Annotated in this window: 70 protein-coding genes, 3 tRNA genes and 1 pseudogene (2 of these 74 running past the window's edge); 44 read left to right on the plus strand and 30 right to left on the minus strand. The window is 62.2% G+C overall.

The window, feature by feature from the left end; genetic code table 11:
- Positions 1-5193: the 5' portion of a non-ribosomal peptide synthetase gene (locus tag AC1PLU_RS10885; RefSeq protein WP_481108419.1), read on the minus strand. 3342 nt of this gene lie to the left of the window's left edge; only the first 5193 of its 8535 coding nucleotides appear in the window; the start codon lies at positions 5191-5193; its stop codon lies off the left edge, out of view.
- Positions 5194-6727: 1534 nt separating this feature from the next.
- On the opposite strand from AC1PLU_RS10885, the gene AC1PLU_RS10890 reads away from it, so the two are divergent.
- Together AC1PLU_RS10890 and AC1PLU_RS10895 are read left to right on the plus strand one after the other, a co-directional pair.
- Positions 6728-6801: transfer RNA gene (locus tag AC1PLU_RS10890), tRNA-Cys, on the plus strand.
- A 126-nt stretch (positions 6802-6927) separates the two neighbouring features.
- Positions 6928-7003: transfer RNA gene (locus tag AC1PLU_RS10895), tRNA-Gly, on the plus strand.
- A gap of 127 nt (positions 7004-7130) precedes the next feature.
- Here AC1PLU_RS10895 and AC1PLU_RS10900 read toward each other — a convergent pair.
- Together AC1PLU_RS10900 and AC1PLU_RS10905 are read right to left on the minus strand one after the other, a co-directional pair.
- On the minus strand, positions 7131-7952 hold the full coding sequence (locus AC1PLU_RS10900) for a 4'-phosphopantetheinyl transferase family protein (RefSeq protein ID WP_481093298.1): 822 nt from the start codon (positions 7950-7952) through the stop codon (positions 7131-7133).
- Between the two features lie 109 nt (positions 7953-8061).
- Positions 8062-8145 (minus strand) — tRNA-Leu (locus AC1PLU_RS10905).
- A 143-nt stretch (positions 8146-8288) separates the two neighbouring features.
- On the opposite strand from AC1PLU_RS10905, the gene AC1PLU_RS10910 reads away from it, so the two are divergent.
- Complete coding sequence (locus AC1PLU_RS10910) at positions 8289-9581, plus strand: nucleotide sugar dehydrogenase (RefSeq protein ID WP_481093297.1); 1293 nt, start codon at positions 8289-8291, stop codon at positions 9579-9581.
- Here the strand turns inward: AC1PLU_RS10910 and AC1PLU_RS10915 are convergent.
- Positions 9565-10827: a TIGR03862 family flavoprotein gene (locus tag AC1PLU_RS10915; protein ID WP_481108420.1), complete on the minus strand. Its 1263-nt coding sequence runs from the start codon at positions 10825-10827 to the stop codon at positions 9565-9567. The genes AC1PLU_RS10910 and AC1PLU_RS10915 overlap by 17 nt on opposite strands.
- Positions 10828-10838: 11 nt before the next feature.
- Entirely contained in the window at positions 10839-11270 is a 432-nt protein-coding gene (locus AC1PLU_RS10920) for an FKBP-type peptidyl-prolyl cis-trans isomerase (protein WP_043909011.1), read from the minus strand.
- Positions 11271-11330: 60 nt separating this feature from the next.
- Between AC1PLU_RS10920 and AC1PLU_RS10925 the strand changes: the two genes are divergently transcribed.
- The 3 genes from AC1PLU_RS10925 (at position 11331) to AC1PLU_RS10935 (ending at position 13350) form a co-directional block, all read left to right on the plus strand.
- Positions 11331-11696 (plus strand): DUF6164 family protein, encoded by a 366-nt coding sequence (locus AC1PLU_RS10925; protein ID WP_104552014.1) that lies wholly within the window; start codon positions 11331-11333, stop codon positions 11694-11696.
- Positions 11697-11731: 35 nt separating this feature from the next.
- Positions 11732-12493, plus strand: a complete 762-nt coding sequence (locus AC1PLU_RS10930; RefSeq protein WP_481093295.1) for a sulfurtransferase — start codon at positions 11732-11734, stop codon at positions 12491-12493.
- Between the two features lie 209 nt (positions 12494-12702).
- Positions 12703-13350, plus strand: coding sequence for a response regulator (locus tag AC1PLU_RS10935; protein ID WP_006450759.1), 648 nt, complete (start codon positions 12703-12705; stop codon positions 13348-13350).
- Positions 13351-13554: 204 nt separating this feature from the next.
- On the opposite strand, the gene AC1PLU_RS10940 is transcribed toward AC1PLU_RS10935, so the two are convergent.
- A complete protein-coding gene (locus AC1PLU_RS10940) occupies positions 13555-17283 on the minus strand; it encodes an Rne/Rng family ribonuclease (RefSeq protein ID WP_481108504.1) in 3729 nt (1242 codons plus the stop codon).
- A gap of 412 nt (positions 17284-17695) precedes the next feature.
- Here AC1PLU_RS10940 and AC1PLU_RS10945 point away from each other — a divergent pair, with 412 nt between their 5' ends.
- Entirely contained in the window at positions 17696-18682 is a 987-nt protein-coding gene (locus tag AC1PLU_RS10945) for an RluA family pseudouridine synthase (protein WP_481093294.1), read from the plus strand.
- A 27-nt stretch (positions 18683-18709) separates the two neighbouring features.
- On the opposite strand, the gene zupT is transcribed toward AC1PLU_RS10945, so the two are convergent.
- The 3 genes from zupT to AC1PLU_RS10960 all read right to left on the minus strand — a co-directional run bounded on the left by zupT (position 18710) and on the right by AC1PLU_RS10960 (position 20564).
- Positions 18710-19528 carry a zinc transporter ZupT gene (gene zupT / locus AC1PLU_RS10950; RefSeq protein ID WP_176340719.1) on the minus strand — a complete coding sequence of 273 codons (819 nt, stop codon included), beginning with the start codon at positions 19526-19528 and terminating at the stop codon, positions 18710-18712.
- A gap of 260 nt (positions 19529-19788) precedes the next feature.
- A complete protein-coding gene (locus AC1PLU_RS10955; RefSeq protein ID WP_023904058.1) occupies positions 19789-20211 on the minus strand; it encodes an energy transducer TonB in 423 nt (140 codons plus the stop codon).
- Entirely contained in the window at positions 20208-20564 is a 357-nt protein-coding gene (locus AC1PLU_RS10960; protein ID WP_481093293.1) for a 4a-hydroxytetrahydrobiopterin dehydratase, read from the minus strand. The genes AC1PLU_RS10955 and AC1PLU_RS10960 overlap by 4 nt, the downstream gene beginning before the upstream one ends.
- 88 nt (positions 20565-20652) lie before the next feature.
- Here AC1PLU_RS10960 and AC1PLU_RS10965 point away from each other — a divergent pair, with 88 nt between their 5' ends.
- From AC1PLU_RS10965 to AC1PLU_RS10975, 3 genes are all read left to right on the plus strand, one after another.
- Positions 20653-21252, plus strand: a complete 600-nt coding sequence (locus AC1PLU_RS10965) for an NfuA family Fe-S biogenesis protein (RefSeq protein WP_006450396.1) — start codon at positions 20653-20655, stop codon at positions 21250-21252.
- A 13-nt stretch (positions 21253-21265) separates the two neighbouring features.
- Complete coding sequence (locus AC1PLU_RS10970; RefSeq protein ID WP_481108505.1) at positions 21266-23071, plus strand: transmembrane repetitive protein; 1806 nt, start codon at positions 21266-21268, stop codon at positions 23069-23071.
- A gap of 62 nt (positions 23072-23133) precedes the next feature.
- Positions 23134-23784: a TraX family protein gene (locus tag AC1PLU_RS10975; RefSeq protein WP_481108421.1), complete on the plus strand. Its 651-nt coding sequence runs from the start codon at positions 23134-23136 to the stop codon at positions 23782-23784.
- A 3-nt stretch (positions 23785-23787) separates the two neighbouring features.
- On the opposite strand, the gene AC1PLU_RS10980 is transcribed toward AC1PLU_RS10975, so the two are convergent.
- Positions 23788-24186, minus strand: coding sequence for a DUF3693 domain-containing protein (locus tag AC1PLU_RS10980; RefSeq protein ID WP_481108506.1), 399 nt, complete (start codon positions 24184-24186; stop codon positions 23788-23790).
- 123 nt (positions 24187-24309) lie between these two features.
- On the opposite strand from AC1PLU_RS10980, the gene AC1PLU_RS10985 reads away from it, so the two are divergent.
- The 9 genes from AC1PLU_RS10985 to AC1PLU_RS11025 all read left to right on the plus strand — a co-directional run bounded on the left by AC1PLU_RS10985 (position 24310) and on the right by AC1PLU_RS11025 (position 29573).
- Positions 24310-24534, plus strand: coding sequence for a hypothetical protein (locus AC1PLU_RS10985; RefSeq protein WP_481108422.1), 225 nt, complete (start codon positions 24310-24312; stop codon positions 24532-24534).
- Positions 24527-24685, plus strand: coding sequence for a hypothetical protein (locus AC1PLU_RS10990; RefSeq protein ID WP_481108423.1), 159 nt, complete (start codon positions 24527-24529; stop codon positions 24683-24685). Before AC1PLU_RS10985 ends, AC1PLU_RS10990 begins: the two co-directional genes overlap by 8 nt.
- A gap of 95 nt (positions 24686-24780) precedes the next feature.
- Positions 24781-25722: a rolling circle replication-associated protein gene (locus AC1PLU_RS10995; RefSeq protein WP_481108507.1), complete on the plus strand. Its 942-nt coding sequence runs from the start codon at positions 24781-24783 to the stop codon at positions 25720-25722.
- The gene (locus tag AC1PLU_RS11000; RefSeq protein WP_481108424.1) at positions 25719-26015 is read left to right on the plus strand and encodes a single-stranded DNA-binding protein; all 297 of its coding nucleotides are present in this window, start codon (positions 25719-25721) and stop codon (positions 26013-26015) included. Before AC1PLU_RS10995 ends, AC1PLU_RS11000 begins: the two co-directional genes overlap by 4 nt.
- Before the next feature lie 3 nt (positions 26016-26018).
- Positions 26019-26225 (plus strand): hypothetical protein, encoded by a 207-nt coding sequence (locus tag AC1PLU_RS11005; RefSeq protein ID WP_046932246.1) that lies wholly within the window; start codon positions 26019-26021, stop codon positions 26223-26225.
- Positions 26222-26473 (plus strand): hypothetical protein, encoded by a 252-nt coding sequence (locus AC1PLU_RS11010; protein WP_481108425.1) that lies wholly within the window; start codon positions 26222-26224, stop codon positions 26471-26473. The genes AC1PLU_RS11005 and AC1PLU_RS11010 overlap by 4 nt, the downstream gene beginning before the upstream one ends.
- Positions 26474-26620: 147 nt before the next feature.
- Positions 26621-28096 carry an A coat protein gene (locus AC1PLU_RS11015; protein ID WP_481108426.1) on the plus strand — a complete coding sequence of 492 codons (1476 nt, stop codon included), beginning with the start codon at positions 26621-26623 and terminating at the stop codon, positions 28094-28096.
- Complete coding sequence (locus tag AC1PLU_RS11020) at positions 28096-28386, plus strand: DUF2523 family protein (RefSeq protein WP_481108427.1); 291 nt, start codon at positions 28096-28098, stop codon at positions 28384-28386. Before AC1PLU_RS11015 ends, AC1PLU_RS11020 begins: the two co-directional genes overlap by 1 nt.
- On the plus strand, positions 28383-29573 hold the full coding sequence (locus tag AC1PLU_RS11025) for a zonular occludens toxin domain-containing protein (RefSeq protein ID WP_481108428.1): 1191 nt from the start codon (positions 28383-28385) through the stop codon (positions 29571-29573). The genes AC1PLU_RS11020 and AC1PLU_RS11025 overlap by 4 nt, the downstream gene beginning before the upstream one ends.
- Before the next feature lie 25 nt (positions 29574-29598).
- Here the strand turns inward: AC1PLU_RS11025 and AC1PLU_RS11030 are convergent, their stop codons facing one another.
- The 3 genes from AC1PLU_RS11030 to AC1PLU_RS11040 form a co-directional block, all read right to left on the minus strand.
- Positions 29599-29931 (minus strand): hypothetical protein, encoded by a 333-nt coding sequence (locus AC1PLU_RS11030; protein ID WP_481108429.1) that lies wholly within the window; start codon positions 29929-29931, stop codon positions 29599-29601.
- Positions 29932-30067: 136 nt separating this feature from the next.
- Positions 30068-30373 carry a DUF3653 domain-containing protein gene (locus tag AC1PLU_RS11035; RefSeq protein WP_481108430.1) on the minus strand — a complete coding sequence of 102 codons (306 nt, stop codon included), beginning with the start codon at positions 30371-30373 and terminating at the stop codon, positions 30068-30070.
- Between the two features lie 296 nt (positions 30374-30669).
- Positions 30670-31611, minus strand: a complete 942-nt coding sequence (locus AC1PLU_RS11040; RefSeq protein WP_039815236.1) for a DNA-binding protein — start codon at positions 31609-31611, stop codon at positions 30670-30672.
- 105 nt (positions 31612-31716) lie between these two features.
- Here AC1PLU_RS11040 and AC1PLU_RS11045 point away from each other — a divergent pair, with 105 nt between their 5' ends.
- The 4 genes from AC1PLU_RS11045 to AC1PLU_RS11060 all read left to right on the plus strand — a co-directional run bounded on the left by AC1PLU_RS11045 (position 31717) and on the right by AC1PLU_RS11060 (position 34829).
- Positions 31717-32802 (plus strand): site-specific integrase, encoded by a 1086-nt coding sequence (locus tag AC1PLU_RS11045; RefSeq protein ID WP_104552424.1) that lies wholly within the window; start codon positions 31717-31719, stop codon positions 32800-32802.
- Positions 32803-32956: 154 nt separating this feature from the next.
- Positions 32957-33841 (plus strand): nucleotidyltransferase domain-containing protein, encoded by an 885-nt coding sequence (locus tag AC1PLU_RS11050; protein ID WP_024939968.1) that lies wholly within the window; start codon positions 32957-32959, stop codon positions 33839-33841.
- 149 nt (positions 33842-33990) lie between these two features.
- Positions 33991-34491 carry a Cap15 family cyclic dinucleotide receptor domain-containing protein gene (locus tag AC1PLU_RS11055; protein ID WP_481108508.1) on the plus strand — a complete coding sequence of 167 codons (501 nt, stop codon included), beginning with the start codon at positions 33991-33993 and terminating at the stop codon, positions 34489-34491.
- On the plus strand, positions 34488-34829 hold the full coding sequence (locus AC1PLU_RS11060; RefSeq protein ID WP_024939967.1) for a hypothetical protein: 342 nt from the start codon (positions 34488-34490) through the stop codon (positions 34827-34829). Before AC1PLU_RS11055 ends, AC1PLU_RS11060 begins: the two co-directional genes overlap by 4 nt.
- A gap of 327 nt (positions 34830-35156) precedes the next feature.
- On the opposite strand, the gene AC1PLU_RS11065 is transcribed toward AC1PLU_RS11060, so the two are convergent.
- Positions 35157-35729: a hypothetical protein gene (locus AC1PLU_RS11065; protein ID WP_024939966.1), complete on the minus strand. Its 573-nt coding sequence runs from the start codon at positions 35727-35729 to the stop codon at positions 35157-35159.
- A 949-nt stretch (positions 35730-36678) separates the two neighbouring features.
- On the opposite strand from AC1PLU_RS11065, the gene AC1PLU_RS11070 reads away from it, so the two are divergent.
- A complete protein-coding gene (locus AC1PLU_RS11070) occupies positions 36679-37770 on the plus strand; it encodes a hypothetical protein (protein ID WP_481108431.1) in 1092 nt (363 codons plus the stop codon).
- Positions 37710-38048, plus strand: coding sequence for a hypothetical protein (locus AC1PLU_RS11075; RefSeq protein WP_481108432.1), 339 nt, complete (start codon positions 37710-37712; stop codon positions 38046-38048). Before AC1PLU_RS11070 ends, AC1PLU_RS11075 begins: the two co-directional genes overlap by 61 nt.
- A gap of 307 nt (positions 38049-38355) precedes the next feature.
- Here AC1PLU_RS11075 and AC1PLU_RS11080 read toward each other — a convergent pair whose 3' ends face one another.
- The gene (locus AC1PLU_RS11080; protein ID WP_481108433.1) at positions 38356-39105 is read right to left on the minus strand and encodes a hypothetical protein; all 750 of its coding nucleotides are present in this window, start codon (positions 39103-39105) and stop codon (positions 38356-38358) included.
- 683 nt (positions 39106-39788) lie between these two features.
- Between AC1PLU_RS11080 and AC1PLU_RS11085 the strand changes: the two genes are divergently transcribed.
- On the plus strand, positions 39789-43565 hold the full coding sequence (locus tag AC1PLU_RS11085; RefSeq protein ID WP_481108434.1) for a hypothetical protein: 3777 nt from the start codon (positions 39789-39791) through the stop codon (positions 43563-43565).
- 357 nt (positions 43566-43922) lie between these two features.
- Here the strand turns inward: AC1PLU_RS11085 and AC1PLU_RS11090 are convergent, their stop codons facing one another.
- The 3 genes from AC1PLU_RS11090 to AC1PLU_RS11100 all read right to left on the minus strand — a co-directional run bounded on the left by AC1PLU_RS11090 (position 43923) and on the right by AC1PLU_RS11100 (position 48060).
- Positions 43923-44684 carry a carboxymuconolactone decarboxylase family protein gene (locus AC1PLU_RS11090; RefSeq protein WP_167705357.1) on the minus strand — a complete coding sequence of 254 codons (762 nt, stop codon included), beginning with the start codon at positions 44682-44684 and terminating at the stop codon, positions 43923-43925.
- Positions 44685-44816: 132 nt separating this feature from the next.
- Complete coding sequence (paoC, locus tag AC1PLU_RS11095) at positions 44817-47012, minus strand: aldehyde oxidoreductase molybdenum-binding subunit PaoC (protein ID WP_481108435.1); 2196 nt, start codon at positions 47010-47012, stop codon at positions 44817-44819.
- A 145-nt stretch (positions 47013-47157) separates the two neighbouring features.
- Complete coding sequence (locus AC1PLU_RS11100; RefSeq protein WP_167705361.1) at positions 47158-48060, minus strand: LysR family transcriptional regulator; 903 nt, start codon at positions 48058-48060, stop codon at positions 47158-47160.
- Between the two features lie 111 nt (positions 48061-48171).
- Here AC1PLU_RS11100 and AC1PLU_RS11105 point away from each other — a divergent pair, with 111 nt between their 5' ends.
- Positions 48172-49584: an MFS transporter gene (locus tag AC1PLU_RS11105; RefSeq protein ID WP_167705888.1), complete on the plus strand. Its 1413-nt coding sequence runs from the start codon at positions 48172-48174 to the stop codon at positions 49582-49584.
- A gap of 118 nt (positions 49585-49702) precedes the next feature.
- Here the strand turns inward: AC1PLU_RS11105 and AC1PLU_RS11110 are convergent, their stop codons facing one another.
- Both AC1PLU_RS11110 and AC1PLU_RS11115 read right to left on the minus strand, forming a co-directional pair.
- A complete protein-coding gene (locus AC1PLU_RS11110; RefSeq protein ID WP_481108509.1) occupies positions 49703-50695 on the minus strand; it encodes an aldo/keto reductase in 993 nt (330 codons plus the stop codon).
- A gap of 67 nt (positions 50696-50762) precedes the next feature.
- Positions 50763-51392, minus strand: a complete 630-nt coding sequence (locus AC1PLU_RS11115; protein WP_481108436.1) for a flavodoxin — start codon at positions 51390-51392, stop codon at positions 50763-50765.
- A gap of 484 nt (positions 51393-51876) precedes the next feature.
- Between AC1PLU_RS11115 and AC1PLU_RS11120 the strand changes: the two genes are divergently transcribed.
- From AC1PLU_RS11120 to AC1PLU_RS11130, 3 genes are all read left to right on the plus strand, one after another.
- Positions 51877-52824: an aldo/keto reductase gene (locus tag AC1PLU_RS11120; RefSeq protein ID WP_481108510.1), complete on the plus strand. Its 948-nt coding sequence runs from the start codon at positions 51877-51879 to the stop codon at positions 52822-52824.
- 460 nt (positions 52825-53284) lie between these two features.
- Entirely contained in the window at positions 53285-53518 is a 234-nt protein-coding gene (locus AC1PLU_RS11125) for a hypothetical protein (RefSeq protein WP_481108437.1), read from the plus strand.
- Between the two features lie 54 nt (positions 53519-53572).
- Positions 53573-53971, plus strand: a complete 399-nt coding sequence (locus AC1PLU_RS11130; RefSeq protein ID WP_481108438.1) for a hypothetical protein — start codon at positions 53573-53575, stop codon at positions 53969-53971.
- Between the two features lie 23 nt (positions 53972-53994).
- Here the strand turns inward: AC1PLU_RS11130 and AC1PLU_RS11135 are convergent, their stop codons facing one another.
- From AC1PLU_RS11135 to AC1PLU_RS11145, 3 genes are all read right to left on the minus strand, one after another.
- A complete protein-coding gene (locus AC1PLU_RS11135) occupies positions 53995-54153 on the minus strand; it encodes a tryptophan 7-halogenase (RefSeq protein WP_481108439.1) in 159 nt (52 codons plus the stop codon).
- A gap of 870 nt (positions 54154-55023) precedes the next feature.
- A complete protein-coding gene (locus tag AC1PLU_RS11140; protein ID WP_050570499.1) occupies positions 55024-55545 on the minus strand; it encodes a hypothetical protein in 522 nt (173 codons plus the stop codon).
- Positions 55546-56029: 484 nt separating this feature from the next.
- Positions 56030-56242 carry an EexN family lipoprotein gene (locus tag AC1PLU_RS11145; RefSeq protein WP_481108511.1) on the minus strand — a complete coding sequence of 71 codons (213 nt, stop codon included), beginning with the start codon at positions 56240-56242 and terminating at the stop codon, positions 56030-56032.
- Positions 56243-56418: 176 nt separating this feature from the next.
- On the opposite strand from AC1PLU_RS11145, the gene AC1PLU_RS11150 reads away from it, so the two are divergent.
- Entirely contained in the window at positions 56419-56787 is a 369-nt protein-coding gene (locus AC1PLU_RS11150; protein WP_236613610.1) for a helix-turn-helix domain-containing protein, read from the plus strand.
- Between the two features lie 1024 nt (positions 56788-57811).
- Here AC1PLU_RS11150 and AC1PLU_RS11155 read toward each other — a convergent pair.
- The 5 genes from AC1PLU_RS11155 to AC1PLU_RS11175 all read right to left on the minus strand — a co-directional run bounded on the left by AC1PLU_RS11155 (position 57812) and on the right by AC1PLU_RS11175 (position 62428).
- Entirely contained in the window at positions 57812-58663 is an 852-nt protein-coding gene (locus tag AC1PLU_RS11155) for a TniB family NTP-binding protein (protein ID WP_080639747.1), read from the minus strand.
- Positions 58660-60489 carry a transposase gene (locus AC1PLU_RS11160; protein WP_481106252.1) on the minus strand — a complete coding sequence of 610 codons (1830 nt, stop codon included), beginning with the start codon at positions 60487-60489 and terminating at the stop codon, positions 58660-58662. Before AC1PLU_RS11160 ends, AC1PLU_RS11155 begins: the two co-directional genes overlap by 4 nt.
- A 587-nt stretch (positions 60490-61076) precedes the next feature.
- Positions 61077-61550 (minus strand): hypothetical protein, encoded by a 474-nt coding sequence (locus tag AC1PLU_RS11165; RefSeq protein WP_481106253.1) that lies wholly within the window; start codon positions 61548-61550, stop codon positions 61077-61079.
- Positions 61510-62067, minus strand: a complete 558-nt coding sequence (locus AC1PLU_RS11170; protein WP_481106254.1) for a hypothetical protein — start codon at positions 62065-62067, stop codon at positions 61510-61512. Before AC1PLU_RS11170 ends, AC1PLU_RS11165 begins: the two co-directional genes overlap by 41 nt.
- A gap of 163 nt (positions 62068-62230) precedes the next feature.
- Positions 62231-62428, minus strand: a complete 198-nt coding sequence (locus AC1PLU_RS11175) for an SEC-C metal-binding domain-containing protein (protein ID WP_481093245.1) — start codon at positions 62426-62428, stop codon at positions 62231-62233.
- 537 nt (positions 62429-62965) lie between these two features.
- Between AC1PLU_RS11175 and AC1PLU_RS11180 the strand changes: the two genes are divergently transcribed.
- The 3 genes from AC1PLU_RS11180 (at position 62966) to AC1PLU_RS11190 (ending at position 66094) form a co-directional block, all read left to right on the plus strand.
- On the plus strand, positions 62966-63523 hold the full coding sequence (locus tag AC1PLU_RS11180; protein WP_228315743.1) for a TetR/AcrR family transcriptional regulator: 558 nt from the start codon (positions 62966-62968) through the stop codon (positions 63521-63523).
- 26 nt (positions 63524-63549) lie between these two features.
- Positions 63550-64794, plus strand: coding sequence for a DUF418 domain-containing protein (locus AC1PLU_RS11185; RefSeq protein WP_481106255.1), 1245 nt, complete (start codon positions 63550-63552; stop codon positions 64792-64794).
- Positions 64795-65653: 859 nt separating this feature from the next.
- The gene (locus AC1PLU_RS11190; RefSeq protein WP_481093244.1) at positions 65654-66094 is read left to right on the plus strand and encodes a hypothetical protein; all 441 of its coding nucleotides are present in this window, start codon (positions 65654-65656) and stop codon (positions 66092-66094) included.
- A gap of 175 nt (positions 66095-66269) precedes the next feature.
- On the opposite strand, the pseudogene AC1PLU_RS11195 reads toward AC1PLU_RS11190, so the two are convergent.
- Positions 66270-67730, minus strand: a pseudogene (locus tag AC1PLU_RS11195) (M13 family metallopeptidase); the annotation flags it as partial.
- 358 nt (positions 67731-68088) lie between these two features.
- Here AC1PLU_RS11195 and AC1PLU_RS11200 point away from each other — a divergent pair.
- From AC1PLU_RS11200 to AC1PLU_RS11230, 7 genes are all read left to right on the plus strand, one after another.
- Positions 68089-68379: a MerR family DNA-binding protein gene (locus tag AC1PLU_RS11200; RefSeq protein WP_481108512.1), complete on the plus strand. Its 291-nt coding sequence runs from the start codon at positions 68089-68091 to the stop codon at positions 68377-68379.
- 191 nt (positions 68380-68570) lie between these two features.
- Complete coding sequence (locus AC1PLU_RS11205; protein WP_481106256.1) at positions 68571-70499, plus strand: FTR1 family protein; 1929 nt, start codon at positions 68571-68573, stop codon at positions 70497-70499.
- A gap of 664 nt (positions 70500-71163) precedes the next feature.
- Positions 71164-72048: an efflux RND transporter periplasmic adaptor subunit gene (locus AC1PLU_RS11210; protein WP_481106257.1), complete on the plus strand. Its 885-nt coding sequence runs from the start codon at positions 71164-71166 to the stop codon at positions 72046-72048.
- Between the two features lie 103 nt (positions 72049-72151).
- The gene (locus AC1PLU_RS11215) at positions 72152-108046 is read left to right on the plus strand and encodes an Ig-like domain-containing protein (RefSeq protein WP_481106258.1); all 35895 of its coding nucleotides are present in this window, start codon (positions 72152-72154) and stop codon (positions 108044-108046) included.
- Positions 108047-108128: 82 nt separating this feature from the next.
- A complete protein-coding gene (locus AC1PLU_RS11220) occupies positions 108129-108665 on the plus strand; it encodes a hypothetical protein (protein WP_481093239.1) in 537 nt (178 codons plus the stop codon).
- A 410-nt stretch (positions 108666-109075) separates the two neighbouring features.
- Positions 109076-109615 carry a hypothetical protein gene (locus tag AC1PLU_RS11225; protein ID WP_481106259.1) on the plus strand — a complete coding sequence of 180 codons (540 nt, stop codon included), beginning with the start codon at positions 109076-109078 and terminating at the stop codon, positions 109613-109615.
- Positions 109616-109625: 10 nt separating this feature from the next.
- A complete protein-coding gene (locus tag AC1PLU_RS11230; protein ID WP_127159917.1) occupies positions 109626-109817 on the plus strand; it encodes a hypothetical protein in 192 nt (63 codons plus the stop codon).
- Positions 109818-109963: 146 nt separating this feature from the next.
- Here AC1PLU_RS11230 and bamE read toward each other — a convergent pair whose 3' ends face one another.
- Entirely contained in the window at positions 109964-110278 is a 315-nt protein-coding gene (gene bamE, locus AC1PLU_RS11235; RefSeq protein WP_065047407.1) for an outer membrane protein assembly factor BamE domain-containing protein, read from the minus strand.
- Between the two features lie 218 nt (positions 110279-110496).
- Here bamE and AC1PLU_RS11240 point away from each other — a divergent pair, with 218 nt between their 5' ends.
- The 3 genes from AC1PLU_RS11240 to AC1PLU_RS11250 all read left to right on the plus strand — a co-directional run.
- A complete protein-coding gene (locus tag AC1PLU_RS11240; protein WP_481106260.1) occupies positions 110497-111981 on the plus strand; it encodes a TolC family outer membrane protein in 1485 nt (494 codons plus the stop codon).
- Positions 111978-113831, plus strand: coding sequence for a GAF domain-containing protein (locus AC1PLU_RS11245; protein WP_481106261.1), 1854 nt, complete (start codon positions 111978-111980; stop codon positions 113829-113831). The genes AC1PLU_RS11240 and AC1PLU_RS11245 overlap by 4 nt, the downstream gene beginning before the upstream one ends.
- Before the next feature lie 62 nt (positions 113832-113893).
- On the plus strand, positions 113894-115343 hold the 5' portion of the coding sequence (locus tag AC1PLU_RS11250) for a hypothetical protein (RefSeq protein ID WP_481106262.1). The gene runs 635 nt beyond the window's last position; only the first 1450 of its 2085 coding nucleotides appear in the window; it begins with the start codon at positions 113894-113896; its stop codon lies off the right edge, out of view.

The raw sequence follows: 115343 nt of genomic DNA on the forward strand, positions 1-115343 counted from the left end.
GGACAGGGTGGGGCTGGCGAAGAGGTTGCGCACTTCGGCGTGCAACCCATCGGCGCGCAAGCGTTCGATCAGATGGATCGCCAGCAACGAGTGTCCGCCGAGCGCGAAGAACTGATCGTCGCGACCGACCTGATGTACGCCGAGCAACTCACACCAGTGCGCTGCGATGGTGTATTCGATAGGTCCTTGTGGGGGCACGAAGTCTTGCTTCGTCAAGGCGTCTTCGGTTGGCGCGGGCAGGGCGCGGCGATCGAGCTTGCCGTTGGGCGTCAGTGGCAGCGCGTCCAGGTGCACGTAAGCCGCTGGCACCATGTAGTCGGGGAGTTGCGCGGCGAGATGGCTTCGCAGTGTTTCGATCGGCAGCAGCTTAGCGGCCAGGTAGTAAGCGATCAGGCGCAGCTGGCCGGATTGATCTTTGCGTGCAAGCACGATTGCATCGCGCACATCGGAGTGCGTAGCGAGCCTTGCAGCGATCTCACCAGGTTCAATGCGCAGGCCACGGATCTTGACCTGATCGTCGTTGCGGCCGAGGTATTCGAGGACGCCATTGGCACGCCAGCGCGCAAGGTCACCCGTCTTGTAGAGCTGCGCATCGGGTGCGGGGCGGAAAGGATCGGGAATGAAACGCTGGGCAGTGAGCTCAGGGCGATCGAGATAGCCACGTGCAACTTGCACACCGCCGATATGTAGCTCTCCCGCCACGCCGATTGGCGCTGGCTGTAGATGCGTATCGAGCACATGGAGCTGCGTGTTGGCGACCGGCGTGCCGATCGGCGTGTTGTCGGGGATATCGTTGCTGGCAGTGCAATCCCAGAAGCTGACGTCGATGGCAGCTTCGGTCGGGCCATAAAGATTGTGCAGTTGCACGCCGGGTAGCTGGGTGCGGAAGCGCTGTATCAGTTGCCCGGGCAAAGCTTCGCCGCTGCAAATCACGCGGGTGAGTCCGCTGCAGTGTTGCGGTGCGTCGGTTGCCAGAAAGGCGTCGAGCATCGAAGGCACGAAGTGCAGCGTTGTCACTGCAGCCTCGGCGATGGTTGCGCCGAGGTAAGCCGGATCCTTGTGTCCACCAGGACGCGCCAGCTGCAAACGCGCGCCACTCAACAGCGGCCAAAACAATTCCCACACCGAGACATCGAAGCTGATCGGCGTTTTTTGCAGCACCACATCGTCTGGAGTGAGCGCATAAGTGTCCTGCATCCACAGCAGCCGATTGACCACGCCGCGATGGGTGTTCATCGCGCCCTTGGGCGTGCCAGTGGAGCCGGAGGTGTAGATGACGTAGGCCAGGTGGTCGTGCTCTAGCGCTGGCACGTGCGGGGCAGTGGTGGGCTGGTGGTCCCAGGGCGTATTGGGCTGATCCAGCTGATAAACCGCCAATGTGCTCGGCAGTCCTTTGCAGAGCAGCACGCTGTCCGCTAGCTCGGTATCAAGCAGCGAGACGCGGTGCAGCGCGTCGCTAGCCAGTAGCGGGAGGTGTTCGCACGCATACGTATCGACAAGCAGGGCGAGCGGTTGGCTGTCGGCGAGCATGTCGGCCAAACGCTGGGCCGGGTACTCGGGATCCAGCGGCACATAGGCACCGCCGGCTTTCAAAATCGCGAGCAGCCCGACCACCAACATCGGGCTGCGCTGCGCGCAAATCGCCACGCGTACATCAGGGCCAACGCCGAGTTGGCGCAGATGGTGGGCAAGCTGATTGGCCTGCGCATCCAGCGCGGCATAGTCCAACTGCAGTTGGTCCTGGGCCACCGCGATGGCGTGCGGCGTGCGCTGGACTTGCTGCTCGATCAGCTCATGCAACAACGTGCAGGGATAAATGACAGCAGCCGGCTGGAAGTCGACCAACAACTGCTGGCGTTCGTGCGCATCCAGTAATGCCAAGGTGTCCAGTGGCACGGTGCTGTCGGCAGCCATGGCGCGCAGCAAGCTTTGCAGATAGCCAACGATGCGGTTGGCAGTCGCGGCATCGAACACGGCAGTGGCATAGCTCAGCGTGCCTTGGACACAGGATTCGGCGAGATTGCCGCTGTGTCGCTGTCCCACTGGCTCGTCACCACTGCGCAACTGCAAGGTGAGATCGAAGCGGGCGGCCTTGGCGGGAATCTGCAGCCGTTGCGGATCCAGTGCGTCCCAGGGATCGTCCGCGATTTTTGGATGGTTAGCATCTGCACCAGAGACGTGTGGAACCACGCCAGCCACTGCGTCCTGCTCCCAGGCCAACAACGTCTGCACCAACGGTGTATGCGAACTGCTGCGCACGGGTTGTACGGCCTGCACCACCTGTTCGAACGGCACCTCCTGATGCGCCTGCGCATCGAGCACTTGCTGGCGAACCTGCGCCAACAGCGCGGCAGTACTCACGCTTGCGGGGGCATCGAAACGGATCGCCAGCGTGTTGACGAAGAAACCGATCAGCGGCTCCAGCTCGGCGCGCGTGCGCCCGGCAACCGGGATGCCGACCAGCACGCAGTCCTGGCGACATAAACGCGACAACAGCGCGCCCCATGCCGCCAGCACGGTCATGAACACGGTGCAGCCATGGCGGCGCGCCAAAGTCTCCAGCGCGTGGCTGAGATCGGCATCGAAGTGGATGGCGACCTCGGCACCGGTGAAATCCTGCTGCGCCGGGCGTGGGCGATCCAGCGGCAGATCGAGCAAGCTGGGCGCGCCTGCAAGCTGACGTTGCCAATAATCGAGTTGCTGCTGCCGGCGCGGCCCCTCCAGCCACTGACGCTGCCAGGCGGCGTAGTCGGGATACTGGATCGGTAGCGACGGCAACGGGCCTGGCTGGCCGCGCAGGCAACTTGCATACAGCGCAGACAGCTCATGCAACAACACACCCACCGACCAGCCGTCCGAAGCACTGTGATGCTGGGTGATCAGCAATGCGTGTTCATCGAGTGAGAGCTGCAGCAGACGGAAACGTATCGGTGCATCGCGATCGAGCTGGAACGGCGTGCTTGCCTCATACGCGATCCAGCATCGTAGTTCGGCGTCTGGATCGAAGTGATTGTTGAGTGCGTGATCTGTAAGCAGTTGCTCGTGCAGCACCAAGGCTTGTTCGGGCGGCAGTAGTTCGACATGCACCTGTTCGCCATGAACTCTCTCTGCTTGGACCTGCTCGGCCAGACACGACGTGGGCAGCAGACAGGCGGATAGCGGAGCGTTTGCGATATCGCCGTTTTCTTGCGGCAAGCGGCGTTGCCTGAAGCAACTGCGCAAGGCTTCATGCCGCGCAACAATCGCATGCAGCGCCGCCCGCAGCGCACCACGATCCAGCGCACCGCGCAGACGCAGGCCCATCGGCATGATGTAAGTGGCGCTAGGGCCTTCCAGTTGATCCAAGAACCACAGCCGCTGCTGTGCGAAAGACAGCGGCAACGGCTGGTCGCGCGGTAGGTGCGGGATTGCGCCTAGCGCATCGCCAGCACTGCCCTGTAATGCGATCGCTAGTTCACATAACACCGGATGCGCAAACAGCAGCGCCATCGGCACCTGCCGCATCAGTGCGGTCTGCAGCCGGCCACAGACGCGCATGGCCAGCAACGAATGCCCGCCGAGTGCAAAAAAATGATCGTGCCGGCCAACTTGCGGCAACCCAAGTAGCTCGGCCCACACTGCGGCCAGCAGACACTCGTTTGCGCCTTGCGGCGGCACATAGCCGGCTACCGCGACTGCAGCACGATCCGGCGCCGGCAAGGCGCGTCGATCTAGTTTGCCGCTGGCAGTCAGCGGTAACCGCTGTAACCGCACAAATGCCGACGGCAGCATGTGCTCGGGCAGTTTTTGGGCAAGCGCCGCGCGCAAGGTGGCGGGAGCCAGTGCGTCGATGTCGCTGCCATTGCTGTCGCTTGGCTGCGATGTAGCGATGACATATGCCACCAATTGTTTATCCGCCGCACCTTCCTGTCGCGCAACGACCACCGCGTCGGCTACCCCGGCGCACCTGCGTAACGCCGCCTCGATCTCGCCAGGCTCGATACGGAAACCACGCACCTTCAGCTGCTGATCGACACGGCCCAGAAAGTCCAGGCTGCCATCCTCGCGCCACCGCGCCAGATCGCCGCTTCGATACAGCCGGCCACCTGGCAAAAACGGATCTTCTCCAAAACGCTCAGCGGTCAATGACGACTGATTGAGATAACCACGGGCCACACCCGGGCCACCGATGTAGATCTCGCCAGGCACACCGATCGGCACAAGCTCGCGCTGGTCATCCAATAGATAGATCCGCGTACCGGCGATCGGGCGCCCAATCGGTACCGAAGTCACCGCTGCCTTGTCGAAGCGATGACAGCTACTGAAGGTGGTCGCCTCGGTCGGCCCGTACGCGTTGATCAACTGGCAGTGCGGCAAGGCTTGGTTGACACGTTCGACAGCGGCACGCGACAGCACATCCCCGCCAGCCAATAGCTGACGCAGGCTGTGCAACTGGCTCAGCTGCACAGGATCAAGCAGCTCGAACAAGCCAGCGGTCAGCCATAACGTAGTCGCTTGATGCTGCTGCACCTGCGCACAGATCGCATCCAGATCCAGCGCGCCGGGCGGGGCAAGCACCAACTGCGCGCCATTGAGCAACGCCCCCCATAGCTCGAACGTGGACGCATCGAAGGCCAGCGGCGCGGCAAGCAGGAAACGCTGCGAGCCATCGCAATCAACATAGTCGGGCGCACACACCAGGCGCACGACGTTGCGTTGCTCGACCATCACGCCCTTGGGCACGCCGGTGGAGCCGGAGGTATACAGCACGTAGGCCAGATGATGCGGCTGCAGCGCTGGCACGTCGGGTGCGGTGCCAGGGAAATCGCTCCACGCGGGATTGACCTGATCCAGCCGACACACCGGCAACGTATCGGGCAGCGGCAAACGACGCAACGCATCTGCATCGGCGAGCACAGCACATGGACGCGCATCGTCCAGCAACGCACTCAAGCGCTGTGAAGGCGCATCGGCATCCAGCGGCAGATACGCACCTCCGGCCTTGAGGATCGCCAGCAAGCCGATCACCAACGCAGGGCTGCGTGCCGCACTGATCGCAACCAGACAATCCGGGCCAACGCCAAGCGCGCACAGATGATGGGCAAGACGATTGGCCTGCAGATCCAACTCGCCGTAACTCAACTGTGTCTCGCCGCACACAAGCGCGGTCGCCTGCGGCGCGCGCGCGGCCTGCTCGGCAAACAACACTGCCATGCCACGTTGCGGAAACCGCGTGTGGCTGCAATTGAATGTCTGTAGCAAGCGACGGCGCTCGCTCGCTGGCAGCAGCGGCAATAACCCTGCAGGGCTATGCTGTGCCTCGCCACGTTCAAGAGCCGTCAGTAGACATCTCAGACGTGCACCGACGCGCAAGGCCTGCCGCCGTGTCGAATGCGAGCTATGCAATCCGCAACGAAATCGCTTGCGTAACTGGCAGATCTGCAATTGCAGCTGCGGTGTCGCGGTTGTGCCAACAATCACCCCACTGTCGTTCGTTACACCGATCTCGATCAAACTCGGCCATGCATGTGTAACGTCACCACGTTGCGCCTTTTTCGATTGCGCATCCTCCTGGCCTGCAGTACGGAGTGCACGTTCATCCAATGCGGCGTGCACCTGTTCGCAGATCGCACTACAGGTGTCGTGCACGCTTAGATGCAATGTCAGCTGACGAGTGCGGTCTGAATAGCGCAGCCTGATCAAGGGCACTTGCTCGCAGGTCCGCGCCAGGTAGATCGCCATTGCAGCGAGCAGACGTTCCAGTCGCTCGGCCTCTGCCGACCTTGGCAAGGCCTGCCAGCGTGACCAGACAAATGCACTTGCAGTCTCCTCAAGCGCGCACTGCGCCTGCGAAGTGTCAGGGTGGGGGAGCATCGAGTTGCCTGGCTCGATGGCAGGCCGCGATGAAGCAGTGGCGGCGCCGATCACTACTGCTTCGGAGTCAGAAGTCACGTTGAAAACCGCAAAGCACAGCGCTACTGAGGTTGGACACGAGATATCCATCGCAAAACTGCGGAGGTTCGGACGTCCTTGGGTGACGGATGAGTCTCCTTGTGTGCGGCTCACCATAGGCGCGATTCGAGAAGGATTTATTACATTCGCGCGGATTTATTGTTTAGCTGGATAATCTAACTATTATCAATGTTCCATTTACTTTGGTTATGAAGTTAATTTAACGAATCACTTCTCCCGATGCTTTTCAAGCCGATGTGATCTGTGTTGCGTCATTCGCTTTGTTGTATGGCAAGCGTCTTACCTCATGTGGATCCGGTCGATGTAGGTGTGTGAATTGCATCGCATAAACTTGCAGGTCGTCCCGGATAGAGCAGGCGCTGTAGACGCGGTGCGCCTCTACTGGCCAAACGACAGGCCGGACATTGGATCCCTTGCAGATGCGCCGTCATGGGGCTGGTACGCTGTGGATGAGGAGCAGATGTGTGAGACATCGATCAGCCCTGCGCGCCTGATCCAGTAGGCAGACTCGATCTCGCAAAGGTGGACGATGCCTGGACATCGCGTCCGGCGGTTGCAGGCGCCAGCGCACTGTGGCGCGCCCGATCACTCCTCTTGGCGTCTACGCCAAACAAGGCTACAATGGCGTCCGTTCCAGGGCAGGGATGGCGAAAAACCTGTTGCAACACAATAGGTTGGACGCATGCAACTAGCGTGCAGTTGCTGTCTTGAGACGCATAGGCCCCGTTTGCGGGGCCTTGTTGTTGCAAAGCAAGTGTTGTGGAATGCGATGTTCGGCCTGGTGGTAGAGTGGTTATGCAGCGGACTGCAAATCCGCGTACGCCGGTTCAATTCCGGCCCAGGCCTCCACATCGCACGCTGTTCTAGTCGCATCCAAGTGTCGGTTCGCAAGCGGGTGGCTCCGCAAGAAACAGCGAGCTGGTGGTGTGAAAGGGCTAGCGTAATGATGTGACAAGCTGTACAATTTCGCTCCACGCGGGAATAGCTCAGTTGGTAGAGCGCAACCTTGCCAAGGTTGAGGTCGCGAGTTCGAGTCTCGTTTCCCGCTCCAAATAAGAACAACTGAATCCGACGATTCAGTTGATCACTCAAAAGGGTCTCACGGCCCTTTTTTGTTGCGTTGGATTTGTGCAGGCACTCTGTTCCCGCGTCCGTGGCTCGACGTTCTTCGGCCAGACTCACCAGATTCGATAGGTGATCACCGTCTGCGAATCGACAAAACCGAAACTGATATCGCACAGATGCCCGTTTGGTAGATCCGGGCAGAGCTGCTCGCTGAGCTGAAAACGGACGACTCCCGCAATGGGATCCAGTGCCACCAGGTGCGCACAGGAAAAATCGAAGTAGCGGCCTACTGCGGAAAAACTCGCCTTGAACAGACTTTCCTTGGCAGAGAAGACGATGGTCAGCAACACTTCCAGCGGTACGTGGGTGGACGCGCAGATCGACTGCAGCAACGCCAGCTCCGAGCCATCCACGACAGTGCTCAACAACGCCTCACGTGCGTCAGCACCGACCACGTGCTCCAGATCGATGCCGATACCGCGCCATCTGCCAAGTGGTGCAACCGCCGCCGCGGCCAGGCGATTGGTGTGCGAGATGCTGCCGATCACCTGCGCTGGCCATAGCGGTTCACGCGAGCTGCCGGTGGCGATGTCGGGGCACATACCGGCGGCGACCAGTGCCTGATGCTGCAAGGCTTGTTGCGCAGCCAGTCGACCGAAGAAATACTCGGCCTGGCGTTTTCGGACGCTACGCGCAATCGTGTCAGGGCATGCGATGTTGCAGAGACCAAATGCTTCCAGCGAAAACTGCGCAAGTTCGAATGCCATGATCTGCACGATCAAACTGCCGCCGCCCAGGCAGGGCAGGGCGTACTGCCAACGCGCGTGCAATGCCTCGATCGAATCGATGCCTGGATCGCTCGCTGGAGGCGTGCCTCTGTTCAACAGCACGAACTGCATGCCGTCATCGAGCTGGTCGCCGCGCGTGCTGGACATCATCGACGCCTTCAACTTCGTCTGGCCTACCTGTCCGAGCGACATCTGCCAACGTATTCGTGCCAAGCACGGCTGCGAGCGCGCGACAGATGGAGATGGATGAAGAGTGTGCCCGGGGCGGGAATCGAACCCGCATAGCCTTGCAGCTGAGGGATTTTAAGTCCCTTGCGTCTACCAGTTTCGCCACCCGGGCATTGCGATAGCGTGCCTGATTGCGCGCCGATTGTGAATCTCTGTGCGTATGTCTTGCTGCACTGCCGGCGCCTGTGCGGCCTGCGCTATCCTGCCGCTGTATAGCCGCGCGGAAAACCGCCCGCGCACGATCGAAGGAACCGCATGTCCCGCACCACGCTTCTCGCACCGCTTCAAGCGCGTATCGCCGTCATCGGGCTGGGCTATGTCGGCCTGCCGCTGGCGGTTGCCTTTGGCGAGCAGCGCGACACGCTGGGCTTCGACATCGATGCGCAGCGGGTAGCGCAGTTGCGCGATGGCCACGACGCCACGCTGGAACTGGACGACACCGAACTGGCTGCCGCCACCCGGTTGCGCTACACCGCGAACGCGGCCGACCTGGCCGCGTGCAGCATCTTCATCGTCACGGTGCCGACGCCGATCGACAGCTTCGAGCAACCCGACCTGGAGCCGCTGCGCAGCGCCACCACCTTGATCGCCGCCGAGCTCAAGCCCGGCGACCTGGTGATCTACGAATCCACCGTGTATCCGGGCACCACCGAAGAAGTCTGCGTGCCATTGCTCGAAGCCGCATCGGGGCTACGTTTTAACGACGATTTTTTCTGCGGCTACAGCCCCGAACGCGTCAATCCGGGCGACCGCCAGCGGCGTCTGCGCGATATCCGCAAGATCACCTCAGGCTCCACCATAGAAGCTGCCGACGCGGTCGACGCGCTGTACACCAGCATCATCACCGCAGGTACCTGGCGCGCGCCGTCGATGCGCGTGGCCGAGGCTGCCAAGGTGGTCGAAAACATCCAGCGCGACGTCAACATCGCACTGGTCAACGAGCTGGCATTGATCTTCGACAAGCTCGGCATCGACACGCTGGATGTGCTGGAAGCGGCCGGAACCAAGTGGAATTTCCTGCCATTCCGGCCCGGGCTGGTCGGGGGCCACTGCATCGGCGTGGATCCGTATTACCTGATGCACAAGTCCGAGAGCGTGGGCTATCACCCCGATCTGATCCACACCGCGCGGCAGGTCAATAACCGTGTCGGCCGGCACGTTGCCGAGCGCGTCTGCGGCATGCTCGCCACGCGCGGCGTGGTGCTCGCGCAGGCGAGGGTGCTGGTGCTGGGCGCAACCTTCAAGGAAAACTGCCCGGATCTACGCAATAGCCGTGCACTGGAACTGGTGCAGTTGCTGCAAGCTGCTGGCGTGCAGGTCGATACCTGTGACCCGTGGGCCGACCCGGCAGAAGCCCTGCAGCATGCCGGCGTGCAGCTGTGCGAGGTTGTGGACGAAGGTGCCTACGACGCGGTCGTGCTGGCGGTGGCGCATGCGCAGTACCGCGACTACGACGCCCAGCGCATCGCCGCGTTGGGCAAACCCGGCGCGGTGATTTACGACGTCAAATCGGTTTGGCCGCGCGAAGCGGTCAACGATCGTCTGTAACGCACCCGTCTTGCTGCTGCAGCCAGTGCACCGCGCCATGTGCGGCACGTAATCCGCTGGCGAAGCAGGCGGTCAGCAGATAGCCGCCAGTCGGTGCCTCCCAATCCAGCATTTCTCCTGCGCAAAACACGCCAGGTTGTGCGATCGCCATCAGCCCATCGTCCAGCGCTTCCAGCCGCACGCCGCCGGCCGAACTGATCGCCTCGGCAAGCGGGCGCGGCCTGAGCAAGCGCAACGGTAACTGCTTGAGCGTGCGTGCCACCTGCACAGGATCGTCGCCGGCCTGTTTGCCCAGGTGTTCGTACAGCAGTGCCGCCTTGACGCCATCGATTCCGACCTGTCGGCGTAAATGCTCGCTAAAACTCCGTCCATTGCGCGGCTTGTCCAGTTCGGCGCTCACGCGCTCAAGGGAACGTCCAGGGACCAGATCCAGGCCAAGTTCGGCCACGCCTTGCGCATCGATCTGCTCTCGCAAGTCTGCAGCCACCGCATAAATCAGGCTGCCTTCGATTCCGGTGGCGGTGGCCACGCATTCGCCCTGCAGTTCGTGTTGCACACCATGGCGATCTTGCCAGTGCGCCACCACCGGTTTGAGCGGCGCACCGGCATGCCGCTGCACAAAATGCGCGCTCCAGCTGATGTCGAAACCGCAGTTGGCCGGCACCAGGGGCGCAACCGCGATGCCGCGTTGCTGCAGTGGCGCTTGCCACAGACCATCCGAGCCAAGCTGCGGCCAACTGCCGCCACCGAGCGCCAATACCACCGCGTCTGCAGCGCGCTCGATGTCACCGGTCGGTGTGTCGAAGCGCAACGTACCGTCATCGCTCAACCCAAGCCAGCGATGCTGCACATGAAACGCGACGCCTTGTTCCTTGAGTCGACGCACCCAGCCACGCAACAACGGCGCCGCCTTGCGATCCATCGGAAACACACGCCCGGAGCTGCCGACATAGGTGTCCACCCCCAACCCGCGCGCCCAATCGCGTAGCGCGTCCGCATCGAAGTCCCGCAACCAGGCCGCCACCGGTTCGGCACGCTCGCGATAACGCTGCGCAAACAGCGGCATCGGATCCGAATGGGTGAGATTCAAACCGCCCTTGCCGGCAATCAGAAACTTGCGCCCGACCGAGCCCTTGGCCTCGTAAAGGTCCACCGCAAGGCCGGCCGCACATGCCACTTCTGCGGCCATCAAGCCGGCCGGCCCGCCGCCGATCACCGCCAGCCGCCGCTTGCTCACATCCGTCATTGCTCAGGCACTCAGCGTGGCTGCACGCCAAGCAATTCCACATCGAACACCAGCGAGGCGCCAGGCGGAATCACCCCACCTGCACCGTTATCGCCATAGCCGTAATCGGGCGGAATCATCAAGGTGCGCTTGCCACCCACGCGCATGCCATCGACGCCATCGTCCCAGCCGCGGATGACTTGATGGCCGCCCAACACGAACTGGAATGGCTCGGCGCGATCGAGCGAGCTGTCAAACTTTTTGCCGTGCTTGTCGGCGGCCTTTTCGTCGTACAACCAGCCGGTGTAGTGCACGGTAACCATCGCGCCGGGCGTTGCCACTGCGCCGGTGCCGACGGTGCGGTCGATCCGCTCGAAGGTAGCAATCGTGCCACCGGACGGCGGCAGGGCAGGCGCACAACTTGCGAGCAACAAGGCGACACAGAGCGTCAACAGAAGGCGCATGGGATGGTCCATGAAGGAAGGTCGCCATTATCGCATCTGGCTCCGGCTATCATCGCGCCCATGGCCAAGCTACTGCTCAATCTGCGCAATGTTCCCGATGACGAAGCCGACGAGGTGCGAGCGCTGATGCGCGAGAACCTGGTGCAGATCTACGAAACGCGGCCGAGCAATTGGGGCATTTCCGCCGGTGGCATCTGGCTCAGCGACGATGCCGACTACCCGCGCGCCAAGGCGGCGATGGATGCCTATCAGGCCCAACGCGGGGCGGTCGCACGCGCGCAGCGTCAGGAGGCACTGGCATCGGGCACCGCGGAAACCTTCGCTGCGCTGCTGCGCAAGCGTCCGCTGTTCGTGATCGCCACACTGATCGGCATGCTGGTGGTCGCCTCGCTGGTGCTGCTGCCGTTTCTGCTGTTGCGCGGCTGACCCCATTGCGGCGCCATCGGGCTTAAAATGACCCGATGATCACCAATACCGCCGCCTACCAATTCGTCGCCATCCAGGACCCGCAACAGCTTGCCGACAGCGTGCTTCGCCACGCCGAGCAGCAGGCGCTGAAGGGCTCGGTGCTGGTGGCCGAGGAGGGCATCAATCTGTTTCTGGCGGGCGAGGCCGAGCAGGTCGGCGCGTTCTATGCGTGGTTGCAGAGCGATTCGCGCTTTGCGCAGATGCGCATCAAGTACAGCCTGAGCGCGCAGCAGCCGTTCGCGCGGCTCAAGGTCAAGCGCAAGCCGGAGATCATCAGTTTCCGTCGCGACGATGCCTCGCCTCTGCAGGGACGTGCGCCGGCAGTGACGCCAAGCGTGCTGCGCGAATGGATGCGACAAGGACACGACGATCGCGGTCGCCCGCTGGTGCTGCTGGACACGCGCAATGCGCAGGAAGTGGCATATGGCACGTTCCAGGGTGCGTTGACGTTGCCGATCGACAAGTTCACCGAGTTGCCGGGCGCGTTGGAAGCACATCGCGCTGCGCTGGCGGATGCCACAGTGGTGAGCTTCTGCACCGGCGGCATCCGCTGCGAAAAAGCCGCGCTGTGGATGCAGGCCGATGGCATGGACAACGTGTTGCAGCTCGAAGGCGGGATCCTGGGCTACTTCGAAGAGGTCGGCGGCGAAGGCTATGACGGCCGCTGCTTCGTCTTCGACGAGCGTGTCGCGCTGGATCCCGAACTGCGCCCACTGGTGGATGCCGAGCGCAGCACCGAGGCCGGGGAAATCTGACCGGGCGCGAGTGAATTTCCCGATATTCGCGCACTGCGCGTGTTCGGATCATGCAAACACGATGCAACGTTGCCCCGCATGCGCGTCATGCCTCACCGCGGCGAGAGGCTTTGGTCTCTGACTTGAAAGTAATACGTCGCATCGTGCTTGCCCTGAATTATTCACGGAGATAGGCTGCACCAGCCAGCCGCATAGCGAGGACAACAAGGATGACCATCAGAGTTTTTCTGATTGACGATCATGCACTCGTGCGTACAGGCATGAAGATGATCCTGTCCAAGGAAGTGGACATCGATGTGGTGGGAGAGGCGGAGAGCGGGGAGTCGGCGTTGCCGCAAATCCGCCAGCTCAAGCCCGAGATCGTGTTGTGCGATCTGCATCTGCCCGGCGTCAGCGGTCTGGAAATCACCGAGCGCATCGTCAAGGGCGATTACGGTACCCGCGTGATCATCGTATCGGTACTGGAAGATGGCCCTCTGCCCAAGCGTCTGCTCGAAGCCGGTGCATCCGGCTACGTCGGCAAGGGCGGCGATGCGCAGGAACTGCTGCGTGCAGTGCGTGAAGTCGCACTGGGGCGGCGCTATCTCGGCAACACCATCGCGCAGAACCTTGCGCTATCCAATCTTGAAGGTGGCGGCTCGCCGTTCGATGCGTTGTCGCCACGCGAGCTGGAGGTCGCTTTGTTGCTGACGCAGGGGCTGCGCCAGGAAGACATCGCCAAGCGCCTGAACCTCAGTGCCAAGACCATCAATACTCACAAGGCGCGTCTGTTCGAAAAGGTTGGAATCCAGGACAGCATCGCGCTGGCGCGTCTGGCCAACCAATACGGTCTGACCGATCCCGCGCAAACAATGTAGGTCATGCGCTGGTGATTGGTCTCGCTCCTGACAAGCGATACCTCAGAAAGAAGCGACTCACTCAGCAGCTAACGCGCTGGTGCCAATCCTCGCAGCCGTCTTATTCGCAACTTGCACGCAAAAACAAAGCGGCCCGAAGGCCGCTTTGTTTGACTTCGACCTTGCGTGATTAGTCAGGCAAGGTCGAAACAGGCGATGCAGGGATCAGTGATCGCTACGTGGCTTGTTGGTGTCGTCTTCCTGCTCTTGCGCTTCAGTCGCAGTGGTCGACGGAGCCACCGGCTTTACAGCTTCCGGAACGACAACCGTCGGCTTGTGCTCATCGTCCGCCTGCTTCTGCACGGTCGCAGGAGCTACGGGGGCCACTGCTGCAGGCTGCTCAGGCGCCTTGTACGGTGCCGGCGTCTCAGCAGGCGCCGAGGCCGACGATGCCGGTGCTGTGGCATCGGCCGGAGCCAATGCGTCGAGCAGCGTCGTCTGCACCGGTGCGTACGGCTTGCGTGCCTGAGTCACTGGAGCAGCGTCGGCAGCCGGAGTGCTCTGCGGCACCGTCGTGGTGGAGGTCACTGCGACATCCACAGCCGGGCTTGCAGCGCTGGACGGCGCTGCTTGCGAAGGCTTGACGGTGACCACCTCGGCCTGGGCAGCCGGGACGCTCGAAGGCGCAGGTGCCGCTTGCGTGTGCACTGGAGCAACAGCCGGAGCTGTCTCGGCTTTCACCGACTCCGCTTGCACTGGTGCCGGGGCCACGACGGGTGCAGTGCGTTCCGGGCTGACTGCAGCGGGTGCTGCAACGTCAGTCGATGCCGACGACACCTGCCTCTGCTGCGTAACCGACTCCGGCGCAGTCGCCGACGTCGTCGTAGCGGCACGCTCGACAGGCGCAGCTGCAGGAGCAGACGTCACGACCGCGGCAGGAGTTGCAACGGGAGCCGGGTTGGCAGCCGGTGTCGAAGCAGCGACCGAAGCCGGAGCCACAACTGGAGCCGGAGTAGCAACCGAAGCCTGAGTCGGCGTCGGAGCTGCAACCGAAGCAGGTGTCGCCGTCGGTGCCGATTGCGCAACAGGTGCCGCAGAGGCAACTGAAGCATCGCCACGCGCCTGCTCGGCTGCAGCTGCAACCGGAGCCGCCGCAGCCTGCCGTTCGAAGGACGGCGTGGCATTGGAGACCGGTGCAGTGGTCGACGTGGTGTCGGCCGCTACCTGGCTTTCCGAACGCTCCTTAGGCACCGGACGCGGCTTCACTGCTGCTGGAGTGCTGGACTCCGGCTTGGCGCGCGCAGTGGTCGCAGGCGCGGCTTCATCGTCGAAGTCGAACTCCGGCTGGCCGGCGCGCGGTGCAGCGGAGGCATGCGTCTGCGTGCCGGCTTCGTCGCCTTCGTTCTCGTTGTCGCCATCGAGATCGCCTTCAGCATCGCCATCCATATCGTCCGTTTCCAGACCATCGGCGCCGATACCACCCTCACCATTTGCTCCAGCACCACGACGACGACGACGGCCGCCACGACGGCCACGACGACGACGGCTGCCGCCTTCGCCATTGGCCGAATCATCGCCTGCTGCATCCGGTGCCTGCCCGTCTGCACTGGAGTCAGTGCCACGGTCGGCATGCGCTTCGGTCACGATCACATCGACCGGGTGTGCCGGGTTGGCTTCATTAGCGGGAACGTGCGTCGTCGCCGGCGCGGCGGTTTCAGCGATTGCCGAAACCACACCGGCAGTCGTCGCGGTTGCGGCAGTTGCGGTCAGCGTCTGTGCGGAAGCCGTGCCTTCGTCCTGACGGGCGGGGCGCTGTTGCCTCTCGGACGGCGCGCCGTCCTGCTGTACAGATGCACGCGGGGGACGCGGAGCCTGATTCTGCGGCTTCTGCTTTTGCTGCTGCTGGCCCTGCTGCGGTTGCTTGGGTGCCTGCGGTTCGTTGCGCGGCGGCTTGGCGACCTGCACCTGCTGCTGCGCCTGACCACCATTCTGCGGGTTCTGCGCGGTCTGGCCATTGGCAGGCTGGCGACGCTCATCGCGACGCTCCTTGTTGGCACCATTGCCGTTGCTACCGTTACCGCCATTGCCACGCTGCTGATTGCCGCCGTTACGCGCTTCACCACGGCCATCGCGGCGCTGACCACCACGATCGCCACGCTCGTTGCGGTTGCCACGGGCTGGATCGTTCTGGCGCGGACGCTGGGTCGACTCGGGGACCGGAGCCACTGGCTCGACGCCACCGAAGATCCGCTTCAGCCAACCGACCACGCCGGTGACCGGCGCAGGAAGTGGCAGTGCGACGACCGGAGCCGGCGCAGGTGCTGCAGCGACCGGGGCAGGGGCCTCCTCACGCACCGGAGCCGGCTGGCTCGGCTTGATCGAGGTCACTGCCGGCGCAACCGGGATGTTCAACTGCGCCTTGGTCAGCGCATGCACCGGCAACTTGCGCGGCGTACCACGCTGATAACTCGGCTTGCCGCTGTCTTCGCCCAGCTCGTTCTCACGCAGGCGCGTGACTTCGTAATGCGGGGTGTGCAGCTGCTCGTCGGCGACGATGATGATCGGCGAGGCGTGGCGATTTTCGATCTCGCGCAGCGCGCTGCGCTTTTCGTTGAGCAGGTAATTGGCGATCTCCACCGGGGCCTGCACCAGCACCTGTCCGGTGTTCTCCTTCATCGCGTGCTCTTCGGCTACGCGGATGATCGACAACGACAACGACTCGACGCTGCGCATGCGGCCATGGCCGTCGCAACGCGGGCACACGATCTGGCTTGATTCGCCCAGGCTCGGACGCAGGCGCTGGCGGCTCATTTCCATCAGGCCGAAGCGCGAGATACGGCCCAGCTGCACGCGCGCACGGTCGTACTTGAGCGCGTTCTGCAGCTTGTTTTCGACTTCGCGCTGGTGCTTGGTCGAGGCCATGTCGATGAAGTCGATCACCACCAGGCCGCCCAGGTCGCGCAGGCGCAACTGGCGGGCCACTTCTTCGGCCGCTTCCAGATTGGTCTGGAAGGCGGTTTCTTCGATATCGCTGCCCTTGGTGGCGCGCGAGGAGTTGACGTCGACCGCCGTCAGCGCTTCGGTCTGGTCGACCACGATCGAGCCGCCCGAGGGCAACCGCACGTTGCGCTCATAGGCGCCTTCGATCTGCGATTCGATCTGAAAGCGGTTGAACAGCGGAATGTCGTCGGTGTAGTGCTTGAGCTTGCGCAGGCTCTGCGGCATCACCTGCTGCATGAATTCCTGGGCATCGGCGTACAGCTCCGGCGTATCGACCAGGATTTCGCCGATGTCGGCGCGCAGGTAGTCGCGCAGGGCGCGGATGATCAGGCGCGATTCCTGATAGATCAGGAAGGCGGCCGGCTTGCTCAGCGCCGCCTCGGCAATCGCCTTCCAGGTCTGCAGCAGGTAATCCAGATCCCACTGCAGCTCTTCGGCGTCACGGCCGACACCGGCGGTGCGGATGATCACGCCCATGTCGTCGGGGATGTCGAGCTTGTCCAGCGCTTCCTTCAGCGCGGCACGGTCTTCGCCTTCGATCCGGCGCGAGACGCCACCGGCGCTCGGCGAATTGGGCATCAGCACCATGTAGCGGCCGGCCAGCGAGATGAACGTGGTCAGGGCAGCGCCCTTGTTGCCACGCTCTTCCTTGTCGACCTGCACCACGATTTCCTGGCCTTCGCGCAACAGCTCGCGAATGGTCGACTTGTTGTGGTCGACGCCAGCCTGGAAGTAATCGCGGGAGATTTCCTTCAACGGCAGGAAGCCATGACGCTCGGCGCCATAGTCCACGAACGCCGCTTCCAGCGAGGGCTCGAGCCGGGTGATACGGCCCTTGTAGATGTTGGACTTCTTTTGTTCCTTGGACGGCTGTTCGATGTCGATGTCGTACAGGGTCTGGCCGTCCACAATCGCTACGCGCAGCTCTTCAGCCTGCGTTGCGTTGATCAGCATTCGCTTCATTGTTGCGTTCCTCACGCGCTCTACCGCGCGGAACGCCGTGACGTTTCGCCTCTGGAACAGCTTGTCGGCCCTTCGCGCAACGCGCGGACAGGCCTGACCAGGGTTTCCAGCGCTGCAACACCACGGCAGGCCGCGGGAGCGCTTGTCTTTAAGTTTTATAGGTGTTTCAGGGCCGGCAGCCGCGTCCGGACGAACCGGGGCAGCGCACGGGACATGTTCAGCGCGACGGTCCAAAAACCGACGGCGATGGCCGGGCAGGCCGGTGAGCCGCTAACATGGCCGCCCCGGGGGCGGTGGTCGCGCACTGTGCCGGAATCATCGGAAGTCAGGCTTCTGGCCAATCAACTTCCAACGAAATCAAACCCTTATCTCGCTCGCCGAGTGTAACAGAATAAAGAGCCAGATGACCGACCCCCAGTCCCCCCAGCCGCCTGCCGACCGTGTAGGCGTGCGCATTCTCAAAGTTCCGGAAGACCGTGCCGGGCAGCGGCTGGACAATTTCCTGCTCGGCCAGCTCAAGGGTGCGCCGCGCAGCCTGATCTACAAGCTGGTGCGCAGCGGTCAGGTGCGGGTGAATGGCGGCCGCGCCAAGGCCGAGCGCAAGCTCGAGGGTGGGGAAGAAGTCCGCATCCCGCCGGTGCGCGTCAATGAAGAGGGCGACAAGGCAGCGCCGCCGTCCGCGTTCATGGCCCGGCTGGAGGCGGCGATCGTGTTCGAAGACGCGCGCCTGCTGGCGCTCAACAAGCCGTCGGGCGTCGCCAGCCATGGCGGCAGCGGGATCAGCTTCGGCGCCATCGAAACCTTGCGCGCGTTACGCCCAAACCAGAGCTTGGAGCTGGTGCACCGGCTCGATCGCGACACCTCCGGCTTGCTGATCGTGGCCAAGAAGCGCTCTGCGCTGACCGAGATGCAGGCACTGATGCGCGAGGATGACCGCGTGCAGGGCCGCGGTATCACCAAGCGCTACCTGACCCTGTTGGTCGGGCGAATGCCGGACGGGGTGATGACGGTGGATGCGCCATTGCATATCGGCCTGCGCCAGGGCGGCGAGCGGCATGTGCAGGTGAACGCGATCGGCAAGCCATCGCTGAGCCACTTCAAGTTGCTGGAGCGACGCGGCGGGCACTCGTATTGCGAAGTCCGCATCGAGACCGGCCGCACCCATCAGATCCGTGTGCATGCCCAGCACCTGGGGCACCCGGTGGCGGGCGACGACAAGTACGGCGAGGCGGAGGTCAACAAGCGCCTGCGCGATCAGCTCGGCCTGAAGCGGTTGTTTCTGCACGCGGCGTCGCTTGAGTTCGCACTGGATGCCGGCAATGCGCCGTATGTGCTGAATGCGCCGCTGGCGCCGGAGCTGGCCGAAGCGCTGGACCGGCTGGGTCGCTAAACGAAGCCACCGCAGGCCACGTCAGCCTCAGGGTGTCGCAAAGCGGAACAGCACCAGGCTGATCGCCAAGGTGCCCATTCCGGCCACCAGGCCGTAGACGGTCTCATGGCCTTTCGCGTAGCGCTTGGCGGCGGGCAACAATTCATCCAGCGCCAGAAACACCATTACGCCAGAAATCAAGCCGAAGACAGTGCCGAAAACTGCCTCGGACAGCACATTGGACAAGGCCAGATAGCCGATGCCGGCACCGATCGGCTCGGCCAATCCGCTCAGCAGACTGGCGCCGAAGGCATAGAACTTGTTGCGCGTGGCGAAGTAAACCGGCACTGCAATCGCAATGCCTTCGGGAATGTTGTGGATGGCGATCGCGAACGCCAGCGGCATGCCGACTGCGGGGCTTTCCAGCGTCGCAAAAAACGTGGCCAGGCCTTCGGGGAAATTGTGCGCGGTGATCGCAATTGCCGTCATCAGGCCAACCCGACGGATGTAGGCGCGGTTGTCGTCGCGAAACTGCGGGTCGTCGCTGGACAGGCTCTGGTGCGGGTTGGGCACCAGGCGGTCGATCACCATGATCAGCAGCATGCCAGCCAAAAACGCCAAGGTGCCGAAGGTAAAGCCGAGCTTGTCGTTATAGGCGTTGGAGAACGAGGCGATCGACTTGTTGAGGATCTCCGATAGCGACACGTACACCATCGCGCCGCCAGCGAATGCCAGCCCGAATGCCAGCAAGCGCGGATTGGGCTTCTTGGAGAACACCACCATGAGGCTGCCGAGGCCGGTAGCGAGTCCGGCGGCCAGAGTGACCGCAAACGCGGTCCAGACGTTCTGTGATGACACTTCGAGCATGTGACGCGACGACCTCGTGGAATGGAACGCACTTCTGCGGGGAGCGTGGCGATTGCTGCGCGATAGGCGCACGGCCACCCTCGATTGCAGGATGGTCATGCCTGGATGACGAACGTGTGGTGCCTGGTGCGATGGGCAGAACGATTACGGACAAACAAACGAATGCGTTTGCTGCTGGAAACGGACATGCGCCATTCGCCTGTCCGTTTCCCCAGCGTCGCCTGTCTGGCGACGCGCTACCTTCGAGATTCCATCAACGCTCAGCCGCCGCGACGTGCGCGCTCTTCGATGGCGAAGCATTCGTCCGGACGCGGCACCGGCGGCTTGAACGCGACCGGCACCTGGATCGTCTGCGGCACCGGCTGCCCGTTGCGGGTGGCAGGCTTGAACTTCCATTCGCGCACGCGCGTTTGCGCGGCCTCGTCCAGCACCGGTTGACCGCTGCTTTGCGCCAGCGACACGTCGGTGGGGGTGCCTTCGGTACCGATCACGACTCTGAGCACGGAGGTGCCGCCGACACCGGCGCAGGCGAGTTGCGGCGAGTATTCCGGCGGCGGCGTCTTCAAGGCGGCCAGCTCGGTCGGTGCAACCGCTGGCGCGGACGCCTGCTGGGACGACTTGCCACACCCGCTGATGCCGACGGCAACGAATAGGCAGGCGAGGGCGGTGCGGTAACGGGTCATGCAGTGGCTCCCTGATCGTAGAGCTGCGCAGCCTTGGCCGCGCAGATGAAGTCGTTCTCGCTCAGCCCGCCGACGTCGTGGGTGGAATAGCGCACCACCACGCGGTCGTAATGCACGCCTAGATCGGGGTGATGGTCCTCACGGTGGGCAATCCAGGCCAGCGCGTTCACGAAGGCGAGGGTGCGGTAATAGTCGGCAAAGCGGAACGTGCGGGTGATCGACGTGCCCGCTTCGGCCAGCTCCCAGCCCGGCACCTGGGGGAACAGCTCGGCCAGGCGGGCTTCGCCAAGTTTGTGGTCGCTGCCTTTGCGCGGGAGGCAATGGGCCTGCTCCAGGGGAATCAGATCGGTCATGACGGTCTCGCAGGGGTGGCGGACAGCGCGCCCAGCGGGATCACGGTGTTCCATGAGCGCGGGCGCATTGAGCGGTAGAATAACCCGCATGATCCAGATATCCGACAAAGCCCAGACCTATTTCCGCAAGCTCATCGAACGCGAGGGCGTGCCCGGCATGGGCGTGCGCCTGAGCGCGGTGGATGCGGGTACCCCGCGCGCCGACGCCCGCCTCGAGTTCGCCGAACCGGCGGACCTGAGCGGCGACGAATGGGCGATCGACTGCGACGGCTTCACCTTATATATCGTCGCCGCCAGTGTGCCGTGGGTAGATGGCGCCGAGATCGACTACGTCACCCAGTCCACCGGCAACCAGCAGCTCACCATCAAGGCGCCCAAGATCAAGGGCGAAGCGCCGGCTGATTCGGCATCGATGGTGGAGCGTGTGCGCTGGGTGGTGGAGAACGAGATCAACCCGCAGCTGGCCTCGCACGGCGGCCGCGTGGCAGTGCAGGAGGTCTCGGCCGATGGTGTGGTGCTGCTGCGCTTCGGCGGCGGTTGCCACGGTTGCGGCATGGCCGATGTGACCTTGAAGCAGGGCATCGAGAAGACCTTGATGGGACGCGTGCCCGGCGTGATTGCGGTGCGCGACGCGACCGACCACGCCACCGGCGACGCGCCGTATATCCCGCGCGACAGCGCGGCCTGATTCCGCACCACCGGTGACAACGGCCGCCGATCTGCTGCAGGCACTGCGCGCGCGCATGCCGAGCAAGCTCATTCTGGATCGGCGCACTGGCCTGCCTTACGGATGGGCAACCTGGATGCGCAACCGCGACAGCGTGATTGCGCCGTTCGACCGCGGCCAGGTGACCGATGTGCTGCTGGCGCGGCCAGCGTTACCGCACGGCTTACAGACTGCTGCGCTGCTGTCTCCATTTCAGGCCTTTCGCAGCCTGTGGTGGCAACACTGGGAACCGCGCCGGAAAGACGAACGCCCGCTGCACTGGCTGGCGCTGCTCGGCAGTTTTCTGATCCACCTCGGTTTCATCGCCCTGTTGATCTGGGTGGTCAGCGTGCGCTGGGCGCCAGATGAAACCAAACAAGGTGACGAATCGCGCGTGCGCATGAGCTTCATCGGCGAAGGTGCGGCGGAGCAGGGCGGTGGTGAAGGGGAACCTGCTGCTGCGCAGGCGGCGTCGGGTGAAGCGTCTACAGCGTCGCAAGCAAATGCGGCGAGTGGTAATCCGACTGCTTCGGCAACGCCGACGTCGCCGCAAGCGACAGATTCAGTGGATCGCTCCAGTGCTGACGAACCGCAGCAGGTCGCGCCCGAACCCGTGGCTGCCTTCAGCGAGCCAACGACGCCGGATGTGCCGCAGGTGAGGGTGCAGGTGTCGCCGGTGACGATCGAATCGCCGCTGCAAGTGACCGAAACGCCAGTAGCCACCAACGACTTCGTAGTGCCGCCACCGCCCACGATCACCGTGGCTCCGCGCCCGATCGAGGCTGCAGCGCCTCAGATACAGGTGCGTCAGCGTGAGATTCAGACGGTAACCGAACAGCCGCAGTTGCGCGAATTGCAACGTCCTGCCACCAACGTTGCGGTGCGATCTGCCGATGCGCCAACGGTTCGAGAGCGCGAAATCGTCGTGCCGGATCGACCTCAGGTCGTTGCGCCAGTCGTGCGCAATCGCGAGCTCACGCCGACGGTTCGCATGCCGGAAATAGCGGTTCGAACGGCGGAGTTGCCGAGCGTGCCGGATCCGGCGCCGCAGCTTCAGCCGGCACCTGCGGCGCCTGCCCAATCGACCCCGACCATTCCGTCGCCGACAGCATCGGCCGCTAGCGCTGCGGCGCAGCCGACGCCTTCCACTGCGCCGTCCACACAATCGCAAGCGACCCAATCGCGATCCGAACAATCCACCAGCGCGGCAGCGGCATCTTCATCCAGCAAACCTGCAACCAATAGCAACGCCGGCCCGCAGCCGGCAGACCGCAACGGTGGCTGGGATGTGGCAACCAAAGCCGACGACTGGAGCAAATCCGACCGCAACCGTGACGGGAAAACGACCGGCGCCAATGGCCAACGCGACGGCATGTTCAACGCCGATGGCAGCGTCCGCGTAGCCGCCGGAACCGGCGATACAGGCAACGGCGCGGGCGAACGCGGGCCGCCAGGCAGCGACACCGACACCTGGACCCGCGACCAGATCGCCCAGGGCGGCACCTGGCTCAAACGTCCGCCGTACGGCTACACGCCGACCTCGCTGGACAAGTACTGGATGCCGAACCAGTCGCTGCTGCAGGAATGGGTGCGCCGCGGCCTGAAGAAGATCGAGATCCCGATCCCGGGAACGACCACCAAGATCAGCTGCGTGGTGTCGCTGCTGCAGTTCGGCGGCGGCTGCGGCCTAAGCGACCCGAATCTCAACGACCAACCAGCGACCGCAAGACCGCCGCCGGATGTGCCGTTCAAGCGGGAGTTGCAGGAGGATAGGGGAGCAGTGGGCCGTAGCGGGAACTGAATTTTGTTACCAATCGCTGCGTTGTCTGACAAAGTTGCGAGGGAACTCAGCGATGCACACTCGTGACTAGTGGTGGCCGGGAGTTTTTGAAGTGGCTTGCTGTCCTCTTCATGACAGGTGACCACGCATCGAAAATCTTGCACGTTGGCTACGTCCCAGTCGTCACAGAACTGGGCAGGATCGCCTTTCCACTCTTCGCCCTCATCCTGGCGTACAACCTTGCGCAACCCAGAACCGACATCGAGAAGTCGGTAAAACGCCTGTTTTTTTGGGGTATTGTCGCCGCACCCATCGCTGCCATAGCGTTTCAGGACGTGCTGCCGCTCAACGTTCTCTTGTCGTTTTCGCTGGCTGCAACCTGCATTTTGGCAATCGAGCGTCGTCAGTGGGTATTCCTGGCAATTTGCAGCGTGCCGGCCCCGTTTTTCGTGGACTATCAATGGAGCGGCCTGGCAGTGGTTTTAGGCGCGTGGACGTTCTGGCGGAACCCACGTCAATGGGGGCTACAACCAGGTGTCGCCGCGCTGTTGTTGCTTGTGTTGCCAGCACTGTCCTTGTGCGTCGTCAACCACAACTTCTGGGCGCTGCTCGCTCTACCACTAATCGCAGTAGGGCGAATGCCGTTACCAGTTCCGCGCACGCACAGGATGTTCTATTTCTACTATGTGACCCATCTGGCGTTCTGGGCGGGAATTTCTTACGTAGCGATCTGAATTTTACATAATATACAGACTATGCGCGGTCGGGACGTGCAAGTTGTTGATATTAATCGGGTTTGTGCGACTCGTCGCCGGCATCATGCCGATGGCCAGAACCATCGCCCCGACCACCGCAGTGACCGGGGTCAGCCTGTCCAATATCGATTGCCATAGCGCTTTCTCTGCCGCCGAGCCTGCGCGCTCTGTGTGAATTCTCGCCAGCCAACTCGCGCCGTCTAGCTTTGCCAGTTCACAAAGCTGCGCAATCCGCTTATCTGGGATTTGCGCCGACCCGCTGCGCCACATGCTCACGGCTGCTCTTGTCACCCCAATTTTTTGGCTAAGAACGTTGTCTGACGGGAGAGAGCGGCATTCTCTCACTTTGTCAAGTAGTTCATTTGTCGCCAGCATGTTCAGCTCTTTGTTGACAGGGTGTTAACCAAAGAATATACATGCACCCGTGTTCACTAATCGATGAACACCGCGACCCCCGGCTCCCCTCCGGGGTCTGCGTCAAGGGGCAGGGGAGGGGGCAATATCGTGACGCATCACTTTATTCTGACCGGCTTGCTGGTGCTGATCGCCTGCGCATACCTGCGCGGCGTCATCGGCTATTTCCGCTACGTTCGCCAGCGCCGTTTCGACCTGGTCGATGCCAATTACCGCGCCGCGGTCCTCATCGCCAGCTCTAAGCACCAGCTGCGCATTGCAAACCTCAAGCGTTCTGTTCGCTCTGCTGCCCAGCGCGATGTTGCCCATGCTTGACCTCTTCCTTTTCGCTTTCTATCTCGCCGTATTGGTCGGTGCTGCGGTCTGCCTGTTCGCTTTCTTCGGGCAGGGTGCCTTCATCGTCTTCGCTGTGTGTGTGGTTCTTGCACCGTTTTTCATTTCCTCTGCTCGCAAGGGTGGCCGATGAGTGCCGGCACATGCTCATTCTGCGGCGAAACCACTGCCTACTTTTTTCCAGGCGGTTTGTGTGTTGCATGCACCTCGAAAAACGCACGTATCCGGATGCAGGAACAGCCGACTCAATCGCGTGAGCTGTCCGCGTTCGATGCATCTGTGGGCGTCATGCAGGCTGCTACGCGCCGCACTGAAATTGCCGCAGAGAAGATCCAAAAGAACAAGCGCGTAGTCGGTACAAGCGTGCGTGAGTTCGACGCTGCCCATCCGGTCGCATTGACCGCAGAGGGCCAGCGCGCAGCGCTGGCCCTTGGGCTTGTCCATTACAAAACAACTCAAACGGGCGGTAAGCCAACCGGCACCGTCACCATCGAAATAGATCCCCTTCAAGCGAAGGCGCAACGGCTGCGCAAGTCCGTTATCACCGGAGCGCGTTTGCATGACCAGGAAGCACGGAAAGGTTCGCGACAAGGTGCGTGGTACATGCTCACGCTCACCTACGACGATGGAAGCAACGCAAGCCCTGGCGACGTTAGCGGCCTACTTGCATGCTTCCGCAGCCACCTCAATCGAATTGCAAATCGACGGAGCCGGTTTAAAGGTCAAAGCCTTCGTTACCTATGGGTCGGGGAGCTTACCCAGCGTCTCCGCGTCCACTACCACCTCTTGATCTGGGTGCAAAAGGGCATCTGGTTCGGCAAGCCTGATCAGAAGGGATGGTGGAAACATGGCCTCACCAAAATGGAGAAAGCCCGCAACTGCGTCGGCTATCTCGCCAAGTACGCAAGCAAGTTCACTGCCCTTACAGCTGGAGCTTTTCCCAAGGGATTCCGCACACACGGTGTCGGTGGACTCAACACAGAATCCAAGCGCGAATTGCGCTGGTGGAAAGCCCCGAAAGACGCGCGTGAAGCTCTCGGCGGGGAAGCGGATATCCGCAAAGCAAAGGGCGGTTGGTTCGACAGGCTTACCGGAGAGTTCTGGCCGTCTCCGTGGAAAGTCACATTCATCTTCGGCCGGACATTCGCCTGGAAGGTAGTCCCACTATGAAAGTTCAGATCATGAGTTCCGCTGTCGCCATCCGTTCGTTTCCGGCTCGCGATGGCAAGCCTGCAACGCACTTCCGCGAGCAGACCGCCGCCGTGTTGCGTGAGGGCGATTTCCCGCTGCCGTTCACCATCAGTCTTGACGAAGATCAAGCGCCATACGTCGAAGGTTTTTACGTCATCGATCCCAAATCGATGCAGAACAACAAATATGGCGGCTTGGAGTTTGGCCGTCGCATTCGGCTCGTTGCCGATCAGACCGCCAAGCTTGTCCAGCCGGCGGCGCGGGTCGCCTAAAACATGGCCCGCGTCCTCACATGCGTCACCTTCGATGAAGGCTCGGGCCAATGCACGCAAGAGGTCTGGTTGGATCAATCCGACTGGACGCATTACCTACCCACCGTTGACCAGGCCAACGAGGTCGGCGCGGCGTTTTTCACCTCAGTGATGATCGTCGCCGTCGCAAAACGCCTGCTATTCCCACCTGAAGAGAGAGAGCTGAAATGAACCGTAAGAACCGTGAATCCCTGATCTTTCGCGCCAAGGCGCTTGCTTCGTCCGCCAAGGCTCGCGCCATTGGTGTTGTCGGCACCGTCTCGATGTTGCCGTCGCTGGCCTTCGCCCAGGATGCAACGTTCGATCCCAGCACCATCACCACCAAGATCGTGACCTATGCCGGCTATGCGGTGGTCATCATCCTTGCGATGGCTGCTGCGGTCTGGGGCATGCGCGCTGCCGGCATCATCAAGAAGTAAGGCGCGGATCTGCTGATCTGCTTGAACAACAGGGGAGGGCGACCTCCCCTTTTTTTATAGGGGAAATGCAATGGAAGGTCTGGTCATGTTGGCCTGGTGGGTGATCCTCACCTCTGTCGCTGCGAGGATGTGATGCGGACACTCTTTATGGCTGTTCTGACTATGGTGCTTGTGCTGATCGCGCAAGCTCCCTTGTCTTCTCCTGCCTACGCGCAGATGGTGGGCTGTGGAACCAATGCCTTGCCCGGTAATGAGGGCATTCCTCAATACTGCGATCAGGGCATTGCGTTTTCGGGCTGCATGGCTGCGCAAGATGAGGCGGCAGCACAGTTGGAAGCAAGGTACCCAGGCAGCACTGCTGAGAAATGGGGTTGTCCTGTAGACGGAGCAAACCACTATCGCTGCTACGTCAGGATCGCCGGCGTGACCGAAAGCAATTGCAGCGCAAGAAACTGGATGTATAGGAGTGGAGAGACCTGCGCCAGTCGTAACGCAAATAAGCTTGCTGATGCAGCGCCTTGGTACATGCAACCTCCTAAGTGCATCGGTGGATGTGCTGTGCAGGGGACGAGTTTCAGTGTGCAGTCCGGTGGAGTCAACATGTTTGGCATGAAGGACCGTACGTATAACGGCGACGTGTGTAGGCCTGCGAAGCCCAGCCAAGACATTACGCAACCCACTGCCGAAAAAGAGGATGCGGTGAAGCAAAAAGCGCCTGAGTGCACTGCACTTGGTAGCAATCAAACTGCCTGTGTCAAGCCTAATGGCGATACGTGTGCCACGTCATCGACTGGCAAAACCTTTTGCTGGGAACCTAATGAGACCGGCAAGAAGACTGATGCTACGGATGGTCAGGTGAAGTCGCCGAAGGGCGAAGCTGTGACGCCGCCTGATGTCAACATTTCAGATAAAGAGTGGCAGCGTAAAGAGGGCCACCAGCAGACCGCATGCATCAACGATAGGTGCATCACGTACAACGTGACCAACTTCGAAAGCGTTCCGGGCGGTACTGCGAAAAACTCGACCGGTGACAACAACGCCGATGGCAGCGGTAATACCTCTGGAAACGGTAAGCCTGGCACTGGTAGCAGTGATGACGGCAAAGATGGTGATAAAGACTCTGCCGCTGATAGTGGGAATTGCACGGTCGCTCCCATGTGCACAGGCGATACGCTCAAGTGCCTGCATTTGAAATTCACATGGAAAACGCAGTGCAACACGACACAGAACGAAATAACCAAGGGCAGCACATGCGATGCCGGCGATGTTCCTGTTTGTACTGGTAACAGCTGTAAGGCTGAGCAGTACGCCCAACTCTTGCAGCAATGGCGTACTCGCTGCAATGGCGAAGCGCTGCAGAAAGGTGTCGAGGGTCTCGCCGGCACTGGTGATGGAGATGATGGCAAAGGTTCCATCCTGCTCGAAGAGAAGGGCGATGGTCCAAAGCTCAATGAGGGCCTCGTCGCGTATGGCGGTGGCTCCGGTGGGCTTGGCTACGACTTCGAAATCGAAGGCCAGAAATTCCAGATGCCTCAGCAGGTTCTAGATTTTCTACCTGTGTTGCGCATGCTCATCATCGCAGCCGCAACGCTTGTCGCGATATCCATCATCAGGGGGTCCTAATGAGTCTGTTCACAGAAGGTCTTGGCGTCTGGCTATCTAAGCTTGTCATTGACAAGGCAGCGCGCTGGGTCACTAAGACCTTTATCGGTCTTGGCATCGGTTTCGGCAGCTACGCGCTAATCCTGCAACCTCTGCTTGATTGGGCGATGGTCAAGTGGCAGACCATGCCCGGCAATATTGCAGGTTGGCTCCATGCCATCGGCATCGACGTTGCCGTTTCGATCATCCTCAGTGCCTACGGTTTCAAGGGCACTGAGCGCTTATTTCTTGGCAAGCGGGATGTTGTATGAGCATCTATAAAACAGCTGCCATGTCGCTTATCACTGGCATTCTCGGCAGTGGCAAGACCTTGCGTAGCGTCAACCTGATGAACGATGCGATCAAAGAAGGCGAGAAGGTTTACCAGTCCGGGTTCAAGGGCCTTGCTGTTCCTGGCGTCATTGATTGGGAAGATCCGCGCAAGTGGCAGGAGCTTCCTGCTGGCTCCATCCTCTTTGTCGATGAGGCGCAGAAGTGGTTCGGTGAGAGGCGGGCAGGGTACGCACCCGATTACCTCAAAGCGATGAACACGATGCGAGGCGAGGAGGGCGTGCGCATGGTGCTGCTCACGCAGCACCCGAAGTACCTCGACAGTCACATCAAGGATCTGGTGGGGTGCCATGAGCACTTGTTGCGCGAGTCCGGCAAGCTCTCCTCAAAGCTGTTTCGCAGCGATGAAATCATGGAGGATCCGCGTAGCCCGCGTGGTCGTTCCAAGGCCGATAGCGAGACCTTCAAATTCCCTATCGAAACCGCAGGCAAGATGTACGTGTCTGCTAATAGCGATCACACGATCAAGTATCGAATGCCGGCACTGGTCAAGAAGGCGATTCTGATCGGCGGTACTGGTGCACTGTTGCTTGGTGGTGCGTGGTTCTTCCTGTTCAAGCGTGCCTATAGCGACATTGACGTGGCAAAGCAGCAGGGTGGCTCCGCCGGGCTCGCGGCGACTACGTCGACGCGCACCGGCGGTGCTACCCCTGCTGCGACCTCTGCGCCTGGTCGCCCTAGCATGCAGACAGGAAGTGACTACGTCGCCGCCATCACGCCACAGGTCCAGGACGTGCCTTGGTCAGCCCCGGCGTACATGGCCAGGCCGATTGTTTCCGATCCTCACGTATATTGCATGAGCAGCGCGAACAGCTGCCGGTGTGTTACCGAGCAGAACACCCGTGTGCCAATGCGCGATGACGTCTGCAGGGAGATTTCTCGCAATGGCGAGCCTTACAACCCGTTCAAGGCTCCTGAGCGCTCTTCTGCGCGCCCTCTTGCCGAAGCCCACCAGAGCCAGTCGAAAGGCCAGCAAGACCGACAGGCGGCCGCACAGGTCGTTCCGGGGACAGTTCTGCCTAAGGCATCCAGGGCGCAGGGCACCTTTCCAGAATCGCCTGGTTACCAGGCGCAGAGCTACACAAAAGCAACGACTCTTGAAATGTAATTCCGTGACTGATCACGAAACAGTTTCATGGGCCGTCGCAGCTCATCGCCTGTCCGTTTCGCGTCAACGATTCGAACCCATGCTCTGTTTGAATTATCAGTCGCCCCCCCTCGCATCTGACATTGTCGGGGCGACTCATGAAATCCTTTGACACTGAGATTTCCAGTGCTAGCCGGCGCGCTTCGTTCATTGTCTTATCTTCTGTTACGTAACTTGGCTCAATCTGAGCTTCAGGGCAGGCTTGCTTATCGTTTCTCTCTTGCGTCAGTGCGTTCTTGTTGGCCACCAGGCCGAACGTGGTACCGACCAGCGCCAGCCCTGCTATGAACGTCGAGATCTGCCAGCCTGCCTTATCCATGCCCCCCCCCCCCGTAGAATTTTGGTGATTGTAGGGGTGTAGGGGCAGGGCCCCTACGGATAACGCCTCACCCGCGCCTTGGACAAGTCGGCCTGCAGCATCTTGGCCCACACCCGCACCCACGGCGAACCCCGCATCAGCCACTCACTGAAGACCGCTGTTCGCGCCTTTGCCGCAGCACGTCCCGCAGGTAGATTACGTCGCAGATCTGCGAATCACTTTTTGAAACCTTTGCGCCGCAAGGGTTTCCAGCTTTCTTGAGCTCGAGGCCTCGCGCTGCGCGTTCCTCGGTCATCATTGTCGACCACTCGCGTGCGATCGTGCACGTCAGCCCCAGATAGCTCAGCTGTCCAGGCTCCATGCCTCGACCTTCGGGCGTGACTAGGTAGCCGTTCTGAAACGAAAAACCGGCCCAGTGGCCGGTCAGTGTTCGATTACGCATGTGCCGAACTCCATTCGGCGTGCCATCGTCGCCGCCGCTGCGTGAGCGCAGCAGCAAACGAACCCAACCTGCGACCCAAGCGCCTTGACATAATATACATTATGCGAAATAGGATCTGGTGGATCTGGCTCTGGATCAAATCTTGCCTGCTGTCAGTTTTTTAAATTCGTGTCCTTTTTCCTCGGATCGTGCCCCTCATTGATTTGTAAGGACTTTTTCTCTCCCACGGGACACGATCCTAAGGTAAGGCTGGGTGCTCTCCGCGTAGTCAGCACGACACCATGCCTTGCTTGGCATCAGGGAGCCGCTTTGCCGCGACTTCGCTTAGACCGCACAGGTTCTGGATGCTTGGGCTGACTCCGTCCAACATGTTGCTGCCAGGCTGCTTCGAGTGCTGCCGGCAGATCGTTCAATTTGGCCAGTTGTGCCTCAAGTGCATCGGCGCGTGCCTGTTGGATCGTGAGGTCTTGGCGGAGCTCGGAAACATTGCCTTGTGCGCGATCTAGCGCTTCCTCAAGTTGGCGCTCAGTCAGCGCTGCTTCTCGCCGGCTCGTAGCTAGCTGCTGCTTGGCCTGCTTGGACTCCTGACGCGCACGGTCGATCTCAGCATGTGCCCGGTCTTCAGTGGTGCGCACGTGTTGGCTCAAATTGTCGCGCTCGGCACGCGCCACATCCTGCAATTCCTGGAGCTGGATCCGCAACATTTCACTGGCGCCTTCTGCACCGGTGGCACGCAAAGCTAAGGCGTCGCGCTGCTGGCCAAGTTCGGCCAGTTGACGCTGAAGCTGCTCGACAAGACGATCCAGCTCCGAGGTCCTTGCAGCAGCGAGCTGTTCCGCTTGCTGAGCCTCGTGTGTCAAGCTTTTCAGCCGGGCAAATTCGGTCTGCATGGTATGCCGATCTCGCTCTAAGGTTTCTCGGGCGTCTAGGAGGGATGCACGATCAGCAGCCAATGCCTCATCAGCGTGCACTCGGGCGTGGTCCAGCGCCAACGTCCACCACTGCCCTGCCAAGGACGCGACTGCTTCAGGCACGTTGGCCGTGGTGATCCGGACTTGACGGTCCGTTGCCAAACGAGAACCCAAACCCTGCCACCAAGTCTCCAGCCAGCGCACAACTGTGTTCGGTGACCCTGTACCCAGGTGGGCGCGGATGCGCTCGACCGTTGGTCGTTCGCCATCTGCAACAAGTGCATCGGCAGCGCCGTGCACGTCGGACTCGGTGATGCCTCTGGCCATTGCAACTGTCTCCCGTACTGGCGCCCTGCTCCGCAGTTGACGTACTCACGATAAGTGATGATTATCGTGGCTACGCACGCTTATTCGTAGCGCACATTACATACTATGAATGATAATTCCACTAGTGCAGTCCTCGTCCAGACCGTCCACCAGCTGGTGCTACCCGAACAGTTGGCGCAACAGGCGGCGGACGCGGTGCGCGAGTTGCTGGCCGAAGCAGCGGCCGAGAACACCACCCGCAGCTACACCAGTGCCCTGCGCTACTGGGCCGGCTGGCATGCCGCGCGCTACGGCCTCGAGCTCGCACTACCGGTGCCCGAAGCCACCGTGCTGCAGTTTGTGGTCGACCACGTGCAGCGCCGTTCGACTGACGGTGAGCTGGCGTGGGAACTGCCGCCGTTGGTTGACCAGGCCTTGGTGGCGGCCGGCCTGAAGGCCAAGCTTGGGCCCTGGACCTTGGCTACCGTGCGGCATCGAGTCGCCGTGCTGTCTACCGCACACAGGCTCAAACAGGCGACCAATCCCTGCGAACAGCCAGCGATCCGCACCGTGCTCAGCCGCGCCGCCCGAGCCGCAGTCAAACGCGGGGAGCGGCCGCGCAAGAAGACCGCGATCACCCTGCCCGAGCTGGAAGCCCTACTGGCCACCTGCGACGACAGCCTGGAAGGAATACGGGATCGCGCCCTGCTCTGCTTCGGGTTTGCCAGCGGAGGGCGCCGGCGCAGTGAGATCGCCGCCGCCGACCTGCGCGACCTGCGCCGGATCGGCGAGGCGGGTTACATCTACCGCCTGGAGCACAGCAAGACTCAGCAGGCCGGCGTCACCGCGAGTTCGACCCCGGACAAGCCGGTGCTCGATCGGGCCGCCCTCGCGCTGCAGGACTGGCTGGACGCAGCCGGGATCACCGAAGGGGCGATTTTCCGACGGCTGTGGAAGCAGCGCGTCGGCCCTGCCCTGTCTCCGGCCGCGGTAGGCGAGATCGTACAGCGGCGGGCGCGACTGGCCGGACTGGAGGGAGATTTTGGCGGGCACAGTCTCAGGTCAGGGTTCGTGACCGAGGCCAGCCGTCAGGGCGTTGCGCTGCCGGCGATCATGCAACTGACCGAGCACCGGTCGGTGTCGAGCGTCGTGGGGTATTTCCAGGCGGGCGGGGCCACAGGCAACCCAGCTGCTCGCTTGCTGGAGACTTGACTGTCGCCGTTGAAACGGCTGTCGCATAGGCTGAGCCCAGTTCCGCTGAACCCCTGCGTGCGGGCCTGAAATCGCTTCCAACTAATTCCGGCCTTGAACTGGAAAGCCGCGCCCCCCAAAGTGGTCACGGGAGAACAATTAAAGGGAGTTGATCGTGAGCGCAGAATGGGAAGCGTGCTTTGGCAGGTGGGCTCAGTCACCTAGCAAGACTGAAACCGACAAGATTGAACACTCAATTACGGCCATCAAAAAGGCGCTCGCCGCAAGGCCAGCGTTGGCGACAGTAACTCGCGCATTCGTGCAAGGCTCATATCGGAATCGCGTAAACGTTCGTCAGGATAGCGATGTAGATATCGCAGTTATCTATACGGGCGGCACATTCTTCGCGGACTACCCTGAAGGGACTACACGAGAGACATTTGGAAATCTACCCGGCACCTACACCTACGCTCAATTCAAGAAAGACATTGGCGACGCCCTCGTGGGTTATTTTGGCCCCTTGCACGTAACACGTGGAGACAAGGCATTCGACGTGCACGAGACCACATATCGCGTCGATGCGGACGTTGTTCCTGTCTTTGAGCACCGTAGGTACCAGAACGCCGGAACGTACTTGAGTGGCACCCGGCTTTACAGCGACAAGGGCGTAAAGATCATAAATTGGCCAGATCAACATTACGCAAACGGAAACGAGAAGAATAACAGTACTCAGCGGGCCTATCGCAAGATCGCCCGAATCGTAAAGAAGTTGAGGAACGTCATGGACGACGAAGGTGTTCCCGAAGCAAAACCACTTAAGGGGTTTAATGTTGAGTGTCTTATCTGGAATGTGCCGGATGCGCTTTTCATGCACGATACGCTATTTCAGGACGTTACTGCCGCACTGAACTATCTGTCGACTCAGCTTTCAAGCATGGGCGCTTGTGGCGAATGGGGCGAAGTAAGCGATCTCAAGTACTTGCTCAAGGGTAATGAAACGAAGCGGCAACAGCTCAAGGCATTCATTGATCGTGGACGCACGCGAATTGGGATTGCATGATGTTCACTCGACCGCAGGTCACTGCAGCATTGCTCATAGCCGCAGCTGCATGGGCAGGAGTTCTTTTTCTTCAGGGAACGAAGCTAACATGGGAGCACGCAGCTCCGTTCACGACCGTTGTATCGGCACTGGTCTTGGTCGCATACGCGATGGAACACTGGTTATGGAAGCTTAGATTCCTCCAGGGAGTGTTGTTCGATCGTCCGGACATCCGGGGGACTTGGAAAGTTACTATTCAGTCAAGCTGGGTGAACCCTGAGACAAACCAAGGCGTCCCGCCCATATCGGCTTTTGCCGCGGTGACGCAAACTGCGTCGAAGCTGGAGATCCACCTGCTCACTCCCGAATCCGAGTCTTGCCTATTGGCTCACTCGATCAAGCCCAGCACCTGTGCATCGCGCTTTGAAATCGCAATTGCTTATGCGAATACGCCTAGCGTGTCATTGCGCGGAGTCCGCAGCGAAAGACATGTCGGGGCGGCGGTAATAGCCACTCATGGCGCTAGAAAATACATGCCATGCGCTCTAGAAGCTGATTACTGGACAGACCGTAAGACTGTGGGGCACATGGAATTCACGGAGCGAACCGACGAAGTGTTCTCGCGATTTGTGGATGCGAAAGCCCACTTCGACGCAAAGGCTAAATCATGATCATTTCCGTCGATATCGAGTCGTTCGACCGTCAACTGCCTTTCCTCATCTCGGATTCAAACTCGATGCAAAGAGGGATGGTCATCGACGCACCAGGAGGCGCAAAGCTTCATTTCAAGGGTACGCTAGTTCGCAAAGCTGTAGGCATTCCCGAGATCAGCCAGTACATCTTGCAGCTCGCTGTAGATATCGACGTTGGGCTCTTCTCCGCATGGCTCTACGATAAGCTTAGGTCGCGCAGTGTTGAGCGAGTACTCATCAATCGAGTTGAGATTTTAGAGATTACTGAGAATAAGATCCGACGTGTTATTTCCGAACAGATTGAAGAAAGGCGTTGACTCACCCGCTCCATGCGGGCCGCGTCCACGGGCCATGGATCGCCCAAGGGCAGCAGGGCTTGCAAGCCCTGCCGGCGTCGACGCCCGCCAGTGATCATCATGTCTGCACCATGCACGGTGGCATGCGACCCACAAACATGCCGAACACGTAATGGCCTACGCCCGCCCCTCCGAACTTCGACGAAGTGCGGGAAGTGCAGTGGCCTTGCCGACCCTATTTCGCAACTAAAGCGGCGTTTGAAGTGCTTAGGAGATGGCCAGTCAAACAAAGGAAGGCCGGCCAGCGCCATTTCTTGGGCCGCAAGGTGCCCTCTCTGGGGCCGAGTGCTATGTGCACTCATCTCCAGGGTCTAAGCGCGCTCGCTGGATGACGTCATTACACGTGTAAAGGCAATGTCGCATCGTCGCTTCGACTTTTTCAAAGAATGCATCGTCGAGCACTAGCTCTTGATGGCCGCCACTGTAGTACTGCAGGAGAAAACCTCCATTGAGCTCATGCAGAACCTTTCCGTGCGCGAATGCATTGCGCCAAGCGATAATATTGCTGAGTGCCGCCTTGACCGCCTGGATTTTTGCAGCATCTAGCGCTTTGGTCTGCTCAAGAATCCTGGTGAACACCCGGCGTTTGAAGGCAAAGGAGAAATCTGAGGTCCCCATGATCTCTTTAGTGAAGAACTCTCGCTCGAGATCGCCTGAGGTAGGCGTGCGAAAGAGAAGAGTGCCAACTGCCTCAATCATTCTGTCCTCGAGGAGCACGACCGCAGTAATCAGCTCCGAGCGGTTCTTTTCAATCGTCGCGAGCGCTTGCTCAAATCCGCTCTCTGAGGAAGAGGACTTCGGCTGCTCTCCGTCGAAGTAGAGCCGGACACCAAGTTCTTTGGGAATGTATAGCTCTCTCATGATCCTCCCGCTTGTGATCCTGGCAGCTCAAACGAATCCCGAGGCAAACAAACCGCCCACACCTCATGCCTTTCCTGTAATGAGGAATGATTGTGTCGAATCATTCCGCGCAGGTATGCAAGTCGCAAGTGGCCCTCGATCAGCTGAGTATCATGCATTGGCTCCCCCGCAGGGTGATACATGCCAGATGCTTGAGGTGCCACGATGATGGGCGCAGGTGATGTCCCATAGTCAAGCATTGACTTGGCGAGCCAGGTTGCGCTCCTGCTCGCACATCGAAACAGCTCGTCGCCCCAGTAGTCCAACGTCTGCATCCAGTCCTTGATATGGCCAATCCCCATGACCTCTGAATTAGTTAGCTCAACTAGATGGAACTCAAAGCGTGATAGGTCGCGATCTAGCCAATGTCGACCAAAATCTTGCCAGTGGCGGTAGACCCAGTTCTCCACAACGTCACGAGGGAAATTACCTAGCTCCAGTGGCCAGCGAGCGAAGTACTCCTCAAAGGACTCAATGCCAGAGCCCCCATATCCGTTGACCTCTGGGACGATCATCTCTACTCCAATCTTCGATACATCGTCAGGAAGCGTACTACTCGATGACCGATTTTGCTCAGGAACGCGCATTAGCCCTACCCTCGATAAATCGATCTAATCCTAAAATTGGATAGCAGCCCCTGCCCTACACGCTGCGCAAAGGTCCGCTCTCGGCCAATAGCGGCCCTTGGCTTGCTCTGAGTATGCGCCAACAGTCGACTTCCGGATGGTCCTTGCGCATCGCCGCGGAATGGCCATCATCACAATGATGATTGACTTCGCCGGCTCCGGCCGGGCTGTTCGGCGCTGCCAGGCCAAGGCAGCAATGTGATATTTTCGAAGTCCGTACCGCGTTTCCCACGGTCTGTCCGCCGCAACTTGGCGGCAGCTCCTTCCTCCTGAGTGGCTTGCACATGCAACCTATTAGCCGCGCACGCTTCGAGGCCCTGGCTGCCTACTGCCGCATCGGGCCGGCGATGCATCTGGTAGACGAGCACGCCTGGTACGAATCGGGCGATGGCCGGCTGCTCGGCTTGGTGCTGCGTGAGCTCGTCGATGGCGAGTACCAGGGCGCCTTTCTCGCACGCGATTTGGTCGAGCGCTTTCGCTGGATTCACGGGACGAAATTCTTCGATAACCCCGAGGCTGCTGCAGCCGCGATGCTCGAGCAGGCGCCGGGGCTGCTGGCGCGCCTGGACGAAGAGCGATGTCAGGGCGACGAACCGCGCCGCGCCGTGGACTTCTTCGCCCCGCGCGTGCCCGAGGTGCGCGCTGACCCGAGCTTCGTGAGTCTGCGAGACCTCGAAGGCTACAGCCCGGCGCGCGATCTCATCAGCGCGATGATGCGCTGGCACGATGACATCGATGGCAACTACGTCGAGCAGTTCCAGTCCGCCGCCTTCGATGCTCGGCTGATGGAACTGTACGTGTTCGCGCTGTTGGTCGAGAACGGCTTTGCCGTTCGCCATGAGGGCGCCGCGCCGGATTACCTAGCCAATGACGGCAACGGCGAACTCGCCATCGAGGTGACCACGGTCAATCCCACGCTGGATGCGCAAGGGCAGCGCGTGCCGCCTCCGCCGGTCGATACAGACGAGGAGATCGCGGCGTACCTTAAGCAGTGGATGCCGATCAAGTTCGGCGGTCCGCTCACGGCGAAACTGCGCAAGCGCTATTGGACCTTGCCGCACGTCGCTGGTAAGCCCCTGCTTTTGCGATCCAGGACTTCCACGCACCGCAGTCGATGGTCCGTGCCCGCTCGGGCTTGGGCATCTACCTCTATGGCTACGACCACGGCTGGCACTACGACGCAGAAGGTCGCCTGGTTATTGAACCGCGCCGCGTCACCGAGCACCGATGGGGCGAGAAGGTCATTCCGACCGGCTTCTTCGACCAACCCGAGGCTGAGAATGTTAGCGCCGTGCTATTCAACAACAGCGCGACCTTGTCCAAGTTCAACCGCATGGGCTTCGTCGCTGGCTTCGGATCGCGTCGCGTGCAGATGATCCGAAAAGGCTTCGCCTTGAGCCCGGATCCCAATGCCGCCGCGCCAACTCCGTTCGCGCGCCAGGTCGACGAGGACTATTGGGAAACGTGGTCGGAAGGTTTGGATATCTTCCACAACCCGCGCGCCCTTTATCCGCTCGATCCCCGCCACTTTCCCACGGCGGTACACCACACTTTGCAGCCCGACGGGCAGGTCAGCACGCTGCGGCTGACCGATGAGTTCCATCCGCTAGCGTCGATCACCCACATTCTGCTCCCGGACGACACGGCGCACTGAGGGCTTCAGTTTTCCCAAGAAAAGCACATAGCTTAGTTGACCGAGAATCCTTACGGAGTCGCATAATGCGCGTGCTGCGGAGGCATCCCGCGCGATGCGCCACTCTGCTTGTCACGCGCAGGAGCCTTGACCTAGGCAAGGACCAAGCGGAATGTCCGCTTCGGGTCGGAGGCCGCCCTAACCTACCCCCGATAGACATCCCTAATCCCCTGCCCGTCAATGTCCGCTCGCGGCCAAAAGCGGGCGGCCGTCAGGTGGGAGTGATGCGGTTCAGGCGAATCACCTCGATAGTGCCGCCGCTAGCCTCCTAGTTTTGACTCGCACACACTTCCTTGGTCGCCTCAACGCACACATCAGCGACTTTCTCGAGAAGTGAGGGCTTGGATGAACCATACAATGCTTTAACCGGATCCAACTTTGCTTTCACCGCAGGAACCCACCAGCGTGTTTCATACGTTAGCCGTCCCATTACCCACAAAATCCGCACTCGAAATCTCTGCACAGGGTCTAGTGCTTTGTGAAAATCCTTTGGAAGCCGAACGCCATCTGCCAAGGTTTCTTCGATCGGCCGCTGTCTCTCATGGATCAGCGCATCCAGCCTTTCTTTCAGGACTGCGACATCCCACCTGTGTGAGATATCGTTGCGAAGCTTCCTAAGGTGATTTAGCTCCTCGAGAACGTCCTCACTAAGCCAGGAGAACGCGTACGCGACCTGAATCCGTTGAGCTAACGCCGAGAGAGGGCCAAGACCAGAGAGCATCTCACCACGTCCGCCTGGAACGGATAGTGGTATCTCCCTTTGATACATGGCCTTCAACAGATCGTCCGCATATGCGCATGCAATCACTGGAACAAACCGCTCTTGTTCTGACACGATCAACTTACACAACGCCGTAAAGTCCACGAGCGGGAAATCAACCTGATCAGCCTCCTCGGCGAACTTTCGCGCTCGATGTTGTTCGAAGGCTTTGCTGTAGTTCCTAAAGACCTGCAGACCAGCCTTCTCTGCCTCGAGCATTCGGAGCTTCTCGATATCAGGGTCTAGGAATTGAGGCATTAGTGCTGAGTCCAGAATTCGTTGGGCGGCGCGACGTGGGTTCCGGATGGCTCGACTGTCAGACGTGCTACCCGGCTCTACAGACTAACTGAACTCATCTCAGCACCGTTTGATTCGCCGATCAAGTATCGGCCTTCGGCCAATAGCTGACATTCGGCTATCACCAAGGCGACCTACGGGAAAAGGCAAAAACTGGCTGGAACCACACCGGCTGCTTCTGAGCCGCAAATCGTGCTGAATGGACATTCGTTCAGGCTGGCCCTTTCGAGGCCGCCGATCATTCTCGAGGAAATAGCATAGGCAGCACCACCGGCGGCGCCGATGCCGACGTCACCGTCAATCGGTTCAAGAAGTTCTTCGGCGACGTGAAAGGCAAACGCTTTTTCTTCACGAACGGACTGGATAACGCGGCGCTAAAGCATCTCGAGACGATTCAGGTGCTCCGCACCTAGAAGAAATCGCGCAGATGGCGACCCAACAGCCTCTCCGCCGGATCGCGCGAGTTCGCGCTCGTGCCGTGGCCACCGGCGCTGGAGCGCCAGCTCAGCAAGCCACTCGCAGGCATCATGCGTGGCGATGGAACAACTGGCAGTTCGTCGCGGCCGTGGCGGACCAACTATCGCTTAACCGCTCTTTATTCTCCCGCATGCTCTCCTATACTTGATGAAAGGGGGGGAAGAACGATGTTCGAAATTACTGGCGCACAAGTCGCCGACCTCAATGACGCCGATCTGCGGACACTCGTCGCACGTCTCGCTTTGGCAGAATTGCGGGCGCAGGGTTGCCCCAGTTCGTCGGTGACCGCTGGCGGCAATCAGGATGCGGCCGATGGCGGGCTTGATGTCCGGGTCGAGTGCCCGTCCGCACTGCTGATGCCGGATTTCGTGCCGAGCCAGCACACAGGGTTTCAGGTAAAGAAGCCCGACATGCCGGCGAGCGCAATCCGCAATGAGATGCGTCCTGGCGGCGTACTACGGCCGGTCATCGCCGAACTCGCCGCTCGCTCGGGCGCCTACATCATCGTCAGCGCGCAAGGGTCGGTCGCAGACAAGCCGCTGAGCGATCGTCGCGATGCGATCCGGGCGCAGCTCGACGATCTGCCTGAGGCCGGTCAGTTGCATAGCGACTTCTACGATCGCGACCGGCTGGCTACATGGGTCAATCACTATCCAGGGATTGCCGCCTGGGTCCGCATACGGCTCGGCATCGGTATGTCGGGCTGGAGCAGCATCGGCGATTGGTGCGGCGTCGGCGTGAGCGAGGAGACGCCCTATCTCTTCAATGACAAGGCTTGCCTAACTGATGAGCGAACGAGCGACCGCGAGCAACTCACCATCGGCGAGGGTCTCGCCCGGCTTCGCGTCTCTCTGACCCAAGCTCGCCAATGTATCCGGTTGATCGGCTTGTCCGGTCTCGGAAAGACTCGTCTCGTGCAGGCACTGTTCGAGGATGGTGTCGGCGAGGCGCCGCTGGACCCGGGGCTTGCCGTTTATACCGACTATTCGGTCGAGACTGACCCGACCGCCCGGGACATGGCGCGCCAGCTAGTTATCGCACGGCAACGTGCGATCCTGATCGTCGATAACTGCAATCCGGCGACGCACAGCGAACTTACCCGCATCTGTTCGGAAGCGGGGAGCCAGGTCAGCCTCCTCACGGTCGAATATGATGTTCGCGACGATGAGCCCGAGCGTACCGAGGTCTTTCGCCTGCAATCAGCATCGCCCGAAATGGTGGAACTGTGGCTGGAAAAGACCTTCCCCAATGTGACGCAGGTGGACCGGCGCACGATATCGGAGTTCAGCGACGGCAATTTCCGCGTGGCGCGCGCCCTCGCCGAAACCCTCGGGAAAGGCGAGACGCTGGGAAAGCTCAAGAGCCGTGACCTCTTCGAGCGGATTTTTCACCAGCGCAACGAGCCCGACCGGGATCTCCTTTCCGCCGCCGAAGACCTTGCGCTGCTCTATTCGATCGATGGCGAAGACACGTCGGAAAGCGGCGAACTTGCGCGGGTTGCTGCTATTCGCGGCGCTTCCGTGGCGACGATATATGCGGCGCTGAACACGCTTCGTCAGCGCGGGATCGCGCAGCTGCGCGGACGGTGGCGCGCGATCCTGCCGCACGCGATCGCCAACCCGCTCGCCGGGTTCGCCCTCGAACGCATGCCCCCGGCCGATTTCGATCGCTTCTGCGCGTCGCTCACGGTGCGGATGCAGAAGTCCCTTTCGCGCCGCCTCGGCTATCTGCACGACAGCGCCGAGGCACGGGCCGCGGTCGAGCGCTGGCTCGGTGCCGACGGTCTTCTTGGCGATCTCACGGCGTTGGGCGAAGACGGCCTCCAGATCATCACGAATATCGCTCCGGTCGCGCCCGATGGCGTGCTCGCAAAGATCGAGCGAGACGTGGCCGGGCCGCGAGGCGCCGAGATACTCGATCCGCAGTCGAGCGACCGATGGCAGTGGATACGGTTGATCAAGCTCCTCGCTTACGATCCACCGCTATTCGACCGCGCGGCGACATTGCTTGCCCAGTTCCTTTCCGCCGAACCGCCCAATCACAACAACAACTCGGCATCGAACATGTTCGCCGAGCTGTTTCACCTGCACCTGTCCGGCACCAAGGCTTTGCCGGACCAGCGGCGATCGCTTGTGCGCCGGTTCGCGCAATCTGGTGATCCGGCTTTGATGCGCTGCGTCAGCGTCGGTCTCGATGCGCTGCTGAAGGCGCACCATTTCAGTTCATCCAGCGACTTCGACTTCGGCGCCCGGTCACGCGACTATGGCTGGCACCCGCCGACCTATGGCGACATCTGGGCCTGGTACAACGGCGCGGTCGACTTGGCGGTCGAGCTTTCGCCAATCATCGAAAACGCCCGGGACCACCTTGCCCATAGCTTGAGGGAGTTGTGGCATTTCGGCGCCTGTCACGATGCGCTCGAACGGGCAGCGACCCACTTCTCTTCCGAGCGGCCCTGGATCGAGGGGTGGATCGGCTTCCGCACAGCGCTGCGTTTCGAGGGCCACGCTATGCCTGATGAGGTGCGCGCGCGTCTCACCGCGCTCATCGACCGCCTGAAACCCACCGATCTTCTCCATCAGGCCCGTGCGGTGGTACTGGGGCGCAGCAGTTTCGGTTGGGATGTCGCTGACGGTGATGCCGACGACGGCGATGTCATGAAGCCGTATGAGCGCGCCTCCCAGCTCGCGAAAGAGATCGGAACCGCGCTCGCGCACGACCCGGAGACGCGCGCTACCTTCATCGCCGAACTGCTCGCCGAACAACATCCGCAGCGCGCCTACGAGTGCGGCATCGGCCTGTCGGATGGCGCCGCCGATCTTGATGCGATGTGGCGGGAACTGCTGGGTCTCTTCTCTGCCGCCGATGTGGACAGCCGGAATGCGACGGTGCTGGGCGGGTTCATCCATGGCGCAAACGCCAGGGATTCGGCTTCCGCCGACGCCGCGCTGGAGGATGTGATCGAGAATCCCGATCTCGCCGCGAGCTTGCCCTATCTTCAGGCGCGTGTTGCTATCGATACCCAGGGCATTGCGCGGCTTCGGCGTGCGATTGAACGTGGCGTCCTGTCGGCGCGGACTTTTCACAGCATCGCCAATGGCAGCGTCGGCGAGTCTCCACCCGACGCGCTCGGGCCGCTGCTCACGGACATCGCCAGTCTCGCCGACGGCGTGGAGATCGCGCTCGATATCCTTCACATGCACTTCTACCGCGATCGGGAGGAGGGCCAACAACGCGCTCCATCCTTGATTGCCGTCGGCCGTGAGCTGCTGCTGTGCGCCGACTTCGGGAAGAAGCAGTTGCCTCGCGATTTCGGGCTGCATACCGTCATTCGGGTCTGCTGCGCCGGACCTGATGGTGCGGCGACGCTGCGCGAGATCTGCGCGCGGGTCCGGGTCGGGCTGGAGACCGTCTATCTCTCGTCCTACGATCTTGGTTATGTCTTGAAGGCGCTCTTCGAAACGCATCCCCTCATCGCTCTCGACGAATTCCTGCTTCCTGAGCTCCGGCCGAGGAATCGGGGACTGTTTGAGGGGGACTTCGGGTCTGGCACGCCGGTGGAAGATGTCGGCGCCGAGACCCTTGTTCAGTGGGCGAATATCGATCCCGATCGGCGCTATCCGCTGCTTGGCAAAAGCATCGCTATGTTCAAGCGGCGGCAGGGCGAAGAGGAGAATGGTGTCTCCAGGCTTTTCCTGGAAATATTGGGCCACGCGCGAGACAAGCGGGCGTTTCTCGGTGATATCTGGTCGCGGCTGCGTCCCCGCAGCTGGAGTGGCTCGCTCGCCGATATCCTGGTTGGGCGTCGCGCAGCTATCACAACGCTGGGTGATAATGTCGGAGGCGAGGTTCGGCAATGGGTCACCGACATGCTGCCCGAACTGGAACGCTGGATCGAACATGAGAGCAAGCGCGATCGGGAAGGCGAGCAGAGTTTCGAATAGCTGCTGATCCGAGCATCCTCAGCGGGACTCTGACGCCGATCGCGGCTCTCGCGGAGTCTTAGGCCGGACCCGCCGCCCTTTGAATTTCTGCCCGACGGCTTCGCGCTGGGCGAATGGCCGGTTTTGGCACACCGCTGCCAAACGGCTGCTTAGGGTCGAAAGGTGCCATGCCCCTACCCCCGATAAACCCCCATAAACATCCCTAATCTACTGCTCGTCGTCAGTGCCGATAAATAGCCGGCCGGGATCACCTAGAAAACCTGAGGGCAAGCACGGACGGTCTCTTGGCAACTTTGCACCGGCTGCGTCATTTACAGAGTGAAACTAGCCTGTTTGAGGCATTGCACCCGACGCACTCTATGAACTTCCTTCCGCGAGCTCGCGGTGCGCTGTGTGCAGTACCGAGGTGGCCTTCGGCCATCCTGTGTGGAACGCCAGATGGGTGAGTGCTTCGCCGATCTGTGCGCGCGTCAATCCGTGCTGCTGGCCGAGTCTAAGGTGGAGGGAGAGTTCTCTTTCATCGCCGCCCGCTACAAGCGCAGCGATCGTGACAAGGCTGCGATCGCGTGGACTCAGATCGGCGCGCCGCCAGAGATCGCCGAACACTACATTCCTGGTGAGATCTGTCAGCTTGGGGGCGACATCCGCCATGCCGGCCTCGACAAGATCCTCCAGCTGTCCCTCGCCGGTTACTGGAGGACGGCGCGTCTCGTCGCGCACCCGGAGCATCGACATATCGATGTTTCGCGCCGTAAACACGGCTTCCGCAATCGTCAGCGCCGATACCGCATTCGGCCATCCGCTGTAGAACGCAAGTTGATTGATGACGCCGGCAACTTCGCTAGGCTTCAGGCCATGGTCTAGTGCCCGGTTTAGATGGTCGGTCAACTGTGCGGTCTTACCCGAAGCGATCAGCACTGACAGTGTGACTAAACTCCGGTCGCGCTGCGACAGACCGGGTCGCAGCCATACGTCGCCGAAGAGGACATTGTCAGTATCGAATGCAAGCGCCGGCGCGATCGTTTGCATGCTCCTCCGTGCAACCAATACTCGCTGCTTGGCGCTTGCGCTCGCACTGAGTGCCAGCAGCGACGCCGCAATTAAAATGGTTCGTTTCAAGGTCCCATCTCTCTCGATGGTCAGCACTTCGTGAAGTGATGGGGCTGTGGTCCGCTCAGACGCCGGTTCAACCCACCGAGCTCGCCGGCTTCCGCCGGCGTCGCCATACAGCGCCCGAGCTGGGCGATAAGGTCAGTACGCCTGGGGAAGTAGATGGAGCAGCTTGTCGAGCGTGACCGGATAGTCGCGGACACGCGCCCCGGTGGCGTTGTAGACGGCGTTGGCGACTGCCGCAGCGACGCCGGAGATCCCAAGCTCGCTGACACCTTTGGCCTTCATCGGCGAGGAATTCGGATCGGCCTCGTCGATGAACACGACATCCAGATGCGGGACATCCGCATGCACCGGGACCTCGTAGCCGGCCAGATCATGATTGACGAAGTAGCCCAAGCGGCAATCGACTTCGAGCGACTCCATCAACGCCGATCCCAGGCCCATGGTCATCGCGCCGATGACCTGGCTACGCGCCAGTTTGGGATTGAGGATGCGTCCGGCATCGCAGACCGCGAGCATCCGACGTACCCGCGCCTCACCGGTAAAGGCATCGACCGCCACTTCGCAGAAGTGAGCGCCAAAGGTCTGGTGCGCCAGTGCGTCCCGACCCGCGCCGAATTCGATCGCATCCTCGGCCACGATGTCACCCGCGTCGGCTGCCTTGGCCAGCGGTATGGCCAGTCCATCGCCCACGATCTTGCCGCCCTCGAAGCGCAGACCGCCCACATCCCGGTCGATCGCACGTGCCACCGCTTTACGCAGCTTCATGCACGCGGCGTAGACCCCGGAGGTGGAGCTGTTGGCACCGCGTTGTCCCAATGAGCCCGAAGCAGCCGGGAATGACGAGTCACCCAGCTTCACCACCACCTGTTCGAGCGCGAGTCCCATCACTTCGGCAGCGGTCTGGCCGATGATGGTGTAGCTGCCGGTACCGATATCGGTCATGTCCGTCTCCACCGTGACAATCCCGTTCCGGTCGAGACGGACCCGCGCTCCCGACGTCGAGACGTTGTTGCCGCGAATCGCGCCAGCAACGCCCATGCCGATGAGCGAATTGCCTTCCCGTCGGCTAGCAGGCGCCGGCGAACGGTCACGCCATCCGAACCGCTCCGCTCCCAGGCGCAGGCAGTCGGCGAAGCGCCGCGTTGAGAACGTCCTTCCTGGATGTGCCGGATCGTCCTGGGTGTCGTTCCGGATACGCAGTTCGACGGGATCCATGCCGAGCTGCTCGGCCAGCTCGTCCATCGCGATCTCGAATGCCGCAAGGCCGGGCGCCTCGCCAGGTGCGCGCATCGCGTTGCCTTCGGGCAGATCGAGTCTGGCCAGACGCGTCCTGAGCAGACGGTTGGCCCCTGCGTATAAAGACTTGGTCGGCAGCGTGCAGCGCTCTTCCGGCGCGCCCTCCAGGTTCCCGGACCAGCTGTCATGCCCGATCGCCAGCAGGGTTCCATCGCGCTGTGCGCCAAGTCGTACCCGCTGGATTGTGGCTGGACGATGGGTGGTGTTGTTGAACATCGCCGGCCGCGGCAGCATGACTTTCACCGCGCGGCCGGTGACACGTGCCGCAGTTGCAGCCAGCACCGCATCCGCCAGTGCAGTGGCCTTGCCACCGAAGCCGCCGCCAATGTAAGGCGAGATGACCCGGATATCCTCACGTGCCACGCCAAGGATCTTGGACAGGTCACGCAGTATCCATTGCACGATCTGCACCGAGGTCCACAGCGTCAGCTTGCCGTTTTGCCACCGCGCAAGCGTTGCATGGGGCTCCATCATCGCGTGGCTCTGGTCTGGCGTGCGATAGACCTGATCGACCTGGATCGGCGCGGCTGAGAACGCCGCGTCGAAGTCACCTACGATCACGTCGGGGCTCGTCTTCGGCACCTTGGCCTCTGTGCGTGCCGCATCGAGGTTAAAGCGTCCGGCTTCGCGGACGTAGTCGACCCTGACCAGTGCTGCGGCGGCGCGGGCCTGTTCGTAGGTCTGCGCCACCACTACAGCGATCGCCTGGTGGTAATGCTGCACCTGCATATCAACCAGTACGCGCGCGGTATAGAAGTCTCCCGTGGCCAGAGGGCCGGCCTGCCGCGCGGTGATCACGTTGATCACGCCGGGCGATGCCATCGCCGCCGACGTGTCGATCGCGACGACATGACCGAAGGCGATCCGTGCCGGAACCATCTCGCCGTAAGCGAGCTCGCCGCCAGCATCGTGATGCTCGTAAGCGTATGTGGCAGTGCCGGTGGTCTTGCGGGGGCCATCGAGCCTGTCCAGAGGCTGCCCCACGACCTTCAACTGATCGATCGCGTTGGGTCCGGCAGGCTTCTCGAAGCGCATAAAAGGACTCGCGTGTAAGGACGTCACACGCTAGCGCTAACTCCTCTGCAGATTTCCGCAGACGATTACTCCAGGTAGTGAATTTCCCTCATGGATCATGAGCGCCTGCGATGTCCGGCGGCCCGATCGACGTGATGACACGCGATCAGCCGGCTTTACCCGGATACCGAAGCGCGTCGATCACCACCTTCAGCGCGGGGGAGGACTGCCGCCTGCTCGGGTAGTAGGCGTAGTACCCATCGAAGGGCTCACACCATTCGTGCAGTACCCGTACCAGGCGTCCGCCATCGATGTCCGACGCAACCATGACATCCGGCAGGTAGGCGAGACCGGCGCCCGCCAGCGTGGCGCGCAGAATGGCCGAGCTTCCGTTGAACGTCCACTGGCCCTCGGCATGGATCCGCACCGTCTTCCCCGCGCGATCGAATTCCCATGGCATCAGGCCCCCGTGCGTCGGCAGGCGCAGACCTATGCAGTTGTGCTTGCTCAGTTCGCTGGGGTGCACGGGGATAACGTGGTGCCTGAAGTAGCCTGGCGTGGCCACCACGGCCATGCGCAGGGGCGGCGTCAGCTGCACGGCGATCATGTCCCGTGCCAGGTGTTCGCCCAGGCGTATCCCAATATCGAATCGGTCGGCGACGATGTCGGTCAGGCCATAGTCCACCGAGACTTCCACACGCAGGTCGGGGTACTTGGGAAGAAGTGGGGACAATCTCGGCCACACGATTGACGTGGCCGCATATTCGGCCGTGTTGATGCGGATGGTTCCGGTCGGCGTATCGCGATATCGCGTCAGTGAAGCGATATCAGCCTCAAGGTCCTCAAAGCGCGGAGCGGCTGCCTGGAATAGGCGCTCGCCAGCTTCGGTCAGCGAGAGACTACGTGTCGTTCTGGTGAGCAGACGGATCCCTAGACGGGTCTCCAAGTTTCGGACCGAATGGCTCAATGCTGATTGCGAAAGACCGAGCTGGGCTGCCGCTCGAGTGAAGCTGCCCTCCCGGGCGACGAGGACAAAGGCCTGTAGTTCGTTGAAATTCTCGCGAGCCATTGATGAATCCAATGCGTAAAGGAATGCATCAGCCGATGGCGACGCACCGACATGCCGTCGCTAGATTAGACGGTCTCGCCTCTTAAATTGAAATTTGTATGGAAGAAATTCATGAGTGACGGCGGGCTCCGGGCCAACATCAACGCAGGCCATTACGCCTTGGGCCCACAGCAACGCGTCGTTCTCGCCGTCGTCCTGACGAGCTATCTGATGATCGTTGTCGATACGTCGATCGTGATCGCGGCACTCCCGAAGATCCAGGCCGGACTGGGATTCACCTCGACAGGTCTGTCGTGGGTGCACAGCGCTTACATGCTGTCGTTCGGGGGTCTTCTGCTGCTGGCGGCACGTGCGGGGGATCTGTTCGGACGCAGGCGCATGCTGCTGCTCGGGCTTGGCATCTTCACTGTCGCTTCGCTGGCCATTGGCCTGGCCCCGACACCCGCCGTCATGGTGCTCGGACGTGTTGTGCAAGGAGCTGGTGCGGCGGTGCTTGCACCGTCCACGCTTGCACTGCTGTCCGTGCACTTCGCCGAAGGTCACCAGCGAACACGGGCCCTCGCCTGGTACGGCGCCACGGCCGGCGTCAGCGCGAGTGCTGGTCTTGTACTTGGAGGCCTGATCACCGACTGGATGTCGTGGCGTGTGGGCTTCTTCATTAATGTGCCGATCGGCCTGCTGCTGATCCGGATCGCGCTCACTCGCCTGCAGGAGACCGAGCGGCATGCTGGATCCCTCGACGCAGCAGGTGCGGTGACGTCCCTGTCTGGCGTTCTGTTGCTCGTTTACGGCATCGTGCGCTCGGCTGAAGCGGGATGGCTTGATCCCGTTGCGTTGGCCTGCACGGTCGCCGGCGGGATGCTCCTGGCGGGATTCGTGCTGCTGGAAGCCCGCGCCCGGTACCCGCTGATTCCGCTGCGACTGTTCGCCAGTATCGAGCGATCTGGGGCCTATGCTGCGCGCTTCCTGTTCATGGGAGGCATGGTCGGATTCTTTTTCTTCTGCACCCAGTATCTGCAAGGCGTCCTTGGCTATACCGCGCTGCAGACCGGTGCTGCATTTCTGCCTGCGACGGTGATCAACTTCGCCATGGCCATGGGGGTTCCGCAGCTGAGCCGACGCTTCCACCATGCCACGATTCTGGCCGTCTCCCTGCTGCTTGCAACAGCAGGACTTGCGTGGCTGGCGTGCGCGGATGTCGCCTCTTCCTACTGGACCGCAGTAGCGCTGCCGATGGTGTTGATTGGTATCGGCCAAGGTGGATCACTGAGTCCGTTGACGCTCGCGGCCGTACGTGGCGTGGAAGCACACGACGCAGGCGCGGCCTCCGGCGTGGTCAACGTTGCCCATCAACTGGGAGGTTCCGTGGGACTCGCGACACTGGTGGCGGTGTCGCATGCTGGCGGTCAAGCAATGGCCACACCGCAGCAACTGGCGACAGCCATATCGCGTGCAATGGCGGCGAGTGCCGTTATGCTCGGGCTGGCCTTCTGCATCGCGTTGCTGTGCAGGCGCCGTCGCTAGCGTTGTACGCCTGCGCTGCACCTCACGGCAAACAGACGAACGACTGACGCGCTTGGGAAGCGACACTCGTGCACCTCTGAGGGCCAATGCCAAGGCATTGGCCCTCCGCTACAGGGGCCTAGAGTCCGGTCATCTTCAGCACCTCCTCCGGCAAGCGCTCGCCCTGCACCTGGATGCCCGCCAGCCCCGCATCGATTGTCGCGAGATCGTCCGGCGAGAGCTGCAGGTCGACGGCGCCCAGGTTTTCTTCCAGGCGGTGCAGCTTGGTGGTTCCGGGAATCGGCACGATCCACGGGTGCTGCGCCAGTAGCCAGGCAAGCGCGACCTGCGCCGGGGTGGACTGCTTACGTCCGGCCACACGCCTGACCACCTCGACCAGGGCGAGATTCGCCTTGCGCGCCTTAGCGGAGAACCGCGGCACATGGTTGCGGAAGTCCGACGGATCGAATGTGGTGGTCTCATCGATCTTGCCGGTCAGGAAGCCGGCGCCTAACGGGCTGAACGGGACGAAGCCGATCTGCAGTTCCTCCAGCGCCGACAGCAACTCCAGCTCGGGGCCACGCCAGAACAAGGAATACTCGCTCTGCACCGCGGTGACCGGCTGCACGGCGTGCGCGCGGCGGATGGTCTGGACGCCGGCCTCGGACAGGCCGAAATGCCCGACCTTGCCTTCCTCGATCAGCGTCCTGACCACGCCGGCGACATCCTCGATCGGCACCTGCGGATCGACGCGGTGCTGGTACAGCAGGTCGATGCGCTCGGTGCGCAGGCGCTTGAGCATCCGCTCGACCACGGTCTTTATGTGCTCCGGCCGGCTGTTGGTGCCACCGCCGCGCGCGCCAGTCTGCTGGCTGATGTCGAAACCGAACTTGGTCGCGATGACCACCTGGTCGCGGATCGGCGCAAGCGCTTCGCCAAGCAGTTCCTCGTTTTGGAACGGGCCATAGGCCTCGGCGGTATCGAACAGGGTGACCCCGCGTTCGTGTGCGGCGCGGATCAGGGCGATCATCTCGCCCTTGTCGCCTGCCGGCCCGTAGGCCGACGTCATGCTCATGCAGCCAAGACCGAGGGCGGAGACCTCTAGGCTTTGGCCCAGTGTGCGAAGTTTCATGGTGTTGTCCTTCTGTGGGAAGTGATGTGAGCGATGTAATTCCATGGCCATCGCGCCGGCGACGCGCTCAACCCGCTACGTGCCGCCTCAGCCAGTCATTGACCTGATTCATGGTCCGGCGCTCCTGTTCACCCTGCATGACGAACCCGTCCTGCAGCCGTGCGCGCGGCGCCAGTTTTCGCAGCACGTCCAGGCTGCTGCCCAGTCCATAACCGCCATGGGTGATCAAAGGCACGAGTGTTTTTCCGGACAGGTCGTGCGCAGCCAGGAAACCCTTGATGACCGGCGGCGCGGTCTCTCCCCAGATCGGGAAGCCTAGGTAGACGGTGCGGTAGCGCTGCAGGTCCGCAACCGTACCGGTGACCTCACGAGGCCGTCCGTCATCGCGCTCCTGCCGCGCCATGTCCACCGTCTGCAGATAATCCTCCGGATAGGCCACTGCAGGCGCGATCTCGAAGAAGTCCGCCTTCAGCGCACGCTGGATCAAACCGGCGACCACACGCGTGTTCCCTGAGCGCGAAAAGCACGCAACGAGGACATCGGACTGCGGGCGACGACGCTCATCGCGCTGTGCAACGCCGGCTGTCGCCATGCCGGTAGTCAGGCCTGCCAACGCGCCGACGACGGCGCGACGCGAAGTGAGGTCTGTCTTGTCCATTTCATTCTCCATGCTTGCCGCGTCGAACCAGGGATACATATATGCGCCAGACAAGTGCCCCGGTAGACCTTGCTTGCCGCACACCCTTCCAAAGTAAATTCATGAATCAATAAGGGTGCAGGCGCCAATCCCGACGAACACAGCGTTTAGTCAGGCAGGTAGCGTCGGTTGAGCTGGTTGGACCATGTGAACGCAGATCAAGGGAGCGGTTTGCAAGCATTCATGCGATGGATTCATGACCGTACGCCTCAGGTCCAAACGAATGCGCACCTGACAGGTGAATACCATCTCGTTCATCACGCCACTTAGGAGAACGAGCATGCAAACCGACTCGCGTCGTCGCCAATTTCTGCGTGGTGCGGCTGTCCTGGCAGCGGCGCAGCTGGGGTCGGCACTGACTTCGGCAATGGCCGCCACCAGAACCTCGGGGGCCGGTGGCGCGCCAGCTGTCTCCAGCAGCAACGTTGGCCGGCGCAAGCTCGGGCGGCTCGAGGTCTCGGCGATCGGCATCGGCGTCCAGAACATGAGCCGCACCTACCACACCACGATTCCCTCGCGCCCAGAGATGCACAACATCATCCGGACCGCATTCGAACACGGCGTCACTCTCTACGATGCGGCCGAAGCTTACGGCCCACTCGAGGTGGAACGGATCCTCGGCGAGGGTGTCGCGCCGTTCCGCGACGGGATCGTGATCGCATCCAAGTTCGGCTGGAACATCGATCCGGTCACAGGCAAGCGCAATCCGGGGCTCAACAGCCGGCCGGAGCACATTAGGCAGGCCGTCGAAGGCATGCTGGGGCGTCTGCGCACGGATCGCATCGATCTGCTGTACCAGCACCGCGTCGATCCGCAGGTGCCGATTGAGGATGTCGCCGGTGCGATCAAGGACCTGGTCCGGGAAGGCAAGGTCCTGCACTGGGGGCTATGTGAGATGGGCCCGAACACACTGCGCCGTGCGCATGCCGAACTGCCGGTCTCGGCGGTACAGAGCGAGTATTCGATGCTGTGGCGTGGGCCAGAGCAGTCAGTGCTTGCGCTGTGCGAGGAGCTGGGCATCGGCTTCGTGCCGTGGAGTCCGCTTGGCGTCGGCTTCACCACCGGCGCGATCGATGCCAACACCCGCTTCGCACCGGGCGACATCCGTGGTGGCGAATCGCGCTTCTCGCCGGAGAACCTGCCGCACAACCTCGCCTTGGTCGAGCTGCTGCGCACCTGGGCCGCACGCAAGCAGGCGACGCCGGCACAGGTCAGCCTGTCCTGGCTGATGGCACAGAAGCCATGGATCGTGCCCATCCCCGGCACCACGCAGATGGCACACATGCTTGAGAACGTCGGCGCGACCTCGGTCAGCTTTGACCGTACTGAACTGCAGGAACTGAATGCCGCCGTGGCCGCGCTCGCCATTCGTGGTGAACGTCTGCCAGCCGCGGTTCTTGCCTTCAGCGGTGTCGAAGCACCACCCCGCTGAGCCGTCTTTTTCGGGCCGATGGCCTGCACATTCCGCGTCACGGCCAGGGGCGCCGTGGGCGGTTCACCCATTGAAGGAACATGCAAGTGAACAACACATTCCTCGGCACCACATTGGCCCCCGTCATGGCGGGGGCCTAACCAGAGAGGCCACCGCCGCCGACTACCGCACCAACCTGTTCACCCTCTTCTATGACGGGGCGATCACCATGAACGAACCCGGCAAACTCAACATCACCCGGTGTCGTACGTGCTCATGGGCTGAAGATCGCCGCTAATGTGTATACCCCGGCCGACTATGATCCTGACAAGCCGCGTCCGGCCGTGGTGGTGGCCCATCCCAATGGCGGCGTCAAGGAACAGGTCGCGGCCTCTATGCGCAGCGTCTGGCCGAACAGGGCTACATCACCATCACCGCCGACGCCGCCTACCAGGGCGCCAGCGAAGGCCAGCCGCGCACCGTGGACAAGCTTGCGAACCGCATCGATGACATCCATGGCATGGCCGACTTCAGCACCCGCTACGCCGGGGTCGATACCAAGCGCCTGTGCCTGCTGGGCATCTGCGGTGGCGGCAACTCGCTGGTCGCGGCCGAGACCGACAAACGCTTCAAGTCGATGGCGACGGTGAGCATGTTCAATTTCGGCCGCGTCCGTCGCAACGGTTACAACTATTCGCAGCTGGACAGCATCTAGCAGCGCCTGCGGCAGGCATCGGATGCGCGGGCGAAGGGGGCGGCCGGCGACGAGGTGCCCTATTCGGGTGACGCGAACCTGACCGACGCGCAGATTGCCGCCCTGCCCTATGACCTGTATCGCCGGGGTTACGAGTACTACTGGAAGACCCGCGCGCACCCGAACGCGCACCCGAATTCGACATTCAAGTACACCACCAGCAGCCTGCTGAATCTGATGAGCTTTGACGTCACCGACCACATCGACTTGATCGACCAGCCGCTGCTGATGATCGCCGGTGCCAAGGCCGACAGCCTGTGCATGTCCCAGAACGCCTTCCTCAAGGCCACCGGCACCCAGGACAAGGAACTGTTCTTGATCGAGGGCGCGACGCACATCGAGACCTATTGGGTTCACAAATACGTGGATACCGCCCTGGACAAGCTGGTCCCTTTGTATATGAGGACGCTCTGAGAAGCGCCATCTGCGCCGTGGAGTCACCAGTATTTAGTGGACAGCTGAGCAGCGGTGCCGACGTGCATGGCCCTGCGGGCCCGCCACATTGGCTCGTCGCGCGCGGTGGCGAGGTAATGCAGGATGCTGAAGTCGCGCACGTGCTCCATTTCCGCCGCGCTGATCGCGTTGTAGCGCTTCACCAGCGTCGGTGCGATTCCCTCCGATGGAAACACTCCAGCAATAGCTGGGACACAGCCTCGATTGAGCTTGCGGATGCCTGATCGACGCGATGCGTCCAAAGCCCTCATGCCTACGCCGTGTGGCTCGAACTAACCGTACTTCAGAGAGGTTGTCCGCTTGGAAGCGTGTAAGCCCTATCCCTGCTATCGGCTAGGGACGCACGCCCTCCCTCGATAACGCCCCCTAATCCCCTGCCCTGCCCAATGTCCAGTCTCGGCCAGCAGCGGACAAGCGGTCAAAGTAGGTGGTCCGCAACAGAACCCGGCAAGGACGATCGTACCTTCATCAGCGACTCCGGCAGCAGCATAGCTCTGGCTGCGGTACCGAGGCTATCGACTGGCTTCATGAGGTCCGGCCATCCTACGATAAGGATGGGATTTCCTGATAAACCATGTCAGACCGTCCGACCTGCACAGCGACTTCCTCACTCTGCCTACGCGGAGACGACGGCGATCTTAAAGACCATCAATCGTTGCTTTACGCGAATCTTGCCGGCCCGGGCGTTAGCCGTCGCAATTCTCGGCCAGGAAGAATTAGTTGCGTAAATTAGTTCAGAAGTCGCTTCTGCGCTGCGTTGCCCTCCGACTAGTCTGGGCAATGTCCTGGATTTGCCGCAGATCGGGTTCGATCGCACGGCCTACAATCGTTGGCTTGAATAGTCCTTGGGCTCCAAGGTGTCGCTGACGTAGAGGAATTTCGTAGCGATATGCTGGCGGTCGGCTGTGGATGGCTTCTTTGTTGTGCGGACTCCGAGTTACCGGATATATGCAATAGGTCGAAAGCGCACCATGGTCATATCGAACACCTGCACGCTAGCGACTTTGCGTACATCATCGTCTCACTTCCCTTAGTGCCGCGGCGAGTTCAGCAATTGCCGCGGGATCGTCATACAGCGGACGAACGTGCGCGTTTTCGGCGCTGCGCTGCGCGCCTCTAGCGTCTTCGGGCGTCCAGCTATGAGTGGCGCGCCAATGTTTGGATGGTCGATAGAAGTTTTCGTGCTGCAGCTCGATAAATCCCTGGCGTCTGAGGAAGCTTGGCAACCGCGGATTCTGCACGCCCTCGATATACAGCGCAGGCCAAGGAATTAAGGTGTCGCACAAATCCAGAAAGCCGGTGAACCAGCCCTTGCCCTGCAGTCGGCGATTGACCTGGACGCTGCTCAATGTGAGCACAGGCACGTCATCACCAAAGCCCGCCAGAGAGTGTCGGGCGCGTTTGATCCATAATCGGGTGCCAGCGCGCTTCAAATCTACGCAGTCCGGAATCATCCCTACATTGACAAGTTCAATCCATTTGAGCAACTGGAGTTCAATACTAGGAATCTCGTTTAACTTCGCGTTTCTCATCATTGACCATTCTCCTAACAAATCGACATAGAAATTGAGCCTAGGCCTGGGTCTGCTTGCGCGCTCGCTGCTGCACATGACGGCGAGCTCGCTTATGCGGGTCGCGCCTTGCGGGTGGACCGGGTCCGCCCCCCTGGTTACCGGATTGGCCCAGCGCGGCAAGTGTCACAAGGAGCACGCTCCCGGCGAGCCTGCCCGATAGCTTGCAGGCTGGCGAGCAATCTTTTCGGTTCTCGCCGCCTAACGTCATTGATCCCTAGCGTTGATCTCCTCAGCCCCGGACCGCCAGCCCGAGCTCATCGCTCGCAGCGGTATCCGATTCAGCGCCCCCCCTCGCAAGAAGTTTGGGCATGCCTGGATTGACGAGATGAAGGCCTAACCGACCCGGAGCTCTTTAGGAAAGTGAGTGAAGCCACCAGCTGCTGCGGGCATGCAGACTGAGTCCACTAGAGCGCAAGCATGATGAAACGATATTAGTCGATAGATCCTAGTACTTCTTTCCGGGTGTGTGTTTGAGGCCATCCCCTTCAAACAGCGCCTGCGCAGCGTTAACGCAGTCATGATCATCCTTTGAACGTGCTACGTCTTGCAGGCATTTAGCAATCACTTGGTCTCGCTGGTCAGGGTGCGCCTTGTAAAATTCGACGTCCTTCCCCGGCCCTGAGCAAGCAGTCACGGCACTCGCCGCTGCTAACACCATGGCGCTGCATATGGTCTTTCTAGTCTTCACGGCCCCCCTCCAATCCTGGTAATTGTGCGTTCACATTTGGCGCACCTTCACCCTCTATCTTACAGATAGAGTCTGCACGCGGGGAAGAGGTTTGGTCATGCTGTACACCACCGCTTACAGCCGTTGTCGACGTGCCCCAAGAACCGTTGTCCACCCGCGCGATCTTCGCGGCTCGCCTCACCCAAGCTCGAGAGATGCGTGGGCTGAGCCAGCGTGCTTTGGGGGATCGAATGGGGCTCGGTAAAGACAAAGGCTCGTCTCGGATCAACAGGTATGAGCGGCAGGTCACTGCAGTCGGATTCGATAACCTCGAGCGACTCGCGGAAATACTGGAAGTCCCCCCTGCTTATTTATTGGCCAGCACCTCGGCCATGGCCGATGCGATTTTGGCATTCAGTGCGCTATCTACTGATCAGCAATCCAAGTTGGCAAGTACCTTGAAAAGAGTCACAGAGGATGGTGTCTCTGAAGCCTCACTCGCTCAATGGCTCGATCAGATGAACCCCAAAGCATGAAGCGCTACTACCCGGAGACGGCAAGCGCTCCTGTCATCTGAGCTGCGAGCGTTAGCCTTAGTCACATCGAAAACACGGGTTAACGCTAACGCAGTCCAAATGAGCAGTTCCGATACGTTGCTTTCACTGCTGCTTGTCATTGACGTCCATGCACAAAGCGAGCTTCAGGCTGCGCTTATGCAACGCAGCCCAGGGCGGTTGGCATTACCGGCGCCAGTTCCGGCTCGCTACGACAATGCCTCCTAGCATCGCTCCAATTTCTGGCCCTGCAGCTGGGCGCAGACGGCGCTCGAGCCATTCCCAAGCTGCAGTAGGCCAATGAGGAAGCGACTCTGAAGAACGGTCAGTGAGGGCTCTCCAGGCCCGGTACGCACCCAGCAAAGCCGCCGCTCTGTCCATGGGGTTTAACGCGCCAATCCTGGATGGCCCCCGTGGGCGATAACGGCTCTGCGCTTTGGGCAATCGCCAACCCGTCCCCTCAATCGCCCAGGCCAGCTCAGCACTGGCAATGCTTGCTACTTCCGGGCTCCAATTGCGGCCAGCTGCCAACACCAAATCCCGGCGGAGCCGCGCCTCTTGTACTCCGATGCTTCCCTGTCGCCACTGTTGGAGCCACTCATATAGGCCTTGGATCTCCTCGGTGACATTGACTGGCACTGGATCCTCTGCCGGAAAACTGCACAGCAGCACGCGATGTTCGCTGCAGGCGATCGTTCGTGCGTCGAGCCAGTCAACAAGCACCGGATACCTGACCTCCTTGCCGTCGAGTGATGAGCAATGAGCGCATGCTATCTGCCTCCATTCGCCTGCGATGCGCCAAGCAGCTGGTATCCGACGTATCTGGCCAAGTCCTGGGGGGAGCTGGCCCCATGGGCTGCCATCTATCCGACGTTCCGGCTCGCGCTCGGAAAATCCGCACCACTGCCTCCACTCGATCGACGCCAGGCCAAGCTTGACTCTTGTGGCATCCAGCCATGAAAAGATGCTCTCATCTGGAAAAGGGACAGCGGCGTCAGGCATGTCTTCAATCTTCATGGCCCTTCCCCTCTTCGCCCAACCCAGCTTTCCAGCACTCATCGAGCAGCTCGATCGTGATTCGTTCTTGCCCACGGTTATGCGCCAGCCGGGCTGCACCCATCAGCACTTCCAAAAGTCTGAAGGTCACGCAGCAATCGTGCGTAGTGAGCCATCGGATGATGATTTTGCTGTCCAGGTGCGAGGGGCTTGGCAAGTGCAGCTGAGCTTCGATTCCAGCAAGAAACTGGCGGAACTGCATCGACTCACTCCACACAGGTAGCTCGACCCTCTTGAAACGTGACGCCAGCTGCTCGTCGGCGGCCAACACATTGACCATGTTCTTGGTAGTCGCGATACAAATGGTGATGCCCAAATTGCATATCGATTTGATCAACGCCAGCGTGTATTGCTGACCTGCTTTTCCTGCATTGAGAATGTGGCCAGCCTCGTCGATCAGAAGTTGCTTTACCCCCGAGGCCAGCAATAAATCAGCAACCTGCTCGTGAATGTTCTGGGTTTTTCGAAAGGGATATCCCGGCAAACATGCATTGATGATGGATCTGCACATCTTTAGGCAGTTTCCGTCGTAGGGTGCCTCAATCAATATCGCTTCGCGGTATCTCGATCCACTCGTCTCCCGCAATGCCGATACCTGTGACATGTAGTGATTCAGCAGTCTGCTCTTGCCGCTGCCGGCGGCTGCAGCGATGTGAAGGCACACCGGACGGCTACGCTTGTACTCCCCCGCGCGCAGCTGGCTGAGGATCTTGAGAATGCGCACGCTGGTAGAGCTGAGAACAAATGGAAGATCTCCTTCCAAGTACGGAACGGCAATGGCAGAACTTGAGGCGTTAGTCATTCCACTTCTCCCAGACTTGCCGGGATCGCTGCCACCGGAGTTGCGTAGTCCACCGTATCGTCCTGTGGCTGCCGCTCGCGGGGCTCAGGTAGCTTGGCAACTTTGCGGCGCGCCTTCTTCGAGCTGCTTGCAGCGCCGATTAGAATACTGCGCTGAAGTTCCAAGGCGTCGAAAAGTTCACTTTCCGACGAAGCCTTTCTCCCCTGATCTTTGAGGTGCGTTCGGATGTCCCGAAGCTCCCAAAAGGAGAATGGCTCCCGTGAGCGATCCAATAGCGGCACATCTATGAAGTCACCGCCGACGTACAGATACACCTTACTGAGATCGCGTTGGCTGAAGTGGACTCTGTGCTCGATGCCATCGTTGATGAAAGGCGTAAGAGCCGGATCCCAGTAATGTAGAGAATGCAGCTGGATACCTGTGCGCCCAATCTTTCTACCCGCTGCCGGTAGAAATCCAAGAGTGAAGTCACGAGGATTGCCAACGATCGGTGGGAACCGTGCCACGCCCTGCTTGCTGGTCCAAGCGTGTTCCCACACTTGGGCCGGCGTTTGTCCGCCTAACCCCGAATGAGGCTTGTTGTGATAGACGCCGGCGATCTCCGCTGCAAGCCACTGCTCAAGTTCGGTGACTGTGAGAACGGCTTTTTTCTCTGACGGGTAGTCGCCTCTTTGCTTTGAATTTGAAAACGTCGTGCCTGGCAGTAGGTGGACAGCCCCCATCATAGTCCCGATGTAGCGTTCGATGTACGCACCATAGTGAGGACGACGAACTGGCCGAGGTCGGACCTCGATCCCGTACCGTTCGCATTGTGCAAGCAGCGACTTTGTCTTGAATGTCTTCGCATTGTCCCAAGCGATCCGGGACATCTTGCCGAACATCGGGTAAGACAGTTTTCCCGACAATCCTACTGAGTGAAGCCACTTCTCTTTGGGCAGGCAGCTATGCTCTAGAGTGAGAGCGACCGATGTCTGATCAGGCGGATCGAAGCTCATGTAGTAGCCGACAACACAACGTGTGAAAACGTCGATTGCCAGCGTAATCCAAGGGCGGCCGATGACCTGCCTGGTCAATGGACTCACCACCATCAAATCCACAAGCGCGTGATCGATCTGCACAACTTCAAGCGGATAGCTGGTGTCTAAGCCGCGAATGGATGGGGCTTGAATGGCATATGCTTCATGCGATCCTTTTCGCTTGACCGCTACCTGCAGTGGATCGCGTGATTTGATTCGTGCATTAACAGCAGCGTAGCTCGGTGCCGGCGTATTAGCTTCCCTTGCCAGCTGGGCACACCTGCGGACCACGGCAGAGACCGTGCTACCTTCCCGCACCAAGTACACCTCATCGATTGCTTTGGCGATCAGGCTCTCGACGAGTGGTGACAGAAGCCGTGCCTCAGGTGCCGGTCCCGGCATGCTTGGCAACTGGGATACTGGCAATGGGTTGTCGCAATGCAACCGCCACCTGCGCCGCACCGTTTTTGTCGAGACCCCAAACTGGGTAGCAAGCTGTTTACAAGTCTCCGTGGAAAGTCTAGTGCCTTGTTTTTTGATGGCCTGCCCTAGTGCTCGGGCCCAATTGCGCGCAGCCGCTTCTTGGACTGGATCGCTCTGCGAAACATGTCTGATTTCTGTTTTGCGCTTGAGATGCTCGTAAGTGGCAAGCTCACCGACCCCTACCCATCGAAACTCAGCACTGCCTTCGGTCTTCACGTGGATCTTGTCCGGCGCTACGCAGCTCACGATTTTTGAAAGCTTTCCTCCGCACATCACCAGCTCGCCGGGCTTGATGACTAGGTCGCGGGCCGGGCGCGCAGTTCTCATGTTTACGCTCATCGCTGGGTCCTCAGACCGGGAGCAATAGATGCCCGCCCATCCTATTGACATAGGAAGAGAAGCGTGAAAGGCTAGCCCCAATCGGCGGATCATCCGGTTGTTCAGAAAGGCTAGGGCTGCCACCCTGGCCTTTCGTCGTTCTAGCCACAGGCATCCAATTGCGTCAGGTCATAGTTCGCGTCTCCGCCGATCGATAGTGGCCGCAGCATGCGGCATGGCAGAAGTAGCACGCGAAGACTCGTTGCGCAAACGCAAATCATTGATAAGAAAGGCGTTTTATAGTTTTTAGACTATAAGCGCGAAGCAGCTGTGCCTGTTACTTCTAGACAGCCGTTAAGAAGCGCTGGCAGATAACCTCAGCGGTCATTGGCGACTCCTCTTACCCGAGTGGTCTTTTCGCTGAATCGTGTCTCTGGAGCCGATTTTTAGTTGGATCATGTCCTTGATCGCAACTTATGCGGCGTCGAGGCAGGGGGTCTGCAGGTAATTACTTAAATATCAATCGATTGCATGGAGACACGAACTAACGAGATCCACACCTGCCCAATGTCTGTTTTTTTAGGATGAGTTACCTCCTAAACAGCCCGAGTCGGACCCGGTCCCTGGCGGATCTGCCCGAAGAAGGTCTCTGGATAGCGCTTCCAAGCAGCAAATTCCTCAGGCGAGAGCTGGTTGGTGTAGACCGCTCGCCCGCCTTCGTCCCGATCAATAATCAGCGCAACCTCGCCGTTGTCGTTCATCACGCAGGCGTCTTCCAACGTGCCCACCACACCATCGTCCATCTGATATCGGTGCCCAATAAGCAAGCGGTTTGATGGCAGCCCAGGAATTTCCCCTTCAAATGTGGAAGGCAGGTCGATATGTTCCTGGATGGATGCCACGAGTGCCTCGACCTCAGGATTACGTACGCGCATCTCAATCTTCTGCGGCAGCGTCAGGAACTGACCGGTCCGATAGTCATCGATCTTGAAGCCCTCAACGGTGGCTCCAGCATCGGGAACCTGAGTGTCAAGGTGGTGATGGTCGGGATAGTTGGTGATGAACACCACGGCGGGGGGGCGGCGTCGCTGCCTTGGGTTGTGCCTCGAACTTTCGAAGCGTGTTGATGCCGATCGTTCGCCAGTCATGTGGTCCGCCCGGAACGTAGGGATAAGCCTGCGTGTTCAGATCGACGAAGATCAAACGGTCATGTGGCGTTGCCTTCTTCAGCGCATCACTCACCAGCCCAGCAAACCTCCCAAGATGCTGGTTCGCCTGCTTCGCAGCATGCTGGTTTCGGATCTTGCACTCGACGCCAAAGGCTTTGCCGGTGCGCGGATAGGTGGCGGTGTATTCCACATGCCTGGTTCGGCGATCGGTTTCATCTTCCCATTCCAGCTCGAACCCAGCTCTCAACAGCATGGCCGCAACACGGATTTCATAGCGCACGCCAATGAACTGATCTTGGCACTTCAAACGACCAATCAGTGATTTCCGCAGCTGAGGGGTGCGCGTTTGATCATTGTTGTGTTCCAGGGTGTAGAGGTCATACGCCAGCGTCATAAATGCGCTGATCGCGCCGGTCATCAGCGTCTGGCGTGTCTCGCCTGCCGCCAGATTGGCGGCTTTGGACGCCAGCAGGAAGCTTTCATGCCACTGAATGACAGGATGAAGTTCGTTCTGTTCCAGCTGCGTCTGCGCTTCGAACCAGTCGCGCCCCAGAACATCGAGAATGTAGCTATAAAGGAAGTCATGAGATGATCGGGCGACCTAGGCCTTGTTGTCGCTGCTGCTGTATCCAATGGATTTCAGCCTTGCGCTGGGCATCCTCGGCGCCTCGCGAGATCATCTCTTCGTAGTTGACATTGGGGCCGCCATGGCAGCGCTTGAACTTCTTGCCGCTTCCACACGGACAGAGTTCATTCCTGCTTGGCTTGGTTCCGCCCATATGTGGCTTTTTCTCCGTTTTTCCTTTAGGGCGGCCTACTTCAGCCTCTCATTCACTTCTTTCAATGCTAGTGCTGAGGTAGCAGCAAACACTGGGATTTGGCCTCACCACCACTTTACTGCCTGCGCACCGGTTCCGGAACGGCCCTCCCCTACCCCCGATAAATCGTCCTAATCCTAAAATTGGATAGCAGTTCCCCTACTCTAGCCGTTGGGCAAAGGTCCGCTTCCGGCCAGAAGAATAAGTTCAGAAAGTGCTGCGAGACCTCGCCCGAAAGAGGGAACTTCAGGGGGAGTAGCACATCGATCGAACGTTTGGCCCCGCCCCGCGTACTCCGTGATGGCTAGGATCAGCACGATCCACGGCAAGGCCTGGACCTTTGTCGCCAGCACCGAACACGCCTGAGTTCAAGCGCCGGGCCAGCCAAGCCAAACGCGATGACGCGCCTGCTCCCGGCGATGTCGTGGGCCTGCGCTCGACTTGAAATGATACCGACCGGTCTATATCATCCGCCGGCAATCCACCGCCGGAGTGATCATGAGCAAGGTTCGCGAGCGCATCCTGGATGTCGCCACCAATCTGTTCTATCGGCAGGGGATTCAGGCGGTCGGCGTGGACGCCATCATCAGCACCGCGGAAGTCGCCCGCATGAGCTTCTATCGGCACTTTCGGTCGAAGGAAGGTCTGGCGTTGGCAGTGCTGGAGCGGCGCGACGAACGACTCTGCGCCTGGTTCGAGCAGGAGGTCGAGCGCTTGGCGCCCGATGCAAATCTGCGGCCGCTGGCAGTGTTCGACGCCTTGGCGATGCGCCTGGCCAGCCCCGACTACCGCGGTTGCGCCTTCCTCAACACCATCGCCGAGACGCCGCTGCCCAGCCACGCACTGCATCGGGCTGCGGCTGCGCACAAGCACCGCTTCGAGGCCTACTTCGCCCGTTTGTTGCGAGCGGCCGGGCTGGACGAAAGCGCGGCCGGCGATCTCATGCTGCTGTTCGACGGGGCCGTGGTCACCGCGGTTCGCGAAGGAAACCCGACCCCCGCCACGCGGGCAAAAAACATGGCGGCGCGGGTGCTCGGCATCGCGCCGGCGAACTGAGTCAGTGTCTTACTGAGAGAGTACTTATGTCTACGGAAGTTGTGTCGCAAGACCCGGTCGCTCGCGGCGAACGGTTGTTGCAATTGGATGTGCTGCGCGGTCTGGCCTTGTTCGGCGTGCTGCTGGTCAATATCGGTTACTTCTGCGGTGCCGATTTGGCGCGGGAAGCCGGGGTCGCCTATCCGCTGGGAGACTTCGGTGGCTTGGCCGGCGACCTCGTTAGGGTGCTGTTGGAGAACAAGGCGGCGGCGCTGCTGTCGATCCTGTTCGGTGCTGGCCTCGCCATCCAGGCCGATCGTGCGTCCGACAAGGGTCAGTCGCGCTGGCCGTTTGCGCTGCGTCGCAGCGCGGTGCTCGCCCTGCTGGGCAGCGTGCACACGTTCTTGTTGTGGAACGTCGACATCCTGCTCGACTACGCACTGATCAGCTTGATGGTTCTGCCCTTCCTGCGGCTGTCGGCGTGCCGGGTGTTGTGGGCGATCCCGGTGGTGCTGATCGTCTCGGCGGTGATTGCCGGTCCGATGCAGGCGCTTGCAACGGATCTGCCGCCGGCGCAAACCTACACCCTTGGTCTCCAGCACTACGGGCAAGGTGGGTGGCTCGATGCCCTGCAATACCGATGGTGGGAAACGCTGCATGTGATCGGCCCGATGCGTATCGCCAATCGCTTCGTCATCCTGGCGCCGTTCTTCATCGTCGGCGTTGCGGCCTGGAAGGGCGGATGGCTTTCGGCGCCGGACGCGCATCGGCGCCGGCTGCGGCAGGTCTTCGTGCTTTGCTTCAGCTTCGGGCTGGTGGCCAACGCGGTGCCGCAGGAGGCGCTGCATGCCTGGGTGAATCAGCTTGCGCTGCAGCCGCTGCGGGTCTTGATTAAGGCGACCTTCTTCTTCGCCAAGTTCGCGCTGACCCTGGGCTACGCGGCCGGCATCCTGTTGCTGCTGCAGCGATCGCGCTGGCGCGTGTGGCTGGGTGTGTTCGCGCCGCTCGGTCGCATGGCGCTGACCCAATACCTGCTGCAGTCGCTGGTCTGCACATGGATCTTCTACGGCTTCGGTCTGGGCCAGTACGGGCGGATGCCGCTCGACCTGGCGCTGGCGCTGGGCGTGCTGCTGTTCGCTATGCAGGTGATCAGCAGCCGCTGGTGGTTGGCGCGTTTCAGCATCGGCCCGGTGGAGTGGCTGTGGCGGCGATTGAGCTACGGCGGCATTCGCCAGCGCCCACCGGCGCTCGCAGCGGCCGGGGCGGAGGCTGAACAGGCCCGAAGCCGGTAGCGTGGGTGATGCCGCGTCGCGGCATTAGCGACGCGCGTTTGGACATGGGTACGCTCGAGTGGCGAGGGTGCGACGGCAAGTTTCGGTAGCCACGATCTCATCCTGTGCGACAGACCTGCGCCAGCGGTGGATGGATGGCCCCGGACACCGTAGCTAGGGTCAACGAAACCACGGCACAACACAGCGTCCGATCTGGGTCGAGGCCCCCTTCCCCCCCCCGATAAACATCCCTAATCCAGAAGCTCTACATGCTTTTTTTGAGCACTAAGGGCTATGTTTGAAGATGTGCGCCTTCCGGTGGTGCACTAGGCCGCCACTAACTGAACTTGTGGGGTGATTGCTGGTTCTTCGTTGAGCGTTGGGCGATTTCAGGTCGTCAGACAGGATTAAATCTTGCCTGCCCAACCGTTCCCCTAGCGAAACGGAAATCGCAGCATGACTGACACTTACAATCTCGACCTTCGGCCGCCGTGCTGGCCTGTTGGCGAGCAATGCCCGAATAGCTGCGCGGCAGATCTGCATCGGCGAGTCGTCACTAACCACGTGAAACTCACTGGACCGTGGGCTGGCTGGCGCTTGGCTGGACGCGACCTCGTTGCACCCAGTGGCGAACGGATCCCAGAACGCCGGCTGCGCGGATTGCTTTGGCATGCAAATGCGAGCGACATCCGGGATTCCGCCCGTCGACGGAACTCAAAGCACAAAGCGGTGCAGCAACCAATGGTCAAGGTCGTTATCGTGGATCTTGGCGAATGGCGCGACCGCCACTTCGGAACGATAGCGGGATAAGGCGTTATCCGTTGAGGCTATGCCCCTACACCCCCGGCGATACAATGCGCCCGACTACTAAGGGGGATGCATGGAACGCCAAGAGCCGACATTAGGAAAAAATGCAGGTCTGGAAGAGGTGGAATTTCGCCCTCGCACCTACCGTGGGCCGACACGCCACACAGCTGACATCTCAGATTTCTGGATCAAGGCTGCAGTGTGCCTTGTTGTACTAATTATTGTGGCTGTTGGTTTGATTGAATGGAATGCTCGCAGACAAGCAGCAGCCATGACAACTGAACTACTGCGCCCAATGACAACAGCGGAACAGCGACGATTTGATCGTCAACTTGCTCAGTTGGACGCAGAGAACGCAAAAGAAATCGCTACCTTGCGCAGGCAGCTATGGCAAGAAGAGCCGAAGGTAGAGCCTTATGTTCCCTCGCCACTGAAGCAAGGGCAACGTTGCATAGACGGACGCAGACTACAACGTGTATCAAATGGCTGGACGCAACTAAGAGAACCGTGCTGAGCCGAGATCGCTAGCGAAATCACATCTCTAACGTTGTCGGCCTGGTATACGTCTGACCCTGATAGACGGCGGACTCTGGGAATGTGCCCGGCGCACGCTGAGCCTTCGAAATGACCGAGCCGGCCGGTGCAGGAGTCTGTTCCGATGCCAGCACGCTGAAATGCAATCCCTGCGGTTACCAGATCACTACGCGGTCCTTATCGGCGCGAACCATCGGGTCGCCCGGCTTACATGAAAAAGCGGCAGCGAATTGCGGCATATTGGATGGAGCAGCGATGGCCCGCACCTTGGGTGGTGCATGTGGGTCGGCAGCTAGTTGAACCAGTTGTGCTTGCTCTCGTGTCAGCCAGCGCCAATTGCGCGCGAAGGCCATGAAGAAACGCTGACTTGGACTGTACCCATCCATCTTTACCATGCGCTCTGGATGCGCGTGCAGATCGGCCTGCAATGCGTCTTAGGCGACATTGAGTCCTCCCAGGTCGGCTATGTTTTCGCCCAGGGTCAGTTTGCCGTTGACATGCAGCTCGGGGTGGCTTGGCAACGGGAAGTACGCATCAAATTGTTTCACTAAGCCATCAGCGCGTCGTTCAAACGCAGCGCGGTCTACAGGCCTCCACCAATTGACATTGTTGCCCGCACCATCGAACTGACTGCCTTCATCATCGAAGCCATGGGTGGCTTCATGCCCCATGAGCGAACCGATTGCACCGTAGTTCAGCGCATCGTCCGCATTGGCATCGAAAAATGGCGGCTGCAGTACGGCGGCCGGAAAGTTAATCGAGTTATCGCTTGCAGAATAGAAGGCATTGACCGTTTGCGGCGTGGTGACCCACCGCGTACGATCGGTGGGCTTGCCAACCTGCGTGATGTTGTATCGATAGTTGAATTTGGTCGCCGCTTGCACATTCTTGTAGTAAGCGCCCGGCGTGATCTCAAGCCCCGACCAGTCGCGCCATGTATCCGGGTAGCCAACTCGGGGCAGGAATGTCCCCCATTTTTCCAGTGCCTTTGCCTTGGTCTGCGCACTCATCCATTCGACGCGTTCGATACGCGCCTTGAGCGCGACACGGATGTTGTCAACCAGTTCAGTTGCACGTTGCTTGGCTTCCGTCGTAAACACCTTTGCGACGTAGAGTTGACCGAGGCCCTCCCCCATGGCGTCGTTGACGACACTTAGCACGTTCTTCCATCGCGGCTCCTGTTGCGGCTGACCGGAGAGGACCTTTCCATAGAACGCGAAGTTGTTGTCGACAAACGCCTTGCTGAGCTGGTTGGCTGCGTTGTCGATGGTATGAAAGCTCAGATACGCCCGCCACTGGGCGGAGGGTGCATTGGCCAGTTCATGGTCAAATGCGGCGAAAAAGCGCGGCTGCGACAAAGAGAAGCCGGCGCCGGCGTTCACTGCTTGGGCATGGAAGAATTTGGTCCAAGAAAAGTGCGGCGTTGCCTTGTCTGCCTCGACCAAGCTGACAAAATGATACCGACTCTTGGGGTCACGCTGGTCGGCCGGGGCGAGCGATGCGGCTGCCAAGCGTGTTTCAAGTGCCAGCACGTCTTTCGCCTGTGCCTTGGCGATATCAGCGGAAACACCTGTGAGCTCGAAGGACTTGACGATATAGGCCAGGTAGGCTTGGCGCCTTTTTTCCGGGGGTGGGTCACCGGCGAAGTCTCTACCTTACGTTGCGCTTGTTTTCCGGGGGTGGGTCAGCGTGGAAATCCTTACCAAGATGTGTACGAGGATCGTCGCATTGAAGTATGCGTCATGCGTCGCAACTATCTATTAAAAGCAAATACTTAAGTGAATGAAACTAGAGTGCGCCGAACAGGAAACAGACAGATGCAGGAATTGAAGGTACCTACCCTTTTCCACCGCGCGATCGACGGCAAGCGTTGCTGGTCCGTAATTGCCCTGAGCGTGATGCTGACGGCATGCCAAGCTCCGCACACGGAATCGGCTGCGATGTTGGAGCCACCAGCGGCGAGCGCACCGGCGGCTGCCGGTACCGCCGCGGTCGCCATGCGCCCAGCGCGTCTATGACGATACCGACGTACGTCGGCTGACCTTCATCCGCCGATGCCGGGACGTCGGCTTTCCGATCGAGAAGGTCCGGCAGATGGTCGTGTTGACGGAGTCCTGGGATCTGCCCTGCCTGGAAGCCCGTAACCTGGCCTACGAACAGCTCCAGCAAGTGCGCAGCAAGTCGTCCGAACTCCAGGAATCGGAGCGGAGCATCGCAGCATTTGTGGATAGCTGCGATCAGAGTTGCGCCGGCAGCGTAGCGTAGGTGCCGACTGCGTCATCATCGGCGAGCTCGCCGAGCTGCCGCGCGTGCCAAAGACGACGTCATCCAGAGGCTGCTGCAGTTCCACGGCAAGGAAGAGCGCTGAGCGTAGCGAGCCGGCGCAGGAAGGCGCTGCTGTAATAGGGAAACCGTTCCCGTAGACTGGATGAGAACAATTCCCATCCGAGACCTTCATGCTCCTTCGACGTCTTCTGGCGCCGCTGCTGGTTTGCGTCGCTTTGATTCCCGCCGTCGCGGTCGCCTCCGAGCGATCGGTCGCCACCACATGGCGTCTGCTGGACTACATCGCCGTGGACTATCGCGAGGCTGTCGCCAATGGCGCGATCGTCAACCAGATGGAGTACGACGAGATGGTGGAGTTCTCCGCCACGGCCGCCGCCTCGGTCCAGGTTCTGCCGGCGACGGCAGGGTTGCAGCAACTGAAGGATCGCGCTGCGGCCCTCCAGCGCTCAATCCAAGGCAAGGCGCCCGCCGAGCAGATCGCGAGCCAAGCCCGCTCGCTCGCAGCTTTGCTGGTCCAGGACTATCCGATCCCGTTGATGCCGACCGCGCGCCCTCACTACGAACGGGGCAAAGTCCTCTATGCGCAACTGTGCGCCAACTGTCACGGCGCATCCGGTGCAGGCGATGGTCCGGCCAGCGCCAGCCTGGATCCGCCGCCGATCGACTTCACCGACCCATTGCGTGCCAACGAGCGCAGTGTCTTCGCGCTGTACCAGGTAATCGACCAAGGGCTGGAAGGCAGCTCCATGGTCAGCTACGCCAGCTTGCCAAACGAGGACCGGTGGGCGCTGGCCACCTATGTCGGGGCGATTGCTTACCCGGATTCGCGTGTCCAGGCCGGTCGCGAACTGCTGGAGGGCGACAGCGCGCTGCGGGCCCGCATGGACCTGGAACGGTACATCGGCACAACGCCGGCAACGCTGGCTCAGGAACTGGGTCAGGACAATGCGCAGGCATTGGTCGCCTATCTGCGCCGGCATCCAGAGGCGGTACACGCGCCGGCCCCAGATACCTCGCTGGGAACCGCACGGGCGCTGCTGAAGGAATCCATGGCAGCATATCGGTCCGGAGACGCCAAGCAGGCCAAGGACCTGGCCTTGGCGGCGTATCTGGATGGCTTCGAGCCCGTTGAGCCGCTGCTCGCCGCTCGCGATAACCCATTGATTGTGAAGATCGAGGCCGCGATGGCGCGCGTGCGCACGGGCATCGCAGGCAACGTCGGTGCAGATGCGCTGCAGGTACAAGTCGATGCACTTGACGGGCTATTCAACGAAGCCGAAGCCGTCCTGTCGCAGCAGCAGACCTCATCGGTATCGAGTTTCGTCGCTGCCTTTACCATCTTGGTACGCGAAGGCCTGGAAGCATTGTTGATCGTGGTGGCGATGATTGCGCTGCTGCGCAAGGCCGAGCGCACCGAGATGCTGCCCTGGGTTCATGCGGGGTGGCTCGCTGCCTTGATGGCCGGCGTGGTTACCTGGGGCCTGGCGACCTGGGTCATCACCATCAGTGGCGCCAGTCGCGAGCTGACGGAAGGATTCAGCTCCCTGCTCGCGGCGATCGTACTGGTGTGGGTCGGTATCTGGATGCATGGCAAGAGCCACGCCGATGCCTGGCAAGGTTATGTGCGGGAGAAGCTGGGCCACGCCCTGAGCAAGAAATCGGGCATTTTCCTGCTGGGACTGGTCTTCCTCGTGGTGTATCGCGAGGTGTTCGAGACCATCCTGTTCTTCGCCGCCATCTGGAACCAGGGTAGCCAGGCCAGCGTGGTCGCCGGCGGTTCAACGGCTGCGCTGGTGCTCGTTGCCCTGGGCTGGATGATGATGCGCTACAGCCGCCGCCTGCCGATCGGCCAGTTCTTCCGATACAGCGCGTGGTTAATCGCCGTGCTGGCGGTCGTACTGACGGGCAAAGCCGTTTCGGCGCTGCAGGAAGCCGGTTATCTGCCCATCACCTGGTTCGAGGGCGGCTTGCGGGTGGAGTTGCTGGGAATTTATCCCACACTGCAGGGCGTGGCCGCACAGATCGGTATCGCCTTGCTATTGCTGATCGGGTTCGCCTGGTCGGCGCGTTCGCTTCAGCGCTCCCAGGTAAAGCCGTGAGCGCGTTGGATTCTGTCCGCGCTGCGCTGGAACGGCACCAGATCGCGGTCTATTTCGCGGCGATCGTGCTGGAATTCCTCGCCGCGCTTGCCGTACCAGGCACCGCGCAGTGAGAGGGTGTGCCATCAATCCCGCGCTGGCATTGATGCTCTTCGTGACCTTGCTGCAAGCGTCAGCGTGGGGTGGGCGCGGCGCCCCGCACTGCATCCCAAGGCAGTCGCGGTGCCAATCGACAAAACGCTCCCTCCTGAGGTTTGGAACAAAAGCCGCACTACGCAAGCATATTTTTATTATTTAACGCGTCACGTTAATAGGATTAACTGATGTGTCAGGAGCTTATCTAATTGGAGGGTTTTGAAGGCACTGGTTCCCAGCCCGGCAGCGTGACTCCGCCAGCTTGTGCTCAGCAGCTGACCAACATCGATCTCGGTAGCTGCGAGTCCAAACTGAAGTGCTACCTAGGGGAGATGGTGTGGTGCTCGCACCAACATCAAGTTGGCGATATAACCTGCTGTTTGTAAAAGCTTTGGTCTTTTTTGTCGTGCGAAAAAAGATTGAGCTCTTTGAATATTTGCTTGCGAGTCCGGTTCAGCTCGGATAAATTTAGTTTCGGTCGTCGTGACAGGGGGGACGCAACCTGCGGCTCCGCGACGGCCAGAGAGGCATGGACGTGATTGCTCGCAAGGAAGGTGCGCGGATGGCGTACTTTGGGGACCGGCTGGGTTCAACAAGGCGGCTGGCGTTCTTCGCCTGCCTGGGCTGTGCTTTGACGGTGCAAGCCGCCGCCCCACCCCGCCAGGCATCGTATGACTGCCTGATCGAACCCGCACAGACGATCGAGCTCGGCACGCCCGTCAGTGGCATGGTCGACAAGGTGCTTGTGCAGCGAGGCGACCGGGTCAAGCGCAATCAGGTGTTGGCTATTCTCGAGTCGCGCGCCGAGCAAGCCGCAGCCGATCTTGCAAAGTACAAATCGCAACTGACGGGCCCCAGCCGGCTGGCCGAATACAAGATTGAGTTTGCTGATCGCAAGTACAGCCGTCGACGCGACATGGCGGCGGAAAAGCTGATGTCACCGCAGGATCGCGACGATGCAGAAGCTGAGTTGCGTACTGCAAAGGCGGAGTTGCAGACGGCCAAGGAGAATCGCGAGGTTGCGCGTCTAGAGTTCGGCCAGCAGAGCGCGCAACTTGCTTTGCGCACCGTCCGCAGCCCTTTCGATGGCGTCGTGGTGGACCAAATGATCTGGCCGGGAGAGGTCGCCAGTCCCGGCGCCAGCAAGCACGCCATCCTCAAGGTCGCCCGGCTCAATCCTTTGCGGGTGCGCGTCGTCATGCCGATGCGTGCCTTTGGGGAACCCAAAATCGGTGCTGCGGTGCGTGTCACATCCGAAGTGCAGCCCAACCGTCCCTATCCCGCCAAGGTCGCCAACATCGATCGTGTGATCGATCCCGCAAGCGGCACCTTCGTGGTTCTCCTCGATCTGCCCAACAGCGCGCTCGACCTTCCGTCGGGCGTGAAGTGCAAGGCTCAATTCCAGACGCCGTAAGGCGTCATGCGCAAGTGTCCAACTGCGCGTAATACCACTATCCGAACATTCATTTCGCGTGCCTTGACGGGCACCGATGGCGCCGCACACAGGGGAAATAAGCATGGAAACGTCGAACCGCCCGTCCAGCAAGGAAGTCAGCAACGATGTCGCGGCAACGGAACAGGCGCCCGCAGCCATTCGTTTCGAAGCGCTGGAGCCTCGTGTGCTCCTTTCCGGCGACGTTAACCCGGCGGCCATCGCCATCGACGGCACGCTCACAACGCCAGGGCAAGAAAACCACTTCCAGTTCAATCTGCAGGATGATCGCAAGGTCATTCTCGACAGCCTGACCGACCGGACCGACATCACCTGGTCACTTCGCAACGCCAGTGGCTCCATTGCCAGCTCTGCGTTTGCGTACACCGAAAGCAATATCGGTGCACTCGACCTGGGTGCCGGTACCTACACGCTGACCGTCAGCGGAACGGCGGATGCCGTCGGCTCCTACGCGCTGCGCATCGTTGACGCGCAAACGGCGGCGCCAATCGCCCTGGACCAAAACACCGCTGGCACGCTACAGCAGGGCAACGATACGGCGGTGTACCGATTCGATGCATCGGCCGGGCAGAAATTCTCCATGGTGACGACCGGCCTGGCCGGTACCAACCCGCAGGCAAGCTGGCGACTGATCGATCCGAACGGGGAGCAGGAGCGCTCCGGCACCGGCATGGACATGACGACGACCGGCTTTTCCACCCGTCTCAGCGGTCCGTACCTGCTGCTGGTGGACGGCCCCCAGTCCAATACCGCCCCAGTCGATTTCGGTTTCAAACTCTCGCGCGTCGATGATCTCGACGCGGCGCTGACACTGGATCAGGCGACGACCGTCACCGCTCCGTTGCCGAGCCAGTCGCTGCGCTATCACTTCGATGTCGATACACCGCGCAGCGTGCTGTTCGAAAATCTCGGGAACCGCGACTACTACTGGACACTGACTGGTCCCAATGGCTTTACCAGCAACCGCCTTGGCGGTTACTACGGCCTGGACTACGGCACGTTTGCGCTGGGTACCGGCTCCTACACGTTGACGCTGGAACGTGGATCTTCCGACATCGGCACGCTCCGCTTCGCCATGCACGACCTCGGCGCATCGCCGGCTGCCGTCGATGGCCAGGCGGTGAGCGGCACGCTGGATGCAGCAGGGTCGTCGAGCGTGGTCCGTCTCGCAGTCCAGCAAGGCCAGAACTACGATCTGTCTGCGGTGACCGCCAGCACTGACGGTGCCACATATCGCATCTTCGACACCCGGGGTCGCTCGGTACTGAACTCCACCGCGCTGCCTTCGGCGGGAACACGATTCACGGCCAACGCAAGCGGCGAGTACATCGTGGTCGTCAGCGGTGGGTCGAACGATCCTTCGACACCCACGACCTTCGGCTTTCGTTTCCAGGCCGTGCCCGACGTGGTCAAGACGCTCGATGCCGGCTCGTTCGGGGCCGCCGCGACCGTGGCTGGCACGATCGCCCTGCCCGGGCAGCGGACCGTCTATCGTTTCCATCTCGACAGCGCCACCGCGCTGGCATTCGACGGCCGCCTCGGCAACGGCATCTATTGGACGCTAGACGGAAACGGCGCTTCGTCGTTCGGTCGGAGGCAACTCGGCAGCGAGAGCATCCTTCGTTTCCTCGATGCGGGTGACTACACCCTCACCATCGATGCCATCGGCAACGACACGGGCGATTTCGCGTTCGCAATCCTCGCCCTGCCTTTGGCGCCAGCGATCGCGCTCGATACGCCGGTGACGATCCACAACGACACCGCCAACCAGACCCACGCCTATCGCTTCAGCGCACAGGCCGGCGACCATTTCAGCGTCGCCTCGTCGATCAACAGCTACGACGCCAAGTGGCGCATCGTCGATAGCTACGGCAACATCGTTGTCGACACGCGCTACCTTGGTTACAGCAGCGACAGCTTTGAGCTGGCCAGGGGCGGCGACTACACGCTGCTCGTGGACGCCGGCGCCCCAAACGATTTCACGCTGACACTGCAAAAAGGGGCGAACACGCCGCCGGCCGCGCTTGCCGACGGCGATACGATCGGCTTCGGCACCGTCGTCGCCGGCACGTTCGATACCTGGGACGAGACACGCACGCTGCGCTTCACCGTGCCGAGCGACGGCGTCTACTTACTCGATAACCAGGCCGATTACAGCAGTGCGACCTGGACACTCACCAGTCCCGGCGGTACCGCCATGGACACCCTGACCATCTCTTCGTATGGCGATCGGGTGCTTTTCCTGCGTGCAGGCGACTATGCGCTCACCCTGCAGGGTGCCACCTACGACGGTGGTCTGTCGCGCAGCGGCGCTTACGCCCTGCGCGTAGTCGACGCTTCTGCCTCCCAGCGCCTCGCGTTTAATCAGTCCACCCAGGTCACTCATCCGGGCAACGCCTCAACGCCCCTGCGTATCGACGTGCCGAGTGCGGGGGGCGTCAGCGTCTTTTCCGACAACTACGCCGACTACGCGATGTACGACGGGTTCGGCCGCGCCGTCCCGGGGAACTCCGACAACGTCACCGGTGGCGTGGTCTACAACCTCGCGGCCGGTGCCTCGTACTACCTGCTCGCGCGATATCAGCCTTCCGGCAGCCAGACCGAAAAGCTCACCATCGCCATGGTCGACCGCTCGACGACGGCACTGCCAATGAACGACGTGGTCTCCGGCACCCTTGGCGGGCGTGCCGATGTCGACAGCTACACCTTCACCATCGACCAACCGCGCTATGTCCACTTCGATACGCTCAGCGGCGGCACGAGCACGGACCTTCGCTGGAGCCTCGTCGACAGCTATGGCCAGGTGTCCAACAGCCAGATGCAAACGACGTCCGATACCGTTGGCATCTGGCTTGCTGCGGGACAGTACACCCTCAGCCTGCGTACCATCGGCGACCTGCCGCGCGACTACCGTTTCCGCCTGCTCGACGGTTTAGTCACGCCTGAAGTCCAGCCTGGTGCACTGGTCGCCTCCACTGCGCCGGGCGATCAGATTCGCCTGTTCCACGTGCAGGGCATCGCGGGCCAGAACCTGTATATGGTGCCGTCAGCCGACTACAGCATCGGCCGCTGGGCTCTCTACGGGCCGACCGGCAACATCGTTGCCAATTCGTATTATGGCTTTAGCACTTTTCCCGACATTGCCCTGACGCAGACCGGCCAGTACACGCTGGTCCTGCAGCCTTCGACCAACACGCCCGCCACGGTCGCGATGCCCTTCACGATCGGCGTGCGCCAACAAACCAACACGACCGCGGCGTTGAACAGCGACATCGCCGGCTCGGTGCCAGCCATGGGCGGCTCGATCCTCTACGGCTTCACGATCGATTCCCAGCAGCTGGTTTCGTTCGTCGGCAGCGCCGCAAACTACGGCACGCTCTGGTCACTTGTTGGCCCGGGCGGCGCGGTATTTTCTTCGCGCGATTTCCAGAACGGCGAGATCACCCTGCGCCTGGCCGCCGGCAACTACACGCTCGCCGTCCAGCGGCAGGGCCTGGATACCGACGATTTCAACTTCCGAATCGTGACCGCAGCGGGCAGGACGGCGTTGAGCACCGGTACGCCGACCCCGGCGACGACCGACAAGCCGAACACCCGCGCGTACTCTGTGGACATCACGGACGGCAACTACGCCGTCGCGTTGACCACCAGCGGAAGCGCCTCGTGGACGTTGTACGACCGAAAAGGCAACACCGTCGCTTCGGGCTGGGGCAATTCCACATCCACGTCGTTGGCCCTTGCAGCGGGCAATTACTCGCTGCTGGTCAACAGCAATGGCACGGTGGACCAGCCCGTCACGTCCACGGTCATGATGCTCGCGCTGACGACGGTGACGCGCGAGCTCGTTCCCGGCACCCCGGTCCACGACCGTCTCGATGTGCCCGGCCAGTCGACCGTATACCAGTTCTCGATCGGGGCCCCAGACATTGTTCTGATCGACGCGCTGCTGGCTTCGCCCGGCGCGCAGTGGACGCTGACCGGCCCGACCGGCGCCATCGCGGGCGGCTGGTCGCTCGACCATGGCTCGCGCAGTGTCCTCACCCTGCCCGCTGCCGGCACGTATCGGCTTGCGATCAGTTCGTCGCTCGGTGTGGCGATGCCTATCGGCTTCAACTTGCGGCTGTTCAGTGCGCTCTCGCCCGTCACCACCGATGTCGCGCATCCGCTCGACCTTGGCACCGGCGCTGCTTCAACAGTCCTGCGAGTGGACGCGGGAAACCGTGACGCGCTGAGGCTCGATGCGAATACCGATTTCGGCCTGACCGCGACGGTCTACGACATGCGCGGCAACAACACTGGCATCCAGCGCAGCGTCGCCGCTGGCGACACGCTGTCGTTCACGCTGCCCGGCGAGGGCACCTGGTTCGTCCTGGTGACCGGCAACGGCAACGACACCCCCCTGACCGGCGCGCCGGCCACGGTCTATATCGACCATCGTCTGCGCGGCTCCGCAGTTGTTGGGCAACCGGTCACGGGCAGCACGACTTCGGCAGCATTTCCTGCGGAATACACGCTGGACCTCGCCACGGCCACGCGATTGGTCGTTCGCGGCGGCGATGCCGGCACCCAGTGGAAGATCCTGCTGACCGATGGCACCGTCGTAGCGACGGGTAGCGGCGCCGACGCGCTGCCAGTCTCGCTCGGCAGCGGCCATTACCTACTCGAAGTCGCCACGGCATCGCCGGGAACGTTCTCGCTCGACCTGGTAAACCTCACCTCGATCGCGGCCCAGCCCGGCGGCGGCAGCCAGACCGGCGATCTCGCCGCCGACGGACTCGCGGTATTGCGCATTGCGGCGACCCAGCCGCTCGCCGACCTCGATCTGTCACTCGATGCGGACATCGCCGTAACCGTCTACGACGGCGCGGGACGGATCGTCTTCCAGGGCCGCGGGCCGCTCAACGGCACCGACATCGCGCGCGGCGTGCTAGCCGGCACCGACCGGACCGTCGTACTGAAGGGTGCGCCTGGTACCCGTTACACGCTGGGCAGCGTCGAACGCGCTGCGACCTCGGTCGTGGTGTCGACCGCCGTACCACTCGGCGACACGCTGGGCGGCAACCTGGCCCATGCACAGGACGTCGCCACCTACCGGCTATCGGTCGGCTACGCGCAGACCTTGCCGCTGAGCGAGCTGATCCGCGATGCCGGATCCAATGGCATCCATTGGCGCCTCAGTGCGCTCGACGGCTCGCTCGTCACCGACTGGAACGACAGCTCGTCCGACGCCTCGACTGCGGTACTCGCCGCCGGCGAATACCAGCTCACGATTGCCGCCCTCACCGACAACGCCCACTACTCGCTGACGACGCTGGATAGCGCGGTCGCGCCGCTCGTCGTGCTTGGCGGTAGCCAGGCGACAATCCCCGCAGACGCCGCCACGGGCGTCGTCCGCTTCGACCTGCCATTTGCCCGCGTACTCGACTTCGCAATCATCGGCGACGGCATTTCGGGCTGGAAGCTGTACGGCGGTCGCGGCGACCTTGTCGTCTCGGGGACCGGCGCCGGCACGTTGCGCACAGCGACGCTCAATAGCGACCTGTACACGCTCGTGCTCGAACGCGCCGCGGCCACGGCCAGCAACCTCTCCGTCGCACTGCGGATCGATCCGATCGCACCGACCGCGATTGCTCCCACTGCGTCGCTGTCGGGACATTTGGACCGGACGGGCGATCTCTTCGTCCGCACCCTGACCCTCGGCAACGACACCATCCTGCATATCGGCGGCTCCGGCGCTGTACAGGCACGCCTGGTGGCCGACGGCAAGGCCGGCGCGTGGACGACACTCGATGCACTGACCGGTGCCGCGACGGCGTTCGCCGCTGGCACGTACGAATTACAGCTGCGCGCCACCTCGGACGAGGCCGACTACACCCTCGCCCTTGTCGAGCCCTACGCAGCGGTGGCACTCGGCGCTAGCGCGACCGTCACCCTCCCAGCCGGTGGTGTCGCCGCATTTACCCTGCCAGTGACCGATCTGGAGCGCACCCGGTTCCACCTCACCGCCAACGGTGGACAGGCGCACTGGATGTTGCTCGACGGCCTGAACGTCGTCTTCGAAGGCTACGGTGACGCAGACCTCGACCTCGGTGCTCTATCGGTGCGGACTTATGCACTGCTGATCGATGGCGATGCGACCCAGATCGAACTCGGCGTCAGTCACGCCGCCCTGCCGACTGTCGTCGCGGGTAGAAATATCGCGGGCACTAGCGATGTCAGCGCCCAGTCCGAGTATCTGATCCACCTTGCACACAGTGGCTGGTACTACGGCGTCGTGCCGCAAGGTAACGCGGATATCGAACTGGTCGACGCCTACGGCAACAGCACTTACCTCAACGGTTCCCTGCGCCAGATCCGCGCCGGCGACTACGTCGTGCGTATCCGCACCCAGGAACCGTCGACCGACTACACCGTCCAACTGTTGTCGCTCACCGATGCGAAGACGGCGGATGCCGGCACCGTCTACACGTTCGACGACACGGTCTCGGCGGCCGTCTACACGCTGCCGTCGAACACATCGATCGCATCGGCATCGCTCGTCGTCTACGGAGACGACGCGAACGAGATCTACTGGACCGTGGTCCATAGCGGCAATATCGTGGCCGAAGGCAACGGTCCGTTCGACTTCACGCGGCGTACCGACGGCGGCGATTACCAGCTGATGGTGAAGCGTCAGGGGCTCGGTGGCAGCGTCGGCTATCGGCTCACCATCGCGCCGTACGTGGTCCCGGTCCAGCCGTTGGCGCTCGGCACGACCGCTTCGCTCGACCTCAATGCCGACAACGGCTACGAACAGGCCTATGCATTCACGCTAGATAGCGCCCGGACCGTTTACCTCGCCTTCCCGGATGGCATGCATTACGGTACCTACGACATCACCGATGTTGCCGGCACCACGTGGTTCGCGCAGGATCGCTACAGCTCCAACAACGAGCTGACCGCTCTCGCTGCGGGCAGCTACGTCATCCATTTCCGCAACCGCAACGCATCCGGCCAGGAGTCATTCGCCGCTGCTGCCCGCGCCAGCGAGAGCGATGCGGGACTCCCCTTCCGTCTCGACAGCCTCGAGGCGGCTCCGGTACTCGTTGGCGGCGGCACGGCTACCGTCGACACCACGAATTATGGTGATGCGCGCTACATCCGTATCGACGCCACCACCGGTACCACGTTGACGCTCGTGCAGACGAGCCAAGCGTCGAACCTCAGCTGGAACGTGATTGATTCAGTCGGGAACGTCGTGCTCTGGGGCTACGGCACCAATGCAGCCGACATTACCCTCCAGCGCGTGGGGACGTATTACCTGCGCATTGATGGCAACGCCGAGGGCACGCCGGTCACCTTCAGCGCCACCACGCGCTTCGCGGCGCCCACGGCACCGGCCGACGTTGCGATTTCCACCGACACTGCCGCCGACATCACCCTGGCCGCGCACGGCAGCGCCGGTGTCACGTTCCACCTTGACCATGACGACTTCGTCTGGCTGGTCTCGACGGAACAGCAGTACAACCTGAGTTGGCAGTTGCTGACCGCCACCGGCCAGCCCGTACTCGGCGGAGATCAGCTGTCAGCGTACGGCTCGCAGGTCATACGCCTGGCCGCCGGCGACTACCGCCTTGTCGTGGCCAACAGCAACGACGTTGCACGCACGTTCCCCCTGCGTGTGCAGACCTCCGCCTCCGCAACGACGCTCGCCGCCGACGCGCACCGCACCGGCGGCCAGGGCTTGTACGCCCTGTCGGTCACTGCGGGACAGTCGTGGCTGATGAAGCCGACGTACGAGGGCCGCGTGACCCTGTTCCGTCCAGGCCTGGCCCCGATCGACTTCAATGGCGAAGGCGACAACAGTGGCGATCCGATCCTGCTCGCCGCAGCGGCCAACGAGACCTGGTACTTCAGAGTCGATGCCAGCGGATACATCGGCGACGGCCTGTACTTCACCGACACGCCCGTGGCTAAGCTGGACGGACCGGACAACATCGACTACCGCGGCTTCGGCGACTTCGCTTCGCGCTCGCTGCATGTTGGCGTCGAGGGTAGCTGGTACATCGCACTTGACCATGTCCCGGCCGATCTGCGCATCCATGTCTCCGGTGCCGGCGTCGATCGTGACTTCCCGCTCTACAGCGGCGGCGCCACAGGCGTGCTGCTCACCTTGCCCGCCGGCGACTACCGCGTCGATTTTCTCTCGGCCTATGGCGGCTATGGGTACGCTTCCGCGTTCGGCGCGTCCTTCATCGACCTGCGCGCCGCGACCGTTCTGAGCAGCGGACAGGATGTCACGGTGACATTGTCGCCAGGCTTCGCGGGCTTCGCCCGTTTCGAAGGCCGTGCGGGCGAGGTGCGCAAACTCGGCATGCCCACCTACGGCATGGACTGGGCGCTGCTGGCTCCCGATGGCACGGTGCTGGCCACTTCCAGCGGTTCCGCCGACAACTTGTTGCCGGCGCTGCCCGCCGACGGCACGTATTTCCTGCGGATGGTGAACACATTCGAGAGCAGCGACCCGAGCGACTACACGCTCCAGCTCAGCGCGCCGCTTGCAACCACCCCGCTGGTCGCGCTGGGCGACGCCATGTCCGTCCCCGCCACCGGCAACGATGCATTCGGTGCGATCTACGGGTTCGACCTGTCTCACCCATCGACGTTGCTCCTGGGCACTGACAGCGTGGGTAACGGCTATGGTCGCTGGACGCTGACGTCCGATACCGGAGTCCTACTTTCGGGCTATTGGAACCATGACGCCTCGTTCGCCCTCATCGACCTGCCGCCGGGCCACTACACCCTCGCGCTCAGTAACGACGGCGACAACGTCACCGACCTCAAGCTCTACGATGCCTCGTCACCTGTCGCATTGACGGTCGATATGCCTTTGCGGGTGGTGCCGGGCAACGGCGCTCCACAGGTCTATACCTTCCAGACGCAGACCAACGGGCCATTCCACATCCATTTCGCAAGGAGCCAGCCGGGTAGCTGGGCGCTATACGACGCCTATGGCAATCCGGTCACGTCTGGTGCCATTGACGGCAATGACACCTACGTCAATCTCTCAGGCACCTATCGCCTCGTCTTCACGGGACTCACCGCCGGTTCGGATCCCATCGACGTCATCGTCCGCCGCACTGCTAATGCGCCGGATCTATCGGTAAACGCCTACCAGCCCACCGACTTCTCGTTCACCATCGGCGAGCGCACGCAGATCCTCATCGACGTCACCTACGCCGATACACCCCGCGCATGGAGCCTGCTGCGCAACGGGCAGGTCGTGGCCAGTGGCGTGTTCGACCGGTCCTCAGTCCGAAAAGGCGTGGTCCTCGGCGTCACGGCGGGCCTCTACAATCTGCGCCTGGACGGTTACGGCTCGTTGGATCTGACCGTTCACGATCTCGCACGGAACACCATGACGCCGAGCGGTGGCTCGTTTAACCAACAAGTTGACGGCGGTAGGGCATCGTCCTACGGCTTCGATGCGCAGGCCGGACAAGTCGTCACGATCTCCTACCGCAGCGACTACGCGTCGTGGCGCGTCTATGACGCTTACGGCACGCTGGTTGCCGATCTCGGCAGCGGTGACACATCGGGCGCCTTGCCCTTCACGGGCCGCTACTATCTCGTTCGCGACAACGATTCCGGCCGGGAGGTATTTTTCAACGATTTCTCGTTGACCGTTGCCAGTCGCTCAATCGCCCTCGGCACGTCAATCGTCGCTTCGATTCCGGCGACCGGAGCAGCGCTCTACGATTTCGATGGTAGCGCCAACCAGGTCCTGTGGCTCTCCACCCCGGGGTATTTCAACGCCCGCATCGAACTCTTCGACGAACGCGGCGTGCTGGTGTATTCACGTGCCCCGGACTACCTCCCGGTCCAGGCCATCCTTCTTCCGGCCGACGGGCATTACACGCTGCGCCTGAGTGCGCCGGACGGTAACGCGCGCCGTGTGACATTCCGTCTCGACGACATCAGCAGCGCGCCGGCAATCGCCAGCGGCGTCGCCGTGTCGGGCACGTTCACGCCAACCACCGGCGCGCTCGCCTGGACGATCAATGTCGACGCCTCCGGGTCCTTCTGGTTCGACGGGAGGAACAATGCCTACCCGTTGCGCTTCAGCCTGGTCTCGAAGGCAGGCGACGTGATCGCGAGTGGCGATGCCACGTATTCGAGGGGCTTCTACGGGCTCGCCGCCGGCGAGTACTCCCTCGTCTTCGACACGGCGGGCCAGAGCACCCAGGCCAAGTACCAGTTCATCGTAAGCAGCAGCTCCCAACCGCTGGTCCCGAACGTCGTCACCCAGGGCCAGGTGCCCACGGGCAGCGCGACGGTGCGCTACGACATCCATGCCGACCACGACACCACCATCGTCATCGACGGGCTCGCCGGCGACACCCCGGTGCTATGGCAGCTGATGGGTCCGCAAGGACAGATCAACAGCGGCTACATCAATTACGGCGACTACAACAGCGATTACGCCATCACCATCCCAGCCGGCGATTACATGCTCGTGCTCGGCAGCGCCAACGGGTCGGCGGGCAGATACTCGTTCCGCCTGCTCGACGCGAGCGTAGCCACGCCGTTGCCGGTCGACAGCACGGCCCAGATCCACATCGACCAGCCGCGTGGCATCGCCATGTATGACCTCGACCTGGTTGCGGGCGAGGCATATTTCCTCGACGTCCTGCCAGGCGCGCTCATGGATGAGTACGCGGACTCCATGAGCTGGCAGCTGATCGATCCCACCGGTCGCCCGGTGACCGGTCGCTATGCACTCGGCAGCGTCAGCAGCTCTTACGATAACCAGGGGGGACGTTGGCAGTACCGGCTTGACGGCACTGGCATTGACCTGGGTGTTTTGACGCTGGGTGGGCACTACACCCTCATCATCGAACGCACGGGAAGCGACACGCATCTCGCGGCGGATGCCACGATTCGCCTGATCCACGTACCGCAGACGCCCACCGTGGACCTGGGCACGCTGCTGTCCGATCCGACCCCCGACCTGAGCGTCAACCACGTGGAACTGAGCCCCGCGACGGGCCTGGAAACCGGGCAGACCGTACAGCTGTCGTGGGTGCTGGAAAACCGCGGCACGCTCGACACGAGCAGCGCCTGGAACGATCGCGTCGTTGTGCGCAATATCGCCACCGGCGAAATCCTGCTCGACATCACGGTGCCCTACGATGGCAACCTCGGCATTCCGCGCGGTGGCGCCATCACCCGTCAGCTGATGCTGCACCTGCCCGCCGGCGCTGCCGCGGCCGGGATGCTCTCGATCACGGTCATTGCCGATTCCGACAACCTGGTCAAGGAAAACAAGGAAACCAACAACAGCGCCGTCGTGAACGCAGACGTCGCACTCGCCGCCTACGCGGACCTCAGCGTAAGCGGTCTGGTGCTGTCGCCGGCATCCGGTTTCGTGGCCGGCCAGCAGGTCGCCGTCGACTGGATCCTGGCCAATACCGGCGACCGCGAAGTCTCCCAGCCGTTCAGTGAAACAGTAGATATCCGCAACACCTCGACCGGTCGCCTCGTCGCCACCGTGACCCTGCGCGACCTTCTTGCACAGGGACCGATCGCTGCAGGCGAGACGCGCAGCCGCCATGCGACGTTCACCTGGCCCTCCGGCGTGGACGCGGCGGGCAACTTCACGATTCGCGTCATCGCCGATGCGTTGGGCGAGATCGACGAGGCCAATCCCGTCGGCACGGGCGAGACCAACAACACCGCATCGGCATCCGTGGTCGCCGGTCCAGACCTCACCGTGCACAACCTCACCGTCGTCAGCACGCAGGTCAGTGCCGGTGGCGTGGTCACTGTCACTTGGGAAGACTGGAACGAGGGCGCGAGCCCGACCGCCGCGGCCTTCATGGACCGCATCACGATTGCCCGTGCCGATAACGGACTGGTGCTGGTCGACACCACCCTGCCCTACGATCCCGCTGCCATCATCAACGGCGTGGCCAACGGTCCCATCGGCGCCGGCGAACGTCGTCTACGCAGCTTCACCTTCCGCCTGCCGGACGGCCTGAAGGGTGCCGGCAACCTGTCGATCACCGTTACCTCCGACCAGAACACGGCCGGCAATGGCGTGCTGTTCGAAGCCAACCTCGCCGGCAGCGCCGAGGACAACAACGCCGCGTCGTCGTCGCTGGTCTCGGCGGTGACCCAGTACGCCCACCTGCAGCTATCCGGCGTCAGCACGCCGCCCCAGGCGACGACAGGCCAGCCGCTCACCGTCTCGTGGACGGTCAGCAACACCGGCCAGGTACCGACCGCCGGTGCATGGACGGATCAGATCATCCTCAGCCGTGACGGCATGGCCGACATGGTGATCGGCAGCGTCCGCCACACCGGCGCGCTGGCCAACGGCCAGAGCTATGCGCAGAACCTCAGCGTGACCATGCCCGTGGTCGCCAATGGCCGCTACACGCTACGCGTGCGCTCCGACGCGCTCGGCGAGGTGCTGCTGCCGGATACGCGCGCCGATACGCTCTCCGCACTGCGCAGCATCGATGTCACCGCCGCCTATGCGGATCTCGGCGTCTCCGCTGTCGCCGTGCCCGCGAGCGCGCTGAGCGGCGAGAACGTCAAGGTCACCTGGATCGTCACCAACACCGGCAACTCGCCGACCGACCTGGCGCTGTGGAACGACCGCATCGTGCTGGCCCGCTCACCGACGCCGTCCGTCAACGACATCGTGCTCGCCGGTTCGGTGGTCCATACGGGCGTCCTCGGGGTAAACGGCAGTTACACCGGTACGGCCACCGTCGCGCTGCCGCGCGACCTCGTCGGCACCTACTACATCCTGGTCCTGACCAACCTCAACAACACCGTCACCGAACTGGGACGCACCGGCAACAACACCGCGGCCTCGGCGGCGATGCAGATCACCCTGGCCCCGGTGGCGAACCTGGTCGCCTCTGCCGTCACCGGCCCGAGCGCCGTCCGTCCAGGCGACAGTACCAGTGTGACCTACACGGCCGCCAATACGGGCAACGGCGCCGTGACGGGCGCCTGGCGCGATACGATCTACCTGCGTGCCGCAGACGGCTCGCTGACCCAGGTGGCCAGCCGCTTCTACACCGACGGCCTGGCCGCCGGCGCCACCGCGTCGCGCGCCATCGACGTGTCGGTCCCCGCGTGGCTGGCCGAAGGCAGCTACCGCTGGGTGGTCGTCACCGATAGCGACAACACCGTCTACGAGCGCGACAACGAGGTCGATAACACGGCCGTCGCAACCGCTAGTGTCACGGTCAGCCGTCCGGATCTCTCGGTCGCCTCCGTGAGCGGCCCCTCGCTGGTCCAGTCCGGTACCTCGCTGCATGTCGAATGGACTGTCGCCAATGGCGGCGGACTTGCCAGCGGCGGCTGGGTCGATCGTGTCTACCTGTCGCGCGACGGCCAGCTCACCCAGGTCGCCGAAGTCGCACACGGAACGGAGCTGGCAGCAGGCGCCTCGTACGTCGCTTCCACCGATATCGCCATCCCGCTCGATGCCCGCGGCGACTACGAAGTCGTGGTTGTCACCGACGCGCGCAACGTCGTCGACGACCGCGCGCGTGCCGACAACACGGGGCGTGAGGCCTTTACCGTCCAGCTGGCACCCCATGCCGATCTTGTGGTGGGCGCCGTGCAGGCGCCGACCACGCTGATCGCCGACCCGGCCACCCTGGCGGTGAGCTGGACGGTGACCAATCGTGGCACGGGCACGGGTACTACCTCGGGTTGGGTCGACCGGGTCATCCTCTCCACCGACGACATCGTCGGCAACAGCGACGACCGTATCGTCGGCGAGGTGCGCCACGACGGCGCGCTCGCGGTGGGCGACAGCTACCGGGGCGATTTCACCACCCTGCTGCCCCCAGGCTTCACCGGGCGGTACAAGCTGTTCGTGGTGACCGATGCGACGAAGCAGGTCTTCCAGGACGGCGTGATCGGCAACGATGCCGTGGCCGCCGATCACGTTATCGACGTAATGCCCAAGCCTTACGCCGACTTGGTGGTGAACAGCGTTCAAGCGCTGGGCAACGCGACCAGCGGGCAACCGCTGACCGTCAGCTGGGCCGTCGCCAACCAAGGCATCGGCATTACGGACATGGCCGAATGGTCCGACTCGGTATGGCTGAGCACCTCACCGGATGGCACAGGTACGCCGATCGCGCTCGCCAACGTGAGCCACATCGGTCAACTCGAGGTCGGCGACCATTACGTGCGCAGCGTTGTGGTCACCGTGCCCAACGGTCTCTCCGGCACGTGGTACGTCAATGTGCGCACCGGAGGACCATTCGAGTTTGTCTACGGCGACAATAATGTCGGCCACAGCGCGGCACTTCCCGTGCAGCTTGCCCCCTCGCCCGACCTTGTCGTGCAGGCGCTCAGCATGCCCGATAACGCGGTCGAAGGCACCGTGGTCGACCTCGCCTGGACGGTCATCAACCAAGGTCAGGCAACAGCCGCCGGACCCTGGGTTGATACCGTGAAGCTTGTGTCGACCAACGGCGGTCCGGATGTCGTGCTGGGCACCTACACCTACGATCGTCCGCTCGAGGCAGGCAAGACGTATACGCGCACCGAGCAGGTTCGCTTGCCGGCGAAGATCGAAGGCCTCTATCGCCTGCAAGTCATCACCAACAGTAATCTCGGCAAGGATGGTGCGCAGGTCTATGAACATGGCGGCGCGCGTGGAAACAATCTGACGATTGCCTCCACCGCATCCCAGATCGTGCTGCAGGCACGCCCGAACCTGCAGGTTGATGCCGTTTCGATCCCCGACCACGTCACCGCCGGTACGCGCGTCGGCATCCAGTACACCGTCGTCAACAGCGGCGCGATGCCCGCAAGCGGGCGCTGGCGCGACAAGATCTACCTCTCGCTCGACGGTACCCTGACCGGCGACGACATACTCGTCGGCATCTTCGACAACGGCAGCGCGCTGGCACCGACCGAGCGTTACTCCAACATCACCGGTTCGATCGACATTCCGATCACCTACCGTGGCGACGTGTATCTCATTGTCGTCACCGATGGCGACAACAACGTCGACGAATACCCGAAGGACGATGACAACCAGAAGGCGGTGCGTTTTCACGTCGACCCGGTACCGTTCGCCGACCTGGTCACGAATAACGTGGTGGCTCCCGACCAGGCAGTCCACGGTGCAACCATCCAGGTCGATTACCGCGTCACCAACAAGGGCAGCGCGACCACCCGTGGTGCCGATGCGACGACCAATAGCTGGACCGATACCGTTTGGCTGGCAAAAGACCCGCGGCGGCCGGGTGCCAACCGTGGCGACGTTCTGCTGGGCAGTGTCACCCACACCGGTAACCTCGCCGTGGGCGAGGACTACCAGGGCAGCCTTCGCGTCACCATCCCCAGCGATACCTTCAGCGGGCAGTACTACATCACCGTCTGGAGCGATGCCTATGATGGGATCCTGGAAGACACGCTGGCATCCAACCTCAATGCCGACGATCCAGGCCAGCTTGACAACAACAACTACAAGGCCCGCGCGATCTCGGTCCTGGGTATCACTCCGCCGGACTTTGTCGTCACCCAGGTCGTTGCCCCGCAGACAGTCGATGCGGGTGGCAACCTCAATTTCAGCTACGCCGTGCAGAACCAGGGCGACCTGTTTACCGGCAGCTGGACCGATACCGTGTATGTCGCCGACAACGCCGACCTGTCCAAGGCCACCAAGTTCTGGCTGATCGGCACGTATACCCAAAGCCGTACGCTCAACAATGGCGAAAAATACACTGTCAACCAGACTGTGCAGCTGGCGCCGTCGATCACCGGTCGTTACGTTGTCGTGGTCTCCGATGCACTCAGTCAGATTCGTGAAACCAACGAAGCCAACAATGCGACGGCGTTGGCGTCCAACGTGATCTCCCACCCGGCCGATCTGCAGGTCACTTCGGTCATCGTCCCGCCGCATAACTATTCCGGCGAACCAACCCCCATCACCTGGACGGTGACCAACAAGGGCGAAGCCGTATGGCCGTCGACCACCGCGTGGATCGATTCGGTGTACATCAGCACCGATCCGACGTTCATTCCAACCCGTGCGACCGCAATCGGTGCATTCGCGCGCTACAACACTGCGGGTCTGGCCGCTGGCGCCAGTTACACCGTGACTGCCAATGTGGCACTGCCGCCGGGTACCGACGGTCGCTATTACATCTACATCATCACCGACACGGGCGCGAGCCGGGACAACCTGGCCTCGCCCGACCCGAAGTCCAAACCGTTTGAAGAACTCAATGACGGGGGGCGCAACGATTACGCCCTCGACCATTATGGTCAATCTGTGTTTGAGGGCCTCAATGGAGCCAACAACTTCGGCAGCGCGGGCATCGACATCACCTATCGTGAGGCCGATCTGCAGATCGACACCGTGTCGATCTCCAATCCGGCTCCTCACTCAGGGGAGCTGGTCACCGCCACCTGGACGGTGACCAACCGTGGCGATCGTGCCACGCGCTTCACGTCCTGGTCCGATGGAGTTTATCTATCCAACGACGACACACTGGACGCCAGCGACACGCCATTGCCGGAGGGCGATCTCTACACTAATCCGGGGCGTATCCAGGGCATCTCGATCGTCGATGCGAACGGCAGGCCGCGTTATCTGCTGCCTGGCGAGTCGTATACCGCAAGCGTCACGTTTCACCTGCCCCAATCGATCAGCGGCAATTTCCGACTCATCGTCAAGACCGACACCTCCACGGTGAAGGACTTCGAATACAGCACCCCCAGCTCGATCCGCGACGGCCTGGACGTCGTCGAAGGCAGTGGCCCGGGCGCTATTCTCGAATTCCGCGACGAGGGCAACAATGTCGCCTCAATCGCGCTTCCCATCACCTTGGCGACGCCGCCCGACCTCACCGTGTCGGCAGTGACCGTGCCTGCGCACGTGGTGGCCGGCCAGCCGTTCACGGTCGACTACTCGGTCTTCAATGCCGGTGGCGCTACCCCATCCGACCAGCAAAACTGGAACGATCTGATTTACCTGTCGCGTGACCGCTTCCTCGACGTGAACCAGGATCGCTACCTGGGCTATGTGGCGCACGGCAGCGGCCTTGCTGCCGGTGGTCGCTATGACGGTCGCTTCAGCGTGACCGCGCCGAGCGATCTGAGTGGCGCTTGGTACGTGTTCGTCATCACCGATCCGGCACGCGCTTTTGGTGCCGGGGCCAGTGGCACCGTTCTCGAATTCGGTAAGGACCAGAACAACGCCACCGCCGCCGAACAGCCGGTCCTGATCGAGATCCCACCGCCGGCCGACCTCAAGGTCGACACGGTCACGGTGCCGCCGCAGGCGCAGGTCGGCCAGCCGGTCACCGTGAGCTACACCATCACCAACGATTCGGACAACACTGCCTACGGCACCTGGACGGACGCGGTCTATCTCTCGATCGACAACGCCTGGGGCCTGACCGACATCCTGCTCGGCAAGGTCGTTCATCGCGGCGATCTCGCCGGACACGCCAGTTACAGTGGCGCGCTCACGGCCAACCTGCCGCCGCTCAAGGACGGTAGCTGGAGGATCATCGTCCGTCCGGACTTGTACAACGAGGTCTACGAAGGCGCGATCAGCTATGGGCCGACCGGCCTTGTGATGGCCCCGGGTGAGGCGAACAACCTCACGGCCTCTGCCGCCACCATCCAGACCTCGGTTCCCGTGCTCGCCGTCGCCAGCCCCAAGGCGATCGTGCTCGACGATGGCGTCTCCCAGCTCTACAAGGTGAGCGTCGCCGCTGGCCAGACCCTGCGCGTATTGCTCGATTCCTCGGCACTTTCCGGCGACAACGAGCTGTACATCCGCTACGGCGACATCCCGACCACGTACGCCTACGACGCCGCGTACGCGAACGCGTCCGCGGCAGACCAGCAGGCGATCATCGCCAGCACGCTAGCGGGCGATTACTACATCCTCGTGCGCAGCCGTGGCGGCCACGATGTTGCAGCGACGCTACGCGCCGACCTGTTGCCGCTGTCGATCACACGGGTCACGCCAGATCACGGCGGTGTGGGCGATGACACGCATCGTTGGGTCACGCTGGATATCTACGGCTCCAGCTTCCAGGCCGGCGCCATCGTCAAGCTCAATCGCCCTGGCGTGTTCGAAGCCGAGCCGGATCGCTGGCAGGTGCTGGATGCCACGCACATCCGCGCGATCTTCGACACGCGTGCGTTTCCGCTCGGCCTGTACGACGTCACTGTCGTCAACCCGAACGGGCAGCGTGTCACCGAGGCGAACCGCTACCTCGTCGAGCGCAGCATCGAGAGCGATGTCACCATCGGCGTCGGCGGCCCGCGCACTCTGGATCCTGGCCAGAGCGCAAGCTATACGGTCTCGCTGCAGAGCCTGACCAACGTCGATACACCCTATGTGCGCTTCGACGTCGGCGCAGTGGAGATGGGTTACAACAAGTACCTCATCGACAGTCTCAATCTGCCTTACGCCCTGTTCGGCTCCAACATCGCCGGCTCGCCGTACGGCAATACGGCCAACGCGCCGGCAAATACGCAAAGCTACGGCCAGACGCCGTCGACCCCGTCGCGTACGGATATTCCGTGGGCATCACTGGACGGTACGCTGAATACATCCGGCTACGCCCTGGCACCGGGTTACGCCTTCGATATCGCTGCAAGCGGATTTGTCGGCATGACCTTCCGTTTGCAGACCTATCCCGGACTGACCGCCTGGGTCAATCGCGACTTTGTCGGTCTTCGCGAAGCGCTTTATGCCATCCACTCCGATTGGAAATCGCAGGGCATCCTCGACGCCGGTGTAAATGGTCTGGACAGCATTTCGCCCGGATTGGCTGCACGATTCCGCTCGACTGCGCCAGAAGACATCCTCAGCGAGATTGAAGCGCTCTCCCAATCGTTCGAGATGAATATCGTCGCTGCCGCGACAGCCCTGACCCGCGCCGAATTCGTCGCCGAGCAGACGGCTTATGCGCTGCGCCTGCGCACTGCGGTGCTCGCCGACCAGACCGCCCCGGTGAACCTGGCCGTGCTCGCTGCAGATCCGGCGACGTGGGTCAACGGCTGGCTCGCCGCACTCGAAACCGGCGGCATGCTGCGCCCCGATAACCAGGCGCCACCGATCACGACCAACCCGCAAGTGGTCAGTCTCAATGCCACCCTCGCCGCCGGCATCCTGCTTTCACGTGCGGGCGATACCTATCGTACCCAAACCGACCTGCTGGGCTTCTTCGCCAAGGTGCAGCAGTGGTACGGCGACACCGCCAAGTACAGCGGCGACAGGGGCGCAGCCACCGGCCCGATCGACCACACCGAGGTGCGCTACACGTCTGACGGTGATGAAGTTCTGGTGCCAGTGCCCTCGCTCGCGAACCCGGCCGATTACGATCGGCACACCGGACGCACCCTGCAGTTCGAGAACTTCCGGGTATTCGTGGGAGGCCAGGCGGAACTTGAATACCTGCGCGCGCAGGGCCTGCTTGACGAAAAGTTCAACCCGGTACCGGGAAAGCCGCTCAACCTCACCCAATACCTGCAGCTGATGGCGCAGCGTAGTGGTCTGGACGACGCCGTGATTGCCGTGCAGGGTCCGCAAGGCCGCGCAACCGCAATTGACGGCAGCATCTATGTCCCGTCGGCGACACCGTTGCCCTACTCCTTTGCGTTTTCCAATCCGACCTCGCAAGGAGTGGGCGAGATCCGGATCGTCAGCCAGCTGGACGCCAACCTGGATCCGCGTTCGCTGCGGCTGGGCGACCTGAAGCTCGGCGACATCAATCTCCATGTGCCCGCCGATCGCGCCAATTTCCAGGCCGACTTCGATTTCACCGGCACCAAGGGTTATGTGCTGCGTGTCAGCGCCGGCATCGATATCGAGTCGCGCATTGCCACCTGGTTGATCCAGGCGATCGATCCCTCCACCGGCGAGGTCATGACCGACCTCACCCGCGCCTTGCTCGTGCCGACCAACGGTGCCTCGGTCGGCGGCTTCGTGAGCTATACGGTCTCCGTTGGCGGCAGCGTGGTCACCGGGACGAAGATCGGCGCGAGTGCGCGGATCCTGTTCGACCAGACGCCGCCGATCGACAGCGGCACGCTCAACGTCACGCTCGACGCCGGCGTACCCAGGACCTCGGTCACGGTCACCAGCCTCGGCAACAATGCCGCGGGCGCACCGACCTACACCGTGAAGTGGGACGCGCAGGACGATGCCAGCGGCATTCGCTTCGTCACCGTGTATGTCGCGACCGACGGCGGTGATTTCCGCATCTGGCAGCGTCAGGTCGCAGCCGACCGCACCAGTGCCGTGTTCACCGGTGAAGCCGGCCACACTTACGAGTTCCTTGCCGTGGCCACCGACCTGGCGGGCAACCGCGAGGCGGCCAGCACCACCAATGCCGTGCTGCCCGACGATGGCGGCAGACAGGGTGTGCTGGACGGCCTGGGCGTCACGCCCGGACTGGAACAGACACCCAGTACCCCGGCGGCGGCCCCCGATCGCAACTATCCCGAAAACACCCTTTTCCAGCAGGCTTCCCAGCTGCTGCCGGGTGTTGTCGCGAGTACGAGCCCGGGCGATTACACGAATATCCTGTCGCCGTTCGCTGCACGCGGCTTCGCGGACGGTTTCGCAGCCAGCGATGCCAATATCGGCGCGATGGCGATGGTCGAACTCGCCGAGCACAGCGTGTTGTTCAGCGCAGGTGCGCTGCGCAACGAAGTGTTCAAGGTGGGCAAGGACGGCGGCCGTTCGGTGACCCCGCTGTTCGTGCTCGATGGCCCCGTGCTCGACATGGCCGTCGATGCGTTCGGCCAGCTGTGGGTGATGACCGGTAACGAACTGCTGCAGGTCGATGCGACCAGCGGCGTGATCCTGCGCCGCCTGCAGGGACCGAGCGGCCAGCCGCTCACCCATGCATTGGCGATTGCGGCCAACGGCGACATCTACGTGTCGTCCGGCGGCGGCATCGAAGTCTTCCATCCGAACCAAACCGACGCCACCAAGGCTTGGCAGCACTTCAGCAACACCCGCGTCGGCGATCTCGCCTTCGGTCCCGACGGGCGCCTGTGGGCGGTCCGCTGGACCGGCAGCCAGATTACTGCCGCCGATCCGAACGGCAGCACCGAGATCGTCAGCTTCCCGATGTCGGGCAGCACCGCCGGCCGCGCGGAACTCGAGTACCGCCTGACCGGCACCGTCTCGTCCATCGCGTTCGGCGCCGCAGGTACCCCGCTCGCCGGCCTGTTGTTCACCTCCGGCCAGCTCGCACAGCACGTCACCGTGGCCGGTGTCACCGACACCACGCGCGGCTCGACCACCTGGATGATCGAACTCGATTCCCGCCGCGTGCTCCAGCTTGCCGGCGGCGGCACCCAGGCCCAGGCGATCGTCGCCACTAGCGACGGCCGCCTGCTCGTGGCACAGACCAACCACATCGACGAGATCGCCCCGGCGCGCGCGCCGAAGGCACTCGCGACCAGCGTGCCGGATGGGGCGCTGGTGCCGGTGCCGCTGGGCGAGATTGCGGTGGTGTTTGACCAGTCGATGTCGCTCGCCCTGGACAAGGATGGTTCCGTCCTCGATCCCACCTACTTCGAGCTGAAGGACGGTCAGCCGGGAGCGACGGCACTGCATCCCACGAGCGTGCGCTGGGATGCCGCCAGCCATACCGCATATCTGCGATACGACGCGCTGCCCGCCGGCTACTACCTGATGACGATATCCGGCCAGCTGCGTTCGGCGACCGGACTCGCGATCGAGCAGAACTTCACCTCCGCGTTCACAGCACTGCTCGATATGAGCAACAGCGTGTCCATCGCGTTCAGTAACACGCGTTCCGATCACGTCACCGGCGCCATCAGCTATGACGTCAACCTCACCAACGTCGGCCTGGACGACATCCACGGCCCGCTGATGTTGTTGCTCGACCCGGGCGTCTACTTCAACGGTGCCATTCCCGGCAGCAGCGCCGGCCAGGGTTCGCAGTCCGACCTGTGGGTGCTCGACCTCACTGCCGCACTGCAAGCACTCGGTGGAAAGCTCGCCATTGGCGCGACACTGGCCAACCAGACGATCAGCGTGCTGCCGCCATCTTCGGCCAGCGCCTTCGGTGGCCTGGCTGGCCTGGCCCGCTTCGCGATCGGTCATGGCGTCTACGCCGTACCGATGGCGAATGTCCCGCCCGTCATCGTCAACACGCCGGCACTGGAAGCAGACAGCTTCGTCACCCCTGCCGTCATCGGTCAGCCGTGGACCGCCTCGATCGAGGCCACCGATGACGACGGTGCCGCGTTCTTCTGGGAACTCGTCAGTGCACCGCCGGGCTTCACCATTGCCTCCGGCCCGGGTTTCACCCGCGATCCCGACGGACGCTATCGCGGTGCGGCCACCCTCGCCTGGACACCTGGCCCGAATGCTGATGCCGATACCGTCATCATCATCCGCGTGCAGGACGGTCGCGGTGGCGCCTCGCTGCAAGAGCTCCACCTCCCCGTCGTCAACGGCAATCAAGCGCCGGTACTGGCCGTGGCCCAACAGGTCAGCGTGGCCGAAGGCGCGCTGCTGACTCTGCCCATCGTCGGTGCCGACGCAGATGGCGACACCCTCACTTACAGCATCGGGAACGTACCGCCAGGCGCGCAGTTCGACGCCCGGACCGGCATTCTCTCCTGGCGCCCGGGTTACCGGCAGGCAGGCGTGTATGCCGATATCACCGTCACGGTATCCGATGGAAAATCCATCGTCAGGCAGGCCTTCACCATCACCGTCACGCAGGCCCAGCCCGACCCGGTGTTGTTGCCCGTCGCGGCGCAGACCGTTCGCGAAGGCGATACCTTCGCGCTGCAGCTTGCCGGATCACTGCCAGGCGGTACCCAGATCGACGACGGTACGGTCGTGCGCTTGTCCTACAGCGCCGCATCCTTGCCGGGTGGCATGACGATCAACCCGGAGACCGGTTGGCTCGCCTGGACGCCCGGCTTCGACCAGCACGGCGACTACAGCGTGCGCGTGCGCCTGACCGCAACCTTCGCCGCCACCGACGGCACGACAGTGGCGCGTTACGTCGAGCGCGACGTCGTACTGCATGTCCTCAATGCCAACGGTGCGCCACGTTTCGACGCCAACATCGAGTCGCCGTGGAACATCGTCGAAGGGCAGCCGCTGCGGATCAGTGTCTTTGCCTTCGATCCGGACAACGCACAGTTCGCCCCGGCCGTGCGCCTGGGCGCGTCGGCACCAGCGACCAGTCACGACGGCTTCATCGTGCCGCCGAGCGTCACCTATCAGGTCCTGGGACTTCCGGCTGGCGCGACGTTCGATCCGCAGACGCTCGAACTGGTGTGGACGCCCGGCTACAGCCAGGCGGGTACCTATTACGTCACGGTGATCGCCACTGACGACGGCGATGGCCTGGGAACGCCGGCGACCAGCCGGGTCACCATCCCGATCGTGGTCGCGGACACGAACCGCGCCCCGGTGATCGGAGCGATCGCCAATGTGTTCGTCGACAAGGGGGCAGTACTCGAGATACCCGTCGATATCCAGGATGTCGACGGCAATGCGATCGCCTACACCCTGTCCGGATTACCGCGGTTCGCGACCTTCCTGCCCGATGCTTCGGCGCCGGTCGGGCACGTGCGCGGCGTCATCCGCGTTGCGCCGGGTGCCAACGACCGTGGCGACTACACGATCACGATCGTCGCTCGCGACGATGGCAACGGCGACCCCGCACGGGTCCTCACACAGGCGGTCAGCTTCGTCGTCACCGCGCGCAGCCAGACCGAAGCACCGGTCATCGACGTGCCCGGCACTGTCGTGGCCGTCGTCGGACAGACCATCTCCCTGCCCATCGTCGCCAGTGACCTGGACCAGGATGCCCTGACCCTCACGGTCGACGGGCGCCCCGTGGACGCCGTCGTCACCGCGTCTCCCACCTACGGTCACTGGATCTTGACCTGGACGCCGACTGCGGACGACATCGGCGCGCACGACATCACCCTGACCGTGACAGACCGCGGGCTCCCTCCGCAGGATGCCGGCCACACGAACCCCGCATCGCCGCTCCCCAACGTCACCGTGCGTACGCTGAAGATCGTCGTGCGCGCCGCCAACAGCGCGCCCGAGCTGCTCGCCGTGCAGATCAACGGACAAACGGTGCCGACCACCGGCGACGTGTCCGCGCCCGTCCAGTTCGGTGCGAATGAAGGAACGCCGCTGCTCGTCGACCTGTTCGCGCGTGACGTCGATGCCGATGCGATTCGTTGGACCGTCGCCGGTCTTCCCGATGGCATGACCCTGAACGTCCCCACGGACGGAACGCGGGCGACGCTTCAGTGGACTCCTGGCCAGTTCGCTGCGCAGTCCGGCAACATTCCGGGCGGCGCTCCGGGCCAGTACCGCTTCACCGTGACAGGCAGCGACGGCAGCGCGCAGTTCGCGCGTACCTTCGTCGTGACCGTCGCCAACGTAAATCAGGCGCCCGTGATCCTTCCAATGCCGTTGCAGTTGGCGAACGAAGGTTCGACGTTGACCTTCACGCTGCGGACCGCCGATGCCGACGGCGACCCGACCCGCATCGCCTTCATCCAGGACGACCAGACCCCCGCGGGCGTCATGTTCGACCCGACGACGGGCCAGTTCGAATGGACGCCCGCTGCCGGCACCGTGGACAACGCGGTGCAAGGTTCGCGTGACTTCACGTTCCGCTTCGTCGTTACCGATGGCGGACTGAGTACCACCCGCACCGTCAACGTGCGCGTCTTCGACACCAACCGCGTGCCCGAGCTCTCGGTCGCGAGCCATGCGCTGGTCGTCGGTCAGGAGTGGAAGGTACCCGTCGCGCTGGGTGGACCGGCGCCGGGGGGCATCGCAGTCTCCGACGCTGACGGCGCCGTGCAGACGGCCGCCCTCGTCGTCTCGTTCCAGGGCCTTCCCGAAGGTGCCAGCTACGATGCGGTAACCCAGCGGTTGTCCTGGACGCCTGGTTCCGGACAGATCGGCGATTTCGTCGTCACCGCCCAGGTCTCCGATGGGTTCTCGACGGCATGGAAGTCGTTCACGCTGCGCGTCGCCGCCGACGCCGCCTCGAATGCACCGTCGATTCTGGTCGACGCGGTACCGGGAACGCCTCTGCTGCCCGGCCAGGTCGTGCAGGTGTCCGTGCGCGCGTCGAGCTTTGCACCGGTGACCGGCATGACTGTGCAGGTGCGCGGGATTGGAACCGATCCGGACACCTGGCAAACCGTCGTGCTCGATAGGAGCGGAAGGGTCCGCTTGACCGCATCGCGCCCCGGCCTTATCGACGTGCGCGTCGTGGCCACCGATGCCGATGGCTTCACCGCCACACGACAAACCGCTTTGCGGGTCCGCGATCCGCAAGATACGGCAGCACCGGAGCTCGCGTGGGCCGCCGGTCTCGCCGGTACTTCCGCCAATGGAAGCCCGGTCGTTGCTGGCGCTGCGTTGCCAGTGCTCGCCGCGATCGGCGATCTCCAGCTGGCCGGCTATCGCCTACAGGCCGCCAGCATTGACGGCGGCGCGTGGCAGACGCTCGCCGCAGTGGAGACCGGATCGCAAGCCGTGGATGGCACGCTGCCGATCTACACGCTCGATCCGGCCACCTGGAACAACGGCATCTACCGGTTGCGCCTGACCGCGTGGGATCTGGTTGGCCGGACCAGCGAGATCGAATCGCGCGTCACCATCGATTCCACCGCCAAGACCTTTGATAGCGGCGCGCAGGACGCCACATACCAACTTGGTGGACACGCCTTTAGCGTTGTACGGACCACTGCCGGCCCCAACGGCGGCGACTTTGGGAACCAGGGCCTGCAAGGCATCGATACGGGCCTGCGTTCAGATCAGCCTGACGTCACGTCGACGGGCGCCATGTATGCATGGACCGAAGGCTCCGTGTTCTGGTTGCGCATGCCTGCCTCGCTCGGCGGCAACGCTGCCGTCGCCAATCTCAGGTTCACCCTGCAGACCACCGCGCACCCCATGGCCGGCACGGCGAACGCACCGATGGTGTACCGCGCCGGATTCGCGGCAGACCAGGGCTGGACGCTCGCAGTGTCGTTCGACGAACCGCTCTCGCGCCAAGGGTCCCATCTCTACAGCCAGATCGGCGGCCTGCCTTGGCGTCCCTCGGGTTATGTGCTGACCGCGCCGGACGGTACACGCTACGGGCTGGATGCTGCGGGCAAGGTACAGACCGTGAGCTTTACCGATGGTGTTCAATGGCTGGTCTCGGACAGTGGCATCGCGGTCGTCGGTGGCACGCAACGCCTGGAATTCATGCGTGACGCCTCCGGCCGGATCGTCCGGATCGTCGGTCCGCAGGCGAATCCTGCGACCGTTACCACCACGGTCTACGGTTACGACAAGGCTGGGCGGGTCGTCCTCGCGCGCTCGCTCGATACCGATCAACCCGCGAAGGCCTACGGCTACGGCAGCGACGGCAAGCCATATACCGATGTCCTCGCAGCACATCTCGGTGCGTCCACGCAGTGGAACAACCCGGGCAACGCATGGACGGGCGTCCTCTCCGCAGATACGACTGCGGTCGGTTTCATCGTGCGCGACAGCGAGCTGGCTTCCAGCGTAAAGGTCGCCGGCGCAGCCGGCGCCCTGACCGTGGCGGTACGCGTCACGCTCGCAGATGCCAACAGCGGCGTGGACGTGGTCGGTGGGACGATCGTCGGCCGTACCCTGCACGACGGCGTGCTGACCCTGCTCGTTCGCATCGACGCCGCCGGCCTCAAACTCGTCCGTTTGCACGGCGCGGGACAAGCGAGCGTACGTGTCGCCATGCCCGGCGACCTCGATGGCAACGGGTCGATCGACGGTAACGATGCAAGCGCGTATGCCGCCGCAGCGATCAGCCAGGCCCGCGTGGCCGACCTCACCGGCGACGGCGTCATCGATCAGTCCGACCGTCAGATTCTCTACGCCAACTATGGCTGGAAGGCCAATGCAGCGCCGCAGGTCCATGCCGATCTCCCGGCGACGCTCACCCATGCCGGCCTCGGTGTCGCGATCGGCCTCGACGGCGTGGCGACGGATCTCGAGGGGGATGCCATTTTCTGGCGGATCCTCGGCGCCGAGCACGGCACTGCCGTGTTGGGTGCCGATGGACGCTCCGTGATCTTCCGGCCCGACGCCGGCTACACGGGGCCGGCGTCCATCCTGCTCAGCGCCGACGACGGGTATTCGACATCGTCGTCGATCCGTCTGCCTGTCACGGTCAGCGCCGCACGCATGACCGGCATCCACCTGGTCGCACCGGGTAGCACGTTGCCGGGCCAGAGCGTGCCGCTGCGTGCCACGGTCGACTTCGAAGACCAGACAGGCGTCGACGTCAGTGCCGATCCGGGCTTCCTGGCGATGTATCTGGCGACACTGCAACCCGGTGCTTCCGGTAACCTGCCCGCGCGCCTGGACGATGCGCAGGACCTGCTCGTCACGCTGGGCAAGGGCCCTGTCTTGATTGTGGCCAGTCACACCGCATCCGACGGCTTCATCGTTCGCGACGTCCGGGTCGTCAACATCATCGACCCCACAACCGCCACGCCGGCGGTCATGCCGGAGGTGTATCCCGGTTCGTTCACGCTCGCCAAGGGAGGCACCCGCCAGCTAAAGGTGCACGCCGACGATCCGATCACCGAGGCATCGGTGGATATCCACGCGCAGGCCATCTACCTGTCCAGCAACGACGCGATCGCCACCGTCGATGCCAATGGCCTGGTCACCGCGCATGCGAATGGCCATGCGACGATCTTCGTCGTCTACGTGTACACATCGCGCCTTTCCGATGGCACGTTGCTCCAGCAGACGATCGGCATGGCCCAAACCGTTATCTCGGTCGAACTGGCCCAGCTGCAGTCGACGCCGCAAGCCATCGAGGTTTCCGCCGAAACGGGCGCCGTCGTGATGGCGCCCACGGGCGAAACCGTCATGATTCCCCCCCAAGCGCTGAGTGCGGACACCACGGTTTCCATCCAGCGCATCACGCTGGGCGATCCGTCGTGGCCCGGTACGGCGCAGGTCCCGGCACAGGGAGTCCTGGAGCCGCTGGCCGCCTTCAAGCTAGACCTGGGCAAGGACGGCACGGCGTATCCGCTGCAGTTGGCCATTCCCGTCCAGCAGACCGCCAATCCAGGCGACGAAGTGCTGTTCCTGCGCAAGGGCCAGGTGCCCAACGCAGACGGCACGTTCACCGACACCTGGTGGATCGTCGACAACGGTTTCGTCGGCGCCGATGGCATCGCGCGGACTGCAAGCCCGCCGTTCGACGGCGTGAGCTTCTCCGGCGAGTACTACGTCATGCGCGGGATGCCCGGCGTCATCTCCGGCAAGTACGAAGTAGGCGTGGCAGCGGCCACCTGGCTCACGTTCGGCGGAACTGGCCTCTCGATTGCCGGTGGCCTGCTGGGCGCGTCCTTCCAGTCGGATCTGATCGACGCGATCGCACAGGCCGCGACCAGCCTGTTCGTCGGTGCGTACCACTTCGGCATTCCGCAGTCAGCGGACGTGGAGGTCCCGCAGGTCGGTCCCGACCAGATCGGTAAAATCAGCACAGGCAAAATTCTTCCGTCGGTGCAGATCCCCGGAAATACGATTCCGTTGCCGAACATCACCGGGCTGGCCGCTGTACCAGGCTTCAACCAGGTCACGCTGACCCTCGACAACGCGCAGGCTGCACCCTACACGAGCACGCTCGTGCTGCGGGCAATCTTTCCCGATGGCTCGCGTGTCGACATCAAGACCTTCCCTGGTACGACAACCGGCAGCGTGACCGTCCAGGTTCCGGCGGATATGGCCGTCGGCGTGATCCGCTGGCAGTTCTTCCGCGTCTATGCGGCAAACACGCTCAATCCGTCGGGCGTGGCCGTCAGTGGGGCCACCCGCGAATTCGCGGGCAATGTGTTCAAGATCACTCCGAAACCGAACATCGTGGCAGTCCTGAGCCGGACCGGCGTCGACTTCCTTCGTGAGAACAAGGTCGTCGGGCAAGTGAATCTCCTGGAGCGACTTGGCGACGCAACGTTCAACGATTACCTGAGCGGAACCAAGGTCCAGCCGATCGCATTCTCCGACGACTTCACCCGTGCCTATGTCGGTGGCAATGGCGTGATCTACGTCATCGACACCATCACCTTCCGCATCTTCCAGACCATCCCCGTGACGGGTGGGAAGAACATCACCAGCCTGGTCGCGGCAGGTGGCAAGCTGCTGGTTGGCGAAGGCGCGACGTCCGGTGTGGGGGCGGGCAACTACCAGTTGCGCGTCGTGGATATCGATCCGACGAGCAAGACCTTCAGGCAGGTCATCTCGGTACAGGGCACCGGTATCGAGGCCTCGGTCTATGGCGTCGCCGCCATGGAGATAGGCCCCGATGGCCATACCCTGATCGTGGCAGTACCAAAGAACGCGAACAGCACCCAACTGGGCGACAAGACCAAGCGCGGCGATGTCCTCATCTTCGACCTGACCACGCTGGTCATGGCGACCGGGCGCATCGCCCCCGCCATCGTCGCGGCGCTGGACGGCGACGGCATCAGCGGCAAGTCGCCCCAGCGCATCGTGGCCACCACGGACGCCGACCACTATCTGGTGACCAATGTCGCGGACTACAGCCGCGGCTTGTCCACTCTCGTCCTCAGCCGCGACAGCAGTGGAAACGTGACCTCGGCCACGCTGACCGCAATCGACCTTTCTCAACCGCTCAACGCGATCATCTCCGACCGCTTGGACATCCAGCGCGCGCAGAGCGTCGTCATGGTGGTACGCGACGGTGTGGAATACGCCATCGTTTCGGACGACCACTACAACTTCAACGACCCGTACTACAGGGCGATGTTTGAGGCGCCCGACTTCCTCTACCCGCCGTACGGCCCACCGGTCGCCTACGGTGGCAGTGCCAGCGCCAAGAAGGTGTCGGTCGGCGGAAAGCTGGGCATCATCCGCGATCCGTTCGGCAAGCAGGGCACAGCGCAGTACCTCGGTGCCACGCTGCCGCTGGACGGCTACGGCATCATCAACCTCAGCCTGACCGCAGACGGCACGGTGCTGGTCGGCCAGTTGAAGGGCGGCTTCGGCACTGTGGATCCCTCACGGCAGAACCCCAACCTGGTGCACAGCTGGAGTATCAATGCCCTGCTCGACGCCACCCTGGCGATGTCGGACAAGGAGCGCCAGTCGCACCACATCGCGATCGACGAACCCGGCGAGCAGAACATCCCGGTCAAGGCAAGCCCGCCTGCGGGAACCGAGATCAGCACCGGTGCTGAAACGGAGACAAAAACCAGCTTCATTACCGGCAGCGGCCTGACGAACAATGGCACTGCCGTCAATGCGATGTCGCTGACAATCCCGGGTGCGTCGCATGCCCTCACCTACGTGACAATCGAGGTCGACGCGACCATCGCCAAGTTCCTCAAGGCCGGCAGCGGCAGCGAGCCGCTGACCTCGCACACGCTGGTCATCGCCGCCGGCGGCAGCGCCACCTTGTCGGCGGATGCAAAAACGATTCTGGAGATGTATCCCGGTAACACGCTGTCGACGAAGACGGCGGACGAACTGTATGGCGGGCAGATCACCGTCACCACCATGGTCAACGGCCAGAAAAAGATCGTGGTGTACCAGATCGTTCGCTGGGTGAATCTGACCGATGCGGTGGCAGTCCTGAAAATGGTCGACCCGAACAACGTGGCGTTCCAGGCGCCCGGTGCTTCCGGCACCGGAGGTGCGCTGTACAAGGAAAAGCTCGACTACGCCGGCGTCCAGTTCCAGAACACCCTGGCAGACGGCGTTGGCGGGGAGGTGCGCACCAAGGAAGTGCAGGTCATCCTGCCGCCCTCCATGCAGCTGAGCATCTCCGACAACAATGAGAACAGCGAATTCGGTTTCGGCCCGAGCACGGCGGTGACGGCAGGCACGGCGTCATGGACCTTCGACCCAGATTCGAATGGCACCTTCACATCCGGCGCATCCTCATACTCGTTCGATCATCTCGCCATCCGCAATGCGGACGGCACCACAATCGGGTCGTTGAACGTGCGCGGCAAGAAGACCAAGCAAGTCGTGGCAAACCTGAACTTCACCGGCTTCAAGGCAGAGATGGTTCGCATCTTCACGACGCAGGGCTTGTTTTTTCAGAACCCCGTTGGCGGCAGCTGGTACTACCACGTCGGGGCGGCGGCGCAAGCCAAGCCCAATTGGGGCTCTGCCTACCTGGCCGGCTCTCTCCCGGTCAGTGCTGAGTTCATGAAGATATTTGGAAAGTTCATCACCAGCCCGTACACGGTTCCGGCACCGGGCGCAACGCTGACGAGGCTGCAGATGGACTTCGACAACGCCGTCGACAAGGCCTTCGACGACATGACGAAAAGCATGAACGCGATTTACACGTCAATGGGCAAAGGCATTACGTTCATCCGCGACGCACCACCGGGCACCACGACGTGGACCGAAGGTCCATCTATCAACTGGGCAGATGTGGGGATCGGCACTGCCGGCTATGTCCTGCCGACGTCCGGGCGCTTCGATACCAAGCGTGGTTACGGTGGCACGCCGGGGTGGCTCGATTCCGTCCTGCAAACCGGAACACAGGGTACACCCGCAATCCCCGAGATGGCCAAGGAATGGGCGCTCACCGACGCGGTCAACCAGACTGTCGCCGAGATCGCGAATGTCTCCATTGGTCGCGCGTTCGACTGGGTCGGCGGCACATCGTTCGGCTCTTACACAGCGTCCACCGTCGCCCACGAATTCGGTCACACCTTCGGCCTCGGCGAGGGGTACTTAAATATCCCAGGAGTCATTTATAAACCGAATGCCATGACCCAACCGAACCTGATGAACGGAGGCGATCAGAAGTACACTCGTCTTGGTTTCACCAGCGAACAGCAGGGGATCCTCCAGTCTGCTGTCGGGGTCCAGCCGAGCGCCACCACTTCGACCGGACTGACACCACTGGCGGCGGTGATCGCCTTCTACAAGCGGTATTACAACCTGTCCGATTCGCAGACCGCCCTTCCCAGCATTCCGACGACATACGTCGCCCCAGTCGGTCCACCCTCCACCCAATCTATATCAATTCCCGCACGGTTCGCATCTGCGCCACAGGCGACGGTGCTGACCGCCCAGGAAGCGTCACCCGCAACTCCAGTCGCACTAACGACCGAATGGACCGCACGCGGCGATGTCGAGATCGCCAGTGGTCGCCTGGTCGTGCGCGAAGCCGCCGTTGGCCAGTCGCGGGTCGGCAAGGTGTTCATCGTGGGAGCGACCGACCGCTTCCTGCGCTTCACGATCGATGCGGCATCGCTGCAGGCCGGCAGCGGCATCCCGCAAGATGCTTTCGAAGCATTGCTGCTGGACGCGGCAACCGGTCAATCGGTGGCCGGGGCGATCGCACTGTCGCGGACGGATGCACTGCTCAACCTGCAGGGCGACGGCCAGGCGTTCCTTGCCCAGGGCGTCACGTTCAAGACCAATGCGGACGGCAGCCGCACCTACCTGATCGACATCAGTGGTCTGGCCGCCGGGACGGCCGTCGCGCTCTCGTTCGACATCCTGGGCTTCGGCGCGCTCGGCAGCGAGGTTGCCATCAGCGACATCGCGCTTATGGCCGATCCGCATGCGGTGGACGATGCGTTGACCACCAACGAGGACGCCGTGGCGCGCTTCGACGTGCTCGGTAATGACACCAGCACGGCAGGCAGCCGTGTCGTGGTGGTCACGCCGCCCACGCACGGGACCCTGACGGTGCGCGACGACGGCAGCTTCGACTACACGCCGGACGCGCTCTGGTGGGGCCAGGACGCGTTTACCTACCTGCTCGACAACGGCAAGGTGCAGTCGAATGTGGCAACCGTGTCGATCGACGTGCGCAAGGTCAATCATGTGCCCAGCGCCGGCGATGCCAGTGTGTCGCTGCAGGAAGACGGCTCCGTCGCGATCGACCTGTCACGCCATGCCACAGACCTGGACGGCGATACGCTCGAGTACCGCATCGTCGACGGGCCCCTGCATGGCAGCGTGGTTCGCCAGCCGGACGGAACCTTCCTCTACTCGGCCAACCCTGGCTTCCACGGCGAGGACAGCTTCACCTTTGTTGCCAACGACGGCCAGGCGGACTCGTCGCTCGGCACAGTCAGATTGCAGGTGCAGCACGTCAATCACGCACCGGTCGCCCAAGACGCCACACTGCCTTCGCTAGAGGAACAAGCCCTCGATGGAAACGTTATGGCCTGGGTCACCGACAGCGACGGCGACGCCCTGACGGTCGAACTGGTGAATGGCCCCGCCCACGGCAATCTGGTTCTGAACCCGGACGGCAGCTTCCACTATGTGCCGGATGCGCTGTTCCGCGGCCAGGACGTCTTCACCTACCGGGTCAGCGACGGCCAGGCAGGCTCCGCAATCGCAACGATTACCATCGTCATGGCACCGGTCAATCACCTGCCCACCGCCGACGATGTCGCACTGCGGGTCCAGGGCGACGGTGCCGTTGCGTTCGACCCACTTGCTCATGCGGCCGATGTCGACGGCGACACACTGGGCGTGATCGTCATCGATGGTCCTTCGCATGGAACGCTCACGCGCGAGGCGGACGGCTCGTACACGTATCGTCCCAAGACCTACTTCGCGGGCGATGATCGCCTGACCTTCGTCGTGGACGACGGAACCGGGCGCTCGCAGCTGGCAACGGTGACCTTCACCGTGCTGCCGCTGAACCATGTGGCCAGCGCGGTGAACGATGTCGCCACCACCGACCAGGGTGTGCCCGTGGTCATCGCGGTCCTGTCCAACGACAGCGACATCGACAACACTACGGGGCTCAACGCGAACACGCCGAAGGCGCCCAGTGCGGGGCTCACCGCGCGCATCGCAGTGCCGCCCGCCCATGGAACGCTTGTCGTCAATACGGATGGCACCCTGACCTATACGCCCGACGACGGATTCTTCGGGACCGATACGTTCGCCTATGTCGCCAACGACGGTGAACTCGACTCGGCCATTGCGTCTGTCAGCATCACCGTACGCCAGACCAACCATGCACCGATCGCCGCGAACGATGCCTACACCACCGTGCAGGGCCAGCCGCTGGTCTTCGTGCCGACATCGAACGACACCGATGCGGACGGCGATCGCCTGCGCACGATCATCGTTAACGGACCGGTGCATGGAAAACTCGTCTGGGGCAGCGACGGCTCGTTGACCTATACGGCCGACGCCGACTTCGTGGGCATCGACACCCTCACCTACCAGGCCAGCGACGGCAAATCGCTGTCCAACGTGGCGACGGTGCGCCTGACGGTGTCGGCGGCCAACCAGGTCCCGGTCGCAGTCAACGACAGCGTGCGCGTGCACAACAACCAGACGGCACGGATCGATTTGCTCGCCAACGACCGCGATGCGGACGGCGATGCGCTCAAGGCCAGCATCGTTTCCGCGCCGAAGCACGGAACGCTGACGCGGAACGCGGATGGCACATTCAGCTACTCCGCTGACTGCCTGTTTACCGGCACCGACACGTTCACCTATGTGGTCAACGATGGGAAGGCCAATTCCAACACCGCGACGGTCACGGTCACGGTGCTGGGCCCGAACCTGCCGCCGCTTGCGTTCGACGATGTGGTGGACCTCAAGGAGAACGGTTCGGTACGGATCGATCCAACCGCCAACGACTGGGATATCAATGGTGACGACCTGCAGGCCGTGCTGGTCTGCGGCCCGAGCCACGGTAGCCTGTCGCTCAATCCGGACGGGACCTATACGTATACACCGGACGCCAACTGGTACGGCCTGGACGGCTTTACCTATCAGGCGTTTGACGGTCAGTACCGCTCGAACCCGGCAATGGTCTGGATTCGCGTGGCGCCTGTAAACCAGGCGCCGGTTGCAGCTGCGGATGCCTTCACCGTACGTGCTGGCGTGGCAACGCGCCTGGACGTGCTCGTCAACGACAGCGATGTCGACGGCGACGGCCTGACCGCGAAGCTCGCCACCTCGCCCAAGAACGGCACGCTGACCCGCAACCGCGACGGCAGCTTCAGCTATACCGCGAAGTCCGGCTTTGCCGGGACCGATACGTTCACGTACGTGGCAACCGATGGCGCACTCGACTCCAGGCCGGTCACCGTCAGCATCACGGTACTGGCGCCGAACCGTGCGCCAGTGGCCAAGGACGACAAGGCCACCACCATGATCGGTGCCGCCGTGCGCATCGATGTGCTCGGCAACGACACCGATGCCGACGGCGACCGCCTCGCCACCCTGCTCGTCTGCGCACCGTCCCATGGCAAGTTGTCGCTCAATGCCGATGGCAGCTACACCTACACGCCCGACAAGGGCTGGTACGGCACCGACAGCTTCAGCTACCGGGCGACCGATGGCGATGCGCAGTCGGGCGTAGCCATGGTGAACATCACGGTGCAGAAGGTGAACCGCGCACCCACCGCCCAGAGCGCCTCGTTCCAGGTACAGAAGGACGGCAGCGTGCGGATCGACTTCGACTGCCTGGTCGACGACCCGGACGGTGATGCGCTGACGCTGAGCCTCACCAATCCGTCGAAGGGTTCACTGACGCGCAACCGCGATGGCAGCTATACGTATCGGCCGAAGAGCGGCTTCATCGGTACCGACACGTTCACCTACTCGGTCAGCGACGGCAAGATGACTGCCAGTGCGAGCATCACCCTGGTGGTGTCGAAGAGCCCGCCCCGCGACAATGCGATGACTATTGTTGTCGGTGCGTCGGCCTCTGTCGGAAGCGTCCAGGGCGGTGGCTACATCGTCGTCAACCTCGGGGCGTCTAGCCAGCCCGTGATCGACTGGACGGCCACGGCTGGAACGTACCCAACGGGACTGGGGAACACTGGATGGGCCGCGCTACTGGGCGGCACGGTGTCGGGGATCGATCTGCTGGTTGCGCAGACAGGTCTGGTGGTGCGGCGCGACTGAGCGATGGCCGCCGCCCCCGACGGGCGGCGGCCATTGAAATCGTTATAGGGGGCAAGATGTCCCAAGAACCGGAGACCGCAACATGCAAGCCCGTCGATTGATCCTGATCGCCACCATGACCCTGGGATTATTGATGAACCACTCATCCGCCGCGCAAAGTCGTCCTTCCGTTACCAAAGTGCCTGATGCCGGCACGTCGCAGCAGATCCCCGAAGGTCGGCCCATTCCTCAACAGTGGCCTCATATCGGCATGTCGATGCGGGCGCTGGAACGCGCTTACATCGAATCCTATGAGCAGTCTGGATTCCGCCTGGCAAACCGCCACAGGCGGTCGTATCCCAACGGCATTTGGAATATCGAGCTCGTGTTCCAGCTGAAGAGTGCGCCGAAGGGACCTGACGCGCCTGGCACTACGCTCAGTATCTTGATCAGTCGGCCGGACGCATGTGGCTGCTCCGTTACGAGAGAAAGTTTCATAGGGGCCGATGCCTATAGTCCGGATCCGACATTAGTCGCACGGGGAGCGCGTGCGCTCATCAAAGCCGATACGGCCGCTTTGGCAAAGGTCCGGCAACGGTTGGGAATGAGCTTGCCTGCTATCGATATGCCCAAACCCTGATATTACTGCCTCCGAGACACGCGCTATCCCTCCGCAGCAATAGTGGATACCCGTGACGACGGCTTAGCCGACTCAGGCCGCCTGGGACATTTCACGCATACGTCTCCAGCGTTATGGGCTGCAGTCTGATGGCCCCTTGCAAACCCCTTGCGCGTTGCCGGCGCCTGTCGAGTCTGGGTGCTTCGGCCCTGTCGGAAGCGTCCGGGGCGGTGCCTACATCGTCGTCAATCTGGGCACGTCCAGCGCCAACCCGCGATCGACTGGACCTCCACGGTGGGAACGTACCCGACCGGACCGGGCGGCAGGAGATGGTCCGCGCTGTTGGGCGGCCCCCTATCGGGGATCGATCTGCTGGTTACGCAGACAGGTCTGGTGGTGCGGTGCGACTGAGCGATGTATGCGCCGCGCTAGTGATTCCTTTCATTGACGTGTCACATACAGGTGTTACCCCGCAGGCCCTGGAAAGCGCATATCTCGAACCTTATGAACAGCCCGGATTGCATCAAACCAACCGCCGCATGGACTCGTCTCCAACAAACTACGCGATCGTTATCTCTGTCCCTGAGTTATCTCATACCGGCATTACGCCGCAGGCGCTGGAACGTCTCTACGTCGAATCTTATGAACGGTCGGGATTCCGTCTAACCACCCGTCGCATGGAGTGGCATCCAGTCGGCTACTGGGAGATCATCCTCGCATTCAAGTGGAGGAAGGGACCGACGGGACCCGACGCGCCTGGCATCACGTTGGCAATGAGCGTCTCCGCAGCGACTGGATGCGCCTGCCGCATGAGCAGGGCAAGCATCAGGGGGCTCTATCAAGAAAGTCCCGATCAGGCGATATTCTTGCGGGGAATGGATATTGTCGCCAAAGCCGATGCGGCTGCGTCGGTAAAGGTACGGGAACGATTGGGCGTGAGCTTGCCGGACGTGGCTCTACCCCCACACTGACGCCAGCGTCGTGCCGATCCTCAAGCAAGACATGCGCCCACGGGTTCCAAAGAACCATGTCACGCTGGAAATACTTGGGACCGTCGCTCTTCGCCGCCGCTTTCGTTACATCTGCGGGTTTGCCGATCGCCAAAGTAAACTGCTCACCGCGATAAGGCGACGCCAGCAGACTGAAAAACAGATGGTGACGTGGGATGCCTGAAGTGCAGCTGCAACGGATTCGATCAAGCCGCTGTGGCAGTCAGGCGCGGCATTCCGCCTGACAGCAACATAAGCTGGCCCCGACCCTGGACATGCCAAGCACGCCCAGTGCCAGCCCGCTACGCCATCAAGTCATGGCTCACCGCGTTATCGCGTCGACCCATCGATCACCACCGAATGCAATCCATCCCGTCTCACCTGCCCGGGACCGAATTGACTCACCTTGCCATCCTTGAGCACCACCGCGTAATCGGTGTGCGTCATGGACACGCGCGTGCGGTGACGATTGAGGTAATTGAGCACTTCAAAGTCGCCCAGCGTCCGGATTGAATCCGGACGGCCAAGCGTGGCGATCACCTGGTCGCGGCTGGCACCGATGTCGATCGTGGTGATTTTATGGCCGGTGGTCTGGCAGCCGGCGACTGCGGCCGCCAGGGCGACCGCACAAAGTATCCCTTTCATGTTTTTCCCCTGTTTCCGGTCGACGCCGTCGGCGAACCGTGCGAAATTGTAGCCGCCGCGAGCGCACTTGGCACGTCACCCGTGGGGTGCGAAAATGCCGGCCGTACAGGGGGAAATTCGCAAAACGACCAATCCGCGACCGGCATGCCGGTCGCGTCGCTGTGTCGTGAGGCCCAAAGATGGGCCGGCCCCTCCTGCGCCTGGCGAAAGGATTTGGGGTGCTGGTCGAACGTTTGGTTATGCAAGGCATGTCACCTGTGGCTCTTCTGCGCCGCGGGCGGGTTGCGTGCACGCCACGCCGGGGCATCCCCGCTCGCTTGCCCATCCTGCTGGCGCTGCTGCTGGCTCCTTCCCTGCACGCCGAGCCGTCCCCTCAGGTGGTTTCGCTGGGCGAGCTCTTTGCGCTGGCCCGTGACAGCGAGCCCGGATACGACGCCGCACAAGCCAATCTCGCCGCTGCGCGAGCGCGGGTGCGGCAGGCCTACGGCGCCATGCTGCCGCAGATCTCTGCGACCGGCAGCACCAACGGCAACAACCGCCGCTATGAAACCTTGGATACGACAACGGCAACGCTGCATGACGACTACCACGCGCGCACCGGCCAGCTGAGTCTCAACCAGCCGATCTGGCGGCGGGCGAACCGCGTTGCGCTGTCCCAGGCTGGCAGCGCCGCAGACCAGGCCAACTGGCAGTTGGCCGACACTGAGCAGCAACTCTACGCCAAGCTCGCCACGGGCTGGTTCGAGCTGATGGAGGCGCGCGACGCTGTCGATTTCAACGCGGCCCAACGCGATGCCTTGAAGGCGCAATGGAACATCGCGCGGCGATCGGCCGAACTTGGCGCCAAGTCGCAGCCGGAGGCCGACGACGCACAGGCGAAATACGAACAGGCCGACGCCGACGCGCTTTCTGCGGAAATGGACGTCCAGACCAAGCTGGCGGCCATCGAGCCGTGGATCGGTAGTGCGGACGATCTCGTGCAACCCTGGCTGCGTGAAGATGCGCGTATTCCGGACATGCTTGGTGCCGAGATCGATGCCTGGCTTGCACAGATCGATGAACATTGCCCTGCCCTGCGCGCTTCATCGGCCGCGATTGCCGTGGCAGAAGCGGAGATCGCCAAACAGCGCGCCGGGCATTTGCCGACCCTCGATTTTGTCGCCAGCTATGGCAACAACGACCAGAATGTAGGTAATTTCCCCGGGCAACCGGGTTATCGCATCGCCACCGTCACGCTGGGATTACAGCTGAATGTACCGCTGTATTCCGGCGGCACGCAGTCGGCGAAGGTAGCTGAGGCACTCGCGTTGCGCGATAAGGCGCGCGACGATTTTGAATCAGCTCGCCGACAAGCGGTGCTTAACGTGAAAACCGCCTTTCTCGGTTGGCGCGCCGGGCGCTCCCGCATGCTTGCCGCTGGCACCGCCATCGACGCGGCCCGCCAAGCCCTGGCGCTGGCGACGCGCGGTACTGCGCACGGGGTTCGCACCGAGGCAGACATCCTTACCGCCCGCCAGCAGCTCGCCGCCGCACGCCGCGACCGACGCAAGGGTAGTTACCAGCAACTCACGGCCTTCATCAAGCTCAAGGCCACGCTGGGGGATCTTTCCGGAACCGATGTCGACGAACTCGATGCGCTGTTCGTCAACGCACGCGACGACCACGATGAAATGACCGCGACCGTGGCGGAGGCTGCTCGGTGAACGCGCTGCCTGACGACACCATGGACCATGACGCAGCTCGCGGCACCGGCGAGGCCATGGAGGTATCGACGCTTCCGGCCTGGGATCGATTCGTCACCGCCCGTACCTCGGATGCGTTCTGCGACGCGTGGCTTGCGCTCATCTGCGAACGCTTTCCTGCGATTCGCAATGCTGCGGTATTGGTCGAGTCGGCGGACGGAAAGAATTACGTCCCCATCGCCGTCTGGCCGTCTGCGGACGCCGGCATGTCGCGGATGGGAACCGCCGTGGGCCAGGCGCTTGCGGAACGGCGCGTGGTGATCGCTCCGGATCAGGAAACTCCGGGCATTCTGCATGTCGCCGTCCCCATCTCAGCAAACGAACGCGTTGCAGGTGCCGTTGCGTTTGAGCTGTCCGGCGATGCAGGCATCGTTCCCGCACTGTTGCGTGAGGTGCATTGGGGCAGTGCCTGGCTGTCGAACCTGCTCGGCAAGCGTGATCAGGACATGGCCATCGCGGCTGGCGAGCGCACCACGGGCATCGTCCACACCCTGGCGGTGACGCTGCGCCATGCACGTTTCCAGCAAGCGCTCTTTGACCTGGTCAACGAGCTGCGCCGCCGATTCACTGCCACCCGTGTTGCCGCCGGCATCATCCGGGACGCGCACGTCACGCTTGCGGCGCTGTCCGAAGCGGCCACGTTCGAGACCTCATCTCCGCTGGTGCATGCCTATCGCGATGCCATGGCCGAAGTGCTCGACCTGGCCCAGACGATCGAGGCCAGTGGCGATGCAGGCGGCTTTCGCGCTCATGCAGAGCTCCTGCGACGAACCGGTGCAGCGTATCTGTTGTCCGTCCCCATCGTGCACCAGCAACGGATCATCGCCGTGTTGACGCTGGAGCGCGAGACCGCTTTCAACGAGGAAGAGCGCCGCTGGATTGACACGTTTGCCGCGCTTATCGCCCCGGTGGTCGAGCAGCGTCTGCTGGCCGAACGTAGTTCGCTGCAACGCGTGAACGATGAAGGCCGTCGCTTCTGGGGCGCAATCGTGGGGCCCCGGCACCTGGTTTGGAAGGCTGTCGCGACGCTTGTGGCGCTGCTGATCCTGGTGCTGGTCGCCGTGCCGGTCGATTATCGCGTCTCTGCCAAGACGGTCACCGAAGGGGAGATTCAGCGTGTTGCCGCCGCGCCGTTCGAAGGCTTTCTTTCCGAAGGTTTGGTACGTGCGGGCGACATCGTGCGCAATGGCCAGCCGCTGGCGCGCCTGGACGACCACGAGTTGCGTATGGAGCGCATTCGTTGGGCCAGCGAGCGCGATCAGTACGATAACAAGCTACGCGAAGCGATGGCCCAGCACGACCTGACTGCGATCCGCGTCACCGGCGCACAACTGGCAGAGGCACAGGCCCAGCTCGATTTGCTCGACGACAAGATCGGCCGGGCGACGGTGCGCTCGCCCTACGACGGGGTGGTTGTCTCCGGCGATCTTTCCCAGCAAGTGGGTACGCCCGTGGAAGCGGGCAAGAAGCTGTTCGAGATTGCACCGCTGCACAGTTACCGGATCATCCTGGAGGTCGACGAGCACGACATGGCACCGGTGCGCGTCGGTCAGGCGGGCCAACTGATGCTCAATGGTCTGGCCGGCGGTGCGCTGCCGATCCGCGTGGTGCGGGTCATGCCGGTGGCCACGGTCAAGGACGGCAAGAACGTCTATCGCGTCGAGGCAGCCTTGACGGGTAGAAACCAACGCGTGTTGCCAGGTATGGAAGGTGTGGCCAAGGTGGGCGTTGGTCGCCGCCAACTGGGCTGGGTTCTGCTGCACAGCACATTCGACTGGTTGCGCATGCAGTGGTGGAGCTGGGGTCTGTAACGGTGGCGCGCAGTCCTTTCAGCCCGAGCTGGCACAGCGTTGCGGAATTGACGCCGCGACTGATGCCTTACGCGACCGTGCAGCGCATGATCTTCCGTGGCCGTCCCTGGTACGTGGTGCAGGACCAGACCGGAGGCAAGGTATACCGGCTGACCGGCGCGGCTTACGCGCTGCTTGCGGGGATGGACGGGCGCACGACGGTACAGGCACTGTGGGAACGCGCCAACGCCTCCGAAGTGCGCGATGCCTGCACCCAGCCGGAAGTGGTCGACCTGCTGACCCGCCTGCATGCTGCAGACTTGCTGCAGGCCGATGCAATGCCCGACTCGGCTGCCCTACTCGACCGCCACCGCAACAAGCGCACAGAAAAGATCAAGCAGTGGCTCATGAATCCGATGAGCCTGAAAATTCCACTGATCAACCCCGATCGTTTTCTCACCCGCTTCGAGCCCTATGTGGGCTGGTGCTTCGGTGCGTGGGGCGCAGCGCTGTGGGCGCTCGTGGTACTGCCTGCGCTGTTCCTCGCCGGCCAGCACTGGTACGACCTCACCGAAAACCTGTCGGATCGCGTGCTCTCCGGCAGCAACCTGGTGGTCATGGCCGCCGTCTACCCGGTGGTGAAACTGCTGCACGAGCTCGGACACGGTTTTGCAACCAAGCGCTGGGGCGGAGCCGTGCGCGAACTGGGGCTGATGTTTTTGATCTTCGCGCCCGTCCCCTATGTCGAAGCGTCCGCCTCTTCGGCCTTCCCCTCGAAATATCGGCGTGCAACCGTTGCCGCCGCCGGCATGCTGGTGGAACTGTTCCTTGCGGCGCTGGCGCTGCACATATGGCTGGCAGCCGAACCCGGCATCCTGCGTGGCGTAGCCTTCAACGTGATGGTGATCTGTGGCGTTTCCACCTTGGTGGTCAACGGCAACCCCCTGCTGCGCTACGACGGGTACTACATCCTCTCCGATCTGATCGAGATACCCAACCTGGCCCAGCGTGGACAGGCATGGTGGACCTACCTGATTGATCGCTACGGATTCGGCTCGACCGACGCAATGCGTCCTGACGAGACGCCCTCCGAACAGCGGTGGCTGGTTGCATACACACCGCTGGCGTTCTGCTATCGCACGTTTGTCACTGTCTCGGTGATCCTCGCTGTCGCCAACAAGTATTTTTTCGTCGGCGTGCTCATGGCGCTGTGGAGTGCCTGGGGTCTGTTCGGCGCGCCCTTGCGCAAGGGCTGGAAACACCTGACTTCATCAGGATCGCTGCAACGCGTGCGGCAACAGGCAATGCGCCGCACTGCATGTTTTATCGGCGGCCTGGTGCTGCTGCTTGTCTTCATTCCCGTACCCATGCACAGCCGCTCGCTTGGCGTTGTGTGGCTCCCCAATCGGGCAATGTTGCATGCAGGCGGCAATGGCTTCTTCGTCCGTTGGCTGGTCACTCCTGGCACGAACGTCCGACGTGGGCAGCCCCTGTACCGCCTGGAGAATCCGCAACTTCGCGCCGATGCGACCG

The sequence above is a fragment of the Xanthomonas sp. NCPPB 2933 genome, from assembly GCF_056725225.1.

Bases quoted from the DNA above. Each gene is read 5' to 3' on its own strand.
- AC1PLU_RS11085 (WP_481108434.1), top strand. From the start codon at position 39,789: ATGTTCGAAATTACTGGCGCACAAGTCGCCGACCTCAATGACGCCGAT.
- AC1PLU_RS11145 (WP_481108511.1), bottom strand. From the start codon at position 56,242: ATGGTGTTAGCAGCGGCGAGTGCCGTGACTGCTTGCTCAGGGCCGGGG.
- AC1PLU_RS11035 (WP_481108430.1), bottom strand. From the start codon at position 30,373: ATGCGTAATCGAACACTGACCGGCCACTGGGCCGGTTTTTCGTTTCAG.
- AC1PLU_RS11040 (WP_039815236.1), bottom strand. From the start codon at position 31,611: ATGGCCAGAGGCATCACCGAGTCCGACGTGCACGGCGCTGCCGATGCA.
- AC1PLU_RS11205 (WP_481106256.1), top strand. From the start codon at position 68,571: ATGCTCCTTCGACGTCTTCTGGCGCCGCTGCTGGTTTGCGTCGCTTTG.
- AC1PLU_RS11120 (WP_481108510.1), top strand. From the start codon at position 51,877: ATGAGCCGCACCTACCACACCACGATTCCCTCGCGCCCAGAGATGCAC.
- AC1PLU_RS11175 (WP_481093245.1), bottom strand. From the start codon at position 62,428: ATGGGCGGAACCAAGCCAAGCAGGAATGAACTCTGTCCGTGTGGAAGC.
- AC1PLU_RS10965 (WP_006450396.1), top strand. From the start codon at position 20,653: ATGATCCAGATATCCGACAAAGCCCAGACCTATTTCCGCAAGCTCATC.
- AC1PLU_RS11020 (WP_481108427.1), top strand. From the start codon at position 28,096: ATGAGTCTGTTCACAGAAGGTCTTGGCGTCTGGCTATCTAAGCTTGTC.
- AC1PLU_RS10990 (WP_481108423.1), top strand. From the start codon at position 24,527: ATGCTTGACCTCTTCCTTTTCGCTTTCTATCTCGCCGTATTGGTCGGT.
- AC1PLU_RS10945 (WP_481093294.1), top strand. From the start codon at position 17,696: ATGACCGACCCCCAGTCCCCCCAGCCGCCTGCCGACCGTGTAGGCGTG.
- AC1PLU_RS11220 (WP_481093239.1), top strand. From the start codon at position 108,129: ATGCAAGCCCGTCGATTGATCCTGATCGCCACCATGACCCTGGGATTA.
- AC1PLU_RS10940 (WP_481108504.1), bottom strand. From the start codon at position 17,283: ATGCTGATCAACGCAACGCAGGCTGAAGAGCTGCGCGTAGCGATTGTG.
- AC1PLU_RS10915 (WP_481108420.1), bottom strand. From the start codon at position 10,827: ATGACGGATGTGAGCAAGCGGCGGCTGGCGGTGATCGGCGGCGGGCCG.
- AC1PLU_RS10925 (WP_104552014.1), top strand. From the start codon at position 11,331: ATGGCCAAGCTACTGCTCAATCTGCGCAATGTTCCCGATGACGAAGCC.
- AC1PLU_RS11140 (WP_050570499.1), bottom strand. From the start codon at position 55,545: ATGATGAGAAACGCGAAGTTAAACGAGATTCCTAGTATTGAACTCCAG.
- AC1PLU_RS11000 (WP_481108424.1), top strand. From the start codon at position 25,719: ATGAAAGTTCAGATCATGAGTTCCGCTGTCGCCATCCGTTCGTTTCCG.
- bamE (WP_065047407.1), bottom strand. From the start codon at position 110,278: ATGAAAGGGATACTTTGTGCGGTCGCCCTGGCGGCCGCAGTCGCCGGC.
- AC1PLU_RS11045 (WP_104552424.1), top strand. From the start codon at position 31,717: ATGAATGATAATTCCACTAGTGCAGTCCTCGTCCAGACCGTCCACCAG.
- zupT (WP_176340719.1), bottom strand. From the start codon at position 19,528: ATGCTCGAAGTGTCATCACAGAACGTCTGGACCGCGTTTGCGGTCACT.
- AC1PLU_RS11160 (WP_481106252.1), bottom strand. From the start codon at position 60,489: ATGAGAACTGCGCGCCCGGCCCGCGACCTAGTCATCAAGCCCGGCGAG.
- AC1PLU_RS11100 (WP_167705361.1), bottom strand. From the start codon at position 48,060: ATGGCTCGCGAGAATTTCAACGAACTACAGGCCTTTGTCCTCGTCGCC.
- AC1PLU_RS11060 (WP_024939967.1), top strand. From the start codon at position 34,488: ATGATCATTTCCGTCGATATCGAGTCGTTCGACCGTCAACTGCCTTTC.
- AC1PLU_RS11210 (WP_481106257.1), top strand. From the start codon at position 71,164: ATGGACGTGATTGCTCGCAAGGAAGGTGCGCGGATGGCGTACTTTGGG.
- AC1PLU_RS11155 (WP_080639747.1), bottom strand. From the start codon at position 58,663: ATGACTAACGCCTCAAGTTCTGCCATTGCCGTTCCGTACTTGGAAGGA.
- AC1PLU_RS11080 (WP_481108433.1), bottom strand. From the start codon at position 39,105: ATGCCTCAATTCCTAGACCCTGATATCGAGAAGCTCCGAATGCTCGAG.
- AC1PLU_RS11115 (WP_481108436.1), bottom strand. From the start codon at position 51,392: ATGTATCCCTGGTTCGACGCGGCAAGCATGGAGAATGAAATGGACAAG.
- AC1PLU_RS11170 (WP_481106254.1), bottom strand. From the start codon at position 62,067: ATGACCGGCGCGATCAGCGCATTTATGACGCTGGCGTATGACCTCTAC.
- AC1PLU_RS10910 (WP_481093297.1), top strand. From the start codon at position 8,289: ATGTCCCGCACCACGCTTCTCGCACCGCTTCAAGCGCGTATCGCCGTC.
- AC1PLU_RS10935 (WP_006450759.1), top strand. From the start codon at position 12,703: ATGACCATCAGAGTTTTTCTGATTGACGATCATGCACTCGTGCGTACA.
- AC1PLU_RS11065 (WP_024939966.1), bottom strand. From the start codon at position 35,729: ATGAGAGAGCTATACATTCCCAAAGAACTTGGTGTCCGGCTCTACTTC.
- AC1PLU_RS11185 (WP_481106255.1), top strand. From the start codon at position 63,550: ATGTCTACGGAAGTTGTGTCGCAAGACCCGGTCGCTCGCGGCGAACGG.
- AC1PLU_RS10995 (WP_481108507.1), top strand. From the start codon at position 24,781: ATGCAGGAACAGCCGACTCAATCGCGTGAGCTGTCCGCGTTCGATGCA.
- AC1PLU_RS11025 (WP_481108428.1), top strand. From the start codon at position 28,383: ATGAGCATCTATAAAACAGCTGCCATGTCGCTTATCACTGGCATTCTC.
- AC1PLU_RS11015 (WP_481108426.1), top strand. From the start codon at position 26,621: ATGGCTGTTCTGACTATGGTGCTTGTGCTGATCGCGCAAGCTCCCTTG.
- AC1PLU_RS11030 (WP_481108429.1), bottom strand. From the start codon at position 29,931: ATGGATAAGGCAGGCTGGCAGATCTCGACGTTCATAGCAGGGCTGGCG.
- AC1PLU_RS10955 (WP_023904058.1), bottom strand. From the start codon at position 20,211: ATGACCCGTTACCGCACCGCCCTCGCCTGCCTATTCGTTGCCGTCGGC.
- AC1PLU_RS11215 (WP_481106258.1), top strand. From the start codon at position 72,152: ATGGAAACGTCGAACCGCCCGTCCAGCAAGGAAGTCAGCAACGATGTC.
- AC1PLU_RS10960 (WP_481093293.1), bottom strand. From the start codon at position 20,564: ATGACCGATCTGATTCCCCTGGAGCAGGCCCATTGCCTCCCGCGCAAA.
- AC1PLU_RS10930 (WP_481093295.1), top strand. From the start codon at position 11,732: ATGATCACCAATACCGCCGCCTACCAATTCGTCGCCATCCAGGACCCG.
- paoC (WP_481108435.1), bottom strand. From the start codon at position 47,012: ATGCGCTTCGAGAAGCCTGCCGGACCCAACGCGATCGATCAGTTGAAG.
- AC1PLU_RS11070 (WP_481108431.1), top strand. From the start codon at position 36,679: ATGCAACCTATTAGCCGCGCACGCTTCGAGGCCCTGGCTGCCTACTGC.
- AC1PLU_RS11190 (WP_481093244.1), top strand. From the start codon at position 65,654: ATGGAACGCCAAGAGCCGACATTAGGAAAAAATGCAGGTCTGGAAGAG.
- AC1PLU_RS11180 (WP_228315743.1), top strand. From the start codon at position 62,966: ATGAGCAAGGTTCGCGAGCGCATCCTGGATGTCGCCACCAATCTGTTC.
- AC1PLU_RS11105 (WP_167705888.1), top strand. From the start codon at position 48,172: ATGAGTGACGGCGGGCTCCGGGCCAACATCAACGCAGGCCATTACGCC.
- AC1PLU_RS11110 (WP_481108509.1), bottom strand. From the start codon at position 50,695: ATGAAACTTCGCACACTGGGCCAAAGCCTAGAGGTCTCCGCCCTCGGT.
- AC1PLU_RS11005 (WP_046932246.1), top strand. From the start codon at position 26,019: ATGGCCCGCGTCCTCACATGCGTCACCTTCGATGAAGGCTCGGGCCAA.
- AC1PLU_RS10920 (WP_043909011.1), bottom strand. From the start codon at position 11,270: ATGCGCCTTCTGTTGACGCTCTGTGTCGCCTTGTTGCTCGCAAGTTGT.
- AC1PLU_RS10900 (WP_481093298.1), bottom strand. From the start codon at position 7,952: ATGTCCAGCACGCGCGGCGACCAGCTCGATGACGGCATGCAGTTCGTG.
- AC1PLU_RS11010 (WP_481108425.1), top strand. From the start codon at position 26,222: ATGAACCGTAAGAACCGTGAATCCCTGATCTTTCGCGCCAAGGCGCTT.
- AC1PLU_RS11055 (WP_481108508.1), top strand. From the start codon at position 33,991: ATGGAACACTGGTTATGGAAGCTTAGATTCCTCCAGGGAGTGTTGTTC.